At 66.4% G+C, this 113,794-nt stretch carries 108 protein-coding genes and 1 tRNA gene (2 of these 109 running past the window's edge); 52 read left to right on the top strand and 57 right to left on the bottom strand.

All coding sequences use genetic code 11. The features are described 5' to 3' along the window. The 5 genes from purM to QE373_RS04330 form a co-directional block, all read left to right on the top strand. Nucleotides 1–475, top strand: partial view of a phosphoribosylformylglycinamidine cyclo-ligase gene (gene purM, locus QE373_RS04350; protein ID WP_309683959.1) — the 3' portion only. It extends 587 nt beyond the left edge of the window; 475 of the gene's 1,062 nt are visible here — the last part of the coding sequence; its start codon lies beyond the left edge, outside the window; its stop codon occupies nt 473–475. Nucleotides 476–606: 131 nt separating this feature from the next. Next, nucleotides 607–1,065, top strand: a complete 459-nt coding sequence (locus tag QE373_RS04345) for a hypothetical protein (RefSeq protein ID WP_309683958.1) — start codon at nt 607–609, stop codon at nt 1,063–1,065. Beyond that, entirely contained in the window at nt 1,062–1,718 is a 657-nt protein-coding gene (purN, locus tag QE373_RS04340) for a phosphoribosylglycinamide formyltransferase (RefSeq protein WP_309683956.1), read from the top strand. Before QE373_RS04345 ends, purN begins: the two co-directional genes overlap by 4 nt. Nucleotides 1,719–1,784: 66 nt before the next feature. Next, on the top strand, nt 1,785–2,600 hold the full coding sequence (locus QE373_RS04335; protein ID WP_309683955.1) for a DUF3108 domain-containing protein: 816 nt from the start codon (nt 1,785–1,787) through the stop codon (nt 2,598–2,600). 2 nt (nt 2,601–2,602) lie between these two features. Beyond that, nucleotides 2,603–3,286, top strand: a complete 684-nt coding sequence (locus QE373_RS04330; RefSeq protein WP_042614649.1) for a DUF3108 domain-containing protein — start codon at nt 2,603–2,605, stop codon at nt 3,284–3,286. Nucleotides 3,287–3,459: 173 nt separating this feature from the next. Here QE373_RS04330 and QE373_RS04325 read toward each other — a convergent pair whose 3' ends face one another. From QE373_RS04325 to QE373_RS04315, 3 genes are read right to left on the bottom strand one after another with little or no spacing between them, the layout of a single operon-like run. Further along, entirely contained in the window at nt 3,460–3,759 is a 300-nt protein-coding gene (locus QE373_RS04325; RefSeq protein ID WP_309683951.1) for an EF-hand domain-containing protein, read from the bottom strand. Further along, a complete protein-coding gene (murA, locus tag QE373_RS04320) occupies nt 3,756–5,027 on the bottom strand; it encodes a UDP-N-acetylglucosamine 1-carboxyvinyltransferase (RefSeq protein WP_123699055.1) in 1,272 nt (423 codons plus the stop codon). The genes QE373_RS04325 and murA overlap by 4 nt, the downstream gene beginning before the upstream one ends. Nucleotides 5,028–5,048: 21 nt before the next feature. After that, on the bottom strand, nt 5,049–5,279 hold the full coding sequence (locus QE373_RS04315; protein ID WP_005408396.1) for a BolA family protein: 231 nt from the start codon (nt 5,277–5,279) through the stop codon (nt 5,049–5,051). Nucleotides 5,280–5,332: 53 nt separating this feature from the next. Between QE373_RS04315 and QE373_RS04310 the strand changes: the two genes are divergently transcribed. The 17 genes from QE373_RS04310 (at nt 5,333) to QE373_RS04230 (ending at nt 19,082) form a co-directional block, all read left to right on the top strand. Continuing rightward, entirely contained in the window at nt 5,333–6,358 is a 1,026-nt protein-coding gene (locus tag QE373_RS04310; RefSeq protein ID WP_309683936.1) for a KpsF/GutQ family sugar-phosphate isomerase, read from the top strand. 62 nt (nt 6,359–6,420) lie between these two features. After that, nucleotides 6,421–6,969: an HAD hydrolase family protein gene (locus tag QE373_RS04305; protein WP_309683934.1), complete on the top strand. Its 549-nt coding sequence runs from the start codon at nt 6,421–6,423 to the stop codon at nt 6,967–6,969. Next, nucleotides 6,966–7,526: an LPS export ABC transporter periplasmic protein LptC gene (gene lptC, locus QE373_RS04300; RefSeq protein WP_309683932.1), complete on the top strand. Its 561-nt coding sequence runs from the start codon at nt 6,966–6,968 to the stop codon at nt 7,524–7,526. Before QE373_RS04305 ends, lptC begins: the two co-directional genes overlap by 4 nt. A 65-nt stretch (nt 7,527–7,591) precedes the next feature. Then, nucleotides 7,592–8,101 carry a lipopolysaccharide transport periplasmic protein LptA gene (gene lptA, locus QE373_RS04295; protein WP_309683930.1) on the top strand — a complete coding sequence of 170 codons (510 nt, stop codon included), beginning with the start codon at nt 7,592–7,594 and terminating at the stop codon, nt 8,099–8,101. Continuing rightward, complete coding sequence (lptB, locus tag QE373_RS04290) at nt 8,101–8,820, top strand: LPS export ABC transporter ATP-binding protein (protein ID WP_309683928.1); 720 nt, start codon at nt 8,101–8,103, stop codon at nt 8,818–8,820. The genes lptA and lptB overlap by 1 nt, the downstream gene beginning before the upstream one ends. A gap of 40 nt (nt 8,821–8,860) precedes the next feature. Beyond that, nucleotides 8,861–10,300, top strand: a complete 1,440-nt coding sequence (locus QE373_RS04285) for an RNA polymerase factor sigma-54 (RefSeq protein ID WP_309683926.1) — start codon at nt 8,861–8,863, stop codon at nt 10,298–10,300. A 54-nt stretch (nt 10,301–10,354) separates the two neighbouring features. Beyond that, nucleotides 10,355–10,687, top strand: a complete 333-nt coding sequence (raiA, locus tag QE373_RS04280; protein WP_042614640.1) for a ribosome-associated translation inhibitor RaiA — start codon at nt 10,355–10,357, stop codon at nt 10,685–10,687. A gap of 21 nt (nt 10,688–10,708) precedes the next feature. Further along, nucleotides 10,709–11,161, top strand: coding sequence for a PTS sugar transporter subunit IIA (locus QE373_RS04275; RefSeq protein WP_057508250.1), 453 nt, complete (start codon nt 10,709–10,711; stop codon nt 11,159–11,161). After that, on the top strand, nt 11,158–12,108 hold the full coding sequence (gene hprK, locus QE373_RS04270; RefSeq protein WP_057508249.1) for an HPr(Ser) kinase/phosphatase: 951 nt from the start codon (nt 11,158–11,160) through the stop codon (nt 12,106–12,108). The genes QE373_RS04275 and hprK overlap by 4 nt, the downstream gene beginning before the upstream one ends. Nucleotides 12,109–12,239: 131 nt before the next feature. After that, on the top strand, nt 12,240–13,121 hold the full coding sequence (gene rapZ / locus QE373_RS04265; RefSeq protein ID WP_309683920.1) for an RNase adapter RapZ: 882 nt from the start codon (nt 12,240–12,242) through the stop codon (nt 13,119–13,121). A 160-nt stretch (nt 13,122–13,281) separates the two neighbouring features. Next, nucleotides 13,282–13,674 carry a PTS fructose IIA subunit family protein gene (locus QE373_RS04260; protein ID WP_057508247.1) on the top strand — a complete coding sequence of 131 codons (393 nt, stop codon included), beginning with the start codon at nt 13,282–13,284 and terminating at the stop codon, nt 13,672–13,674. Next, a complete protein-coding gene (locus QE373_RS04255) occupies nt 13,667–13,936 on the top strand; it encodes an HPr family phosphocarrier protein (RefSeq protein ID WP_042614635.1) in 270 nt (89 codons plus the stop codon). Before QE373_RS04260 ends, QE373_RS04255 begins: the two co-directional genes overlap by 8 nt. A gap of 2 nt (nt 13,937–13,938) precedes the next feature. Continuing rightward, complete coding sequence (gene ptsP / locus QE373_RS04250) at nt 13,939–15,696, top strand: phosphoenolpyruvate--protein phosphotransferase (protein WP_309683916.1); 1,758 nt, start codon at nt 13,939–13,941, stop codon at nt 15,694–15,696. A gap of 258 nt (nt 15,697–15,954) precedes the next feature. Further along, complete coding sequence (gene mgtE, locus QE373_RS04245) at nt 15,955–17,316, top strand: magnesium transporter (RefSeq protein ID WP_309683914.1); 1,362 nt, start codon at nt 15,955–15,957, stop codon at nt 17,314–17,316. Between the two features lie 12 nt (nt 17,317–17,328). Then, a complete protein-coding gene (locus QE373_RS04240) occupies nt 17,329–17,595 on the top strand; it encodes a hypothetical protein (protein WP_309683912.1) in 267 nt (88 codons plus the stop codon). A 70-nt stretch (nt 17,596–17,665) separates the two neighbouring features. Continuing rightward, on the top strand, nt 17,666–18,466 hold the full coding sequence (locus QE373_RS04235) for a prolyl oligopeptidase family serine peptidase (protein ID WP_309683910.1): 801 nt from the start codon (nt 17,666–17,668) through the stop codon (nt 18,464–18,466). A 163-nt stretch (nt 18,467–18,629) separates the two neighbouring features. Beyond that, nucleotides 18,630–19,082, top strand: a complete 453-nt coding sequence (locus tag QE373_RS04230) for a transposase (RefSeq protein WP_309683908.1) — start codon at nt 18,630–18,632, stop codon at nt 19,080–19,082. 78 nt (nt 19,083–19,160) lie between these two features. Here the strand turns inward: QE373_RS04230 and QE373_RS04225 are convergent, their stop codons facing one another. Genes QE373_RS04225 through QE373_RS04215 form a run of 3 tightly spaced genes read right to left on the bottom strand, consistent with a single transcriptional unit; the run spans nt 19,161 to nt 21,156 of the window. Next, entirely contained in the window at nt 19,161–20,111 is a 951-nt protein-coding gene (locus QE373_RS04225; RefSeq protein WP_057508242.1) for an aspartate carbamoyltransferase catalytic subunit, read from the bottom strand. 18 nt (nt 20,112–20,129) lie between these two features. Further along, a complete protein-coding gene (gene ruvX / locus QE373_RS04220; protein ID WP_042614628.1) occupies nt 20,130–20,597 on the bottom strand; it encodes a Holliday junction resolvase RuvX in 468 nt (155 codons plus the stop codon). After that, nucleotides 20,590–21,156 carry a YqgE/AlgH family protein gene (locus tag QE373_RS04215; RefSeq protein ID WP_057508241.1) on the bottom strand — a complete coding sequence of 189 codons (567 nt, stop codon included), beginning with the start codon at nt 21,154–21,156 and terminating at the stop codon, nt 20,590–20,592. The genes ruvX and QE373_RS04215 overlap by 8 nt, the downstream gene beginning before the upstream one ends. Before the next feature lie 76 nt (nt 21,157–21,232). On the opposite strand from QE373_RS04215, the gene QE373_RS04210 reads away from it, so the two are divergent. Continuing rightward, complete coding sequence (locus tag QE373_RS04210) at nt 21,233–23,026, top strand: DUF4153 domain-containing protein (protein WP_309683902.1); 1,794 nt, start codon at nt 21,233–21,235, stop codon at nt 23,024–23,026. Next, nucleotides 23,023–23,559, top strand: a complete 537-nt coding sequence (locus tag QE373_RS04205) for a DNA-3-methyladenine glycosylase I (RefSeq protein ID WP_309683900.1) — start codon at nt 23,023–23,025, stop codon at nt 23,557–23,559. Before QE373_RS04210 ends, QE373_RS04205 begins: the two co-directional genes overlap by 4 nt. A 126-nt stretch (nt 23,560–23,685) precedes the next feature. Here the strand turns inward: QE373_RS04205 and QE373_RS04200 are convergent, their stop codons facing one another. Both QE373_RS04200 and pilB read right to left on the bottom strand, forming a co-directional pair. Then, nucleotides 23,686–24,393 carry a YitT family protein gene (locus tag QE373_RS04200; RefSeq protein ID WP_309683897.1) on the bottom strand — a complete coding sequence of 236 codons (708 nt, stop codon included), beginning with the start codon at nt 24,391–24,393 and terminating at the stop codon, nt 23,686–23,688. A 155-nt stretch (nt 24,394–24,548) separates the two neighbouring features. Beyond that, nucleotides 24,549–26,273 (bottom strand): type IV-A pilus assembly ATPase PilB, encoded by a 1,725-nt coding sequence (gene pilB / locus QE373_RS04195; RefSeq protein WP_309683896.1) that lies wholly within the window; start codon nt 26,271–26,273, stop codon nt 24,549–24,551. Nucleotides 26,274–26,606: 333 nt separating this feature from the next. On the opposite strand from pilB, the gene QE373_RS04190 reads away from it, so the two are divergent. Next, nucleotides 26,607–27,023 (top strand): type II toxin-antitoxin system HicB family antitoxin, encoded by a 417-nt coding sequence (locus QE373_RS04190; RefSeq protein WP_309683894.1) that lies wholly within the window; start codon nt 26,607–26,609, stop codon nt 27,021–27,023. Nucleotides 27,024–27,256: 233 nt separating this feature from the next. Here QE373_RS04190 and QE373_RS04185 read toward each other — a convergent pair whose 3' ends face one another. Beyond that, nucleotides 27,257–27,535 carry a type II toxin-antitoxin system CcdA family antitoxin gene (locus QE373_RS04185; protein WP_309683892.1) on the bottom strand — a complete coding sequence of 93 codons (279 nt, stop codon included), beginning with the start codon at nt 27,533–27,535 and terminating at the stop codon, nt 27,257–27,259. Between the two features lie 278 nt (nt 27,536–27,813). Between QE373_RS04185 and QE373_RS04180 the strand changes: the two genes are divergently transcribed. The 6 genes from QE373_RS04180 (at nt 27,814) to QE373_RS04155 (ending at nt 32,708) form a co-directional block, all read left to right on the top strand. Further along, entirely contained in the window at nt 27,814–28,107 is a 294-nt protein-coding gene (locus QE373_RS04180; RefSeq protein WP_309683890.1) for a hypothetical protein, read from the top strand. Continuing rightward, nucleotides 28,104–28,985 (top strand): zeta toxin family protein, encoded by an 882-nt coding sequence (locus QE373_RS04175; protein WP_309683888.1) that lies wholly within the window; start codon nt 28,104–28,106, stop codon nt 28,983–28,985. The genes QE373_RS04180 and QE373_RS04175 overlap by 4 nt, the downstream gene beginning before the upstream one ends. Nucleotides 28,986–29,035: 50 nt before the next feature. Next, on the top strand, nt 29,036–29,377 hold the full coding sequence (locus tag QE373_RS04170; RefSeq protein WP_309683885.1) for a hypothetical protein: 342 nt from the start codon (nt 29,036–29,038) through the stop codon (nt 29,375–29,377). A 127-nt stretch (nt 29,378–29,504) separates the two neighbouring features. Next, on the top strand, nt 29,505–29,957 hold the full coding sequence (locus tag QE373_RS04165) for a zeta toxin family protein (protein WP_309689552.1): 453 nt from the start codon (nt 29,505–29,507) through the stop codon (nt 29,955–29,957). Then, nucleotides 29,917–30,261 (top strand): hypothetical protein, encoded by a 345-nt coding sequence (locus QE373_RS04160; RefSeq protein ID WP_309683883.1) that lies wholly within the window; start codon nt 29,917–29,919, stop codon nt 30,259–30,261. Before QE373_RS04165 ends, QE373_RS04160 begins: the two co-directional genes overlap by 41 nt. Beyond that, nucleotides 30,261–32,708 (top strand): zeta toxin family protein, encoded by a 2,448-nt coding sequence (locus QE373_RS04155; protein WP_309683881.1) that lies wholly within the window; start codon nt 30,261–30,263, stop codon nt 32,706–32,708. The genes QE373_RS04160 and QE373_RS04155 overlap by 1 nt, the downstream gene beginning before the upstream one ends. A 13-nt stretch (nt 32,709–32,721) precedes the next feature. On the opposite strand, the gene QE373_RS04150 is transcribed toward QE373_RS04155, so the two are convergent. The 4 genes from QE373_RS04150 to QE373_RS04135 form a co-directional block, all read right to left on the bottom strand. Further along, nucleotides 32,722–33,039, bottom strand: a complete 318-nt coding sequence (locus QE373_RS04150) for a hypothetical protein (RefSeq protein WP_309683879.1) — start codon at nt 33,037–33,039, stop codon at nt 32,722–32,724. Beyond that, nucleotides 33,036–33,452 carry a hypothetical protein gene (locus tag QE373_RS04145; protein WP_309683877.1) on the bottom strand — a complete coding sequence of 139 codons (417 nt, stop codon included), beginning with the start codon at nt 33,450–33,452 and terminating at the stop codon, nt 33,036–33,038. Before QE373_RS04145 ends, QE373_RS04150 begins: the two co-directional genes overlap by 4 nt. 575 nt (nt 33,453–34,027) lie before the next feature. Further along, a complete protein-coding gene (locus tag QE373_RS04140) occupies nt 34,028–37,165 on the bottom strand; it encodes a fused MFS/spermidine synthase (RefSeq protein ID WP_309683875.1) in 3,138 nt (1,045 codons plus the stop codon). Nucleotides 37,166–37,777: 612 nt separating this feature from the next. Continuing rightward, a complete protein-coding gene (locus QE373_RS04135; RefSeq protein ID WP_309683873.1) occupies nt 37,778–38,203 on the bottom strand; it encodes a pilin in 426 nt (141 codons plus the stop codon). Nucleotides 38,204–38,558: 355 nt separating this feature from the next. Between QE373_RS04135 and QE373_RS04130 the strand changes: the two genes are divergently transcribed. From QE373_RS04130 to coaE (QE373_RS04120), 3 genes are read left to right on the top strand one after another with little or no spacing between them, the layout of a single operon-like run. Further along, complete coding sequence (locus QE373_RS04130) at nt 38,559–39,818, top strand: type II secretion system F family protein (protein ID WP_309683871.1); 1,260 nt, start codon at nt 38,559–38,561, stop codon at nt 39,816–39,818. Between the two features lie 3 nt (nt 39,819–39,821). Next, nucleotides 39,822–40,685: an A24 family peptidase gene (locus tag QE373_RS04125; protein WP_309683869.1), complete on the top strand. Its 864-nt coding sequence runs from the start codon at nt 39,822–39,824 to the stop codon at nt 40,683–40,685. Further along, complete coding sequence (gene coaE, locus QE373_RS04120; protein ID WP_309683867.1) at nt 40,682–41,299, top strand: dephospho-CoA kinase; 618 nt, start codon at nt 40,682–40,684, stop codon at nt 41,297–41,299. The genes QE373_RS04125 and coaE (QE373_RS04120) overlap by 4 nt, the downstream gene beginning before the upstream one ends. 199 nt (nt 41,300–41,498) lie before the next feature. Here the strand turns inward: coaE (QE373_RS04120) and QE373_RS04115 are convergent, their stop codons facing one another. Continuing rightward, the gene (locus QE373_RS04115; protein ID WP_309683865.1) at nt 41,499–43,079 is read right to left on the bottom strand and encodes an N-acetylmuramoyl-L-alanine amidase; all 1,581 of its coding nucleotides are present in this window, start codon (nt 43,077–43,079) and stop codon (nt 41,499–41,501) included. Between the two features lie 327 nt (nt 43,080–43,406). Beyond that, on the bottom strand, nt 43,407–43,565 hold the full coding sequence (locus QE373_RS04110; protein ID WP_309683863.1) for a hypothetical protein: 159 nt from the start codon (nt 43,563–43,565) through the stop codon (nt 43,407–43,409). A 62-nt stretch (nt 43,566–43,627) separates the two neighbouring features. Between QE373_RS04110 and coaE (QE373_RS04105) the strand changes: the two genes are divergently transcribed. Beyond that, nucleotides 43,628–44,245 carry a dephospho-CoA kinase gene (coaE, locus tag QE373_RS04105; RefSeq protein ID WP_309683861.1) on the top strand — a complete coding sequence of 206 codons (618 nt, stop codon included), beginning with the start codon at nt 43,628–43,630 and terminating at the stop codon, nt 44,243–44,245. A 382-nt stretch (nt 44,246–44,627) separates the two neighbouring features. Here coaE (QE373_RS04105) and QE373_RS04100 read toward each other — a convergent pair whose 3' ends face one another. The 6 genes from QE373_RS04100 to QE373_RS04075 all read right to left on the bottom strand — a co-directional run bounded on the left by QE373_RS04100 (nt 44,628) and on the right by QE373_RS04075 (nt 50,625). After that, on the bottom strand, nt 44,628–45,971 hold the full coding sequence (locus tag QE373_RS04100; protein ID WP_057687382.1) for a HAMP domain-containing sensor histidine kinase: 1,344 nt from the start codon (nt 45,969–45,971) through the stop codon (nt 44,628–44,630). Further along, nucleotides 45,964–46,641, bottom strand: a complete 678-nt coding sequence (locus QE373_RS04095; protein WP_057687381.1) for a response regulator transcription factor — start codon at nt 46,639–46,641, stop codon at nt 45,964–45,966. The genes QE373_RS04100 and QE373_RS04095 overlap by 8 nt, the downstream gene beginning before the upstream one ends. Nucleotides 46,642–46,786: 145 nt before the next feature. Beyond that, nucleotides 46,787–47,275, bottom strand: coding sequence for a hypothetical protein (locus tag QE373_RS04090; RefSeq protein WP_309683856.1), 489 nt, complete (start codon nt 47,273–47,275; stop codon nt 46,787–46,789). Between the two features lie 145 nt (nt 47,276–47,420). Continuing rightward, nucleotides 47,421–47,915 (bottom strand): hypothetical protein, encoded by a 495-nt coding sequence (locus QE373_RS04085; RefSeq protein WP_309683854.1) that lies wholly within the window; start codon nt 47,913–47,915, stop codon nt 47,421–47,423. A gap of 248 nt (nt 47,916–48,163) precedes the next feature. After that, entirely contained in the window at nt 48,164–49,042 is an 879-nt protein-coding gene (rimK, locus tag QE373_RS04080) for a 30S ribosomal protein S6--L-glutamate ligase (RefSeq protein ID WP_309683852.1), read from the bottom strand. Between the two features lie 98 nt (nt 49,043–49,140). Beyond that, nucleotides 49,141–50,625 (bottom strand): PLP-dependent aminotransferase family protein, encoded by a 1,485-nt coding sequence (locus QE373_RS04075; protein ID WP_309683850.1) that lies wholly within the window; start codon nt 50,623–50,625, stop codon nt 49,141–49,143. A gap of 57 nt (nt 50,626–50,682) precedes the next feature. Here QE373_RS04075 and QE373_RS04070 point away from each other — a divergent pair, with 57 nt between their 5' ends. Both QE373_RS04070 and QE373_RS04065 read left to right on the top strand, forming a co-directional pair. Further along, nucleotides 50,683–51,114, top strand: coding sequence for a carboxymuconolactone decarboxylase family protein (locus QE373_RS04070; RefSeq protein WP_309683848.1), 432 nt, complete (start codon nt 50,683–50,685; stop codon nt 51,112–51,114). A 91-nt stretch (nt 51,115–51,205) separates the two neighbouring features. Further along, complete coding sequence (locus QE373_RS04065) at nt 51,206–51,799, top strand: NAD(P)H-dependent oxidoreductase (RefSeq protein WP_309683846.1); 594 nt, start codon at nt 51,206–51,208, stop codon at nt 51,797–51,799. 9 nt (nt 51,800–51,808) lie between these two features. On the opposite strand, the gene QE373_RS04060 is transcribed toward QE373_RS04065, so the two are convergent. Then, a tRNA-Gly gene (locus QE373_RS04060) sits at nt 51,809–51,882 on the bottom strand. 151 nt (nt 51,883–52,033) lie between these two features. Beyond that, nucleotides 52,034–53,848, bottom strand: a complete 1,815-nt coding sequence (locus QE373_RS04055) for an autotransporter domain-containing protein (protein WP_309683843.1) — start codon at nt 53,846–53,848, stop codon at nt 52,034–52,036. 187 nt (nt 53,849–54,035) lie between these two features. Between QE373_RS04055 and thiS the strand changes: the two genes are divergently transcribed. From thiS to QE373_RS04035, 4 genes are all read left to right on the top strand, one after another. Further along, nucleotides 54,036–54,236 (top strand): sulfur carrier protein ThiS, encoded by a 201-nt coding sequence (gene thiS, locus QE373_RS04050; RefSeq protein ID WP_123699031.1) that lies wholly within the window; start codon nt 54,036–54,038, stop codon nt 54,234–54,236. Nucleotides 54,237–54,326: 90 nt separating this feature from the next. After that, nucleotides 54,327–55,121, top strand: coding sequence for a thiazole synthase (locus tag QE373_RS04045; RefSeq protein WP_123699030.1), 795 nt, complete (start codon nt 54,327–54,329; stop codon nt 55,119–55,121). Continuing rightward, the gene (gene trmB / locus QE373_RS04040) at nt 55,121–55,855 is read left to right on the top strand and encodes a tRNA (guanosine(46)-N7)-methyltransferase TrmB (protein WP_309683840.1); all 735 of its coding nucleotides are present in this window, start codon (nt 55,121–55,123) and stop codon (nt 55,853–55,855) included. Before QE373_RS04045 ends, trmB begins: the two co-directional genes overlap by 1 nt. A 30-nt stretch (nt 55,856–55,885) precedes the next feature. Continuing rightward, nucleotides 55,886–57,733 (top strand): SLC13 family permease, encoded by a 1,848-nt coding sequence (locus QE373_RS04035; RefSeq protein WP_057687373.1) that lies wholly within the window; start codon nt 55,886–55,888, stop codon nt 57,731–57,733. A gap of 493 nt (nt 57,734–58,226) precedes the next feature. On the opposite strand, the gene QE373_RS04030 is transcribed toward QE373_RS04035, so the two are convergent. Continuing rightward, nucleotides 58,227–58,562 carry a Rieske (2Fe-2S) protein gene (locus tag QE373_RS04030; RefSeq protein WP_309683838.1) on the bottom strand — a complete coding sequence of 112 codons (336 nt, stop codon included), beginning with the start codon at nt 58,560–58,562 and terminating at the stop codon, nt 58,227–58,229. A gap of 182 nt (nt 58,563–58,744) precedes the next feature. Between QE373_RS04030 and QE373_RS04025 the strand changes: the two genes are divergently transcribed. From QE373_RS04025 to QE373_RS04010, 4 genes are all read left to right on the top strand, one after another. Continuing rightward, nucleotides 58,745–59,020: a hypothetical protein gene (locus QE373_RS04025; RefSeq protein ID WP_309683836.1), complete on the top strand. Its 276-nt coding sequence runs from the start codon at nt 58,745–58,747 to the stop codon at nt 59,018–59,020. A 185-nt stretch (nt 59,021–59,205) separates the two neighbouring features. Further along, the gene (locus tag QE373_RS04020; protein ID WP_309683834.1) at nt 59,206–59,913 is read left to right on the top strand and encodes a fumarylacetoacetate hydrolase family protein; all 708 of its coding nucleotides are present in this window, start codon (nt 59,206–59,208) and stop codon (nt 59,911–59,913) included. Between the two features lie 53 nt (nt 59,914–59,966). Then, nucleotides 59,967–60,380, top strand: a complete 414-nt coding sequence (gene mscL, locus QE373_RS04015) for a large-conductance mechanosensitive channel protein MscL (RefSeq protein WP_057687369.1) — start codon at nt 59,967–59,969, stop codon at nt 60,378–60,380. Between the two features lie 186 nt (nt 60,381–60,566). Further along, complete coding sequence (locus QE373_RS04010; protein WP_309683832.1) at nt 60,567–61,988, top strand: M28 family peptidase; 1,422 nt, start codon at nt 60,567–60,569, stop codon at nt 61,986–61,988. Between the two features lie 45 nt (nt 61,989–62,033). Here QE373_RS04010 and QE373_RS04005 read toward each other — a convergent pair whose 3' ends face one another. After that, a complete protein-coding gene (locus QE373_RS04005; protein WP_309683830.1) occupies nt 62,034–63,503 on the bottom strand; it encodes an alanine/glycine:cation symporter family protein in 1,470 nt (489 codons plus the stop codon). Between the two features lie 448 nt (nt 63,504–63,951). Between QE373_RS04005 and QE373_RS04000 the strand changes: the two genes are divergently transcribed. Then, a complete protein-coding gene (locus QE373_RS04000; RefSeq protein WP_309683828.1) occupies nt 63,952–65,280 on the top strand; it encodes a YcaO-like family protein in 1,329 nt (442 codons plus the stop codon). A gap of 189 nt (nt 65,281–65,469) precedes the next feature. Here QE373_RS04000 and QE373_RS03995 read toward each other — a convergent pair whose 3' ends face one another. The 5 genes from QE373_RS03995 to QE373_RS03975 form a co-directional block, all read right to left on the bottom strand. Next, complete coding sequence (locus tag QE373_RS03995; RefSeq protein ID WP_309689550.1) at nt 65,470–66,246, bottom strand: TrmH family RNA methyltransferase; 777 nt, start codon at nt 66,244–66,246, stop codon at nt 65,470–65,472. 57 nt (nt 66,247–66,303) lie between these two features. After that, nucleotides 66,304–67,809: an alanine/glycine:cation symporter family protein gene (locus QE373_RS03990; RefSeq protein WP_057687364.1), complete on the bottom strand. Its 1,506-nt coding sequence runs from the start codon at nt 67,807–67,809 to the stop codon at nt 66,304–66,306. A 354-nt stretch (nt 67,810–68,163) separates the two neighbouring features. After that, entirely contained in the window at nt 68,164–71,289 is a 3,126-nt protein-coding gene (locus QE373_RS03985; RefSeq protein WP_309683825.1) for an efflux RND transporter permease subunit, read from the bottom strand. Then, nucleotides 71,286–72,416, bottom strand: a complete 1,131-nt coding sequence (locus QE373_RS03980; protein WP_309683823.1) for an efflux RND transporter periplasmic adaptor subunit — start codon at nt 72,414–72,416, stop codon at nt 71,286–71,288. Before QE373_RS03980 ends, QE373_RS03985 begins: the two co-directional genes overlap by 4 nt. Nucleotides 72,417–72,667: 251 nt before the next feature. After that, a complete protein-coding gene (locus tag QE373_RS03975) occupies nt 72,668–73,651 on the bottom strand; it encodes a LysR family transcriptional regulator (RefSeq protein ID WP_057687362.1) in 984 nt (327 codons plus the stop codon). Nucleotides 73,652–73,851: 200 nt separating this feature from the next. Between QE373_RS03975 and cysK the strand changes: the two genes are divergently transcribed. Continuing rightward, on the top strand, nt 73,852–74,811 hold the full coding sequence (gene cysK / locus QE373_RS03970) for a cysteine synthase A (protein WP_057687361.1): 960 nt from the start codon (nt 73,852–73,854) through the stop codon (nt 74,809–74,811). 206 nt (nt 74,812–75,017) lie between these two features. After that, on the top strand, nt 75,018–75,623 hold the full coding sequence (locus QE373_RS03965) for an O-acetyl-ADP-ribose deacetylase (RefSeq protein WP_083492059.1): 606 nt from the start codon (nt 75,018–75,020) through the stop codon (nt 75,621–75,623). A 111-nt stretch (nt 75,624–75,734) separates the two neighbouring features. On the opposite strand, the gene QE373_RS03960 is transcribed toward QE373_RS03965, so the two are convergent. The 10 genes from QE373_RS03960 to gap form a co-directional block, all read right to left on the bottom strand. Further along, entirely contained in the window at nt 75,735–76,769 is a 1,035-nt protein-coding gene (locus tag QE373_RS03960; protein ID WP_309683815.1) for an ABC transporter substrate-binding protein, read from the bottom strand. A gap of 85 nt (nt 76,770–76,854) precedes the next feature. Continuing rightward, nucleotides 76,855–78,075 (bottom strand): ISL3 family transposase, encoded by a 1,221-nt coding sequence (locus tag QE373_RS03955; protein WP_309683669.1) that lies wholly within the window; start codon nt 78,073–78,075, stop codon nt 76,855–76,857. A gap of 138 nt (nt 78,076–78,213) precedes the next feature. Beyond that, nucleotides 78,214–79,218, bottom strand: a complete 1,005-nt coding sequence (locus QE373_RS03950) for a class I fructose-bisphosphate aldolase (RefSeq protein WP_057687359.1) — start codon at nt 79,216–79,218, stop codon at nt 78,214–78,216. 139 nt (nt 79,219–79,357) lie between these two features. Continuing rightward, nucleotides 79,358–80,824, bottom strand: coding sequence for a pyruvate kinase (pyk, locus tag QE373_RS03945; RefSeq protein ID WP_309683811.1), 1,467 nt, complete (start codon nt 80,822–80,824; stop codon nt 79,358–79,360). A 264-nt stretch (nt 80,825–81,088) separates the two neighbouring features. Then, nucleotides 81,089–81,778, bottom strand: a complete 690-nt coding sequence (locus QE373_RS03940; protein WP_309683808.1) for an HAD hydrolase-like protein — start codon at nt 81,776–81,778, stop codon at nt 81,089–81,091. Then, nucleotides 81,775–82,950: a phosphoglycerate kinase gene (locus QE373_RS03935; RefSeq protein WP_309683806.1), complete on the bottom strand. Its 1,176-nt coding sequence runs from the start codon at nt 82,948–82,950 to the stop codon at nt 81,775–81,777. Before QE373_RS03935 ends, QE373_RS03940 begins: the two co-directional genes overlap by 4 nt. A gap of 195 nt (nt 82,951–83,145) precedes the next feature. Further along, complete coding sequence (locus QE373_RS03930) at nt 83,146–84,513, bottom strand: DUF3999 domain-containing protein (RefSeq protein WP_309683804.1); 1,368 nt, start codon at nt 84,511–84,513, stop codon at nt 83,146–83,148. Further along, complete coding sequence (locus QE373_RS03925; protein ID WP_309683802.1) at nt 84,510–87,197, bottom strand: DUF2339 domain-containing protein; 2,688 nt, start codon at nt 87,195–87,197, stop codon at nt 84,510–84,512. The genes QE373_RS03930 and QE373_RS03925 overlap by 4 nt, the downstream gene beginning before the upstream one ends. A gap of 87 nt (nt 87,198–87,284) precedes the next feature. Next, nucleotides 87,285–88,436 (bottom strand): N-acetylmuramoyl-L-alanine amidase, encoded by a 1,152-nt coding sequence (locus QE373_RS03920; RefSeq protein ID WP_309683801.1) that lies wholly within the window; start codon nt 88,434–88,436, stop codon nt 87,285–87,287. Nucleotides 88,437–88,589: 153 nt separating this feature from the next. Further along, nucleotides 88,590–89,594, bottom strand: coding sequence for a type I glyceraldehyde-3-phosphate dehydrogenase (gene gap, locus QE373_RS03915; RefSeq protein ID WP_309683799.1), 1,005 nt, complete (start codon nt 89,592–89,594; stop codon nt 88,590–88,592). A 192-nt stretch (nt 89,595–89,786) separates the two neighbouring features. Here gap and QE373_RS03910 point away from each other — a divergent pair, with 192 nt between their 5' ends. Further along, nucleotides 89,787–90,413 (top strand): OmpW family outer membrane protein, encoded by a 627-nt coding sequence (locus tag QE373_RS03910; RefSeq protein ID WP_309683797.1) that lies wholly within the window; start codon nt 89,787–89,789, stop codon nt 90,411–90,413. 92 nt (nt 90,414–90,505) lie between these two features. Here QE373_RS03910 and QE373_RS03905 read toward each other — a convergent pair whose 3' ends face one another. Continuing rightward, nucleotides 90,506–91,219, bottom strand: coding sequence for an aspartate/glutamate racemase family protein (locus QE373_RS03905; RefSeq protein ID WP_309683795.1), 714 nt, complete (start codon nt 91,217–91,219; stop codon nt 90,506–90,508). Between the two features lie 103 nt (nt 91,220–91,322). Between QE373_RS03905 and QE373_RS03900 the strand changes: the two genes are divergently transcribed. Further along, entirely contained in the window at nt 91,323–92,138 is an 816-nt protein-coding gene (locus QE373_RS03900; RefSeq protein WP_309683793.1) for a S1/P1 nuclease, read from the top strand. 11 nt (nt 92,139–92,149) lie between these two features. Next, nucleotides 92,150–92,950: an MBL fold metallo-hydrolase gene (locus QE373_RS03895; protein ID WP_309683791.1), complete on the top strand. Its 801-nt coding sequence runs from the start codon at nt 92,150–92,152 to the stop codon at nt 92,948–92,950. Here QE373_RS03895 and QE373_RS03890 read toward each other — a convergent pair. From QE373_RS03890 to QE373_RS03880, 3 genes are read right to left on the bottom strand one after another with little or no spacing between them, the layout of a single operon-like run. Further along, nucleotides 92,947–93,522: a hypothetical protein gene (locus tag QE373_RS03890; protein ID WP_309683789.1), complete on the bottom strand. Its 576-nt coding sequence runs from the start codon at nt 93,520–93,522 to the stop codon at nt 92,947–92,949. The genes QE373_RS03895 and QE373_RS03890 overlap by 4 nt on opposite strands. Then, complete coding sequence (locus tag QE373_RS03885; RefSeq protein WP_309683787.1) at nt 93,519–94,721, bottom strand: TonB family protein; 1,203 nt, start codon at nt 94,719–94,721, stop codon at nt 93,519–93,521. Before QE373_RS03885 ends, QE373_RS03890 begins: the two co-directional genes overlap by 4 nt. Then, the gene (locus QE373_RS03880; protein ID WP_309689548.1) at nt 94,714–95,079 is read right to left on the bottom strand and encodes a BlaI/MecI/CopY family transcriptional regulator; all 366 of its coding nucleotides are present in this window, start codon (nt 95,077–95,079) and stop codon (nt 94,714–94,716) included. Before QE373_RS03880 ends, QE373_RS03885 begins: the two co-directional genes overlap by 8 nt. A gap of 170 nt (nt 95,080–95,249) precedes the next feature. On the opposite strand from QE373_RS03880, the gene QE373_RS03875 reads away from it, so the two are divergent. Continuing rightward, nucleotides 95,250–97,202: an acetyl-CoA hydrolase/transferase C-terminal domain-containing protein gene (locus QE373_RS03875; protein WP_309683785.1), complete on the top strand. Its 1,953-nt coding sequence runs from the start codon at nt 95,250–95,252 to the stop codon at nt 97,200–97,202. Nucleotides 97,203–97,416: 214 nt separating this feature from the next. On the opposite strand, the gene tkt is transcribed toward QE373_RS03875, so the two are convergent. The 13 genes from tkt to QE373_RS03810 form a co-directional block, all read right to left on the bottom strand. After that, entirely contained in the window at nt 97,417–99,417 is a 2,001-nt protein-coding gene (gene tkt / locus QE373_RS03870) for a transketolase (RefSeq protein WP_309683784.1), read from the bottom strand. 416 nt (nt 99,418–99,833) lie between these two features. Continuing rightward, the gene (locus tag QE373_RS03865) at nt 99,834–101,156 is read right to left on the bottom strand and encodes a dicarboxylate/amino acid:cation symporter (protein ID WP_309683782.1); all 1,323 of its coding nucleotides are present in this window, start codon (nt 101,154–101,156) and stop codon (nt 99,834–99,836) included. Nucleotides 101,157–101,220: 64 nt separating this feature from the next. Continuing rightward, nucleotides 101,221–102,906 (bottom strand): BatD family protein, encoded by a 1,686-nt coding sequence (locus tag QE373_RS03860; protein WP_309689545.1) that lies wholly within the window; start codon nt 102,904–102,906, stop codon nt 101,221–101,223. Nucleotides 102,907–102,932: 26 nt separating this feature from the next. Next, on the bottom strand, nt 102,933–104,750 hold the full coding sequence (locus QE373_RS03855; protein ID WP_309683780.1) for a VWA domain-containing protein: 1,818 nt from the start codon (nt 104,748–104,750) through the stop codon (nt 102,933–102,935). Continuing rightward, on the bottom strand, nt 104,747–105,748 hold the full coding sequence (locus QE373_RS03850; RefSeq protein WP_309683777.1) for a VWA domain-containing protein: 1,002 nt from the start codon (nt 105,746–105,748) through the stop codon (nt 104,747–104,749). The genes QE373_RS03855 and QE373_RS03850 overlap by 4 nt, the downstream gene beginning before the upstream one ends. Next, the gene (locus QE373_RS03845) at nt 105,745–106,194 is read right to left on the bottom strand and encodes a DUF4381 domain-containing protein (protein WP_309683773.1); all 450 of its coding nucleotides are present in this window, start codon (nt 106,192–106,194) and stop codon (nt 105,745–105,747) included. Before QE373_RS03845 ends, QE373_RS03850 begins: the two co-directional genes overlap by 4 nt. After that, nucleotides 106,191–107,108 (bottom strand): DUF58 domain-containing protein, encoded by a 918-nt coding sequence (locus QE373_RS03840; RefSeq protein WP_309683771.1) that lies wholly within the window; start codon nt 107,106–107,108, stop codon nt 106,191–106,193. The genes QE373_RS03845 and QE373_RS03840 overlap by 4 nt, the downstream gene beginning before the upstream one ends. Nucleotides 107,109–107,113: 5 nt before the next feature. Continuing rightward, nucleotides 107,114–108,133 (bottom strand): MoxR family ATPase, encoded by a 1,020-nt coding sequence (locus QE373_RS03835; protein WP_309683768.1) that lies wholly within the window; start codon nt 108,131–108,133, stop codon nt 107,114–107,116. 735 nt (nt 108,134–108,868) lie between these two features. Next, nucleotides 108,869–110,839: a type IV pilus secretin PilQ family protein gene (locus tag QE373_RS03830; protein ID WP_309683767.1), complete on the bottom strand. Its 1,971-nt coding sequence runs from the start codon at nt 110,837–110,839 to the stop codon at nt 108,869–108,871. 21 nt (nt 110,840–110,860) lie between these two features. Then, nucleotides 110,861–111,394 carry a pilus assembly protein PilP gene (locus QE373_RS03825; protein WP_057687505.1) on the bottom strand — a complete coding sequence of 178 codons (534 nt, stop codon included), beginning with the start codon at nt 111,392–111,394 and terminating at the stop codon, nt 110,861–110,863. Beyond that, nucleotides 111,391–112,077: a type 4a pilus biogenesis protein PilO gene (gene pilO / locus QE373_RS03820; RefSeq protein WP_309683765.1), complete on the bottom strand. Its 687-nt coding sequence runs from the start codon at nt 112,075–112,077 to the stop codon at nt 111,391–111,393. The genes QE373_RS03825 and pilO overlap by 4 nt, the downstream gene beginning before the upstream one ends. Then, nucleotides 112,074–112,862: a PilN domain-containing protein gene (locus tag QE373_RS03815; RefSeq protein WP_309683763.1), complete on the bottom strand. Its 789-nt coding sequence runs from the start codon at nt 112,860–112,862 to the stop codon at nt 112,074–112,076. Before QE373_RS03815 ends, pilO begins: the two co-directional genes overlap by 4 nt. Further along, nucleotides 112,862–113,794, bottom strand: partial view of a pilus assembly protein PilM gene (locus tag QE373_RS03810; protein WP_057687502.1) — the 3' portion only. The gene runs 126 nt beyond the window's last position; 933 of the gene's 1,059 nt are visible here — the last part of the coding sequence; the start codon falls outside the window, past its right edge; its stop codon occupies nt 112,862–112,864. Before QE373_RS03810 ends, QE373_RS03815 begins: the two co-directional genes overlap by 1 nt.

Raw genomic sequence — 113,794 nt, 5'->3', positions numbered from 1 at the left:
CAACGGCTATTCGCTGGTGCGCCGCATCTATGACCGCGCCGGCCAGCCGGCCGGACACGTGCTGGAAGACGGCGTGAAGCTGGTCGATGCGCTGATGGCGCCGACCCGCCTGTACGTGAAGCCGATCCTGGCCCTGCTCAAGACCCACGGCGAGGCGATCCACGGCATGGCCCACGTCACCGGCGGTGGCCTGACCGAGAACATCATCCGCGTGGTGCCCGAAGGCCTCGGCCTGGACATCGACGCGCGCAGCTGGACCCTGCCGCCGGTATTCCAGTGGCTGCAGCGCGAAGGCGCGGTGGCCGATGCCGAGATGTGGCGCACCTTCAACTGCGGCATCGGCTTCGTGCTGATCGTGGCCGCCGACCAGGTCGCCGCCGTGGCCGACGCCGCCGGCGCACAGGGCCTGCAGCACTGGACCATCGGCAAGGTGGTGCCGGCCGTTGAAGGCGCCGAGCGCGTGCACATCGGCTGACAGAAGGAGCCTGCCGGTAACGCCGAGCGCTGCTCGGCGGGATCCCGGTTACCGCTGCGCTCGCCGGGCATGGCCCGGCGCTACCTGTTCCGGGCGCCTGCCCGGTGCTCACGGCCATCAAGGAGACCGCCATGTCCACTACGCCCCTGGGTGCGCAGGACGCTGACCATCTGCGCCTGCTGTCGATCTTCCATTACGTGGTGGCCGGCATCACCGCGCTGTTTTCACTGTTCCCGCTAATCCACCTGCTCATGGGCCTGGCCATCGTCACCGGACACCTGCCCATGGAAAGCGAACAGGGCAACGAACCGTTCGACCCCCGGCTGTTCGGCTGGTTCTTCGTGGCCTTCGCCGGCGCGTTCATCGCCGGCGGCCTGACCCTTGCCGGCTTCATGGCGTATGCGGGCCGCTGTCTGGCCCAGCGCCGGCGACACGTGCTGTGCATGGTCGTGGCCGGGATTTCCTGCTGTTTCATGCCCTTCGGCACCGTGCTCGGCGTGTTCACCCTGATCGTGCTGGTGCGTCCGTCGGTCAAGGCCGCCTTCGTCGGTGTCCCGGCCTCGCTGACCGGCGAGCCGTCCGCTCCATGAGCACGCGCATCGCCGTGCTGGCCTCCGGCCGCGGCAGCAACCTGCAGGCGATCCTGGATGCGATCGCGCAGGGGCAGCTGCAGGCCGAGGTCGTGGGCGTGTTTTCCGACCGCCCCGACGCTGAAGCCCTGCAGCGCATGCCGGCGCCACGGCGCTGGGCTGCGGCACCGCGCGACTTCGCCGACCGTGACGCCTACGAGTCCGCGCTGGGCGACGCGGTCGCCGCCAGCGCACCGGACTGGATCGTCTGCGCCGGCTACATGCGCATCCTCGGTGCCGCCTTCGTGGCCCGCTTCGACGGCAGACTGGTCAACATCCATCCGTCCCTGCTGCCGCGGTACAAGGGCCTGCACACGCATGCGCGGGCGCTGGAAGCCGGCGATGCCGAACATGGCGCCAGCGTGCATTTCGTGGTGCCGGAACTGGATGCAGGCACCGTATTGGCGCAGGCCCGGGTGCCGGTGTTGCCCACCGATACCCCGCAGACCCTGGCCGCGCGCGTGCTGGACGTGGAGCATCCGCTGCTGATCGCCAGCCTGCAGTTGCTGGCCAGCGGCCGGGTAACTGAACAGGACGGTCAGCTCCGGCTCGACGGTCACCCCCTTTTCAGCCCACTGGCCCTAGATTCGGCACGCATGCTGCAGGCTTCCTGAGTTGCTGAACACGCGCCGCTGACCCCGGCGCTGGCATGCTCCCCTTCCCCTTTGCCGCTGCCTGGTATGAAGAACACGACGCTGCACCGTCCCGCGCTGTTGTTGTCCGCCCTGTTCTGCCTGGCAGCGCTGCCTTCGGCTGCGCAGCAGGTGCCGCAGCCCGCGCCCGCCGCCGCCCCGGCTGAGGCGGCGCCGGTGGTTCCTGCGCTGCCCGCGCTGGCCTGGGAGCCGCCCGCGCTGGAACCGTTCACCGCTACCTACCAGGCCTTCTACAAGGGCAAGGAAGCAGGCGATGCGACCATGCGTGTCACCCACGCAGGTGGCACGCAGTGGCGCGTTGACATGCAGGTGGTCGGACGCCGCGGCTTCGCCAGCGTGCTGGGCCTGAACCTTGAACAGAGCACCGTGTTCGAGAACAACGGTGGCCAGTACCGGCCACTGAGCCAGAGCACCGTGCGCAAGGGCCTGTTCCTGGGCAAGAAAGTCACCGGTACGTATGACTGGCAGGCCGGTACCGCGCGCTGGACCGGCGATCTGAAAAAGGAGCGCACGCAGCCGATTCCGCTGCAGGCCGGTGACCAGAGCGCGCTGCTGCTGAACCTGGCGATCATGCGTGACGCCCGCCCGGGCAGCGCGATGCATTACCGCTACGTCGATGTCGGCCGCGTGCGCCAGCACGATTACCAGGCCGCCGGCGCCACCGAAAGCGTGCAGGTAGGCGAACTGTCCTACGACGCGCTGCGCGTGGCGCGCACCAATGGCGGCAACGACGAAACCATCCTGTGGATCGCCAACGGCGTGCCGACGCCGGTGCGCATCCTGCAACGCAAAGACGGCCAGGACTACATCGATCTGCGCCTCATCGAATACCAAGGAGTCTGAGCATGACCACGTTCCAACGCCCGCTGACCTGGATCGCCGCTGCCGCCCTGTCGGTCGCCAGCCTGCCCGCGATGGCACTGCAGCCGTTCAAGGCCGATTACCTTGCCAGCTACATGGGCATGCAGGCCAACGGCACGATGACCCTGGCCAGCGAAGGCACCGGCAAATGGCGTTACAGCCTCAAGGTCAAGAACCAGCTGGCCGACCTGAGCCAGAGCACCGTGTTCGAGGAAGCCAATGGCCGCCTGCGCCCGCTGAGCAGCCAGGACAGTTCGGTGCTGCTGGTCAAGAAGCGCAACGTGCAGGCCAACTACAACTGGACCAGCAACCAGGCAACCTGGACCGGCGACATCAAGCCGGACCGTGCGGGGCCGGTGGCGCTGAAGGCCGGTGACATGGATGCGCTGCTGATCAACCTGGCCATCGCGCGCGACCTTGCCGCCGGCAGGCCGCTGAACTACCGCATGGTGGACGAAGGCCGGATCAAGCCGATGAGCTACCGCGTGGTCGGCAAGGAAGCGGTCACCGTGGCTGGCAAGAGCTACGAAGCGACCAAGGTGTCGCGCGTGGATGGCAACAAGGAACTGATTGCCTGGATCGTGCCGGAGTTCCCGGTGCCGGCGCGCCTGCTGCAGCGCGAGAGCGGCAAGGACGCGCTGGACCTGACCATCAAGGGTCTGAACTGATTTATCGGTAGGGACGGCCGCTGGCCGTCCTTCACCACGTTGACGGCCAGCGGCCGTCACTACCGGATGCGCGGTGGTGGGTGACGACCGTTGGTCGTCCTTCACCGCATTGACGGCCAGCGGCCGTCACTACCGGATGCACCATGGTGGGCATCCAGCGGCCGTCGCTGCCCTTATTCGGCCTGGAACACCGTGCGGCAGTCCACGCGGATCTGTTCGCCGGTACTGCGCCACACGAAGGTGCGGCACTCGCGGTTGCCCTCTTTGGTGTCGGTCGCGCCCACCGCGTGGAAGGCCTGGATGATCTCGTCTCGGGTGACGGTGCCATCGCCGTTCCAGTCCATGTCCTTCTGCTCGACGCCCTTGGTGATGGCGATGTCGGCAAACCAGGCGTAGCCCAGGTAAGCCAGCATCAGCAGCACCAGCGCCAGCAGCGCCTTGCGGCGGCGGGTGAACCTGCCGCGCAGGATCATTGCACGCGCCTGATGGTGGCACCGAGCGCGGACAGCTTCTCTTCGATGTTCTCGTAGCCGCGGTCCAGGTGGTAGATGCGGTCGATGGTGGTATCGCCATCGGCCATCAGGCCCGCCAGGATCAACGACGCCGACGCACGCAGGTCGGTCGCCATCACCGGCGCACCGCTCAGCCGTTCGGCACCGCGCACGATGGCGGTATGGCCTTCCACCTGTATGTCCGCACCCACGCGCAGCAGTTCGTTGACGTGCATGAAACGGTTTTCGAAGATCGTCTCGTTGATCACGCCCACGCCGTCGGCCACGCAGTTGAGCGCCATGAACTGCGCCTGCATGTCGGTGGGGAACGCCGGGTACGGCGCGGTGGTCAGGTTGACCGCCTTCGGCCGCTTGCCCTGCATGTCCAGGGTGATGGTGTCGGCGGTGGTGCTGATGGTGGCCCCGGCTTCGACCAGCTTGGACAGCACCGCTTCCATCGTGTCCGGGCGCGCACGGTTCACCGTCACGCTGCCACCGGTCATCGCCGCAGCCACCAGGAAGGTGCCGGTCTCGATGCGGTCCGGCAGCACTTCATGACGACCACCGCCCAGGCGCGGCACGCCTTCGATCACCAGCCGGGCAGTGCCCAGGCCTTCGATCTTGGCGCCGAGCGCGATCAGGCAATGCGCCAGGTCGGTGACTTCCGGTTCCATCGCGCAGTTGTCCAGCACGGTGGTGCCTTCGGCCAGCACGGCGGCCATCAGCACGTTCTCGGTGCCGGTCACGCTGACCATGTCGAAGGTGAAGTGACCGCCCTTCAGGCGCTTGGCACTGGCCTTGATGAAGCCGTTCTCCACGACGATCTCCGCACCCAGCGCCTGCAGGCCCTTGATGTGCTGGTCCACCGGGCGCGAGCCGATCGCGCAGCCGCCGGGCAGCGATACTTCGGCTTCGCCGAAGCGGGCCAGCAGCGGGCCCAGCACCAGGATCGACGCACGCATGGTGCGCACCAGTTCGTACGGCGCCACGTGCTGGTTGACCGGACGCGGGTCGACCACGATCGCGCTGCCGCGCGACAGCGTGCCCTGGTCGATGGTCACCTTGGCGCCCAGTTCGCCCAGCAGCTTCACCGTGGTCACCACGTCGTGCAGGTGCGGCACGTTGGTGATTTCCACCGGCGCATCGGCCAGCAGGGTGGCGCACAGGATGGGCAGGACGGCGTTCTTGGCGCCGGAGATGCTTACTTCACCGTGCAGCGCTTTGCCGCCGGTCACAACGATCTTGGCCATGTATCAGGGTCTTTTCCAGGTTCAGCCGGCTTCGGCCGGGGTCACGGTCTTCAGCGCCAGCGCATGGATCGCGCCGCCCATCAGATCGCCGAGGGTGGCGTACACCATGCGGTGGCGGGCCAGCGGCATCTTGCCGGCGAAGGCCTCGCAGACCACGGTCGCTTCGAAGTGCACGCCATCGTCACCCTGCACGTCGGCGCGGGCGCCGGGCAGGCCGGTTTCGATCAGATTGCGGATGGTGTCGGCGTCCAACGGGCTTTCCTAATAAAATGTCCGCACATTCTACTCTGCTGCGTGGCGCTCGCATGGCTGATCCCACCCTGCCCTTCCCTGCTGCCGGCCTGCCGGCCCGTCCTTCCGCCGACCCGGCCGCGCTGGTGGCCAGTGGCAAGCGCGTGTTCCAGATCGAGCGCGAAGCCCTGGACGCGGTCGCCGCCGGGCTGGGCGAAGCGTTCCAGCAGGCCTGCCAGCACATCCTGTCCAGCCGTGGGCGGGTGGTGGCCACCGGCATGGGCAAGTCCGGGCACATCGCGCGCAAGATCGCCGCCACGCTGGCCTCCACCGGCACCCCGGCGTTCTACGTGCACCCGGGCGAGGCCGGCCACGGCGACCTGGGCATGATCACCGAAGCCGACGTAGTGCTGGCGCTGTCCTACTCCGGTGAGTCCGACGAACTGCTGATGCTGCTGCCGGTGCTCAAGCGCCAGGGCAACCTGCTGATTTCGATGACCGGCAAGCCGCAGTCCAGCCTGGCCCGCGCCGCCGACGTGCACCTGGATGTCAGCGTGCCCGCCGAAGCCTGCCCGCTGGCGCTGGCGCCGACCTCCAGCACCACCGCCTCGCTGGCGATGGGCGATGCGCTGGCGGTGGCGCTGCTGGACGCGCGCGGCTTCACCGCCGATGATTTCGCCCGCTCGCACCCGGCCGGCAGCCTCGGCCGTCGCCTGCTGCTGCACATCACCGATGTCATGCACAGCGGCGACGACCTGCCCCGCGTGGACGCCGGCGCCAGCCTCAGCGAGGCGCTGGTGGAGATGAGCCGCAAGCGCCTCGGCATGACCGCCGTGGTCGATGCGGACGGGATCCTGATCGGCCTGTTCACCGATGGCGACCTGCGCCGGGCGCTGGACAGCGAACTGGACGTGCGCAGCGCGAAAATCGCCGAGGTGATGACCCGCAGCCCGCGCACCATCGGCGCCGACCAGCTCGCCGTGGAAGCGGCGCGGCTGATGGAAACCCATAAAATCAACGGCCTGGTGGTGGTGGATGAGGCAGGACGCGCGGTCGGCGCGCTGAACATTCATGACCTGTTGCGGGCCCGGGTGGTTTAACCGAACTCGCCCCCGCCCCCATTCATCCCTTACCGCACGACAACCCGGATACCCGCGAACCGATGCCTTGGTCCCCCCTGCCTGCTTTCCCTGCCCACCTGCATGCCGCCGCCGCGCGCATCCGCCTGGCGTGTTTTGACGTGGACGGCACGCTCACCGACGGTCAGCTTTACTACGACCGTGAAGGCAACGAGAGCAAGGCATATTTCGTGCAGGACGGCCTGGGACTGAAACTACTGCAGAAGCACGGGATCCACCCCGTGCTTATCACCGCGCGCAACAGCCAATCGGCGTTGAAACGCGGCGCCGACCTCGGCATCGACACCCAGATCGCGGTCGGCGACAAGCTGGCCAGCGTGCAGGCGTTGTGCGCGCAGCACGGCATCACCCTGGACCAGGTCGCTTTCATGGGCGATGACCTGCCCGACCTGGCCCCGCTGTGCCATGTCGGACTGGCCGTGGCCCCGGCCAACGCCCACCCGTGGATCGCCGAGCGCGTGCACTGGCAGACCCGCGCCGAAGGCGGACGTGGCGCCGCGCGCGAACTGTGCGACGTGCTGCTGGCCGCGCAGGGCCGCGTCGACGCGGTGCTTGCAGGGTTCGGGGCATGAACTGGCGTACCGCCATCGGCGCGACCCTGCTGGTCGTGGCCATCCTCAGCGGCTGGTCGCTGCTGCGCAACCGCGACAAGGGCCCGCAGGCCGTGGTCGACGATGGCAGCGTGGATTACGTGCTGCACGATTTCCAGATCGTCATGCTGGACGATGAAGGCAAGGAATCGACCACGCTGCGCGCCCCGCGGCTGGAGCGCCTGCGCGCCGACCAGACCCTCACCATCGCCACCCCGGTCTTCGAAATGCCCGGCCAGGACGGCAACCAATGGACGCTGCGTTCGGAAACCGGCTGGGTCAGTGCCAAGGGCGAGGAAATGCGCCTGCGTGGCAACGTCGCCGGTGACAGCCCGACCGTGGGCAACACCCCGCCGACCACCTTCCGCACCACCCATCTGAACGTTTTCCCCAAGGAAAACCGGGCACGTACCGATGCGCTGGTGACCATGACCCGTCCGGGCATGGAACAGAGCGGCGTCGGGTTCGAACTGGATTCCAACAACAACACGTATCATTTCCTCAGCCAGTCCAAGGGCCGCTACCTGCCCCGGCGATGACCCTGCGGCATGCTTCCCTTTTCCGCCTGGCGCGACCAGGCCACCATCCGGCAGAAACGGACACGATGAAAATCCACCTTGCAGCCCTTTGCGCGCTCAGCCTGATGTTCCCGCTGCTGGCCAGCGCGAAATCCACCGACCGCAACGAACCGATGAACATCGATGCCGGTGCGCAGACCGGTACCCTCACCGGTGACGGCAAGACGCTGATGACCGGCGGCGTGGTGATCACCCAGGGGTCGCTGGACCTGCGTGCGGCCAATGCCGAGATCCAGATCAAGGGCGGCGAAGCGGTGCGCGCGATCTTCACCGGCAAGCAGGCCACCATGCGCCAGCAGATGGACGATGGCACCTGGATGGATGCCACCGCCGACCGCATCGACTACGACATCACCAGCGAAATCATCACCCTGACCGGCAACTACAAGGTCACCAGCGCGCGCGGCACCAATGCCGGCCAGCGCATGGTCTACAACACCCGCAGCGGTGAAATGAACAGCGGCGGCGACGGCAGCCGCGTGCGCACCGTCATCCAGCCCAAGAACAAGGCGCCGGCCGCCGGGAGCAGCAATTAATGCTCGTCGCCAAGGGCCTGCGCAAAAGTTACAAGCAGCGCGAAGTGGTCAAGGACTTCGGCCTGACCCTGGAAGCCGGTGAAGTGGTCGGCCTGCTGGGCCCCAACGGTGCCGGCAAGACCACCTGTTTCTACATGATCGTCGGCCTGGTGGCCGCCGACGCCGGCAGCATCGTGCTGGACGGCAAGGACATCACCAGCGACCCCATGTACACCCGCGCCAAGCAGGGCGTGGGCTACCTGCCGCAGGAACCGTCGGTGTTCCGCAAGCTCACCGTGGCCGACAACATCCGGCTGGTGCTGGAGCTGCGCGATGACCTGGACCGCGCCGGCCGCGAACGCGAACTGGCCAGCCTGCTGGACGAACTGCAGCTGGGCCATGTCGCCGAACAGCAGGGCGCCAGCCTGTCCGGTGGCGAGCGTCGACGCTGCGAAATCGCCCGTGCCCTGGCCGCCCAGCCGCGGCTGATCCTGCTCGACGAACCGTTCGCCGGCGTCGACCCGATTTCGGTGGGCGAGATCCAGCGCATCGTCACCCACCTCAAGCAGCGTGGCATCGGCGTGCTGATCACCGACCACAACGTGCGCGAAACCTTGGGAATCTGCGACCGGGCGTATATCCTCGCTGAAGGTACGGTGCTGGCCCAGGGCGCGCCTGCGGACCTGCTGGAAAACGCAGAGGTCCGCCGCGTCTACCTGGGAGACTCCTTCAAGCTGTGAAGGTGGCCGCCGGACCCTTCCTTTTACGTTGGGCGGTGGCATGAAGACGCGGTTGCAGACATCGCTGGGGCAGCACCTGGTCATGACGCCACAGCTGCGTCAGGCCATCCGGCTGCTGCAGATGTCCACCACCGAACTGGACGTGGAAATCGCCGAGGCGGTGGAAACCAATCCGCTGCTGGACTGGGCGGAAAATGCCGAGCCGGTCCCCGGCAGCGACCAGCCGACCGAACAGCCATCGCCGGACCAGCAGCCACGCGACAGCGACGAACGCGCCAGCCCCGGCGATGATGACTGGGCGCCGGCCGAAGTGGACTGGAGTGGCGGCGCCGGCAGCGGCGGCTCCTTCGACGATGACGACCTGGACAACGCGGCAGAGCGTGTCGCCGACACCGAAACCCTGGCCGACCACCTGCTGTGGCAGCTGCATCTTTCGCCGCTGTCGGCGCGCGACCGCAATATCGGCGCGGCGCTGATCGATGCGATCGAAGACGATGGCTACCTGCGCGAGACCTTCGCCGGCATCGCCGAGACCCTGCTGCCGGCCATCCACGCCGGCGACGATGAAATCCTGACCGTGCTGCACCAGATCCAGCGCTTCGACCCGGTGGGCGTGGGCGCGCGCGATCTTGGCGAATGCCTGCGCCTGCAGCTGGACGTACTGCCTGCCGACACCCCGGCGCTGGCGCTGGCCCGGCAGATCACCGACGGCCCGCTGGAGCGGCTGCCACGCAGTGGCGTCAGCGGCATCGCCCAGGAACTCAAGTGCCCGGTGGCCGACGTGGACGCCGCCGTGGCCCTGCTGCGTTCGCTGGATCCCCGTCCCGGCACCCAGATCGCCCCGGTCAGCCAGGACACTTACGTGGTGCCGGACGTGGTGATCTGGCGCCAGGCCGGCGTCTGGCGGGCGGCACTGGCCGGCCATGCCGGGCCGAAAGTGATCATCCACCGCGGCTACGAAAGCATGATCCGCCGCTGCGGCGAAGGCGATGCCGGCTACCTGAAGACGCAGCTGCAGGAAGCGCGCTGGTTGCTCAAGGGCCTGGAAGCACGCGGTGAAACCCTGCTGCGTGTGGTCCACAGCCTGCTGCAGCAGCAGGCCGGCTTCCTGGAGTTCGGCGCGCAGGCGCTGCGTCCGTTGACCCTGCGTGAAATCGCCGGCGAACTGGGCCTGCACGAATCCACGGTGTCGCGCGCCATCGCCCGCAAGCACGTGCGCACCCCGCGCGGCACCATTCCCCTGCGTGCCTTCTTCGCGTCGGGCATCGACACCGAAGGCGGCGGCGAAGCGTCCAGCACCGCCATCCAGTCGATGATCCGCCGGCTGATCGACGACGAAAACCCGCGCAAGCCGCTTTCTGACGCCAAGCTGGCTGACCTGCTCAAGACCTCCGGTATACCGGTAGCGCGCCGGACCGTGGCGAAGTATCGTGAAGCCATGAACATTTCCGCCTCGCACGAAAGAGTCCGGATCGCCTGACGCATACCGCGCCCGGCGGAGAGGTTCATTGGCAAATCCAAAAGGAGAAACCCGATGCGCATTGAAACGTTTGGCAAAGACGTCGAAGTCACCCCGGCCCTGGAAAAGTACGTGGCGGACAAGCTCGCCCGGCCCGGTAAACACTTCGTCGGCGAGCACTGCGAAACTCGGGTCACGCTGAAGCTGCAGAAGAACGAACACCACGTCGATGCCACCGTGAACATCCCCGGCCAGACCCTGCACGCCGAGGCCAGTGGACAGACCATGTACGCGGCGATCGACATCCTGGCCGACAAGGTCGACCGGCTGCTGACCTCGGAGAAGGAAAAGAAGCAGCAGAAGAAACAGCAGCACGTCCCCCTGCCGTTGAGCGACAATGAAGTCTGATGACTTCACTTTCCCCCTGATATGCCCCTGACCGATCTGATGGCCGCCGTGCAGACCCAGGTCTGCGCGGCTGCCGACCGCGAAAGCGTGCTGCTGGCAGCGGCCCAGCTGCTGGCCTGCCGCCAGGCCAATACCGAACAGATCCATCGCAACCTGTGCGAGCGCGAAGCCCTCGGCAGCACCGCCATCGGTCACGGCATCGCCATTCCGCACGGACGTGCACCGGCATTGGAACGCCCGCGCGGCGCCCTGCTGAAACTGGTGGCGCCGGTGGACTTCGGCGGCGACGAACCGGTGGACCTGGTGTTCGCTATCGCGGTGCCTTCGCATTACACCCACCAGCACCTGATGCTGCTGTCCGAACTGGCCGAGCTGTTTTCCGAGCCGGGCATCCGCCAGGCCCTGCGCGACGCTCCGGATGCGGCCGCACTGCGCGCCATCATCGACCTCCCGCCACCGGCGAGTGCCGCATGAATACCAGCATCACCGCACGCGAACTGTTCGACCAGCAGCGCGACAAGCTGGCCCTGCGCTGGGTGGCCGGGCAGAAAGGCGAGAAACGCGAACTGGAAGCGGGCAATACGGTCTCGCGGCGCCCCTCGCTGGCCGGTTACCTCAACGCCATCTACCCGAACAAGGTGCAGATCCTCGGCACCGAAGAACTGACCTGGCTGGATTCGCTGGATTCGCGCCACCGATGGGAAACCATCGAAAAGATCATGCAGTCGCACCCGCTGGCGCTGGTCATCACCCGCAACCAGCCCTGCCCCGAAGACCTGCGCGCGGCCGCGGATGAATCCAACACCCCGCTGTGGCTTTCGCCCAAGCGCGGCCACGAACTGCTCAACCACCTGTCCTACCACCTGGCACGCACGCTCGCACCGCGGGTGATCCTGCATGGCGTGTTCATGGAAATCTATTCCATCGGCGTGCTGATCACCGGCGAAGCGGGATCAGGCAAGAGCGAGCTGGCGCTGGAACTGCTCAGCCGCGGCCATCGGCTGGTGGCCGACGACGCACCGGAGTTCACCCAGATTGCCCCGGACGTGCTCGATGGCACCTGCCCGGAGCTGCTGCAGGACCTGCTGGAAGTGCGCGGCCTGGGCGTGTTGAACGTGCGCGAGATGTTCGGTGACACAGCGGTAAAGAAGAACAAGTACCTTCGGCTGATCGTCCACCTGACCAAGCCGATGACCGAGCCCAGCGCCTACGGATACGAACGCCTGACCGGCGACTCCGGCACCCGCCACGTGCTGGACCTGGACGTGCCGCTGATCACCCTGCCGGTGATGCCCGGACGCAACCTGTCGGTGCTGACCGAAGCGGCCACCCGGCTGCACATCCTGCGCACCAAGGGCATCGATCCGGCCGCCATGTTCATCGCCCGCCACAGCAACCTGCTCGAACGCCGCACCCCGTAAACCCGGTAGTGACGGCCGCTGGCCGTCAAACCCTGGATCCGGTAGTGACGGCAGCTGGCCGTCAAACCCCAGGATCCGGTAGTGACGGCCGCTGGCCGTCAACCACCCGCACCACCAACAAAGAGCCCGCCATGAACCGCCCTGTCCCGTCCGCCCCGACCCTGATCATCATCAGCGGCCTGTCCGGCTCCGGAAAGTCCGTGGCCCTGAAGACCTTCGAAGACCAGGACTACTACTGCTCGGACAACCTGCCGATCGACCTGCTGCCGGCCTTCGTGCGCGGCGTGCTGGGCGCCCCCGGCGGCGCCCCGCGGCGGCTGGCGGTGGGCATCGACGTGCGCGGCCAGAGCGACCTGGGCCAGCTGGAACAATGGCGGCAACTGGCCGCCGAAGCCGGCGTGCACGCGCAGCTGCTGTTCTTCGAAGCCAGCGACGAAACGGTGCTCAAGCGCTATGCCGATACCCGCCGACGCCACCCGCTGAGCCAACTGGGCCTGTCCCTGCCCGAAGCGATCGCGCGCGAGCGCGAACTGACCGCACCGCTGCGCCGTGCCGCCGATGCGATCATCGATACCAGTACGTTGAACGTGCACCAGCTGCGCCGCCGCATCGTCACCGAGTACACGCTGGGCCACACCACGCCGCTGTCGCTGCTGTTCGAATCCTTCGCCTACAAGCGCGGCGTACCGGCCGAGGCCGACTTCGTATTCGACGCCCGCGTGCTGCCCAACCCGCACTGGGATCCGGAACTGCGCCCGCTCAGCGGCCGCGAAGGCGGCGTGCGCGACTACCTGGAAGCGCAGCCGGAGGTGCAGCGCTACGTCGGCCAGCTGACCGATTTCCTGGATACCTGGCTGCCCAAGCTGGGTAATGACACCCGCAGCTACGTCACCGTGGCCTTTGGCTGCACCGGCGGCAAGCACCGCTCGGTGTTCCTGGCCGAACGGCTGGCCCGCCACGCCCGCGAACAAGGCTGGCAGGACGTGGCCACCTACCACCGCGAACTCGACTGAAAAAAAGGGGACGGAGGGGATTAAGTCGCATCCGGCACGTGGCATGCCGGATGCGACTTAATCCCCTCCGTCCCCTTTTTGGGCGTGCAGCTGAATACGGAACACTGAGGGGCCCTGCGCCCGCTATCGCAGCGTCATGCCGACCTGTTAACGTTCAGGCATGACCTGTGGCATTCTCCTCGTAACACATCCCGGCGTCGGATCGGCCCTGCTTGAGGTGGCGACCCGGCTGCTGCGGCATCTGCCGCTGAAGACTGAAGCGTTCGACGTACCGTTCGATGCAGATCTCGATGCCCTGCTTCCGCTCGCTTCGGCCGCCCTGCGGCGGGTGGACGGCGGTGACGGGGTCCTGATCCTGACCGACCTGTACGGTGCCAGCCCCAGCAACCTGGCCGCACAGTTGGCCAGGCTCGGAACGCCGGCCCGTCGGGTAGCTGCACTGAGCCTGCCGATGTTGTTGCGTGTGATGAATTATCCGGAACAGGGACTGGATCAACTGCCCGCCACTGCGGCGGCGGGCGCGCGCAATGGAGCGATAGTCGACGATGCTTGAGAAAGAACTCACCGTAACCAACCGCCTGGGCCTGCATGCCCGCGCCACGGCAAAGCTGGTGCAGGAACTTGCGCCCTTCCGCTGCAACGTGACCATGGCCGCCAAGGGCCGTGAGATCAACGCCAAGAGCATCATGGGCGTGATGCTGCTGGCCGCCGGCCAGGGCACCCCGGTCACCATCCGCATCAACGGCGAAGACGAACAGGCCGCCATGGATGCGGTGGTCTCGCTGTTCGAGCGTCGTTTCGACGAGGACAGCTGAGCATGCCGCGCGCCCGTGCTGGACTGGCTCCCACCGGCCTGCGGCCGGTGCAGCTGCTGTCCGGCCACGGCGCGTCGCGGGGTACCGCGCTGGGCCGCGCGCGGGTGCGCCTGGCGCATGCGCTGGAAGTGGCCGAACAGCGCGTGGCGCCGCAGCAGGTGGACAAGGAGCTCAAGCGCCTGCACGTCGCGCTGGATGCCGCGCGCAATGAAATGCACGACCTGCGCCAGCGCCTGCAGGGTGCGCTGAATCAGGAAGCCGGCGAGTTCCTCGACCTGCATGCGCTGCTGCTGGACGATCCGGAACTGCTGTTCGGGCTGGATGAGCTGATCCGCAGTGGCCCGTACAGCGCGGGATATGCCCTGCGCCTGCAGCGCGACCGGCTGGCCAAGGTCTTCGACGGCATGGACGATGCCTACCTGAAGAGCCGGATGGACGACCTGGACCATGTGATCGGGCGCATCCATGCCTTCCTGCAGCCGGTGCTGCCGCCGGCGGTGAAAGGTCTGGCCGGCGAGATCCTGGTCTGCGACAACATCGCCCCGTCCGAGATGGCCCAACTGCAGTCCCAGGGCGTGGTGGCCATCGTCACCACGGCCGGCAGCGCGCTGTCGCACAGCGCAATCCTCGCCCGCAGCCTGCACCTGCCGCTGATCGTCAACGTGCCCGGCCTGCTGCACAAGGTCAGCGATGGCGACGTGCTGATCGTGGATGGCAGCGACGGCAGCATCACCGTCAACCCGCAGGCTGAAAACCTTCGCGATTACCGCGTGCGGCTGAAGGAGCATGCGCGCGAACAGCGTGAGCTGGGTCGCCTGCGCAGCAAGCCCAGCCGCACCCGCGACCAGGTCGACATCGCGTTGCTGGCCAACGCCGAATCGCTGGAAGACGTCACCCAGGCGCATGCGTTCGGGGCGCAGGGACTGGGCCTGTACCGCACCGAATTCCTGTTCCTGCAGCGCAACGAGCTGCCGGACGAAGAAGAACAGTTCCACACCTACCGCGATGCCGCGCTGGGCATGGCCGGCCGGCTGGTGACCATCCGCACGCTGGACCTGGGCGCGGACAAGGCCGACCGTACCGGCCTGACCCTGAGCAACGAAGACAACCCGGCACTGGGCCTGCGTGGCGTGCGCCTGTCGCTGGCACGCCCGCTGGTGGCCGACACCCAGCTGCGCGCGATCCTGCGCGCCAGCGCCTACGGCAAGGTGCGCATCCTGATCCCGATGGTCAGCACGCGCGAAGAACTGCTGGCGGTACGCCGCCGCATGACCCGGCTGACCGCACAGCTGCGCGCCGAAGGCCACGCGGTCAGCGAACGCGTGCCGCTGGGTGCCATGATCGAAGTGCCGGCCGCCGCGTTCGCGCTGGAAAGCTTCATCGACCTGGTCGACTTCCTGTCCATCGGCACCAACGACCTGGTGCAGTACCTGCTGGCGGCCGACCGCAACAACGAAGCGCTCGGCGAACTGTATTCGCCACTGCATCCGGCCGTGTTGCGGCTGCTGAAGCTGGTGATCGAAACCGGCCAGCGCCACCAGATCCCGGTGGCAGTGTGCGGTGAAATCGCCGGTGACGCGCGGCTGGCCCCGTTGCTGCTGGCGCTCGGCTTGACCGAGTTCAGTCTGCACCCCGGCACCCTGCTGGAAGTGCGCCGCGCGATCCGCGAAAGCGACCTCGGCGAACTGCGCGCCCGCGCGCCGAAACTGCTGGCCGCCCGCGACCGCCGCAGCATCGAACGCTGGATCAACGGTAACTGACCGGTAGTGACGGCTGCTGGCCCTCAGCGCTCGGTAGTGACGGCCGCTGGCCGTCATCAGGCACGGGGCGATCAGCGGCCGTTTCCTATGCGCTGACGGCCAGCGGTCATTGATACCTCATTGACGGCCAGCGGCCGTCACGACCGCCGCCGCGGCGCTACCGCATTGACACACGCGCGGGCGATAATGACGCGCTGACCACCCCTGATGCCGCATCCTCCCCAGGATCGCAGCCTTTTCTTTCCTGCGGGAGTTCCGATGGCCGAGGCCGTACGCCACGACAAGACCGCGCGCCAACTGCGCCTGCTTTCCGATGCGCTGGACAGCGGTCGGCTGGGTCCGGTGCGTCGCCTGGTCAATACGCTGGCCCCGGCCGAGATCGGCAACCTGCTCGAGTCGCTGCCGCCTGGCAAGCGCGAAGTGGTGTGGGGCCTGGTGGACCCGGAAGACGACGGCGAGGTGCTGGTCCACGTCGGCGACGAGGTACGTGAAAGCCTGCTGGCGGACATGGACCCGGACGAGATCATCGCCGCGGTCGAAGACCTGGACATCGATGACCTTGCTGATCTGGTCGAAGACCTGCCGGACACCGTCATCGACGAAGTCCTCAAGTCGATGGACCGCGAAAACCGCGAACGGCTGGAGCAGGTGCTGTCCTATCCCGAGGACAGCGCCGGCCGCCTGATGAACCCGGACGTGGTGACCGTGCGCGCCGACGTCAATGTCGACGTGGTGCTGCGCTACCTGCGCCTGCGCGGCGAACTGCCCGACCACACCGATCACCTGTTCGTGGTCAGCCGCCGGCACCAGTATCTGGGGCGGCTTTCGCTGGCGGCACTGGTGACCCACGAATACACCACGCCGATCAACCGGTTGATCGATGACGAGCAGCCGGCCATCGACGTTGGGGAAAGTGCCGATGAAGTGGCGCGCCAGTTCTCCGATCATGACTGGGTGTCCGCGCCGGTGGTGGATGACAACAACATCCTGCTCGGCCGCATCACCATCGATGACGTGGTGGACATCATCCGTTCGCAGGCCGAGCACCAGGCGCTCGGCGCGGCCGGCCTGGACGAAGAAGAAGATCTGTTCTCGCCGATCAAGCGCGCCGTGCGCGGCCGCGTGGTCTGGCTGGGCATCAACCTGTGCACCGCCTTCCTGGCCGCCAGCGTGATCGGCCAGTTCGAACTGACCCTGCAGAAAGTGGTCGCGCTGGCGGTACTGATGCCGATCGTCGCCGGCGTTGGCGGCAATGCCGCGGTGCAGGTGCTGACCCTGATGGTGCGCGGTATCGCGCTCGGCCAGGTCGGCCCCAGCAATGCCAAGATCCTGCTGTGGAAAGAACTGCGGGTGGCGATGATCAACGGCACCCTGATCGGCCTGCTGGTCGGTCTGATCGCCTTCGTCTGGTTCCACAGCTGGCTGCTTTCGATCGTCATCACGCTGGCGTTGATGATCAACTTCTGTGCCGCCGCACTGGCCGGCGTGCTGTTGCCGCTGATGCTCAAGCGCATGAACGTGGACCCGGCCGTGGCCGGCACCGTGGTGGTGACCGCGGTGACCGATGTCATGGGCTTCTTCAGTTTCCTTGGCCTGGCCACCCTCATCCTGCTGCACTGACCGGTACCGACCATGGCCACCACCGTAGACAACTATTTCCAGCCCGGCTGGCGCGACCAGCAGCACACCTGCGCAGCCTGTGAGTGGATGGGCAGCTCGCGTGCGATGGTGATGGAGCTGGCCGAGGACGTCACCGAGTACGACTGCCCGGTCTGCGAGAATCCGCTGCTGATCGTGGTCCATCCGGATATCGACCAAGTGCAGGCCGCCGCCGCGTCGGGCAATGAGGAAGCCCAGCAGCAGCTGGAGATCATCGCCAGCTTCCCGCGACCGGACTGATGCGCTGCACGATGCTGCGGGTCGCCCGGACAGCTAGGATGGAACCGTTTTCATCCTGCCGGGACCTCCCATGTATCGCCTGCTGCTGCGCCTTACCGTTGCCGCCACCCTGCTGATGTCGCTGGCCGGCTGCGCCACCACGCCAGACCCCACGGCGGGGCGATTTGAATCGCGCAGCGTCACCGTGGACGGCCACGCCTCCCGCTACCAGGTGTTCGTCCCCGCCGATGCCCTGCGCACTTCCGGACCGTTGCCCGTGGTGCTGTTCCTGCATGGGTCCGGTGAGCGTGGTCGTGATGGCCTGAAGCAGACCAAGGCGGGCATCGGGCCGTACCTTCGGGAACACGCCAGCACGTTCCCGGCACTGGTGGTGCTGCCGCAGGTGCCCAACCACCAGGAATGGGATGGCCTGAACAACCGCATCGCCTTGGCGGCGCTGGACGCCACGCTGGCCGAATTTTCCGCTGACCCGTCGCGGCAGTACCTGACCGGCATGTCGATGGGCGGCTATGGCAGCTGGAACATCGCGCTTTCCGCGCCGGACCGGTTCGCTGCCATCGTACCGGTATGCGGGGCGGTGATCGCGCCGCGCGAAGAACGCCAGACCCTGTTCGTCGCCGCCGTCGCCAACGAAGCAGATCCGTACACCGCGCTGGCCCAGCGCCTGAAGAACGTGCCGATCTGGATGTTCCATGGCGCGCAGGATGACGTCGTGCTGCCCCGCGACGACCGCAGGCTGCATGCCGCGTTCAAGGCCGCCGGCGCGGCAGATGCGCGCTACACCGAGTATCCCGATGGCAACCACAACGCCTGGGATGCCACCTATGCCGACACCGCGATGTGGACCTGGCTGTTCGCGCAGAAGCGCTGACCCCGCGGTAGTGACGGCCGCTGGCCGTCAGCGTTTGGTAGTGACGGCCGCTGGCCGTCAACGTTCGGTAGTGACGGCCGCTGGCCGTCAACGCAGCGTCCGCTGACCCGCATCTGCCCGCTCCCCTTACTCCAACGCGCGTCTACCCATCGCACGATGGGACATGAGCAGCGAACAGTTGAATCGCGGACGCCGATCCATTCCCGGGCAGGTGTACGTCCTGAGTACTACGTGCCATGCGCGACAACGCAGGTTCCTGACAAAAGCGTCGGCCGACTGCGTGATCACGCAGTTCCATGAAATGGAGACGCTCGGACACGTCTGCTCGCTTGCCTGGGTGGTGATGCCGGACCACATGCACTGGATGCTGCAACTGAAGTCTGGAACGCTCGCCCACCTCGCCCGACGTGTGAAGTCATCAAGTGCGCTTGCACTCAATCGGTCGAGCGGCAGGCAAGGCCGCGTGTGGCAGGCGGGGTATTTCGATCACGCGGTGAGGGCAGAAGAATCACTGCAGCGGCAGGCGATGTATATCCTCGCCAACCCGGTGCGTGCCGGGCTGGCGTGTGCAATCGGGGAGTATCCGTTTGCGTGGTGCGTTTGGGGATTGGATTGACGGCCAGCGGCCGTCACTACCGGGCTGACGGCCAGCGGCCGTCACTACCGGGCTGACGGCCAGCGGCCGTCACTACCTTCAGCCGAGCAGGGTTTCCAGTACGGCCATGCGCACGGCGACGCCGTTGGCGACCTGGCGCAGCACCCACGATTGCGGGCCGTCGGCCACTTCATCGGTGACTTCCACGCCGCGGTTGATCGGGCCGGGGTGCAGCACGGCGGCGTCCTTGCCGGCGCGGGCCAGGCGGGCGGCGTGCAGGCCGTATTGCTGGTGATACTGCTCCAGCGACGGCACCAGGCCTTCTTCCATGCGCTCGCGCTGCAGGCGCAGCATCATCAGCGCATCGGCGCCTTCCAGCATCTCGTCGAAATCCTGGCCGACCACACAGCCCTTCAGCGTGTCATCGTCGGGCAGCAGCGACTGCGGGCCGCACACGCGGATCTCGCCCACGCCCAGCGTGCGCAGCGCGTGCAGGTCGGTGCGGGCCACGCGCGAATGCTTCACGTCGCCGACGATCACCACCTTCATCTTCGAAAAATCACTGCCCTTGGCCTGGCGCAGGGTCAGCATGTCCAGCAGGCCCTGGGTGGGGTGCGAACTGCGGCCGTCGCCAGCATTGATCAACGCGGTGCCCTCGCCCGCCGCCGCGGCCAGTGCGGCCACCGCACCGTCATCGGGATGGCGCACCACGAAGCCGCGCACGCCCATCGCTTCCAGGTTGCGCAGCGTATCGGTCGCGGTTTCTCCCTTGCGGGTGGACGAGGTGGACGCATCGAAGTTCAGCACGTCCGCGCCAAGCCGCTGGGCGGCCAGCTGGAACGAACTGCGAGTACGCGTGGACGGCTCGAAGAACAGCGTGCACACCGCCGAACCGGCCAGCACCGCGCGTTTGTTGCCGACCCGGCCGACCGCTGCATCGCGGATCTGGCCGGCCCGGTCCAGCAACTGCAGCAGGGTCTCGCGTGGCAGGCCCTGCAGGGTGAGCAGGTGGCGCAGGCGTCCGGATGAATCGAGTTGCGAGGCAGTCATGGGCAGGCGGTCGGCAGGTCAGGGAATGGGGGTGGCGTCGTCCGGTGAAGACAGCCAGCGGTCGATGATCACCGCAGCGGCCACCGCATCCAGGGCGGCGGCATCGCGGCGGCGCTTGCGCCCTTCGGCGCGCTCGACGGCGAACCGGCGCGCGGCTTCGACCGAACTGGAGCGCTCGTCGATCATCGCCACCGGCAGTTTGAAACGTTCCCGCAGCTGGCGGGCAAAGCCCTGCGCGCGCTTGCGGTTGGGCTGGTCCTGGCCGTCCAGGGTGAGCGGATCGCCCACCACTAGGCCGTCCGGGCTCCATTCTTTGATCAACCGCTCCACCGCGCCCCAGTCCGGGCCGCTGCCGTGCACGTCGATCACCGCCACCGCGCGCCCATGGGCGGCGAAGGCACTGCCGATGGCAACGCCGATGCGGCGCGAACCCACATCGAAGCCGAGCACGGTGCCGTCGCGGCGGATGGCCGCCGGCTCAGACATGGCCGCTGTAATCGGTCAGCCGGAACAGGTCCACGCCGATGCGCGCGGCCGCACCCTGCCAGCGCTGCTCGTACGGGGTGCGGAACAGCAGGTCGGCGTCGGCCGGCACGGTGAGCCAGCTGTTGTCAGCCAGTTCGCCTTCCAGCTGGCCTTCGCCCCATCCGGCGCAGCCCAGCGTGACCAGCGCATTGGCCGGCCCTTCGCCGCGTGCCATCGCTTCCAGGATGTCGCGCGAGGTGGTCAGGTACACGCCTTCGCCGACCAGCAGGCTGGACTCCCACGGACGCGCATCGTCATGGATGACGAAGCCGCGTTCGGGGTGCACCGGCCCCCCGTTGAGCACCGGTCGCTGGCGCAGTTCGTCGTCTTCGGTGGCGATGTCCATCTGCGCCAGGACTTCACCGATGGTGTAGTCGGAGGGCTGGTTCACCAGCACGCCCATGGATCCGTTCTGGTCGTGCTGGCAGATCAGCGCGACGCTGCGGGCGAAGGGCTCGTCGGCCAGCGAGGGCAGCGCGACCAGCAGGTGATGGGCAAGGGAAGTCGAAATCTCGGACATGGCTGCATTCTACCCGCTGGGCCGTGTGCAGGCGCGTGAGACGGTAGGATGGCGACCACCCAGCAAGGAGCCTGCGATGTCCACCAGCACGACGCTACCGCCGTCCACCCGAAGTGCCATCGTGTTGATCGCCCTGCTGCAGGGCCTGCTGCTGTACCTGGCGCAGCAGCTCGACGGCAGCTGGCCGCTGCACGATGTCGGTTCGCGCTATCGCTGGTACGCCTGGGTGCTCACCGTGCCCAGCGCGATCGCCCTGACCGTGGTGGACCTGCGTGATCGCCGGCTGTGGCTGCACGCGCTGCTGGCTTCGGTGGTGGTGCTGGGGCTTGCCAGCTGGATCGGCTGGAACCTGGACGGGGAAGCCGGCCTGCGCTCGGAACCGCTGCGCCTGCCGTTCTCTCTGGCGATGGCGATCGCCACCTTCATCAGCCTGCCGTGGTGGCAGCACCGCCTGCAGCACGGCCACTGGCGGGCCAGCTACGATGCGCTGTTCGAACGCGCCTGGCAGAACGGCCTGACCCTCGCACTGGCGCTGCTGTTCACCGGCCTGACCTGGATGCTGCTGTGGTTGTGGGCGTCCCTGTTCGGGCTGCTGAAGATCACCTTCTTCACCGAATTGTTCCGCGAAGATGCCTTCATCGCGCTCGCCACCGGCACCCTGGCCGGCTTCGGCATCCTGATCGGGCGCACCCAGCAACGCGCCATCCAGATCACCCGCCAGGTGCTGTTCGCGGTGTGCCGCGGGCTGCTGCCGCTGCTGTCCTTCATCACCGTCATCTTCACCCTGAGCCTGCCGTTCACGGGATTGCAGCCGCTGTGGGAAACCCGCTCGGCCGCCTCGCTGCTGCTGGTGCTGGCGCTGCTGCTGGTCACCTTCACCAACGCGGTGTACCAGCATGACAACGACCAGCCGCCCTACCCGCGCTGGCTGCGGCGGCTGGTGGAAGCCAGCCTGCTGGCGCTGCCGGTACTGTCCGCGCTGGCGCTGTACGCGGTGTGGCTGCGCATCGGCCAGTACGGCTGGACCCTGGAGCGTTTCTGGGCGTTGCTGATCGCGGTGCTGGTGACCGGCTATACGCTGGGCTATGCGCGCGCGCCGTTCAGCCGCGGACGCTGGCTGCAGCCACTGGAGACGACCAACCGGTTGATGTGCTGGGTGGTGCTGGGCGCGGCGCTGCTGGCCAGTTCACCGCTGCTGGATCCGGTGCGGATCACCGTCGCCAGCCAGCAGGCGCGGCTGTTGGCCAACCCCGATGGCATCACCACCGCCGATGCGATGCTGCTGCGTTTCGACCTGGGCCGGCGCGGCGTGGCGGCACTGCGCGAGATGCAGCGCAATGCCCGTTTCAGCGCCGATGCGCGGGCTGCCAGCGTAGCGGCCCAGGCCCTGGCGCGCACGGCCTACTGGGGCGGCGGTGAGAGCGCGATCGACGATGGCATCCGTGACCAGGCGGTGCTGCGCAAGCGGCTGGTGCTGGCCGACGGTTCGGCCACCCCGCCGGACAGCTGGTGGGACGCGATGGTCGCCCGCAAGGTGGAGACCGGCGGCTGCCTGGATGCCGATTCACGCTGCGTCGCCACGACCCGCGATTTCGACGGCGACGGCCAGCCGGACGTGCTGCTGTGCGGGTTGATGCAGGGATCCGGGGCGTACTGCCAGCTTCACGCGCTGGGTGTGCGCGGCTGGTGGACGGTGGGGTCGTACGGCTTCCCGCGCGGCGGTTCGGCATCGGAAACCGCACGCATCCACGACGCCGTGCGCGCCGGCAGGCTGACCCTCAAAGCACCGCGCTGGCCGGAAATTTCGCTGGACGACGGCGCCCCTTCCAGCATCGGCAACCTGTCCAAGGAACCCCGGGAGACACCATGAGCGGATACTGCAGCATCGCCCCGGGCCATCCGGTCCACGGCTATTACCACGACCATGAATATGGATTCCCGCAGCGCGCCGAAGCCGAGCTGTTCGAGCGCCTGGTGCTGGAAATCAACCAGGCCGGGCTGAGCTGGGAGACCATCCTGAAGAAGCGCGAAGGCTTCCGCCGCGCCTACGATGGCTTCGACGTGGACACCGTGGCCGCCTATGCGCAGCCGGATATCGACCGCCTGCTGGGCGACGCCAGCATCATCCGCAACCGGCTGAAGGTGCTGGCCGCCATCCACAATGCGCAGGTCATCCAGGGCCTGCGCGCAAGCCACGGCAGCTTCGCCGAATGGCTGGATGCGCACCATCCGCTGGACAAGGCCGGCTGGGTGAAGCTGTTCAAGAAGACCTTTCGGTTTACCGGCGGGGAAATCACCGGCGAATTCCTGATGAGCCTGGGTTACCTGAAAGGCGCCCACGCCGATGACTGCCCGGTGCAGAAGCGGATCCTGAAATTGAAGCCGGCGTGGTCCCGGAAGTAATGGCCCCCCGGGTAGTGACGGCCGCTGGCCGTCAGGTTTCCGACGGACGGGGTCAGAGTCCTTTTCCTGCGGAAAAGGACTCTGACCCCTCCCGCTGGCCGTCAGGTTTCCTGCCCGATGATTGCGTCAGACGCCCATGTACCGGCCCGGGCGGTGGTTGAACATCAGCACCAGGCTGAGCACCACCGCGCCGGTGGCCGAATACATCACCTGGATGGGCGACAGCACGCTGAACGCCACCAGCATCAGCATCGCATCGAAGCTCATCTGCACCTTGCCGGCGCTCCAGCCACGCGTGCGCTGCAGGTAGACCGCCAGGATGCCGATTCCCCCCAGGCTGGCGCGATGGCGGATGAAGAACAAAATGCCCAGGCCGGCCAGCGCGCCGCCCACCAGCGCCGAATACAACGGCGCAATATGGGCAAAATCCGCCCAGCGCGGCAGCAGGTCGGTCAGGATTCCGCAGGCGGTGACCGCCGCGAAGGTCTTCAGGGTGAACTCCCAGCCCATCCGGCGCACGCCCACCCAGTAGAACGGCAGGTTGACCAGCACGAACACCAGGCCGAAGTTCCAGCCGGCCGCGTAATGGATCAGGAAGGCCAGCCCGGCCATGCCGCCGATCATCAGCCCGCCTTTGGCGAAGATGGCCAGGCCGAGCGACGCCACCAGCGTGGCCAGCACCATGCCCTGCACGTCTTCGGCGTGGGAATGGCGCAGCGCGCGGTCGTCCTGCGGGGTGCCGGCGCTATCCGGCGGCGGCGTCAGCGGGCCAGCGGTGACGAGGTGGCCGTCAGCGTCGTCGCACGGCGCGGGGCCATGGGATTGGAGGGACATGAGCGTGGGGTGTCGCGGTGGGGAGTCGTATTAGACACGATCCCGATGACAGTTGCAGGTGAAATCATTCACGGTAGTGACGGCCGCTGGCCGTCGAATTCACAAAATGACGGCCAGCGGCCGTCACTACCGACATCCGGCGGCCGTCAGTACCGTCAGTCCTTGGTCACCCGGTTGATCTCGGCCAGGCTGGTCACGCCCTTGCTGGCTTTCACCAGCGCCGACTGGCGCAGGTCATTCACCCCGATCGCCTGGGCGGCGTCGGCAATCTGCAGCGCATTGCCACCGGCCAGGATGATCGTGGAAATCTCATCGGTCATCGGCATCACTTGGTAGATACCGGTGCGGCCCTTGTAGCCTTCGGTGCATTCATCGCAGCCAACGGCTTCATACAGCTCGATTCCCGCATCCAGCTGGGCCTGGGTGAAGCCTTCGGCCAGCAGCGCGTGGGCCGGCAGATCAGTGCGGCGCTTGCAGTTGTTGCACAGCCGGCGCGCCAAGCGCTGGGCGATCACCAGCGTCACCGAACTGGTGATGTTGTACGGCGCGATGCCCATGTTCATCAGGCGCGCGATGGTCTGCGGCGCATCGTTGGTATGCAGCGTGGACAGCACCATGTGGCCGGTCTGCGCGGCCTTGATCGCGATCTCGGCAGTTTCCAGGTCGCGGATTTCGCCGACCATGATGATGTCCGGATCTTGTCGCAGGAACGAACGCAGCGCCGCGGCGAAGGTCATGCCGCGCTTGTTGTTCTGCTGCACCTGGTTGACGCCGGGCAGGCGGATTTCCACCGGGTCTTCGGCAGTGGAGATATTGCGCGTTTCATCGTTCAGGATGCCCAGCGCGGTATATAGCGAAACGGTCTTGCCCGAACCGGTCGGGCCAGTCACCAGCACCATGCCGTAGGGCTTGTGGATGGCTTCCTTGAACAGCTTTTCCTGGTCCGCTTCGTAGCCCAGCTTGTCGATGCCCAGCTTGGCCGCGCTGCCATCCAGGATACGCAGCACCACCTTCTCGCCAAACAGCGTCGGCAGGGTGCTGACGCGGAAGTCGATCTGCTTGGTCTTGCTCAGGTTGAGCTTGATGCGTCCATCCTGTGGCACGCGCTTTTCGGCGATATCCAGCTGCGCCATGACCTTCAGGCGCGCGGCGATGCGCTGGTTCAATTTCACCGGCGCACGCGCCACCATCTTCAGCAGGCCGTCGATGCGCAGGCGCACGCGGTAGTCGTCTTCGTAGGGCTCGAAATGGATATCCGAGGCGCCCTTGCGGATCGCGTCCACCAGCACCTTGTTGACGAACTTCACCACCGGAGTGTCATCGCCCTTGGCATCGATCCCCGAATCGCCGGCGTTGTTGTCGTCGTCGGTGCCGATTTCCAGATTGGCCATGCCCTCGTCGTCGTCGCCCATCTGCGAGGACATCGAATCGTGGGTGTTCTGCCATTGTTCCAGCGTGCGGCGGATCTGGTCTTCATCCACCAGGATCGGTTCCACTACCAGGTTGGTGTGGAACTTGATTTCATCCAGCGAATGGGTCGGGTCGCTGGTGCCCACGTACAGCTTGCCGCCGCGCTTGAACAGCGGCAGCACGTGGTGCTTGCGCAGCAGCTCTTCGCTGACCAGCTTGATCGCGCTCTGGTTGGCATCGAACACGCCGACATCGAACAGCGGCATGCCGAATTCGAGCGAATTGGCGGCGGCCAACTGGGCGGCGGTGACGACCTTGTGCTGCGCGAACCACTGCGGCAGCGGCAACCGCGCGGCGGTCGCCTTGGCCATCGCGTCGCGCGCGCCGGCTTCATCCAGCGCACCGTCCTGGACCAGGCGACGGGCAATACCGGTGATGCCGACGAGATTTGCGGTGGCGACTGCGTTCATGCGGTTCCTCATTGTGTGCCGCCCGGCGCATCCCGCCCCGTACAGCTGCATATTGGTCCGCTGCTGGCTCCCCCTGCAGCAGCCACCATCTTACCCTGAGAGCGCAGGTTTCACCGCGCTCAACGTAGTGTCGAGCTTGCTCGGCAACGCGCCTCGTTGGCGGTTTCACGGACCAGCGCCGGGCAGACAACACCGCCGGTAAGTGTTGCGTGGGGTAATCGTCACGCAGCCGGCCCCTGTACGCGCTTTGAGGATTTCTGCAAAATTGTTGTGTAGACTTGTGTAGCCAGAGCGCATCTGGGCTAATACGCCCATGCCCGGATGGAGGACCTGATGTTCTATCCCGTTTACGTCCACCACGAACCAGGCGCCGCCTACGGCATAACCATTCCTGATCTTCCTGGCGTCTTCTCTGCGGCCGATGAAGCGGCCGATATTCCGCGCATGGTGCAAGAGGCAGTAGAGGCCAGGTACGAGGGCGAATCAGCCGGCCCTGGACCTGCATCGCCGCTGGATCGCTACAGCCAGAGCGACGAATACACCGGTGGCTTCTGGATGTTGATTGATGTCGACCTGTCCAAGCTCAGCACGAAAGCAGTACGCTTGAACATCAGCCTGCCAGAGTATCTGGTGGGCCGGATCGATGAAGCAGCGGCGCAGCGGCGTATGTCCCGATCGGCGTATCTGGCTCTGGCCGCGGAACATGAGTTGGGCGGTGTGGCTGGTAGCAATCCAGGGTGCTCCAAGTAGTCGCCCGCATCGCTGACTTCGTGAGCTGCCGGACGCCCGCGACGCCCGCGCTTCTGGCGCGCTTTGAGCGAGCCCACCCGCTGCCGCAACGCGCTCACCGGTAATGACGTGTTATCGACCAGCTGCACCATCACCCGGCACGGCGCCCCCTTCGAAAACGCTGGACTGGACGACCACCACGAACGGAATGTTCTCGTTTGAGCCTACGTTGGCATGCACGTCAAACTGTTGGATCACAGGGTGGAAAACTCGTCAGCAAGAGTGCCGTGGGCATCCACGAAGGCGCCCCATTCTTCCGCCGCGCGCGCCAGCTCCCATCGGCAGCCTCCAGGGCTCTCGTGTTCGCTGGCCCCGAACTCCGTCTGCAGGACTTCCACCTTGCTGGAAAGATTGCCGGTGAGCGCCTTGGCCTGTGCAACCAGATCGGAGTTGAGGGTCGGATTGCCCCCTATTCTCTGCGCGTCTGGATCGTAGATAGCGGGCATGTGAGTTTCCGGGTCGATCATGCGCATCGTGTGCGCATGCCAGACACGGTGCAAGTTGCGTACTACCCGACTCCACGGCACCAGGTGCCGGCCCGAAAGCTCACACATAGCGGCGTGCCAAAAACGCCACACCCCCAGCAAGCACTTGGCACGCGCACGTGATCTGCCTCACAGCAGCAGTCGATCAGCGCTATCTATACTCAGCCCACAGAACAGCCATCCGTTGTACTGAACGGAAACCTAGATAGACAGGACCCGCCATGCGACACGCTCATCCACCTCCCGTACCGCAGAAGGTGTGCGACATGCTCAGGGATTTTCCAGCGCATACCGCAAAACTGCAGGCTGACTTGAATCGCGTGGCCGAGAAGCCGCTCACTGGCACGCCGATGTTTGAACAGGCCATCTGGGCCCTGGAGGAGGCGCTCAGTTGCTTCGCGGTGGATGCCCGGGAAGAGCTGAAGGCAGCCCAGGACCGTGGTGATCTGGACCTGGTCGAGCGGGCCAAATGGAAGGCGCTCAAATTCGGGTACGCGCGGGCGAACATGGGCTCGATGCCCGACCTGTACGCTTATTTCAACGCTCGGGGGCTGGAATGAGCGAACAGGGACATGTCAGCCCGCAAGAGCTGGAGCGCATCTTCGTTGACAGCATTCTTCCTGACTACAGCCTCTCAGAGCGAACAAGCCTGGACAGGCCCAAGGCGATCCTGCTCACAGGACAACCCGGAGCAGGCAAGGGGGGCCTGGCACGAAGGATCGAAGCTGAGCTTCAGGACGATGTCGTCACAATCGATCCCGAAGCGCTGCGCGATTACCACCCCGATGTCAGGTCTCTCCGCGAGACCCATCCCTATACGTGGGCCCCACATACCCAGTCCGACGCTGACATCTGGTCTGAAAAGCTGCTGACCAACACCGCCGCGCTCAAGAAAAACCTGATCTACAACGCCACGTTGAACAATGCGGAGTGGCTGTCCGAACTTATCGATGAGCTGCGGTTACAAGGCTACGAAGTGGAGGTGCGTGTCGTCGCAGCACCGAAACTGGAAAGCGAACTCGGAATTGATCAGCGATTTACCAGCAATTTCGACGTAAATGGCTACGGGCGTCATACGCTGAGCGAGGTTCACGATGAGGCCTACGACACGCTACCCGCCTGCTTGGACCTGTTGCATCAGCGCACCGATGTGCGCATTCGCATCTTCTATCGCGATGGTGTGGAACTCTACGATAACGCCATTCACCCGCAGACACCGGGCGCTGCATTGACGCATGCGTTTGAAGCCCGATTGAAAGACCCAGCCATTACTCATCAACTGCGCGACGGCTGGCGGGCGCAAGGGGTTTGGCATCGCGATCTTACGCAGAGGCTGGCTTCCACCAGCACCGGCGTTGCGCGGCAGGCGCGCGGGCCCGCTGAGTCACAGCAGGCAAGCAGCACGTGGTGGAAACGCTTGTTCGGACGCCGCGGTTGATGGTGTAGACCCTCGCTTATTCACATCATTTCCCTGAAAAGGTGTCGCTTATGTCTCTGCCCGCCCCCCCGGTTCCGGCCAAGCTGCGCGAGATGCTCACGGACTATCCCGGGCATATCGAAAGGCTGCAGGAGGTTCTCAACAGGTCCGTTGAACGATCTCGGAAAGTCCCTCTTATGCCTTTCGATGACGCGATCTCAGACTTGGAAGGACGATTGGGGACATTCATCAGCGAAGCACGTGCTGAGCTTGTCAGCGCCCAGATCTCGGCTGATTCTGAAGCGATTACGCGAGCTGTTGAGAAAGAACGACTAATGTTCAGCGCGTCCTTCAAACGGCATTGGCTGGATGATGAGCCTCTCTACAACTACTTTATGGCGATCGGCGGATGAACGATCCCGATAGCCGGCTGGCCCCTGAAGTACACGCAAAGCGACTCGTCGAAAACGTAGTCCCAGGAAGTGGATTGCAGGAAGCAAGCCCCCAAGACAGTCCTAAAGCGATCCTGCTAGCGGGACCATCCTCGATACCACCCTGGGCAATGGTGACAGCGCCGTCACACTGATCAAGGACCTCCAAGCCAAAGGCTATCAAGTCGAGATTCGCGGCGTCGTTGCACATGACCTGAAAAGCGAGCTTGGTGTAGACAGAAGGTTTTCCAGAAGTCTGGATGCAATGGCCATGGTCGTTACGTCCCCGAAGAAGTACGCACTCATGTCTATGGAGCGCTCCCTGGGAAGAGGTAGCGTGCAGCCCGTATCAGGCGAGTGCCAAGTGACCGGCAGGCGTCGCAGGTACGGGACGGCGGTGCAGCCGTTGCCCCCGCCCACCGGCAGTGCCACGATTCATTTTCTGTCGAGAATGGTCGTTGAACAAGCGCAAACAACTGCAGATACTCTTCGATATGCAACCCGCTTGAAAGGTCTCGACCATGCCCCTGCCCCCTCCTCCAGTACCAGCCAAGCTCCGTGAAATGCTCAAGGACCATCCGAGGCATATCGAGGAATTGCAGAAAGCCCTCAATTCGGTGAATGGGCGCATGAAGTCTGTCCCGCCTTTCGAGGCTGCAGTCTGGGCCTTGGAGGACTGTCTCAGCGGCTTCATCAGCGAAGCACGCGCTGAACTGGCAGCCGCCGAAGCCTCGGCTGATCCACAGGTGATTGGCAGGGCAACTGAAAAAGAGCGGCTGATGCGATTTGCCAGATCCAGCAATATCGGCATGGCCAACCTCGACGATCTGTGGGTACACCTTCAAGCCAACGAGAGAAGTCGCTGATGAGTACTCGCGGTGGGCGCCTGACGGAGGATGCGCACGCACTGCGCCTCCGCGAGAAGATCATCCCAGACAGTGGATTGGATAGCCGCGCTTCACATGATTCGCCTAGAGCCATCATACTTGCTGGGCAGCCCGGTGCCGGCAAACGCGGCTTGGCGCGCGAGGTTACGAACGAGCTTCACAGGGATGTAATCAAAATCGACCCGGATGAGCTGCGTGACGCACATCCTGACGTCGAACGCCTACGCCAGCAACACCCCTACACCTGGGCTGGTCACACCCATGAAGATGCCAGTCAATGGGCCAAGGAATTGCGCGCCGCAGCGATTGAGGGCCGTAGAAACATCATTCTCGACACCACGCTGGGCAATGGTGACAGCGCGGTCACGTTGATCAAAGACCTACAGGCCAAAGGCTACGTGGTCGAGATTCGCGGGGTCGTTGCGCATCGACTGGAAAGCGAGCTCGGTGTGGACGCTCGTTTTACAGGGTCCATCGATAGCAGAGGTTACGGCCGCTACGTCCCCGAGGATGTACGCCATCAGGTTTATGATGCGCTCCCAAGCAACCTGGACAAGGTTCATGCCGAGACCGGCATCCCTATCCGGCTCTACGGGCGTGAGGGTGGACAGGTCTACGACAGCCACAGCGATGCCCGGTTGCCCGGCACGGCCCTGGAGGCGGAACGTAAAGCACGCTTAAGCAATCCTCGCATTACCGAGGCTCTGCGCGATGACTGGCAAATGCAGGGCCGCTGGCACGCCGAACTACCCGATACGCTGCCCAACAATCGTCATGTAAGTCCAGCCACTGCGACAGCGGTGTTCGATGAGCGCGCCGCGCTAAAGGTCGTCGAAGGCATCGCGCCCCTCATCCGAGAGGCGCGCACCATCGACCACACCGTCCGCGTGCGCCCGAACATGGTGCGCGGAGCGATGGTCGGCGGCACAGCCGCGACGGCCTTTGAAGCGGTAACGGAGGGGGCCAAAGTGGCAGACCTCTACGCGCGCGATAACCGGACTGGCGCGGAGGCTGCACTGCTGGACTTCGGCGCACGCAGTGTCGGCGGCTGGACCGGTGCGGCGGTGGGCGCCAAGGCTGGCACGCTGGCAGGAATCGAATCCGGCCCCGGCGCGATTGTCACCGGCATCATCGGTGCAGGATTGGGCGCTTGGGGTGCCAGCGAAGTTGTGGATTGGATCGAGAAGTACCGGATCAACAACCAGACCGACAGCGCCGGCAGGGTCTGGACGTTTGATCCGGAGCATCCCGGCAAGGGCTGGACGCACAGCGAGAGAGCAATCGTGGGGACAGTCGGCACGGTGGCGGATCGGCCGATCTACGGCGCCACTACACAGCTCACGGCCGACCCGGCGTTGACCCAGGAGTTGAATTACAAAGCGTCCAGCAGAGCGGTGGAACTGCGCCTGTCAACGCCCGACCTGCCAATCGATCCGTACCGCATCGACAGTGACGCCACCGATACGCCCAGCCTCCTTCCACGCTCGTGGGAGCGTACCCCAGACAGTGGGGAATGGCGGCGTGAGGTCGTCCATCAGGTCTATGAGCATGGCATCAAGAGCACAACCGTGGAGGTGGCCGATGCCACCAAGGCGGCCCAGCTTGATGAGATCGCCTGCGGCATCATGGCCTTCAATGCAGCGCGTAGTCCGGTCGCCTTCGCCAAGCAGTATGAGCAAGCGTATGCAGAGCAGGGTTGGTCCCGGCACGGACCGATTCCTGAGGCAGTGGCGTGGGCCCGTGATCATCCGGATCAGCTGCTTGCCTCGGATGGCCGCACTTACCAGCACAGGCCGGATGGCCAATGGCTGCAGGACGGGTATACCCATGACTCCTTGGCCGATGGGAACGTTCGCGATGAATTGAACGATACCTACCTGCAGATTCAAGCCATCCAGAAGCAGGACGCTCCCGTGCCCGGCTCCCCGGTGCCCGAGGCAGTCGATGATCCTGCCGAGCGGGATGCACTCCAGTCGACGCCGACGACACCCGCCACGCCAACGCAGCCGGGCCATCCCGACCATTCTCTTTATCAGCAGGTGCGCGACGAAGTAGCGGCACTGGACGCCCGACATGGGCGCAGCTTTGATGCCACCAGTGAGCGGATGACCGCCAGCCTGCTGGTGCTGGCCAAGGACAATGGTCTGGATCGGGTGGACCACGTCGTGCTGAGCAATGCCACGACGCACGAACAAGCTGGGCACACGCTGTTCGTGGTACAGGGCGAGCCGGGTGATCCTGCGCACCAGCGCGCCTCCATGCCAACGGTGCAGGCGGCCCAGACGCCGGTGGACGAATCAATGCAGCAGTTCCAGGTCGTCAGCCGGGAGCATGATCAGCGTTCACAGGTGCAGCAGCGCGACCAGCAGATGCACGATGAGCGCATGCAGCAGGAAAACCACGGACGCGCGCTCAGCATGGGTTGATCGCCACACTCGGTCACCGGGCCGGGCTTGTCGCCCCGCCCCCTTGAACCACCTCCACCCGCAACTGCACACCCAGCGCCCGCATCACGCCCAGCACGCTGTCGAAGTACAGGGGACGGGTGCCATTCAACTGCCGGCGCATGGCTTCATCGCTCAGCCCGCACTCGCGCGCCGCATGCTCGATCCCATGCAGCTCGGCCGCCAGCAGCAGCGAGCGGGCGAACGTGGATTCTTCATAATTGGCCATGTGCAGGCGGGCATCCAGATACTCGGCCGTCTCGGCGGCGCGCGGGTTGGCGGCGCGGGCATTGGCACGCTCGTGGGGCGTCATTGCTGGCTCCACATGGCATCGGCCGATGACCGCACCAGGTCGCGCCCGGACAGGATCAGCCCTTCCACCATCAGGCTGGTGACGCAGCCTTCCGACTGCACATCCTGCTTGCCCAGATGCACCGCGTGCAGGATTTCGAAGATCGATGCCAACGCCTGCAGGGTGCGAACGGGAACGGCGATCAACGCGGCGCGTTGAGGTTCTGCCGGGCTGTCTTCAGCGGTGGCTGCGGCCTCACAATCGATGTCTGAAATCAGGCGCAACGGCACCACCACGTGCTTGTTGCTGCGTGATGTTTCAAACGCTTCCAGCCGCCGCTCCAGGCGCTCGATGAAGTGCGGTGGGAAGTCGAGCATCTTGTCGCCCATCAGGGCGTACAACCGCTTGGCGGCAAGGGGGTAATGCGATTTCATCGGCGTACCTCACACGGCTTGAGGCCACCTGCGCCGAGGCGCAGGGTGGCGGGCGATGCGGGTTGCCATACCGGTTGAACTTAGGAAAAAGACCGGCGGATCAGGGATCCCCCACATCGCCCGCCATGAGACCGGCAAGCGATGCAGCGCATTCTCCGCCGTGCCCAGAGGGCAAAACAGAGCCAAATCCTAAGTTCATAACAGGATGGCAATCCCGGCTGACGCTCTTCGTCGCCAGCGTGTCCATACCATCAGCCGCAAGCCCTTGCGTACATGGGCGAAACTGCAAAAGTGACGCCCGATAGACCGAGCGCTCAGCACGGGGGGCGCACGCATCTCGAACTCCTTCCGCGCCCTCGCACCCGGGCGATGCCACGCCCAACGCGACACGCCCCTCCCGTAGTGTCGAGCACGGCTCGACACCTACCTGCTCCACGGTAGTGACGGCCGCTGGCCGTCAGCTCCTGCTCTGGTGGGTGACGACCGCTGGTCGTCAGCTCCTGCCCGGGTAGGTGACGACCGTTGGTCGTCACGCTTTTGCCCTTGCCGCTGCGCTCGCCGAGCACGGCTCGGCGCTACCGCTCCTGCTTTCCCAACGCGGCCATATAGGTCAGCAACCTCAGCCGCCCGCTGGCCCGCGCATCGGTACCAAGCGAGTTCCAATAGCGATCCGACAACGCCCGCGCCAGCGCCGTATCGCCACTGGCCCACGCCGCGTACTGCATCGCCCCGAACAGGTAATAGCCCGACCGCGCATCGGCAAGCAGGCCGACACTGTGCGGGCCTTCCAACAGGCGCTGGCCGCTTTCCAGAACCTGCGCGTGATCGTCCGTGGCCGCCGCGGACACCAGCGCCAGTGCATCAATAACCGTGGGATCGCGCAGCGGACATGGGCGCCACGTCGGCCGCACCCACAGCGCCTCGCGCTCGGCAGGCGCCAGGAACGGCACCGTTTCACCGGCCAGGAAGAACACCAGCCCGGCCGTTTCCAACGGGGTGATTTCCAGCTCACAACGCTCGCCCAGTGAACGCAGCGCATCGGCCAACGCATGGTCGCCACCGCCGGGCAGGTCTGCGCCGTGTTGCAGCCGCTGCGACAACAGATACGCAGTGCTGCGACGTTGCAGCACCTGCAGGTTCAGCTGGGCGCCCTCCGCCGGCGGTACGCGAGGCTCCGGCCCGCCCCATGCACGGGTGAGCGGCCAGGGCGCCGTCATGATCGATTCCACATCCCCCACATACCCCTGCTGGAAGCGTGCGATGGGTGCGCGCAGGGTCAGGATCGGGTGGTAATCGGAATGCCGCGGCGAAGGATAAAGCGCCGGGTAAGCACGCAGCGCGGCATCCCCCATTGCGTAGGTATCCCGCAGGTCATCCAGGCCGTGCACACCCACCCGCGCCAGCTCCGCACGCAGCGCCGGATGTTCGAACACACCCGCATTGAGTTCGGGCAGTTTTCCCTTCGGCGTGGCCACGATGATCAGGTCTGAATCGTTGGCCAGGTAAGCACGCACATCGCTGAAATGATCGACCAGCCCGTCCAGTACGGAAGACACCAGTTCCGGGGTGATTTCATACAACTGCAGCCACTGCACGAACAGCCCACCCTCGTTGAGCTGCCCCGGCACGAACGCGTAGAACTCATCGCTGAACAACGACGCGGTGCCGCCCACCCAAGGGTTGGAGGGTTCGGAAATGATCAGGTCATAGCGGCGCCCGCTGCCGGCGAAATGCGCCTTGGCGTCATCGATGACGATGTGCGAACGCGGATCGTCGTAGGCGCGGCTCACGCGGTCGCCGAACAGACGCGCGCCCTCCACCATGGCCGGTTCGATCTCCACCGTATCCACTTGGCCGACGCGCGGATCGCCGAGCAGGGTATGCGTGGTCAGCCCGGAGCCGAAGCCGATCACACCCACCCGCTCGAAGCCATGGCCGAGCGCCAGCGGCAGCGCACCGAGCAGCACCATGGTGGACTCATCACCGCTGGGCTCCTGGTCAACGCTGACCGTCATGCCCGCATCCACCTTGCCGTTGGTAGCGATGGAGCGCACCGGCCCGGCCCCGCGATCGGTCTCGAACACCGAAACCGTGGCGGTCTGGCCGTCCTTGAAGAACAGCATCTTCGCGCTGTCATGCAAGCGCGCACCGCCATGCCTATAGACCGAAGAACTGAGTACCAGCGGATCAAATCGCACCAGCGCCACCGCCGCGATTACGCCGGCGACTCCAAGGCCCATAGCGAGCGCGGCGCCGCGGTAGCTGACGACCGGCTCGTGGTCGGTGGCAACTTGATCCTGCTGGGTGGCAACCTGCTCTTGGTGGCTGGCGACTCGCGAACCTCGGTGGGTGGCGACCCGCTGCCCTTGGTGGGTGGCGGCCGTTGGTCGCCACGGTCTTGATCCTGCCCCTACCCCCACAACCCCACCCGGCCACAACAACCACACCCCCAACCCCACATCCACCACCGCCGCCACCAGCAGCGCGTACTTCAGCCCCAACATCGGCATCAGCACATGTACCGCTGCCAGCACACCGACAATAGCGCCCACCGTATTGAACGCATACACCTGGCCGATGACCTTCTCGCCGCGCCCCTGCCGCAACAGCGCCAGCGTCAACAACGGCAGCGTCATGCCCGCAAAGAACGCAGCCGGGAACATCACCAGCACCGCAATCACCGCACTGGCAACGCTGTACAACCCGTAGCCTTCGGCACTGCGCACGATGACGCGCATCAGCCAGCCGACCCATTCGAACGCCTGCGCGTACACGAACATTGACGCCAAGGCGGCCAGCCCCATCAGCACCTGCACCCACCCGGCTGCCCGCAGCGGCGAGGCCATGCGGTCGGCGCGATGGCGCAGCCACAGCCCGCCAAACGCAATGCCGGCAATGAACGCAGCGAGCATCAACTCAAACGAATGCAACGTGGTGCCCAGCGCAAGCGACAGCATGCGCACCCAGGTGATTTCGTAGACAAACGAGCTGGTGCCAGTAAGCAGCGCAATGCAGAGCACTGCGGCAACCGTGCGATCCGTGCGACCCGCTCCACCCGGAACTGTTGCAATCTCAGACGGACCGCCACCCGGCTCACCCGCGCGCGCCAGCGGGTAGATCAGCACAGCCACCAGCACATTAAGCGCCCCGGCCACCATCACCGCGCCCGGCAGTCCGAGCGCCGGCAACAACAGATACGTGGACGCCAGCGCGCCAGCCGCCGCGCCGATGCTGTTGGCGAAGTACAGACCAGCAAGCACTTCCCCCTGCGCCTGTGGCTGCACCCGCAGGTAACCGGCGCTCATCAGCGGGAAAGTGGCGCCCAACAGGATGCATTGCGGCAGCACCAGCACCGTGGCCAGCCCCCAGCGCAATGCCGTGGCGCCCTGCCCTTCAAGGTCGGGCAGCAGGTGCGCGTAGGCCCAGCCGGTGACGCCCTGGAAGATCCCGTCGAAGGCGAGGCCGAGCAGGCCGATCAGCAGTTCGATGACAGCGTAGGCCAGCAGCGGGTAGCGCCAGTTGGTGCTGCGGCGGCTTGCCCACCATGCGCCGATGGCCATGCCGCCCATGAAGAGCATCAGGACCAGGGATTGGGCATGGGATGAGTGGCCGAGGAACAGGCCGAGGTACTGGCTCCACAGGGACTGGTAGATCAGGCCTGCGAAGCCGGAGAGGATGAAGATGGGGAGGAGGAAGAGGTGTCGGCTAACCATCCGCCCAGCCTAACCCAACACCTCACTTTGCAATCAACGCTCCACGCGCAGACACTCGGTCAGATAGAGCGCGCTGGCTGAAAGACCCTAAGCAGTTTTTCTCCCGTGGCACATTCCTTCGAGCAATACTGAACTACCCAGTAAAGCGACGCGCCCCATTCATTTTTCGAACGATGGAAGCGTAACCTGCCATCAAAAAGTGTAAATGCTCCAAAAGTTCCTGAGCCAGATCGAGAAGCGCCGCATAAGCTCAGGTGCGCACCACGGTACGGGAGTAGAGTCAGCGTTGGCAGGCCGAAAGTGCTGGATTGTCAGATCAATCGTTCGATGACGCACCTATGGCTACCGCGTTGAGATCCACTTGTGGCTGAAATCGTAGTCAGTTTTTCGACGGCGCCGGCCCAACACGTCTGCTTAGCCCGGCCGCAATCTGCCAAGCTCAATAAGGGCAAAGTACGACCCAGCAAACGACGGCGATCAACAACGGGAGACGCTCTCACTTTTACTTAAAAAGAGAACGCCCGATGCATTGCATCGGGCGTCCTTGACGACCGGAGGGCGGCCGTATTGTCTGCCATCGGCAATAGCCTAATGCAGAAAGGGTCAGAACAATTACGGCGCTACGGCCTGGCAGCTACCCGGACGATACTTCGGATCAATGGTGCCGCCGCAAGCCCAATCAACGGTGCCGTTGGTGGCGTTAAGGGTGCCTTTCAGCGTGATGGTCTTGGCGTCAACGTCACTTCCGATGCCCTTCGCGGTCGCAGTAATCAGACCACCGTCACCGTACTCCACTTTGTCCACGTACTTCGACGTCTGAGCCTGGAAACCCGCCCAGCTAGCCGGAGGCAGCGTGTTGTTCGACGAAGCGTATTCGGCAACGGCCGTGCGCACAGCGGAAGCGGCCAGCACGACTTCCGAAACCTTTGATTTCTTGGTGTAGTCGGAGTAGGCCGGCAAAGCGATGGCGGCCAGGATGGCAATGATCGCGACAACGATCATCAGTTCGATCAGGGTAAAGCCCTTCTGGTTCTTCATTTTTACATCCCCAAGGAATTAAAAGGTATGGAAAGGTACTGCTGCCGGAGCCGGTGGTCCCACCGGGTGAGCGGGCCGCAGCGCCTTGCAGGGGAATACTTAGCAGGTTGCGTGCCAACTTCCCCGGCACACCCTCGTCACCCCCCCGGCGGCAATGATGCCAGCATTTCCCGATTTGGAAAGCCCTAAAGCGGGTTTTTGCGATGCACCCGACGATGTGACGCAGCACGTCAACTTTGGCCCATGACATCCGTCCGAGCGCGTCACCTCAATGCCGCACTGCCCAGACGGATCGGAATCCGCTAGCATCCCCGGCTAGATGCCTGCTGGGGATGGCAGGCCGGGGAGCCTAGAAATGTCAGCAAGTCGCAGTGCGATGAAGAAAGAGCCCGTGGCGCGTAGCACCATGGAATTGGCGCCGTTTGTCTGGGAGGGGACCGACAAACGTGGCGTCAAAATGAAGGGGGAGCAGCTGGCCAAGAATGCCAACCTGCTCAAGGCTGAGCTACGCCGTCAAGGCATCACGCCAAAGATTGTGAAGCCAAAAGCCAAGCCGTTGTTTGGCCAAGCTGGCAAGGCAGTGTCTGCCAAGGATATCGCCTTCTTCAGCCGCCAGATGGCGACCATGATGAAATCCGGCGTGCCGATCGTTTCGTCGCTGGAAATTATTGGCGGTGGTCATAAGAATCCGCGGATGAAGAAGATGGTGGACACCATCCGCACCGACATCGAAGGCGGCTCCTCGCTACATGAGTCTATTAGTCGTCATCCTGTCCAGTTTGACGAGTTGTATCGGAATCTGGTAAGGGCGGGCGAAGGCGCAGGTGTTCTCGAGACTGTTCTTGACACGATCGCCAACTACAAAGAAAACATCGAAGCCCTGAAGGGCAAGATCAAGAAAGCGCTCTTCTATCCGGCAATGGTAGTCGCAGTGGCCCTGATCGTATCCGCCGTGCTACTGATATTCGTCGTGCCGCAGTTCGAGGAAGTCTTCGCCGGATTCGGTGCGGAGCTTCCTGCGTTTACGCAGATGATCGTTGGCCTTTCCCGGTTCATGGTGGCGTGGTGGTGGCTCATCAGCATATTTATCGTCGGCGCCATCGTCGGCTTCATCATGGCCTACAAGCGCTCACCGCGAATGCAGCACGGTATGGATCGTCTGATCCTGAAAGTGCCGGTAATCGGCCAGATCATGCACAACAGCTCGATCGCCCGCTTCGCCCGTACCACGGCGGTGACCTTCAAGGCCGGTGTGCCGCTGGTGGAAGCACTCGGCATCGTCGCCGGCGCCACCGGCAACAAGGTCTACGAAGAGGCCGTGCTGCGCATGCGTGATGACGTGTCGGTCGGTTACCCGGTCAACATGGCGATGAAGCAGGTCAACATCTTCCCGCACATGGTGGTGCAGATGACGGCCATCGGCGAAGAGGCCGGCGCCCTGGATACCATGCTGTTCAAGGTGGCCGAATACTTCGAACAGGAAGTGAACAATGCCGTCGATGCGCTGAGCAGCCTGCTGGAACCCATGATCATGGTCTTCATTGGCGTGGTCGTTGGCGGTATGGTGATCGGCATGTACCTGCCTATCTTCAAACTCGGCGCGGTGGTTGGATAACACATGGCATTTCTAGACCAGCATCCGGTCCTCGGCTACCCCGCCGCGGCCGGCCTGGGGTTGCTGCTCGGCAGCTTCCTCAACGTCGTCATCCTGCGCCTGCCCAAGCGGCTGGAATGGCAGTGGAAGCGCGACGCGCACGAGGTGCTGGAGCAGGAGGACATCTACGAGCCGCCGCCGCCTGGCATCGTGGTGGAGCCTTCGCACTGCCCGCACTGCAAGCACAAGCTGTCCTGGTACGAGAACATCCCGCTGTTCAGCTGGGTGATCCAGGGCGGAAAGTGTCGCCATTGCAAGGCCCCGATCTCCATCCAGTACCCGCTGGTGGAGCTGCTGACTGCTGTGCTGGTACTCGCCAGCGTGTGGCAGTTCGGCTTCGGCTGGCAGGGCTTTGGCGCGATCGTGCTGTCCTGCTTTCTGGTGGCGTTGTCGGGCATCGACATGCGCACGCAGCTGCTGCCGGACCAATTGACCCTGCCTTTGATGTGGCTGGGGTTGATTGGCGCAGTCGACAATCTGTACATGCCGGCCAAGCCTGCCCTGCTGGGCGCGCTGGTGGGCTATCTGTCGCTGTGGTCAGTGTGGTGGATCTTCAAACAGCTGACCGGCAAGGAAGGCATGGGCCACGGCGATTTCAAGCTGCTGGCCGCGCTGGGCGCGTGGTGCGGGCTGAAAGGCGTGCTGCCGATCATCCTGCTGTCGTCGGTGGTGGGCGCTGTGGTGGGCTCGATCTGGCTCTACAGCCGGGGCCGTGACCGCGCTACGCCGATTCCCTTCGGCCCCTACCTGGCCATCGCCGGCTGGCTGGTCTTCATGTGGGGCGAGCCATTGATCGACGGCTACATGGGATACGCCGGCCTGCGATGAGCCGGTTCGTCGTCGGCCTGACCGGGGGCATCGCCTCCGGCAAGAGCGAGGTGACCCGGCGCTTCGAGGCGCTGGGGGTTACCGTCGCCGACGCCGACCTGGCCGCGCGTGCGGTGGTGGCGCCGGGCAGCCCGGCGCTGGCGATGATTTCCGAACGATTCGGGCCCGGCATGCTGCTGGGCGATGGTGCGCTGGACCGCGCGCGGCTGCGTGCCCACGTGTTCGCCGATGTGGCCGAACGCAAGGCACTGGAAGCGATCACCCACCCCGCCATCCGCGAGCTGCTGCGCAGCCAGTGCGAGCAGGCCCCGAGCCCGTATGCCATCGCCGCCATTCCGCTGCTGACCGAGGCTGGCGGGCGTCATGTTTATGGCTGGCTGGACAGGGTGCTGGTAGTGGACGCGCCTGAGGCGCTGCAGCTTTCACGGCTGATGCAGCGTGATGGCAGTGACGGCGTGCTGGCGCAGCGGATGATCGATGCGCAGGCCACTCGGGAACAGCGGCTGGCGTTGGCTGATGACGTGGTGACCAATGAGGGTCACCCGGATGCGCTGCAGGCGCAGGTGGAGCGGTTGCATGTGGCTTATTCGAGGCTGGCGTTGACACGCCAGTAGCCGTATTCCTTGTCCGCCTATGTTTACGGCCACCCGCATGGATCCCGGCGCACTAGCCTGACCGGCGGAGCCAGGCGCGCCCTGCACATGTTGACGGCGACTAAGCCGGAGCCCCCGGCGGCGATGGTTGATGCCCTCGGGATCCGTGCGTTAGTAGCACTGCCTCAATCTACAGGGAGAGGCGGACCTACCTGACTATTCACACGCAGGTAATTGTCGAGCGAACCATTGGACTCTTCACCCCATCACCGTCTTCCAGGTAGCGGTCCAAGACGATGACGCTACCAGGAACCGGGCGCACCACGGTACATCTCGCGACTGCGTCAAGCGTACCAGGCGTGGTGCCCGGGGAAGTGTACTGCGTCGAGTTCTGGCTGCAGAGATAGCCTTTCGGACAAGAAACAACCTTGCTGCGCAGGTAAAGGGGATAGGTCGGAGACCCAACGAACTGCAGGGTGTAAGGGATCGAAGTGAGATGCGGACCACTCACCGGGGGCAAATCAGTGATCGTCAGGGGCCGGCAATCGGTTTCACCATTCTTGTATGTGCGATACCCCTTCTCCACACCCTTCATGGCCGCCGAGCGGAACGCGGAATCCTGAAGTGCTTGGGCGTCCTCGATGTTGCTATGGAAGGCTACCTCCACCAAGGCTGTCGGCATCTTTGCTTCACGAACTTCAGCCTTGTTACTGCCATTGACAAGGTCTGGCCTGATGATGAAATCCGCGTACTTTTCCAGTGCATTTATCTGCTCTCTCATGTAACAGAGGATATTATTGGAGAGCTGCACGGAGGATGGATCATCCAGTTTTGTCATAACCATGGTCCCGCGCGCGGTCGGTCCGGCCCCATTGGTGTGCAAGGAAATGAATGTCTCAGCGTTAATGTAGTTGGCGTACTTGGCACGCGCCATCAGGTCTTCGTCGTATTCGCGGAGGTTGCGCCGCGACGGATCTCGAGGATTGCCGTTGGGGTAGATGTTCCAGATGATGGCGCCCTGATCCGGGAGAAGTCGCTTTAAATGGTAGCGAGCCGCAAGTGCCGATTCGGACAGACCGCTCTCCGGGTCGATACTCGCCACGTTGATTGCCCGTGTGTGCCGGATATCGGTAGCAAAGCCACTGCTCCTAGCCGCAAGCCAAGTTCCCAGCATTGAGGCGTAGGACGGCGTTATGAAGTCTTCGTGTACGTCAATTGTGCCGGCATAGGCCTCAGGACGCTCGTACTCCCAAGACTTTGTCCCGTAGTGGAAGTACTTGCCATGACCGGGATTGATGACGATGAGGCCAGGCGTAGCAGCATCTTCGGCGCGAGAGCTGCTGTCGCTCCTTCGTTCTCGCAAGTACTCGGGCGGGAAAATCTCATTGATGGTCTTGCCCCCGATCCGGGCAATCACGTACTTGAACCCGACAGAACCTGAGAGATAGTTGTACAGCTCGGCCTCAACCTCCGCTAATTTGTCGCCAAAATCTTCACTGAACTCAGTCTGCCCTTTAGGGATAAATCCTGAATCCAGATCTATCCAAACAACACCTGTAGAGAGATCGGGAGTGATCCTAGCGGTTACATGCTTCTCCTGACCTGGAAGCCGTGGCTGCTGATCAACAAAACGCTGCAGCTCTGGCTCCAACTGCCTGAAAATCGTAATGCTCTCTGCCACAGACGGGAGCGAGCGCTTTTCCTGAGCCGGTGGTGATGTACTTGCACTGGCAGTGAATGCCAAAAACAGCGCCAATCCCGAGGCTATACGGCCCGGCTTATTATCTTTTACAGCGAACATCAGGCATCTCCTTCGCAGAGGAATCCCCCGTATTCGAGCGTATCAGCAAAGCAACCCTACGCTCTAAGAACTGCCGCTACACGGGTGATGAAATGAGGCCGAGAAAAGCGACTGGCGAAGAAGCGACAGTAGCTACGGCCGTGTCTTTAGTGCTTTATGCGCGCCTGGCGGACAACTTTTCTGGCCAGATCAGGCGTCGATGGGGGGTACCGAGACATTCAACGCCCGAAAGGGAACACTTTGCTCCAACCTTCCACGAGCTGTTGAGCAGCCCTGCGAAAGAACCAAGGACTCTTAGGTGATGGCAGCGACCATGGGGCCACGGTCTCATTCGGCCCTTTGTATGAGGTCAATTGCGCGCAGCACATCGTCGACCTGCGTCCTCACCGCCAACTCTCGATCGCCCAGCTCACCATGCGGCCAGACCAGCTCCTCGAAGCTGCGGTCGCTGCAGTGAAATGCTTCAAGACAGAGATCGAGCATCATCTCGCTACCGGCTTGGCACGCCGCTCCAGTTCGGCACGCTGCGACCGACATGCCGGCCTGCGATGAGCCGGTTCGTCGTCGGCCTGACCGGGGGCATCGCCTCCGGCAAGAGCGAGGTGACCCGGCGCTTCGAGGCGCTGGGGGTTACCGTCGCCGACGCCGACCTGGCCGCGCGTGCGGTAGTGGCGCCGGGCAGCCCGGCGCTGGCGATGATTTCCGAACGATTCGGGCCCGGCATGCTGCTGGGCGATGGCGCGCTGGACCGCGCGCGGCTGCGTGCCCACGTGTTCGCCGATGTGGCCGAACGCAAGGCACTGGAAGCGATCACCCACCCCGCCATCCGCGAGCTGCTGCGCAGCCAGTGCGAGCAGGCCCCGAGCCCGTATGCCATCGCCGCCATTCCGCTGCTGACCGAGGCTGGCGGGCGTCATGTTTATGGCTGGCTGGACAGGGTGCTGGTAGTGGACGCGCCTGAGGCGCTGCAGCTTTCACGGCTGATGCAGCGTGATGGCAGTGACGGCGTGCTGGCGCAGCGGATGATCGATGCGCAGGCCACTCGGGAACAGCGGCTGGCGTTGGCTGATGACGTGGTGACCAATGAGGGTCACCCCGACGCGCTGCAGGCGCAGGTGGAGCGGTTGCATCACGCCTATCTTCAGTTGGCGGGTGCGTTGGGCTGATCACCTGCGCCGGGTTCGGCGAGCGCAGCGGTAAGCAATGGAGCAAGAGCAAGACGGCCAGCGGCCGTCACTACCGAAGCGGGAGCGGTAGCGCCGAGCCGTGCTCGGCGAGCGCAGCGGTAAGAGCGTGACGACCAACGGTCGTCACCCACCAAAAGCAAGACGGCCAGCGGCCGTCACTACCGAAGCTGGGCCGGTAGCGCCGAGCCGTGCTCGGCGAGTGCAGCGGCAAGAGCGTGACGACCAACGGTCGTCACCCACCAGAAGCGGGACGGCCAGCGGCCGTCACTACCAGGCGAGGGCTGACGGCCAACGGTCGTCACCCACCGAGAGCAGGACGGCCAGCGGCCGTCGCTACCCAAGGCGTCATTACCCTACGCGGTCAGGCGAGCAGTTTGGGGGCGAAGGTCAACGTGGCCACTACGCCGCGGTCGCCGCCGGGGCGCACGCTTACCTGCCAGCCGTACAGGTCGCACAGGCGGCTGACGATCGACAGGCCGATGCCACCGCCCTGCGAGTGGCCGGCATGCGTGCCGCGGTAGCCGCGCTGGAACAGCTTGGCGGCATCTTCCTCGCTCAGGCCCGGGCCGCTGTCGGCGACCGATACGGCGTTGTTGCCGACGTTCACCCGCACTTCGCCGTCCTGCGAATACTTCACCGCGTTGCCGATCAGGTTGCCCAACGCCACCGACAACGCAGATTCCGGTGCGTCCACGATCACGTCGCGGGCGCCTTCGAGGGTCAGCGTGATCGGCTTGCCCCCCAGCTGCGCGCGGTGCGAATCCAGCAGCTGTTCGGCTACCCGCGCCACGTTGCTGGTGCCCTGCCCGCGTTCGTTGCGCGACAACAGCAGCAACGCACCGATCAGATCGCTGCACTGCTGTTCGGCGCGCTGGATCCGCTGCAGGCGCTGCAGCACTTTTTCGTCCAGGCCGGGCCGGGTCAGCAGCAGTTCGGTGGCACCCCGGATCACCGCCAGCGGCGTACGCAGCTCGTGGCTGACGTCGGCATTGAACTCGCGGTCGCGCTGTACCACTTCGGTCAGCCGCGACGAATAATCGTCCAGCGCCTGCGCCAACTGGCCCACTTCATCGTCCGGGAAGCGCGGCGCCAGCGGTTCGGGATCGCTGGTGCCACCGCGATAGGCGCGCAGCCGCTTGGCCAGATCCGATACCGGTTTCATCACCTTCGACGCCGACCACCAGCCCAGCACCAGCGACAGCAGGCTGAACACCAGCACCGACAGGAACAGCGCGCGGTTGAGCTGCGTCTCGCCGCGCAGGCTTTCGGTCATGTCGTAGGCAAGGAAGAACCACGCCTGCGGCGTCTTGCGCACGGCGAGCTTGTACGAATACGGCTGGCCGCGATCATCGGTGCCACTGACGCTGTGGATGCCGTCGGTGAACTCATACCAATCGGGCTCTTCCTGGCGCAGCGCTTCGAAGCGGTCCGGCTTGACCAGCCGGGCGAACATCTGCTGTACGGGAAGATCGGGATTACGACTGGAATCAGACGCAAAACGCCGCGCATATTCGTCGATATTGCGATTCATCACGTCTTCGACGAGCTGGTTTTCCACTCGCATGCGCGCCCAGTTGGTGGCGAACGCAAACAGCGTGGTCAGGCAGAAGCCCAACAGCACGAAGGACACGATGATGCGGCTGCGTAGCCGGCGACGATACGGTCCGCGCCGGCGTGGCCGCCTGGGTGCTGCGTTTTCAGGCATCCGGCGCGGCGATCCGGTAACCGATGCCATGGCGGGTCTGGATCATCGGCACCTCGAAGGGCTTGTCCACCACCGCGCGCAGGCCATGGATATGTACGCGCAGCGAATCCGAATCCGGTAGTTCCTCGCCCCAGACGCGGGTTTCCAGCTCTTGGCGGGTCACCACGGCCGGCGAGGCTTCCATCAGCGCCTGCAGGATCTTCAGTGCGGTCGGATTGAGCTGCAGCAGCTTGCCCTGGCGGCGCACTTCCAGGGTGTCCAGGTTGTATTCCAGGTCGCCGGTTTCCAGCACGCGGGTCTGCACGCCCTTGCCGCGGCGAGAAAGTGCATTCAGGCGCACTTCCACTTCCTGCAGCGCAAACGGCTTGATCAGGTAATCGTCGGCGCCGGAATCGAAACCGGCCAGTTTGTTGTCCAGCGAGTCACGCGCGGTCAGCATCAGCACCGGGGTCTGCTTGCGCGCTTCGTTGCGCAGCTTGCGGCAGACTTCGATGCCGTCCATGCCCGGCAGGTTGAGGTCCAGCACGATGGCGTCGAACTCGTGCACCACGGCCAGGTGCAGGCCGGTTACACCGTCCGCGGCGAAGTCCACCGTGTGGCCGCGGTCCTCGAGGTAGTCGCCGAGGTTGGCGGCAATATCACTGTTGTCTTCGATGACGAGAATTCGCACTGGGACCTCTGTTTCATGATGGGGTGCCGGTTCGGCATGGCCGCAACCCGCAGGTTGCGACCCGGGGCCTGTTGCCGGCTGACGCCAACCATACAGACCTGGGCATTAACATTTCACACGAAACCGCGCGCAGGGCGCGTCAAGGTCACCGATTGGTGTGCTGGAAGCGACGCAGGCCTTCCTTGGAGTCTTCCTGCATCTTGCGACGCTGGGCGACGGTCAGGCACACCCGCTCCGGCCGGTTGCTGCCAGTGGCGCGCTCGCGACGGCAGACCATGCGGCTGTCGGCGTGGGCCCGGCTGAGGATGGTATTGACCACCGACTGGTCGTTGAGGATGTCGGTCTGGGCCTGTGGCGTGGTCTGCTCGACGCTGTCGTGCTCGCCCAGCCGGGTGCGGATGCGGTTGATGGCCGCGCTGACCTTGCTTTTGTCTTCCAGGCTCACTTCGCTGTAGTGCTCGCTGTACAGCGCGCGCTCCACACCCGCGAGTTGCTCCTGGGCCGAGGCCCGCACGTTGAGCTGGACCGGCGCGGCCGTGTTGCCGGCGGCCGATTCAGACTGCACATGGGCATGCGCGGAAAGGCTGGCCAGGCCGAGGGCGATGGCAAAAGCCATGGCGTGAAGCGTTTTCATCCGGGTCTCCTCCTTGAAAGAACCCTGACTGTAAGAGTCATGTGAGGAAGGAATCAAGGGAGGAAAGTACCACCGTGCGGTGGAGGCAGAAGAACGGGCGCACCAAGCCTTCATGCGCCCGTTCATAGCGAGGTAACGCTGCGGCTCAGAGCGTGCCGGCCTTCGGGTTGACACGGTTGTAGTTACGCAGCGCATCGGCGCTGTTTTCGCGCGCTTCACGACGCTGGGCAACGGTCATGCAGACATTGGTATGGCGGTTGCTCCCGGTCAACCTCTCGCGCTGGCAGACCATCCGGCTGTCCGCATGGGCGCGGGTCAGGATCGAGTTGATGAGCTCCTGGTCGTTGAAGATCGCCGTGCGCTCGGCAGGATTGGCCTCTTCGACGGTCTGGTGTTGACCCAGGTTGTCGCGGATGCGCGCGATGGCTGCGTTGACCTTGCTCTTGTCCTCGACGCCGATCTCGCTGTACCGCTCGCTGTGCAGGGCCCCTTCCACGCGGGCCAGCTGCTGGGCGACCGATTCCTGCACGTCCAGCTGCACCAGCGCGGCATCGCTGGCCGGCTTGGCATCAATCTTGGCGTGGGCGGCGCCAGTCACACCGAAGGCGACGGCGAATGCTGCAATCAGAACCGACTTCATCTGTGCTTCCTCCATGAACGAAACCCAACTGTACGAGCGATGGTCGGACCGATCAAGCGCAGGGGTGCCGGCTGGGGCAACGCGTAAAAAAGACCCGGACGTCTCCGTCCGGGTCTGAAGTTTCATATCCCGATACCGATCCTGCTGATGAGGCAGAGCTGCGGTGTGATGGACGATACGTCAGCGGCGATTAAAGGGTCGTTAAATCGGCCTCTCACGCTTCAAGAGAAATAATATTTCTTTTTATTTCAACGACTTACGATCTTCTCGACATGCTGGATGATGCGCCCGGCAATATCCACGTTGCAGGCGCCTTCGACCCCTTCCAGCCCTGGCGTGGAATTCACTTCCAGCACCAGCGGGCCGCGCGCGGAGCGGATCAGGTCCACCCCTGCCACGCTCAACCCGAGCGCCTTGGCCGATCTCACTGCCACCTGCGCCTCGGCACGACTGGCCTTGGCGGGCTGGGCGGTGCCGCCGGCGTGCAGGTTGGAGCGGAAGTCGCCTTCCGGTGCCTGGCGCTGCATCGCGGCCACCACCTGGTCACCGACCACCAGGCAGCGCAGGTCCGCGCCCTGGGCTTCGCCGATGAACTCCTGCATCAGGAAGTTGGCATACAGGCCGCGCAACGCATCGACGATGCCGCGTGACGCGCTCGCCTTTTCGGTCAGGATCACCCCCCTGCCCTGCGTGCCCTCGTTGAGCTTCACCACGTGCGGCGGCGGGCCCAGCATGGACAGCAGGTCGACGGTGTCATCCGGGTTGTCGCCGAACACCGTGATCGGCATGTCGATGCCCTTGGCCGCCAGCAGCTGGTGCGCGCGCAGCTTGTCGCGCGAACGCAGGATGGCGTCGGAGGGATTGGGCGTGCGCGCGCCCATCAGTTCGAACTGGCGCAGCACGGCGGTGCCGTAGCGGGTCACCGACGCACCAATGCGGGGAATTACCGCATCCACGCCGGTCATCGGCCGACCCTTGTAATGCATGGTGAAGCCGTCGGCGGCGATGCGCATGTAGCAACGCAGCGGATCGAGCACGCGCACGGTGTGGCCCCGGCTGCGCGCGGCCTCCACCAGGCGGCGGGTGGAGTACAGCTTGCTGTTGCGCGAAAGGATGGCGAGTTTCATCGGGGCCGGGCCGTGCGGAAGCGCGAAGCATAGCGCGCAGCATGTAAAAGGGGACGGAGGGAATTAAGTCCTTATCAGCCTGATGTGCGGTTAGCGACTTAATTCCCTCCGTCCCCTTTTTTGACGGCGCTCAGGCGGGTGACGGCGGCGGTGGCATCGGCAGCACTGCTGAAGTTGGCGAAGCCCAGCAGCAGGCCGGCTTCCGGGGAGGGTTCCAGGCGCCAGTGGCTCAGCGCTTCGGCCGCCAGGCCATGGGCGCGGGCGGCGGCGGCGAGCGGCACGTCGTCTTCGCCCAGCGGCAGATGCGCCAGTACGTGGATGCCGCCGGCCTGCGGCTGCACCTGCAGCCAATCGCCAGCCTCGCGCGCCAGCGCATCCACCAGATACCCGCGACGCTCGGCATACAGCGCGCGCATGCGCCGCAGATGACGCACAAAGTGGCCCTGGTCCATGAAGTCCGCCACGGTCGCCTGCGGCAGGATCGAACCGGCGCCGGGCAGATGATTGACGGTGTCGTGGAAGGCCGCCACCTGCGACGCTGGCACCACCAGGTAGGCCAGCCGCAGGCCCGGGAACAGCACCTTGCTGAAGGTGCCGGTGTAGAGCACACGCTGTTCGCGGTCCAGGCTTTTCAAGGCGGGCAGCGGGCGGCCGTGATAGCGGAACTCACTGTCGTAGTCGTCTTCGATGATCCAGCTGCGCTGGCGCTGCGCCCATTCCAGCAGTTCCAGCCGACGCGGCAGCGACAACGCCACACCGGTGGGACTCTGGTGGGTGGGCGTGACCACCGCGAAGCGGGCATCCGGCGCGCGCCGCTGGGCGATGTCCACGTGCAGGCCTTCGGCATCGACCGGCACCGGCGCCAGGCGCATCCCGGTACGCTGCAGGAACTGGCGGGCGAACAGATAGCCTGGATCTTCAAACCAGCCCACGTCGCCGGGCTGCAGCAGCGTGCGACAGACCAGCTCCAGCGCGCCGCGGTAGCCGGCCGTGATGAACACCTGGTCGTGCGTGCAGCTGATGCCGCGCGAGATACCCAGATAGGTCGCCACCGCCCTTCGCAGCGGTTCGTGCCCGGCGGGATCCGGCGATGCCAGCGCCATCGTGTCCAGGTGCCGCAGGTGGCGCCCGCCGAGCCGCGCCCAGGTCTTGCGCGGGAATGCATCCAGTGCCGGCAGGCCGAGCTGGAACGGCAGCACCTGGCCGTCCACGGTCTGCGCATGCGGCACCGGCTGCGGTGGTGTGGACGCCGCTTCAGGGTGTGGGGGACTTGCAACAGCGCCGAGCCGTGGCGACACCACCGTGCCGGCCGCACCACGCGGGGTCAGATACCCCTCGCTGACCAGCATCTGGTACGCCAGTTCGATGGTGCCGCGCGCCACGCCGAGCTCGCTCGCCAACCCACGCACCGACGGAACGCGATCCCCGGCCTGCAGCTTCCCGGCCGCGATCGCCTGGCGGTAACGGTCGTACAACTGCAGGTACAGCGGCAGGGGATCGTTGCGCAGCGGGCGCAGCAGCTGCGGGTCCACCGCGAATGTCCCAGTCGGCTTCACGATTCTTGGCACTGTGTACAGGGTCATCAGTCTCGTAGATTGGCGGCAGCTGCACAACGCCCCTCCCCTATCCAGGAACCTCCCATGAGCCTGCTTCGCCTTCCCTACTGGACCCTTTCGCCGGACGCCTACCAGGGCCTGATCGCTACCAAGAATGCGCTGGAAAAAAGCAGCCTGGGCAAGCAGTTGCTTGAACTGGTCTGGCTGCGGGTGTCGCAGATCAACGGCTGCGCGTTCTGCCTGGAAATGCACTCCAAGTCGCTGCGCGCCGGTGGCATGCCGGCCGCGCAGCTGGACGCGGTTGCCGGTTGGCGGGTCAGCGAGCGCTTCAGCGACCGCGAACGTGCCGCGCTGGCATGGACCGATTCGCTGACCCATGTTGACCAGACCCATGCACCGGACGCGGACTTCACGCCGCTGGCGGCGCAATTCAACGAGGTGGAAATCGCCGACCTGACCTTCGCCGTCGCCCTAATGAGCGCCTTCAACCGGCTTGCGATCGGCATGCGGCAGTGAGTTGGGCCCATTGGGTTGACGGCCTGTCGGGTTGACGGCCCGTTGGGTTGACGGCCAGCGGCCGTCACTACCATTTTCAGCAGAGGATTCGATGAACATCCTGCATATCGACTGCAGTGCGCGCGCGCACTCGCACAGCCGTCAGTTGTCGGCGGGCATCCTCGCCCATCTGCTGCACCTGCATCCGCAGGCGCGCGTGGTCCGTCGCGATCTGGGCCAACAGCCGATCGCACACGCTGGCGATGGCTATGCCACGGCGCTGGCCTCACCGGCGGCAATGACGGCGGCACCGCACCCGGATGCGGTGCGGTTGTCCGACGAGCTGATCTGCGAGCTGGAAGCGGCGGATCTGGTGGTGATCGGAACCCCGATGCATAACTTCACCGTGCCATCGGTACTGAAGGCATGGATCGACCAGATCGTGCGTATCGGCCGCAGTTTCGCGGCGACGTCGGAAGGCAAACAGGGATTGTTGGCGGACAGGCCGGTCTTCGTCGCCGTGGCCTCCGGCGGGGTATACAGCGGCGAACGCGCCAGCCAACCGGACTTCCTGACCCCCTACCTGCAGGCCGCACTGGGCTGCGTGGGCGTGCATGACCTGCGCTTCCTGCCGTTGCAGGGCACCGCGTTCCTGGACGCCGACCGCCTGCTGCAGTCCCGCGCTTCGCTGCTGGCTGCGCTGTAACGCAGACCGTGGAGCGGGTGAAGGGAATCGAACCCTCGTCAGTAGCTTGGGAAGCTACAGCTCTACCATTGAGCTACACCCGCAGCGCAGGGCGACAGTGTAGGCGGCGGGCCATGAAAAGCGCAATCCGCCGCCGTGCGGGAATGACGGCCAGCGGCCGTCACTACCTGCTGCGAATGACGGCCAGCGGCCGTCACTACCTGCTGCGATGACGGCCAGCGGCCGTCACTACCTTCAGAATGCGCCGCTGAAGCTGGCGAAGATCGAGGTGTCCATCGCCTTCTTCTGCATCGTGGTGGCGCTCAGGCCGATGTTGCTCTGCAGGCCGAACAGTTCCATGCGCGCACCCAGGATGGCGGTGGCGTAGTCCTTGTCGAACTTCAGGCCCGGCACGCGGTAGCTGCCCACGCCCGGCAGGCTCTGCAGGAAGGCGCTGGCGTCCTGGCGGTCTTCGAACTCATGGTCGTAGGTGACCTGCACGTACGGCTTGATGCTGCCGCCGTCCAGGCGCGCCTGCCAACCCAAGCGGCCAACGGTGGAATCGGCATCCTGGTCGTTGTAGCCCAACGCGGTGCTGCTCGGGTTGCTTTCCAGGTAGCCGTCCAGCTTGACCTTCTGCCAGATCACCGCGGCCACCGGGCCGTGGCGGAAGCTGCCTTCCTGGCCGAACTCGTAGCCGGCATTCAGGGCCGCGGTCAGGTTGCTGCCTTCCGGCGAGCCGGTGTGTTCGCGGGTGGCCGGGCCGAGGTGCACCTTGCGGGTGACGTCGTAGTCCAGCCAGCTGTAGCTGACCTGGCCGTTCACCCACGCACGCTCGCCATACCAGCCGGCGAACAGGCCCACGGTGGTGTCGGACTGGGTGAAGTCACCCTGGCTGTTGCCGAAATCGGCATCCATGCGGCCGTAGCCGGCGAAGCCGCCGACGACCATGCCATCACGCGCCCAGTCGATGCCGAACAGGCCGGCCGGGGCCAGCCCGTCGTACAGATCGGCGTGGTCGTAACGCTGCATGTCGCCACGCACGCCGCCCCACCACGACAGGCCATCGGCCGGTGCACCGCCGAGGTGCAGGCTGACCTGGTCGGCACGCGAACGGCCGATGGTCTGTGCCGAATGGGTCAGCACCTGCTGCAGGCGCGGGGCTTCCAGCACCGAAATGGCGTACTGGCCGAGCATCTCGTGGGTGGCCGCGGACGGATGGATGCCATCGGCGAACACGTAGGCGGTGGCCGCATCCGGGGCCACCAGGCTGGTCGGGTTGCAGGTGACCGACGAAGCCACGGTGCACGCCGCGTTGGTCACGTTGCGGAAGCCGTAGGTGGCCGGGGAGGCGACGATTTCACGCAGGATGGTGAAGGTATCCAGCGGGATGAACTCGATGCCTGCCTGGGTCAGGCCGCCATACAGCGCGTTGTTGTAGGCAGTGGCCACGGCGGTGTACTGCGCCATCGCGGCCGGGCCGCCGGCACGTGCCATCGGGGTCAGGCCGATGTCGGGCAGGTTCGGCACCACCACGTACTTGGCGCCTGCCGCCTGCAGGCTGCCGACGATGCCGATCTGGCTGGTCACCGCCGCGCCGATCACCGCCGGTGCCTGCGCCGGCGAGGTGATGCCGAACAGGTCGTTCGCGCCGCCCCACACGGTGTACAGCGCGTTCGGATCGGCCTTGCCGCCATTGGCGGCGAGGTAGCGGCTGGCCTGGGTGGCCAGCGACGGGGTCGGACCGAGCGGACCGACGACATCGGTAGCCACCGTGGCGCCACCGGCAGCGTAGTTGTCACCGTTCTGGCCGTTGCCGTTCGGGGTGGCGTTGGTGCCGTAGTAGTCGGCCACGTGTTCGGCCCATACCCAGGCCGGGTTGGTGGTGAACTTGCCGGTCACCGGCTGCACCGCAGGGGGCAGCAGCGGACGGAAGTAGCCGCTGTCGGTCAGGCTGTCGCCAAAGAACACCGTGCGGTTGAACGCCGGCTCGGCGGCCATGGCCGGCAGGGCGGCAAGGGCGAGCGCAGCGGCGATCAGCGTGCGGACGGGGCGTTTACTGGACAACATGGGGAGACTCCTGTGGGATCGATCGCCGGCAATACGCCAGCGCACGGTGCAATGGTTTCATCAGCGCAGGCAAAGTCACGCTGCGCCGCGGCATGTATTGTCGCCTGAAGCCCGCCCGCGGGCATGGATCGGCGATGGCTGGCAGCGTCTGGCTGCCCGAAACCGGCGCATCGGCGACAATGGCGGAATGAACATCCAGCTCAACGGCCAAGCCCGCACCCTCGCCCCCGGCGCCACCGTCCAGGACCTGCTGCAGCACGAACAGTTGCTCGAACGTCGGGTGGCGGTAGAGGTGAACAGCGAGATCATCACCCGCAGCCTGCATGCCACGCACGTGCTGGCCGACGGCGACGTGGTGGAGATCGTGCATGCGTTGGGCGGTGGATGACGCCTGCTGCCGTGGGATCGGCCAAGGAGGGGCTCGGCGCCACCGGTTCCTGCAGCCCCTGCATTGGTTACCCCATGCGATAATCGCGTCATGAACCATCACGCCCCTTCTGATTCGCTGGTCATTGCCGGCAAGACCTACGCCTCGCGCCTGCTCACCGGCACCGGCAAGTTCAAGGATCTGGACGAAACCCGCGCGGCCACCGAAGCCGCCGGCGCGCAGATCGTCACCGTCGCCATCCGCCGCACGAACATCGGCCAGAACCCGGGCGAGCCGAACCTGCTGGACGTGCTGCCGCCGGACCGCTTCACCATCCTGCCCAACACCGCTGGCTGCTATACCGCCGAAGACGCGGTGCGCACCTGCCGGCTGGCGCGTGAGCTGCTCGATGGCCACAACCTGACCAAGCTGGAAGTGCTGGGCGACCAGAAGTCGCTGTACCCGGACGTGGTCGCCACGCTGAAGGCCGCCGAGATGCTGGTGAAAGACGGCTTCGAGGTGATGGTCTACACCTCCGACGACCCGATCCTGGCCAAGCGCCTGGAAGAGATCGGCTGCGCGGCGGTGATGCCGCTGGCCGCGCCGATCGGTTCCGGGCTGGGCATCCAGAACAAGTACAACCTGCTGCAGATCATCGAAGACGCCAAGGTGCCGATCATCGTCGATGCCGGCGTCGGCACCGCGTCCGATGCCGCCATCGCGATGGAACTGGGCTGCGACGGCGTGCTGATGAACACCGCCATTGCCGGCGCTGGCCACCCGGTGCTGATGGCCAGCGCGATGCGCAAGGCGGTCGAAGCCGGCCGCGAGGCCTTCCTGGCCGGCCGCATCCCGCGCAAGCGCTATGCCAGCGCCTCTTCCCCCATTGATGGATTGATCGGCTGATGACCGACCCGTTTTCCAGTACCGGCTCCAAGGCCCCGGCCAAGCCGTTCACCGTCCACGAAGGACGCCGCGAGATCCGCAGCTTCGTGCTCCGCCAGGGCCGCTTCACCCCGGCCCAGCAGCGCGCGTTCGATGAGCGCTGGCCGCGCTTCGGCCTGGATTTCAGCGGCGAGGTGCGTGACCTGGCCGCCACCTTCGGCCGTGATGCGCACAAAGTGATGGAGATCGGCTTCGGCAATGGCGTGGCCCTGCGGTTCGCTGCCCAGCAGGATCCCAGCCGCGATTACATCGGCATCGAAGTGCACGCGCCCGGCGTGGGCCGGCTGTTGAACGCGCTGGCCGATGACAACGTCGACAATGTCCGGCTGTACCACCACGACGCGGTGGAAGTACTGGAGAAGGAAATCGCCGACGGTGCGCTGGACGAAGTGCGCATCTATTTCCCCGATCCGTGGCACAAGAAGCGCCACAACAAGCGTCGCCTGCTGCAGCCGGCGTTCGCCGAACTGCTGGTGCGCAAGCTGCGTCCCGGTGGCCGCCTGCACTGCGCCACCGATTGGGAAGACTACGCCGAGCAGATGTGGGACGTGCTCGACGCCACCGCCGGGCTGGTCAACCGGGCCGGCCCGCGCGGCCATGTGCCGCGTCCGGAATGGCGGCCGCAGACCCATTTCGAGACCCGCGGCCAGAAGCTTGGCCACGGCGTCTGGGACCTGTTGTACGACCGCACCTGACCTCCTGACTCCGACCGGACCGCGCCCCCCATGGAAACCGCGCTGACGCTGACCACCGACATGAAGCTCGTCCTCGGGCTGGTCGGTTTCACGATGGCGATGTTCCTGTTCGAGCGCATCCGCGCCGACGTGGTCGCGCTGGTGGTGCTGGTGGTGCTGGGCGTGACCGGCCTGATCGCGCCGGAAGAAATCTTCGGTGGTTTCTCCGGTAACGCGGTGATGAGCATCATCGCCACCACCATCCTGGGCGCGGGCCTGGACCGCACCGGCGCGCTGAACCGGCTGGCCGCCTGGCTGCTGCGGCGCGGGCATGGGGTGGAACAACGCCTGCTGATCATGACCACCGCGATCGCCGGCTTGAACTCCTCGTTCATGCAGAACCCGTCGGTGATGGCGCTTTACCTGCCGGTCGCCTCGCGGCTGGCCGCGCGCACCGGGCTGACCCTGCAGCGCCTGCTGCTGCCGATCGCCGCGGCCATCGTGATGGGCGGTGCGCTGACCATGGTCGGCAACTCGCCGCTGATCCTGCTCAACGATCTGCTGGCTTCGGCCAACAACAACCTGCCCTCCGGCCTGGCCACCATCGAACCGCTGCGGATGTTCGCCCCGCTGCCGATCGGCGTGGCCCTGCTGGTGGCGTCGCTGCTGTACTTCCACTTCTACGGCAACCGCAAGCTGGTGGAAGAGGAAACGCTGGCCAATGACGGGGTGACCCCGGCGCGTACGGAAAGTTACTTCGCCAAGACCTACGGTATCGAAGGCGATGTCTTCGAACTGGTGGTCACCGCCGAAAGCCCGTTGGTCGGCATGACCCTGGGCGAGGCCGAAACCGTGCACGATGCGCCGCTGCTGCTGGCGCTGAAGACCGGCAACGACACCCGCCTGGCGCCGCCGGCAGAGATGCGCATCTGGGTGGGCAGCGTGATCGGGGTGATGGGGTCGCGGCAGCTGGTCAGCGATTTCGCGCAGAACCAGTTCCTGCGCATGTCCTCGCGGCTCAAGCACCTCGGTGACCTGTTCAATCCCAGCCGCGCCGGTATTTCCGAAGCGGTGGTGCCGCCGACGTCCGATGTGATCGGCAAGAGCGCGGCCGAACTGCGCCTGCGCAAGGAACGCGGCCTGAGCCTGCTGGCGATCAACCGCGACAAGCAGGTCATCCGCGAGGACGTGCGCAAGGTGCAGCTGCGTGCCGGCGACATGCTGGTCTTCCACAGCATCTGGACCGACCTGGCGCAGGCCGCGCGCGGGCGCGAGTTCGTCATCGTCACCGATTACCCGAAGGGCGAACAGCGCCCGCACAAGTTCAAGATCGCGATGAGCATCTTCGCGCTGACCATCCTGATCGCGCTGACCTCCAAGCTGCCGGTGGCGCTGACCCTGATGACCGGCGTGGCCGGCATGCTGCTCACCGGCGTGCTGCGCATGGACGAGGCCTACGCATCGATCAACTGGAAGACCATCTTCATGATGGCCGGGCTGATCCCGCTGGGCTGGGCGATGGATTCCAGTGGCGCGGCGGCCTGGGTGGCCGGGCATACCATCGACAAGCTGCCCGAAGGCATCCCGCTGTGGGTGCTGGAAGTGGCGCTGGCCCTGCTGACCACGGCGTTCTCACTGGTGATCAGCCATGTCGGGGCGACCATCGTGATGGTGCCGATCGCGGTGAACCTGGCGTTGGCGGCCGGTGGAAATCCCACCGCATTCGCGCTGATCGTGGCGCTGTCGGCGTCCAATAACCTGATGACCGCTTCCAACCCGGTGATTTCAATGATCACCGGCCCGGCCAACTACACCCCGCGCGAACTGTGGCGGGTGGGCGCACCGCTGTCGTTGATCTACACGCTGGTGGTGGTGGCGATGATCAACATCATGTTCTGAGCCGGGTGCATGACGGCCCGGTAGTGACGGCCGCTGGCCGTCATGCCCTGTCCTGGTGGGTGACGACCAGCACTGGTGGGTGACGACCGTTGGTCGTCACGCTGTTGCCCTGGTCCCGCTGCGCTCGCCGAGCATGGCTCGGCGCTACCGATGCAATGCCGGCCCGGTAGTGACGGCCGCTGGCCGTCATGCCCTGCCCTGGTGGGTGACGACCAGCCTTGGTGGGTGACGACCGTTGGTCGTCACGCTGTTGCCCTGGTCCCGCTGCGCTCGCCGAGCATGGCTCGGCGCTACCGATGCAATGCCGGCCCGGTAGTGACGGCCGCTGGCCGTCATGCCCTGCCCTGGTGGGTGACGACCAGCCTTGGTGGGTGACGACCGTTGGTCGTCACGCTGTTGCCCTGGTCCCGCTGCGCTCGCCGAGCATGGCTCGGCGCTACCGATGCAATGTTGACGGCCAGCGGCCGTCATGTCCTGCCGTCCAGCCCTGCCATCAACCCGCCAGGAACACCTGGCCATCGCGTACCTGCAGCGGCACGGCCCGCAGCCGGTCGCCCTTGCACGGGCCGGCCACGCATTCGCCGCTGTCCAGCGCGAAGGAGGCGCCATGGGCGGCGCAGACCAGATGCCCCTCGCGGCTTTTCAGGAACTGCCCCGGCGCCCAGTCCAGGCGTCGCCCGGCATGCGGGCAGATATTGAGGAAGCCGCGCACGCCATCGCCATCGCGATGGATCAACAGCGATTCCGCATCGCCTTCAAGCAGCACCTCGACCTCGGCGAAGCCGCCGTCGGTGACGTTGTCGAGCGCGATCAGCGGCTGTTCGGACATTTCTGACTCTGGAGCTGGAATAAATCCAATTGTCGCATGGCTGGAGATATGGCTGGCTGTCGCATGAACGCAAGTCATTGATATGCAATGAACACGGCGGCAAATTAACGATTTTTTCACTCACCAGATAAAGCATCGCCCCGATACTGTCGGTTCGCTGGTTTCAGCAAAGTGAGTTACCGATGATCAACCGCACCTTCCAGTTCGCCCAGTTCCGCACCCTGCTTGCGCCGCGCAAGCCGCGTCATCCGTTGGTGCGCGTCGCGGTGGGCCTGCTTGGCGTCGCCATCCTGGGCGTCATGGTGTTCGTCGGCGTGTTCGTGGGCGCGGCGATGATCATGGCCGGCCTGGCCTGGAAGCTGCTGGCCCAGCGCAAGGCGCCCGCACGGGCGGTCGATGCCAACGTGGTGGAAGGCGAGTACCGCGTGGTGCGCAAGCCGGCGTTGCCGACGCACTGATCGGGTCGTCCCGGCCTGGCGGTTGCCCGGTAGTGACGACCGCTGGTCGTCATGCTCTTTGCCTTGATAGTGACGACGGCTGGTCGTCATGCTTCTGGGGGGCCGCTGCGCTCGCCGAGCATGACTCGGCGCTACCGGACGCGACCGGCGCTACACTGCGACGACCTGATCGTTAGGACGCGCGCATGACCGATGTAATTCCTGCCCAGCCCATTCCCCGCATCCCGGTAGTCGGCGGCGGCACCTTTCCGGTGCACCGCATCTACTGCGTGGGCCGCAACTTCGCCGACCACGCCAAGGAAATGGGGGCGGCGGTGCCGGACGCAGCAGCGCGCGGCAAACCGATGTTCTTCAGCAAACCGGCCGATGCCATCGTGGTCGGCCATGACGATGTGATCCCCTACCCGCCCGCCACCAGCGACCTGCACCACGAAGTGGAACTGGTCGTGGCGATCGGCGTGGATGCCCCCGACGGCGTGCTGCCGATCGAGCAGGCGCTGTCGCTGGTCTACGGCTATGCCGTCGGCCTGGACCTGACCCGCCGCGACCTGCAGGCGGCGGCCAAGCAGAAGGGCCATCCCTGGGACACCGCGAAGGGCTTCGATGCGTCCGCGCCGATCAGCGAGATCGTGCATGCCGGTGAAGTGGGTGACCTGGCCGCACTCAACCTGTCGCTGGAAATCAATGGCGAAGTGCGCCAGCAATCGCTGCTGGACCAGATGATCTGGAACGTACCGGAAATCCTGCACGAGCTGTCCCAGCTGTGGCGCCTGCGCGCGGGCGACCTGGTGTTCATGGGCACGCCGGCCGGCGTGGCCGCATTGAAGCCCGGCGACCGTTTCAGTGCGCGTCTGGAGAACGTCGGCGAGCGCCATGGCGTCATCGCGGGCTGACATAGGCTGCGTTAGCCTTTAACGCGATTACCCCACTTTTTCAGGAGACCTCAATGGGATTCATCACTGAGTTCAAGGAATTCGCCACGCGTGGCAACGTCATCGACCTGGCCGTCGGTGTGGTCATCGGCGCGGCCTTCGGCAAGATCGTCACTGCGCTGGTGGAAAAGATCATCATGCCGCCGTTGGGCTGGGTGATCGGCCAGGTGGATTTCTCCGACCTGGTCTGGACATTGGCGCCGGCACGCATAGCGGCCGATGGGGCGGAGATCCCGGCGGTGGTGATCGGCTACGGTGATTTCATCAACACCGTCATCCAGTTCGTGATCGTGGCCTTCGCCATCTTCCTGGTGATCAAGGGCATCAACCGCCTGTCGAAGAAGAAGGAAGCCGCGCCGAAGGGCCCGAGCGAAGAAGTCCTGCTGCTGCGCGAAATCCGCGACAAGCTGTCTGCCCCGCAGGGCTGAGCCGCTGCCGTGTGCGACCCCGGGGTCAGGTTCCTTCGCGTTGAAGGAACCTGGCCCCTTTTGCAGGTGACCTTTGCTCCATCTGTCCGGTTCTGGTCATTTCCGATGGGCATGACCTAGGGCCCATGCACCCGGCAATGACGCTGCTAAGCTCAGACGCTTATGCCCCCTGCCGGAGTCCTCTCCATGCGCCGCCGCGTTCTTGCCATCGCCTCTTCCCTTGCCCTGCTCGCCTCGCCGGCGTTCGCCGCGCCGCGCATCACCACCCTGCCCCCGGCTTCGCTGGATACCGCCGCCCAGCTGCGTGAGCAGGCATTGGCCGATGACACCGGCTGGAAGGTGGTGGAATCACTGACCACCGAAGTGGGCCCGCGCATCGCCGGCAGCGAAGCCGATGCCCGCGCGGTGGCCTGGGCCGAGGCACGCTTCAAGACGCTGGGTTTCGACAAGGTATGGAAGGAACCGGTGACCTTCCCCAAGTGGGAACGCCGTAGCGAACATGCCGCCGTGGTCGGGGCGCATGCGCAGCCGCTGGCGATCACCGCACTGGGCGGCAGCCCGGGCGGGAAGGTGCAGGCCGAGGTCGTGCGTTTTGCCGACCTGGCCGCGCTGCAGGCCGCACCGGCCGGCTCGCTGCAGGGCAAGATCGCCTTCGTCGATTACCAGATGCTGCCGTTCCGCGATGGCCGCGACTATGGGCGCGGTGGCGCGATCCGCAGCAAGGGGCCGTCGGAGGCGATCCGCAAGGGCGCCGTCGGCTTCCTGATGCGATCGGCGGGCACCGATTCGCACCGCGTGCCGCATACCGGCATCACCCGCTACGACGACGGCCTGACCCCGGTGCCGTCGGCCGCCTTGTCCGTGCCCGATGCCGACCAGCTGGCGCGCCTGGTCGCGCGCGGTGCCACCACCGTCAGCCTGGCGCTGGATTGCGGCTGGGATGGCACGGCCACGTCCTACAACGTGATCGGTGAAATCACCGGGCGCACGCTGCCGAAGGAAGTGGTGGTGATCGGTGGCCATCTGGATTCCTGGGACCTGGGCACCGGCGCCATCGATGACGCGGCCGGCGTGGGCATCACCATGGCCGCAGGGCACCTGATCGGCCAGTTGAAGCAGGCGCCCAAGCGCAGCATCCGCGTGGTCGCCTTCGCCAACGAGGAACAGGGTCTGTACGGCGGCAAGGCGTATGCCGAAGCGCATTCCAAGGACATCGTGCTGCACCAGCTGGCAGCCGAGAGCGACTTTGGTGCCGGCCGCATCTATGCGTTCAATACCGGATCGCCGAACCTGGAAGGATCACGCGATGCCACCCGCCAGATCGCCGAGGTGCTGAAGCCGCTGGGCATCGAGTACGTCGCCGACAAGGGCGGCCCGGGCCCGGATATCGGCCCGCTCGCCGCCAAAGGCGGCGCCTGGGCCTGGCTGGCGCAGGATGGGACGGACTACTTCAACCTGCACCACACCGCCGACGACACGCTGGACAAGATCGACCCGAAGGCGCTGGCGCAGAACGTTGCCGCCTACACCGTGTTCGCCTACCTCGCCGCCGACGCCGATGGCAGCTTCGGCAGCGAGGCCAAGGCGACCGTACCGCCGGGCGAATAAGCCCCCAGCCCATTGCGCCCGGGCGGACCCCGGGCGCAATGGCGTTCAGCCGGTAGCCTTGGCGATGCGGTTCCACAGGCTGGCGCCCTTGATGCCCAGCCGATCAGGTTCGAATACCGGATCGATGCCCGCCTTGCGGCTCGTTTCGTAGTCGCGCAGCGCCGCCAGTGCCGGCTTGTGCAGCAGCAGGATGGCGATGATGTTGAGCCAGCTCATCATGCCCACGCCGATGTCCCCCAACGTCCAGGCCACCGTGGCGCTGTTGATCGCCGAGTACGCCGCCAGCGCCAGGAACAGCACGCGGAAGGCGTTGACGATCCAGGCCGCAGGCTTGTCGCGGCACAGGTAGCTGACGTTGGTATCGCCCATGTAATACAGCGCCAGGATGGTGGTGAAGGCAAACGGCAGGATCGCCAGCGCCACGAACGACTTGCCGAATCCGGGCAGCGCCGATTCCACGGCGTGCTGCACGAAGCGCGGCCCGGCCTCCATGCCCGGCAGGTTGTCCAGCAGCATCCGGGCCTGGTCGGGCACGCCGTTCACCGCTGGATCGTAGACGTTGTACATGCCGGTGGACAGGATCAGGAAGGCCGTTGCGCTGCATACCACCATGGTGTCGATGTAGACCGAAAACGCCTGCACAAGACCTTGCTTGACCGGATGGGAGACCTCGGCCGCCGCCGCCGGGTGGGCACCACTGCCCATGCCGGCTTCGTTGGACAACACGCCGCGGCGGACGCCCCACTGGATTGCCACGCCGATCATCGCGCCGAACGTGGCATCGACGCCGAAGGCGCTGCGCACGATCAGCGAGAGCACTTCGGGAATACGCTCGTAGCTCAACAGCATCACCACCAGCGCCACCAGCAGGTAGGCGGTGGCCATCAGCGGCACGATCCACTGGGTCACCGCGGCGATGCGGCGCACCCCACCGAAGATGATCAGTGCCAGCAACAGCACCACGCCCACTGCGCTGGCGTGCACCGGCAGGTCCCACGCTTCATGCAGTGCACTGGCGATCGCATTGGACTGGGTGCCGGCCAGCATCGCGGCGGCGGCCACCGTGCAGATGGCGAAGATCACCGCGTACCAGCGCTGGCCCAGCCCCTTTTCCATGTAATACGCCGGCCCCCCGCGGTACTGGCCCTTCGCATCGCGCTGCTTGTAGATCTGGGCGAGCGTGGATTCGATGAATGCGCTGGATGCGCCGAAGAACGCCACCACCCACATCCAGAAAATGGCCCCGGGCCCGCCAAAGGCGATGGCCATTGCGACGCCGGCGATGTTGCCCACGCCGACCCGGCTGGACAGCGAAATGTTCAATGCCTGGAACGGTGACAGACCCGATTCCGACGCGCGGTGCTTGAACATCAGCCGCAGCATCTCCGGCAGCGCACGCAATTGGATGAAGCGCGTGCGGATGCTGAAGTACAGGCCACCCAGCAGGCACAGCGCGACCAGGTAAGGGCTCCAGACGATGGCGACGATGGCGCCAACGATCAATTCAATGTTCACGACTCAACTCCACGAGGCAGAGGGTTGCATCCACACTGACCCGTTCAGGAAGCCCCAACAATGAGGAAAGCTGTGAAAGTGGCGCGGAAGCAGGGATGCGCCGGCGGGGGGACATGGCGCAATCGAGGCGGGGCGGATCTGGGGCATTGCCTACGCAACAATCAGACTTCGGCCATCATCAGCAGCCGCAATCCTGACCCTCCCGGCCCTTCCCGCACCGCAACGGAATGCGGTTGTCGCCACGTGCACCCTGCTGACGCGCACATTGGCAAACCCCTCCTGAATCGACTGCGCTGGCAGCCCCCTGCGACAGGTCCTTGGGACCAGCATCGCCCTGCCACACGCGGTCCGGCTGCCCGCCTTCCGGCACAGTCCTGACGCTCTTCGTTTCCCGCGACGCGGCGTCCGGCGCGATGCAGCAGCCATGCAAACAAGGAGCTGTCCTACGATGAACGCACGTCCCCTGCCCACGGCCTCCACCGCCCTCGTGGATGTAGAGGCGCTGGAATCCGCAACGCCCAACGCCGCCGCCAACGCCCTCGGACACGGCTTCATCCGCGCCTTGCACGTGCCGCTGGAAGACATCCGCGTGCAGGAGCAGGGACTGCACCTGCACATGATCCAGTTGGACAGTGCCGCGTGGGTCGGGCACGACATCGAACGGTGCGGCGTGGGCGCCGACCCCGCGCAGGCGACCCGTTCGGGCATGTACGCGGCCATTGCGCAGATCATCCATGCAACCCATTGGCGGAGCTCGAAACTGGACGCGTGCAGGGTGGCCGACTATCTCGCACTGCCCGGCGTCGACGCCGCCCTGGGCGACCTGGTGCCGATCATGGCCGAGCAGCCGGAGCGCCGCATGGCCATCGTCTCCCTGCAGGAACTGGGCAGCGAACGCACCCTGGCGGTACCGGTGGTCCTGCTGCATCCGGCGTTCCAGTGCGGTACCAGAACGGACGCGGGCGCGTCGCAGGACGATTTTGACTACCACCTGCTGCGTCGCTACGGCAGCACGCACAGCGTCGCCGCCGCGCCCACGCAGGAGGAAGCCCTGCTGCTGGGCCTGCTGGCCGCGCAGGAACGGATGGCAGCGGGCATGTTCGCCGTGCAGGGGCTTGCACTGCGCCAGCAACGATACCTGCGCCAGGTCGACATGGGCACCCTGCCGCCGCAGATCCGAAGCCTGTGGGAGCTGGTCCGGCAACGCGAGGGTCACCCGGTGCACCTGTTCGACATAAGCGGCAGGGGCAGGGTCCCGACCTACCTGGCCTGCGTGGAGACCACGGCGGCGACCGCCTTGCGGGTTACCGCAGGTGCGGGGTTCACCTGCGAGCACGCCGCCACGCGGGCCCTGCGTGCCCTGCTGAAAGCGCACGAGTTCACGGCCTGGTCCGGCCGCCGCCGCCATGGCGCCGCAGCGCGCGGCCTGCCGCGCCACGAGGGGCTGCTGGGCATGCAGCAAGCACCACAGCGCCCGTACGGCATCCAGAACATCCAGGACATCCTCGCCAGGGGCGGATTCGACAAAGTGCCTTTCGGCCGCACGATGGTCCCCGTGGCAGGGTCGCTCGGCGGGCGGATCCAGCACCTGCATGACAATTTCAGTCGCAGCGGCATGACGGTGTGGCTTGCACGCTATCCCTCGCCCCGGTGCTGCAACGACGTGGCCTGCCTGCAGGTAGTGCTGACGCCGTTCGATGCCGGTTTCCTGCTGCTCAACGGCGTGCCGGTGAGCCTTCCACTGGCGTCACTGGATGCTGCCGCCAACGACGGCTGATGCCGGCAGGCGTAAAAGAGCCCGGCCGTGGAGTCGGCCGGGCTGCCGCAGCGACCCATCCCACGCGATGGGCGGCACCCTGTGGATGCACCGGCCAACAACATCGCATCGGAGAGAAAATGCGATGCCGCGCCTACAGCGTGCTGGCCACGTCGGCCGCCGGCCATGGGATGAAAGGCAGTTGTGGGGTCAGGCAATGCGGGAACGTGCCCACTGGGCCAGCAACACGGCCGTTGCCGACGCCACGTTGAGGCTTTCCACCGCCCCGCTGCCGGGGATCGACACCTGCAGGTCACACGCCGCGGCCAGGGCCCGATCCATGCCTTCGGCTTCAGCGCCCATCACGTAGACCAGCCGCTGCGGCAGTTCGACAGCGAACACGTTGCTGCCCCCATCGACCAGGGTGGCAGCGAGGCTGAAGCCGGCCTGGCGCAGCTGCGCCATCGCATCGGCGGTGGCCGGCAGCTGCACCAGCGGCAGCGCCTCGGCACCGCCTTCAGCCACGCGCGCGGCTGCTCCGGAAATGCCCAGCGTGCTGCCTTCGGCCAGCAGCAGCCCACCGGCACCGAAGTGCGCGGCCGAGCGCAGGATCGCGCCCAGGTTGTGCGGATTGCCCACCCCATCCAGCCACAGCGCCAGCACCGGGCCTTCCGGCAGCTGCTGCAGCCACTGCGACAGCTCCAGCACCGGTGCGCGCTGTACATCGGCCACCACACCTTCATGGTGAGTGGTGCCGGACAGCTTGTTCAGGTCCCCGTCTTCCACCACGCGGTAGCCGATCCGGTTGGCCACGCACCACTTCAGCAGCGGCTGCATGCGCGGAATCAGCCCTTCCAGCAGGTAGATCTTGCGGACCGCCTGCGGGCGCTGGTTGAAGGCGGCCAGCACGGCATTGACGCCGAACAGGCGCAGCTCGTCGCCATTGCCGCGTGCCGCCGGCGCTGCCGGCGCGTCAGTACGCGGCAGCGGGGTGGCGCGCGGCGGACGCGCGGACGGACGACGGTTGTTCCAGGGGTTGTTCACTTACGCTGCTTCCTGTTTCTTCTGCCAGAAATCGGCATTCTTTATGCCCAGTGCGACAGGGTCGAAGGTCGGGTCCAGGCCCAGCTTCTTCTGCCGCTCATAATCACGCAGGGCGATCATGGCAGGCTTCTGCACGATCAGGATCGCCACGATGTTCAGCCAGGCCATCAGGCCGACGCCGATGTCGCCCAGCGCCCAGGCCAGCTGTGCGTTGTGGAACGCGCCGAAGATGACCATGCCGATGATGCCCAGCCGCAGCAACAGCACCGTCAGCGGACGCTTGGCGTTGTTGTTGAGGTAGGTCAGGTTGGTTTCGGCCATGTAGTAATAGGCCATGATCGTGGTGAAGGCGAAGAAGAAGATCGCGATGGCCACGAACGAAGCGCCCCAGCCAGGCAGCACCGCTTCCACGCCGGCCTGCGCATAGCCGGCACCCTCGGCGATGCCCTTCAGGCCCTGGAAAATAGGCTCGGCGCCGGCGACCGGCGAGTACACGTTGTAGGTGCCGCTGGCCAGGATCAGGAAGGCGGTGGCGGTGCACACCATCATGGTGTCGAAGTAGATCGCGAACGCCTGCACGTAGCCCTGCTTGGCCGGGTGCGAGACCTCCGAAGCGGCCGCCGCGTGCGGGCCGGTACCCTGGCCGGCTTCGTTGGCATAGATACCGCGCTTGACGCCCCACTCCACCGCCAGGCCGATCATCGCGCCGAACGCTGCGTGGGTACCGAAGGCGCTGCTGAAGATGGTGTTGAACATCACCGGCACCTGATCGGCGTTCATGATCATGATCACGATGGCCATGATGATGAAGCCGGCGGCCATGAACGGCACCACGATTTCGGCGAAGTTGGCGATGCGCTTGACGCCGCCGAAGATCACCACCGCCAGCAGCACCGCGACCACCACGCCGATGCCCAGCTTCAGCGCCTGCACCTGGTCCATGCCGAAGGCCTGGCCATCCAGCGGGCCACACAGGGCACCGCCGCGGCAGGCGTTGATGATGCTGTCGGCGATCGCATTGGCCTGCACGCCGGGCATCAGGAAGCCGGCGGCGACGATCGTGGCCAGCGCGAAGGCCATCGCGTACCACTTCAGGCCCATCGCCTTTTCGATGTAGTACGCCGGGCCACCGCGGTAGCGGCCTTCGGCGTCCTTGGTCTTGTAGATCTGCGCCAGGGTGCACTCGACATACGAAGTCGACGCACCGAGGAAGCCCATCACCCACATCCAGAAGATCGCACCGGGACCGCCGAAGGCGATGGCGGTGGCCACGCCGGCGATGTTGCCGATGCCCATGCGGCCGGCCATCGACATGGCCAGCGCCTGGAACGAGGAGACGCCGGCATCGGATTTTTCACCGGCCACGGTAAGCCGGCACATCTCGAAGAAGCCGCGGATCTGCATGAAGCGGGTGCGGACGCTGAAATACAGGCCGGCGGCCAGGCACATGAAGATCAGTGCCTTGCTCCAGATGATGCTGTTGATGAAATGTACGGTTGCTTCCACGCGCTCTCTCCAGTCGGCGGAACAAGGGACGTCCCGTCGGCTGAGGGGAACCGGGTTGATTCTAGCTGGCGAACGGCCGGTAGTGACGGCCGCTGGCCGTCAATCAGCGCATTGGTGATCGAGGACCGGGCATGGGGGGCTAGCGACTGCGCAATGGTGGGTGACGACCGCGCAGTGGTGGGTGACGACCGTGCAGTGGTGGGTGACGACCGTTGGTCGTCACGCTCCCAGGCTGATCAAAAGCCGTGACGACCAACGGTCGTCACCCACCGGAGTTGGTCGTCACCCGCCGGAGTTGGGGTTGACGGCCAGCGGCCGTGGCTAGCTTGACGGCCAGCGGCCGTCACTACCTGGTCAAGCGTGGCCACCGACCGATGGGGTGTCCTTCTCCTGCTGCTCCAGCTCGCGCGCCACCGCTTCAGGCGAACGCGTGAACGGGGCCAGCCTTGCGTAGAACGCCGGCACCACGAACAACGACAGGAACGTGGACAGGGTCACCCCGAAAATGATCACCACGCCGATGGTGCCGCGGCTGGCCGAACCCGGTCCGCCGGCCACCACCAGCGGGATCGCACCGACCACCGTGGCGATGGAGGTCATCAGGATCGGCCGCAGGCGCACCCGCGCCGACTCGATGATCGCTTCGCGCACCGTGCGCCCTTCATCGCGCAGCTGGTTGGCAAACTCCACGATCAGGATGCCGTTCTTCGCCGCCAGGCCCACCAGCATGACGATGCCGATCTGGCTGAACAGGTTCACCGTGCCCCCGCTCATCCACAGCCCGACCAGCGCACCGAGCACGCCCAGTGGCACGGTCAGCATGATGGTCAGCGGATGGATGAAGCTTTCGAACTGCGCAGCCAATACCAGGTACACCACCAGCAGGGCCATGGCGAAGGTCAGCAGTACCGCCCCGCCGGAACTCTGGTATTCGCGGGACTCGCCTTTCCAGCTGATCTGCGCATGCTGCGGCAGTTCCTCACGGGTGACACCCTGTGCCCAGGCGATGGCTTCGCCCAGCGGATAGCCTGGCGCCAGCCCGGCGCTGATGGTGATCGAGCGCAGGCGGTTGAACCGGTTCAGCGAACCCGCTTCGGCCACTTCGCTCAGGGTGACCAGGTTGGACAACGGCACCAGCTCGCCGGAGCTGGAGCGCACGCGGATCGCGGCCAGGTCGGCCGGGGTCGCGCGTCCATCGCGGCCGGCCTGCACCAGCACGTCGTATTCTTCGCCGTTGTCGACGAAGGTGGTCACCCGACGCGAGCCCATCATGGTCTCCAGCGCCGAACCAATCGCCGTCACCGGCACGCCCAGGTCGGCGGCGCGCTGGCGGTCGATGTTCACCCGCATTTGCGGGCGGGTTTCCTTGTAGTCCGAGTCCGCGCCGACCAGGCCGGGGTTGTCGGCCATGCGCAGCAGGATGCGGTCGCGCCACTGGGCGATCTCCGCATATTCCGGGCCACCGAGCACGATCTGGAACGGTTGCCCGCCACCGCGCACCAGGCCGCCGCCGACCTGGGTGCGCACGCGCACGCCACGCACCGCATCCAGGTCCTTCTGCAGTTCATCGGCCACTTCCGGGGTGGAGGTGGAGCGCTCGCGCCACGGCTGCAGGAACACGCTGATGCGGCCGGTGTGCATTTCCTCGCTGGACCCCCAGCCGCCCGGCACGCGCGGATTGGCGCGGATGATCGGGCGGTCCTCGCCAACGTGGCGGGCCACGATCGCTTCCACTTCCTGCACCTGGCCAACCGTGTAATCGAAACCGGCGCCTTCAGGCCCGTCGATCATGATCTGGAACGAGCCTCGGTCCTCGGCCGGGGCAAGTTCCGAGGGCAGGTGCTTGATCAGCAACCAGCTGGCAACCAGCGTGGCCGCCATCACCAGCAGATAGATCCAGGTACGGTCCACGTGCCGGTCCAGCACATTGCCGTATCCGCCGGCGAGTTTTTCCAGGTTGCGGTTGATCACCCCGTAAAGGCCCCGCGGGGCCTTGCCGGTGTGCGGCTTGAGCAGCTTGGACGCCATCATCGGGGTGAGCGTCAGCGCCACGAACGCCGACAGCGCCACGGCCGCGGCCAGCGCCACGGCCAGTTCGCGGAACAGCCGCCCGGTGTTGCCTTCCAGGAAACCGACCGGCAGGAACACCGCGACCAGTACCGCGGTGGTGGCGATCACCGCGAACGCCACCTGCGCGGTACCGCGCTTGGACGCCACCAGCGGCGGCTCGCCCAGGTCGATGCGGCGCTGCACGTTTTCCACCACCACGATCGCATCATCCACCACCAGGCCGATGCACAGCACCAGCGCGAGCAGGGTCAGCAGGTTGATCGAGAAATCGAAGGCATACAGCGCGATGAACGCAGCCACCAGGCAGACCGGCACGGTGACCGCCGGGATCAGCGCGGCGCGGAAGCTGCCCAGGAACAACCAGATCACTACCAGCACCAGCAGCATCGCCTCCACCAGCGTGGCGTAGACACGGTCCACTGCTGCTTCGATGAAGGTGGTGTTGTCGAAGGTCACCGCGATCTGCGTGCCCTGCGGCAGGGTTTCAGCGATGAGATCGGCCTGCGCACGTGCCAGGCGGGTCACGTCCAGTGCATTGGCGGTGGAGGTCTTGACGATACCCAGGCCCACGCCCGGCTCGCCGTTGCTGCGGTAATAGGCACGGCGTTCGGCCGAGGCCAGCTCGATCTTCGCCACGTCGCCCATGCGCACCACGTAGCCATCGCTGCCCTTGCCCAGCGGGATGGTCGCGAAGTCTTCCGGCTTCACGTAGTTGCGCTCCACGCGCAGGGTGAAATCACGGTCGGCCGATTCGATGCGGCCGGCGGGTAGCTCCACGTTCTCGTTGCGCAGCGCGGCCTCTACGTCGCCGGTGGTCAAGCCGCGTGCCGCCAGCTGGTCGCGGTCCAGCCAGATGCGCATGGCATAGCGCTGCCGCCCACCGATGCGCACCTGCGATACGCCGTCCAGGCTGGCAAAGCGGTCCACGACATAGCGCTCGGCATAGTCGCTGAGCGCGAGGGTGTCCATGCTCGAGGACGACAGGTTGAACCAGATGATGGCCTCGTCGTCGCTGTTGGCTTTCTCGATCTCCGGCGCGCGCGCCTCGTCGGGCATGCGGTCGGCCACGCCGCTGACGGCATCGCGCACATCGTTCGCGGCCGCTTCGATATCGCGGTTGCTGGTGAACTCCAGGCTGATCTGCGCCCGGCCATTGGTGCTGCGCGCGTTGATCATGTCAATGCCTTCGATGCCCGACAGGGAATCTTCCAGCACCTGGGTGACCCGGCTTTCAATGACCGCCGCCGATGCGCCGGGATAGTCCACCGATACCGACACCACCGGGGGATCGATGGCCGGCAGCTCGCGCAGCGTCAGCCGGGTGAACGACATGATGCCCAGCACGATCAGCAGCAGGCTCATCACCACGGCGAACACCGGCCGCTGGATGGAGGTGTTGGAGAGCTTCATCCGCCGTTACCGGCCGGTGCGACGGGCACGTCTGATGCGGGCGTGGCCGCTGGCGGCGGCAGCGTTTCCGGTTCCGGGGCATCCACCGGCGGCACCGCGCGGGCGTCCACCTTCAGTCCGGGGCGCAGCTTGCCGGTGCCATCCACGATGATGCGCTCACCGGCCTGGATGCCCTGCTTCAGTTCGACCACGCCGGCGCGACGGGCACCGGTCACCACATCGGCGCGCTCTACGGTGCTGTCGGCCTTCAGGCGGTACACGAAGGAGTCACGGCCGACCTGCACCACGGCGATTTCCGGCACCACCAGCGCCTGCCGCTCGGGGCGGTAGATGCGCACGTCCAGCAGCATGCCTGGGCGCAGCGCGTGGTCGCCGTTGGCGAAGTCGGCGCGCACGGTGACCGCGCGGGTGGACGGGTCGACGCGGGCGTCGATCGTGCTGACCTCGCCTTCGAAGGTGCGCCCCGGCCAGGCCACGCTGGTGGCTTCGACCTTGTTGCCATTGGCCAGCGAAGACAGCTCCGCTTCGGGTACCTGGAAATCCACGTGCATGCGTTCGATATCGTCCAGCGTGGCGATCGCCGTGGTCGGGGTCACCAAGGAGCCGGGGCTGACCTGGCGGATGCCGAGGACGCCGGCAAACGGTGCGCGCACGCTGCGATCACCGATCTCGGACTGCATTTCGGCCACGCGCGCTTCGGCGCTGTCGCGGATCGCTTTCTGGGTATCCAGGGTGGAGCTGGCCACCAGCCGCTGCTGGGCCAGTTCGCGCTGACGCTTGTACAGTTGGTCAGCTTCAGCGAAGGTCGCCTGGGCCTGGGTCAGCGCAGCCTGCTGGGCCAACCCGCGCAGGGTCACCAGCGGCGTGCCGGCGGCCACCTGCTGGCCGCTTTCAAAGTGCACCCGCTCGATGATTTCGCTGACCTTGGCGGTGATGGTCACCGATTCGCGCGCCTTGGCCGTGCCGAGGGCCTGCAACGTATCGCTCCACGCGGCCGATTCCACGACCTGCGCGGTGACCGGCACATCGGCGCCCAGGCGGCGCGCCGCCTGCGGTTCGCCCTTGCAGCCGGCCAACAAAACCAGGACCAGGCCAACGGCCGCGCCCTTTGCGATACGTCCCACCATGAATAGTCCCGCCCTGTACATGACCGGCGAGTGTAGGGGGCGCCATGCGAAGACCGTATGTGCCAAGCGTTTACCACCGCAGGACAGCCCCGAGATAGCGGCCGGAACCCTTTCCGTGCAAGGGCTTGCGCCGGGATGTCATCGTGTATCGGGATGTGTCGGCGGCAGCGCGCGCGCCACGTGCGACGGCCGACGCGGCCCCGGTAGCGCCGACCCATGGTCGGCGAGCGCAGCGCCGCCCTTGCGCCCGCTCAGGACGTGATGGTCTGGGTCAACGATTCCCACGTAGGCGGCAGCGGCCAGTTCGCGGCCTGGTTGCCGTCCAGCACCCGGCGCAGGTCACGCGGGTCGATCTGCGGGGCCAGCACGTGCACCAGTTCCAGCGCGTAATCGCGCAGCACGCGGTCCCGCGGCAGCACCGCCCAGGCGATGCATTCGGCGATCGGCGCCGGTGCCACCCAGGCGCGCAGGTCGTGGTCGGCGGCGCTGACCGCCATTTCCGCCAGCAGGCCCACGCCCACCCCGCTGCGCACGTAGGTCTTGATCAGGTCGGCATCCAGCGCGGTCAGCGCGATGTCCGGCTCCAGCCCGGAACCGGCGAACGCCCGCTGCAGCGAAGATGCGGCGCGCGTGGACGATTCGTAGCTGATCAGCGGATGGGCAGCCAACGCGGCCAGGTCCGGCGCGCGGCCGGCGCGGTCCAGCGGATGGCCCTTGGGCACCAGCACCAGCCGCCGCCAGCGATACAGCGGCACGGCGATCCCGGCGCTGGGTTCGCCGCCGGCGGTACTGATGATGGCGATGTCCGCATCGCCCTGGCTGAGCAGGTCCAGCGCGTCGCTTTCAGCGGCCTGCTGCAGGTGCACGCTGACCTGCGGATAGGCCTGTTTGATCCGCGCCACTGCCGGCGGCAGCACGAAGCGCGCCTGGGTGTGGGTGGTGGTCAGCACCAGCTGGCCCTGGCTTTCACGCCGCTGGTTGGCCGCATAGGTGCGGATGTTGTTGGCTTCGGCCAGCACCGCGCGGGAGCGGCTGATGACCTCCACGCCGGCCGGGGTGACCGATTCCAGGCTGCGGCCGCGCCGCACGAACAGCAGGAAGCCCAGTTCATCTTCCAGCTGCTTGAGCTGCTTGGACAATCCCGGTTGGGTGGCATGCACGCGCGAGGCGGCGAGCGTGATGTTCAGCTCGGCATCGGCGATGGCGACCAGGTAGCGAAGCTGGGTCAGCGTCATGGCAGGCGGCTCGGTAGGGAAAACCACTGTAGGTCAATTGCCCTCACCAACATATAACCAAACGTTTTTTATGAAAGGTATCTGGTCATTTCCTGCCGTCATATGGCAGCGCTACGGTCAGCCGGCAAAGGCGGATGCCAGCAGCGGCCGCCTTCCCTCTTGCCCCCCGCGTCTGGCGCGGCCCCTCACGGAGTGCCCTCATGGCCCTGTACGAGTCCATCCTCGATACCATCGGCAACACCCCCATCGTCAAGCTGCACCGGCTGGCGCCGGCGCACGTCACCCTGTATGCCAAGGTGGAATCGTTCAATCCGGGCGGTTCGGTCAAGGACCGCTTGGCGCTGGCGATCGTGCTCGATGCCGAACAGCGCGGCCTGCTCAAGCCGGGCGACACCATCATCGAAGCGACCTCCGGCAACACCGGCGTGGCGTTGGCGATGGTGGCCGCCGCGCGTGGCTACAAGTTCGTCGCCACCATGGTGGAAACCTTCTCCATCGAACGCCGCAAGCTGATGCGTGCCTATGGCGCGAAGGTGATCCTGACCCCGGCCGCCGAGCGCGGCAGCGGCATGGTGCGCCGGGCGGCCGAGCTGGCACAGGAACACGGGTGGTTCCTGGCCAGCCAGTTCGCCAATCCGGCCAATCCGGCCTACCACCGCAGCACCACCGCCGCGGAGATCCTGCGTGACTTCGCCGGCCGCCGGCTGGACTACTTCGTCAGCGGCTGGGGCACCGGCGGCACCCTGACCGGCGTCGGTGAGGTACTGAAGGTGGCCCGCCCGCAGACCCGCATCGTCGCCACCGAACCGGCCGGCGCGGCGCTGTTGAAGGGCGATGACTGGAAGCCGCACAAGATCCAGGGCTGGACCCCGGACTTCGTCCCCGATGTGCTCAACCGCAACGTGGTGGACGAACTGCTGACCGTGGAAGACGATCGCGCGATCAGCACCGCGCGCCGGCTGGCGGCCGAAGAAGGCCTGTTCGTCGGCATTTCCGCCGGTGCCACGCTCGCCAGCGCACTGGACGTCGCCGAACGCGCCGAGCCGGGTTCGGTGATCCTGGCGATGCTGCCGGACACCGGCGAGCGCTACTTCTCCACGCCGCTGTTCGCCGATGTGAACGAAGGCTCCGACGACGACTGGCTGGCCGGCCTGCCCTGAGCGCGCGCCCGCGGTTTCGATGGGGTCAGGTTCCTTTCCTGCGGAAAGGGACCTGACTCCGATGCCCTGCCCTTCCCGGCAGACTGTTCTTTTCCTGTTCGCAGCGTGTGAGACGGTCATGACGCAGCCTGCATGCAGCCCCGGTTACGGTGGCACATGCAGCGCGGGACGTTGCGCCGTTTCAACAACAGGCAGGAGAAGGACGCATGAAGATCGAGGTTTGGCAGGGTGACATCACGACCCTGGCGGTGGATGCGATCGTCAATGCGGCCAACGAGTCCCTGCTCGGTGGCGGTGGCGTCGACGGTGCCATCCACCGGGCAGCAGGTCCTGGCCTGCTGCAGTCGTGCGAGCAGTTGCCGCAGCTGCGCCCCGGCGTGCGCTGCCCGACCGGCGAAGTGGTCGCCACCGACGCGCATGACCTGCCCGCCCGCTTCGTGCTGCACACGGTGGGACCGGTCTGGCACGACGGCCAGCGCGATGAAAGCGCACTGTTGGCCAACTGTTACTGGAAGTCGTTGCAGCTGGCTGAAAAGCTCGGCGCACGCTCGATCGCCTTCCCGGCGATCAGCTGCGGCGTCTACGGTTATCCGCTGTACCGCGCCGCCGAAATCGCGGCCACCGAAACCCTGGCCTGGCAGCGCAGCCATCGCGAACCGCGACGGATCATCCTGGTGGCCTACAACACCGCCACGTTCAAGGCCTACCAGCAGGCGCTGGCAGCGGCGGGACAGACACTGGACGATCAAGCCGAAGCACCGCGTGGCAGCGATCGCGCTGTTGCCGCGTCGCCGTTGATGCCCGCTTTCTGAAGGCGGTGGAACGCGCTTAGTTGGCGTCCACGTCGGTCGGCGCCGCGACCGCTACGTCATTGTCCGCCGATGCGGCATCACGCACTGAAAGCGATTCGCCGCTCTCCGCACTCACCCGCACCTGGACCACGGCCTGGCTTTCTTCCAGGCTGGCAACCAGCAGCTGGTAACGACCCGCCGGCAGGTTTGCCTGCAGGCGTGCATTGGTGCCGCTGCCACCGTCATCGTCTTCCAGGTTGATGGTGCCGCGCCAGTCAGTCGAAGGGTGGTGTCGACCTGGTCGGACAGCGCATCGATGCGCACCGCGCCGGCCTGCGGCACGTTCAGCACGAAGCGGCGCTCGCCGTCATCGCGCGACAACAGCACCTGCACGTTGGCGCCGACAGCAAGGGCGGTGCCATCGGTGGATACCACGTCCGCCGCCAGCGCGGTGTTCTTGACGTCCAGGCGGAACTGGCCGTTGCCTTCGTCATCCAGTGCACGCACGCCGAGCGTGTAGGTACCGGCGTCCAGCATCAGGCTCAGGCGCGAGTTGGTGGAACTGCCACCGTCGTCGTCCTCTTCTTCCACGTTGGCACCCTTCAGGTCGAGCACGGTGTCGAACGCGTTGGAGGTCAGGTTGATCTGGTACAGGCCCGGCTTGTCGACCTGCAGGGTGTATTCCTGGCGCTCGCCGGCCAGCAGGTCGACGATCTGTCCGCCATTGGCCAGCGGCTTGCCGTCATATGGCACCACTTCGGTGGCCTGCAGGCGATACGGGCCGTAGGCATCGGCATCGTCGCCGTTGACCGCGATGCGGTATCGGCCGGCACCGTCGGCACGGAAGGTCACTTCCAGGCCGCTGTCTTCGGAGCGTTCGCCACGGGTCACCAGGGTACCGTCGTCGCGGAACACCGACAGCGCACCGGACAGCGAACCGACCAGCTTCAGCGAAACCGCCTGCTTGTCCTTCAGTTGCATCGAATAGAGCTGGTAGCGGCTGCCGTCGCTGAAGCTCAGCGGGCTGGAGGTGGTGATCTCCCCGGCCACCGCCTTGTCGAAGTCCAGCGACGTGGCCTTGCCGCCGTCGGCGGCGCCCGCCTTCTGGCCACAGCCGCCGATCGCCAGCGCCAGGGCGGCGGCCAGTAGTGTCGTTGCAGTACGCATGGTGTTTCTCCTTGGCCCATCATTCAGAGGCCGCGAAGTGGCCATGCCCCGGGCAGGCGACACGATAGCCGAAAAAAAAGGTTCTTCACCCAACTCCGGGGAAGGCCGCCCGGATCTTCAGGAAGAAATATGCGTCGTCTCGGTATCCGTAGGCGACGCGCTTGATGACCTTGATCTTGTTATTGATGCCTTCCACCAGGTTCGTCCCGAGCGGCCATCGGCAGTGGGCCAGGATGCCCGGGAGATATGGTTGCAGACGGCGGACAAAGATGCGCAGCGGCTCCAGCCCGCTTCGCAGGGCGCGATGCTTCCATGACCGCCAGGCCTTCTCCGCCCAGCTCTGGCTTCGGTAGCGCCACAGCTGCTTCAGGTCGTCTTTGAGCAGATACGTGGTCAGCAGGGCTTTGTTGGCGGCCAGCAGCTCCTCGAGTTGGACGCGCTGCTCGGCTGGGACGTTTTGCCTATTGCGCAGCAGGAGCCAGCGCGAGGTCTTCACCACCCGTCGCGCGGGCTTGTCGGTGCGTAGGCGATTGGCCTCGTCAACCCGCACCCGATCAATGACTTCGCGCCCGTACTTGGCCACGACATGGAAGAGGTCGTAGACCACCTCGGCGTTGGGGCATTGGGCTTTCACTTCCAGGTCGAATGCCGAATTCATGTCCATGGCGACCGCTTGGATGCGTTCGCAGCCGTCCCTTCCGAGTAACTCGAAGAAGGGGCGCACGTCAGCGCGACTGCGTCCTCGACCGACCCAAAGCACGCGCTTGCGTGATGGCTCGACCACCACGGTGGCGTAGCGATGGCCCTTCTGGATCGCAAACTCGTCCATCGCGATCACTCTTACGTCCGATAGGTCCACCGGCCCCAGCGTCTGCACCAGATGCCTGAAATCAAGTGCCTTGACCGTCTTCCAGTCCAAGCCATGCCACTTTGCGGTGGCATGGATCGAGGTCGTGGCACACATGCGTGCCACGCTCTGCGCAAGCCGTTGCGTTACCCGGGCATGCCGCTCCAACCAATCCAGATGCTCCAGCTTTGGCCCGCAGCGAGGACAGGCCAGTCGCTGTCGCTGGATCTCCAACTCGACCGGCGCATCGAACACAGGCAGGTCACGAACCCGCCGGAGCGTCTGGTCGTGGATGGCCACGACCCACTTGTCGCATCCGCTGCAGCGTCGGCGGCGGCGTGAATCGGGCACCAGCGAAAGCACCAGCCACGTGGCTGCGCCACGTGCCTCGCGGCGCCACCCATCCAGGCGATACCCCGCCCAGCCTCCCAGCAACGGCATACAATCCAGCTTGGCCACGGCCGGCCTCGGTTTGTTGTCTCGACAACTACAAATCTAGCTGGTCGGCCGTGCGCCTTCTCCCCTCAGATGGGAGAAGAACCAAAAAAAACGCCGGCACGTGGCCGGCGTTCTTTTTTCATTCCCGGAGCGGCGCGATCAGCCGTTCCACTTGCCCAGTGCAGCCTGGCCGTTTTCCTTGGCACGCTCGTACACGGTCTTCTGTGCGGCGGCGTAGTTGCCCTTGGTGTCCTTGCCCCACAGCGCCAGCGCGGCCTGCTGCATGGCACGACCGTAGGAGAAGCTCAGCGGCCACGGCAGGTTGCCCATCTGGTTCATCGCGTTGAGGTGTTCGGTGGACTGCTCGTCGCTCTGGCCACCGGACAGGAACACCACGCCCGGCAGGATCGCCGGCACGGTGCTCTTCAGGCACATCACGGTCGATTCGGCCACTTCCTCGGCATCGGCCTGCTCTTCGCAGTCCTTGCCGGAGATGACCATCGAGGCCTTCAGGATGGTGCCTTCCAGCAGCACGTTCTGCTGGTACAGCGCGTCGAACAGCGAACGCAGGGTGGCTTCGGTGACCTCGTAGCAGGTCTCGATGTCGTGGTCGCCGTCCATGATCACTTCCGGCTCGACCATCGGCACCAGGCCGCATTCCTGGCACAGGGCGGCATAACGGGCCAGCGCATGCGCGTTGGACTCGATGCAGGTGCCCGACGGGATGCTTTCGCCGATGTTGATGACCGCCCGCCACTTGGCGAAGCGCGCACCCAGCTTGTAGTACTCCTGCAGGCGCTCGCGCAGGCCATCCAGGCCTTCGGTGACCAGCTCGCCCGGGCAGCCGGCCAGCGGGTGGGCGCCCTTGTCGACCTTGATGCCGGGGATCATGCCGTTGTCGGACATGTACTTGGCAAACGGCACGCCGTCCTTGGTCGACTGACGGATGGTCTCGTCGAACAGGATCGCGCCGGAGATGTGCTCGTTGAGCTTCGGCGTGGTCAGCAGCAGTTCGCGGTAGGCGCGACGGTTTTCTTCGGTGTTCTCAACGCCGACGCTGGCAAAGCGCTTGGCGATGGTGCCGGTGGATTCGTCGATCGCGATGATGCCCTTGCCCGGGGCGACCATGGCCTGGGCGGTTTCAGCCAGCTGTTCGATGCTCATGTACTTCCTGTGGCGGGTGCGGGAAAAAACCGATTATAGCGCCCGCCTCCCGTGAACTGTCCGTCCACGGGGTCTGGAACCGCTTTCAACTTGCGCAACCGTGACGGCGCGACGTTTCCGCCGCGCCGCCGGGACGCCCTTACAGCTCGCCCAGGCCGCTGGCGCTGCCGTTGACGCCCACTTCCAGCAGGCGCAGGGTGTTGGTGGCGCCATGGGTCTCCATGTGCTCGCCACTGGTGAACACCACGCGGTCACCGGACTCGAGCAGGCCGGCTTCGGCCAGCAGGCGGATGCTGCCGCGCGCGGCTTCACGCGGGGTCAGGCCGCGGCTGTCGAAGTTGATCGGGAACACGTCGCGCATCAGCGCCATCTGGCGGCGGGCGCCGTCGTGGCGGGTCACCGCGAACACCGGCGCGGAGGCACGGAAGCGCGACAGGTAGCGGGCGGTGCCGCCGGATTCGGTCATCGCCACGATCGCGCGCACGCCGACGTGCTGGGACAGGAACATGGTGGCCATGGCGATGGCCTGGTCGGCACGTTCCAGGTTGCGCGGCGAGGCGCCGAAGTCGGTTTCGGTCTGGAACTGGCGCTCGGCGCCGAGGCAGATCCGCGCCATCGCTTCCACGGCCTTGACCGGGTAGGCGCCGGCGGCGGTTTCCGCCGACAGCATCACCGCGTCGGTACCATCGATGACCGAGTTGGCCACGTCCAGCACTTCGGCGCGGGTCGGGATCGGGCTTTCGACCATCGACTGCAGCATCTGCGTGGCGGTGATCACCACCTTGTTCTGCGCCAGCGAGGCCTTGATGATCTTCTTCTGCAGGCCCGGCAGCTCGGCATCGCCGATTTCCACGCCCAGGTCACCGCGCGCCACCATCACCACGTCGCTGGCGTCGACGATTTCTTCCAGGTTCTCGATGGCTTCGGTGCGCTCGATCTTCGACACCAGCGCGGCATAGCAGCCGTGTGATTCGGCGATCTCGCGGGCATCGTTCATGTCCTGCGCGTTGCGGCAGAACGACACGGCGATGAAGTCCACGCCGATCTTGGCGACGATGCCGATCAGTTCCTTGTCGCGCTCGGTCAGCGCGCCCAGCGACAGGCCGCCGCCCTGCTTGTTCAGGCCCTTGCGATCAGACAGCACGCCGTCGTTGAGCACGGTGTTGATGATGCGCTCGCCCTGCACTTCAACCACCTGCAGCTGCATCAGGCCGTCATCCAGCAGCAGCACATCGCCCGGGCCGACGTCCTGCGGCAGGCCGAGATAGCTCACGCCGACCTGGGTGGTGTCACCCGGCGGCACGTTGGCGGCAGCCACCAGATCGAAGCGGTCACCGGCCTTGAGCTGGATCTTGCCCTCGGCGAAGCGCTCGATGCGGATCTTCGGGCCCGGCAGGTCGGCCAGAATGCCTACTTCCACGCCCACGCGGGCAGCGGCGGCGCGCACGTCGGCGGCACGCTTGGCCTGGCCGGACGGATCGCCATGGCTGAAGTTCAGGCGCACCACGTTGACGCCAGCGCGGAACAGCTCCTCGAGGATGCCGGGTGGATCGGTGGCCGGGCCGAGGGTGGCTAGGATCTTGGTGCGACGCTGACGCTCGAACATGGTGGATGGGCTCCCGTTAAAGCAGGGAAATTAGCACATCCTTCACGACCCATGTATGCGGTTACATCCTTACGGGGTCTGGTTCTGCGCGATGTCTGCAAGACAATACGGGGCAGCATGGATGACCGACGACAACACCGGCAGCGCCGAAGCAGGCCGCACCACCGGTAGCGCCGAGCCACGCTCGGCGAGCGCGAAGCGCGGCCAGCACAGGCACCCGCACCAGCACCCGCGCTGCCGGACGAATCCCTGCAGGCGCCGTCATTACCCGATCAGCGTCAGCAACTCCGTCGGCGTCGCCGCCAGCGCATCGGCGCCGGCCTCGCGCAGTTCCTCGGCACCGCCGAAGCCCCACAACACACCGATGTTGCGCAGGCCGTGGTGACGGGCCCCTTCGATGTCCATGCGGCGGTCACCGATCATCCAGCACTGGCCTGGCTGCAGCGACAAGCGGGACAACGCTTCGGCCACCAGCTGCGGCTTGCTGCTGCGGCTGCCATCGGCGGTCGCGCCGATGACCTCGTCGAAACACGCACCGAATGGCAGGTGCTCGATGATGCGCCGCGCATGGGCTTCATTCTTCGCGGTGACCACCGCCAGCCGATGGCCGCGCGCCTGCAGCGCACGCACCACCTGTTCAATGTCGTCGAACACCGCATGCTCCTGCCAGCCTTCGGTTTCGAAGCGCTCGCAGTAGTACGCAACGGCCTGCTCCACCTTGGCCGCATCGTTGAACAGCGGCGCGAAGCTGGTGCGCAGCGAGGGACCGATCCAGCCGCGCAGCGCCTCCACTGGAGGCGCCGGGTGCTGCATCCGCTCGAACGCGTGGGTGATGCAGCGGGTGATGCCGACCTGCGAGTCGATCAGCGTGCCATCAAGATCGAAGAACAGCGTGTCACGCGCCTCAGCAGGGTGAGGGCCCACGGCCGTCACCCACCGATCCTGCTCCATCATGCGCCCCGCGCTTCGAGGGCCGCCACGGCCGGCAGGGTCTTGCCTTCCAGGAACTCCAGGAACGCGCCGCCGCCGGTGGAGATGTAGCTGACGTCGCCTGCGATATCGAACTTGTCGACCGCGGCCAACGTGTCGCCGCCACCGGCAATGGAGAACGCCCTGGAGCCGGCGATGGCACGCGCCAGCGCTTCGGTGCCCTTGCTGAAGGCCTCGAATTCGAACACGCCGACCGGGCCGTTCCACACCACGGTGCCTGCCTGGTTGATCAGCTCGGCGTAGCGCTGGGCGGTGTCCGGGCCGATATCCAGGATCAGATCATCCTCGGCGACATCGGCCAGTGCCTTCACCGTGGCTTCGGCATCGGGCAGGAACTGCTTGGCCACCACCACGTCGGTCGGCAGCGGAATGTCGGCGCCGCGTGCCTTGGCATCGGCGACGATCTTCTTCGCCGTCTCCAGCAGGTCCGGTTCGTACAGCGACTTGCCGACCGGGTAACCGGCGGCGGCGATGAAGGTGTTGGCGATGCCACCGCCGACGATCAGCTGGTCGACCTTGCCGACCAGGCTGGCCAGCAGTTCCAGCTTGGTGCTGACCTTGCTGCCGGCGACGATCGCCAGCAACGGCTTGGCCGGTTCCTTAAGCGCCTTGGCCAGCGCATCCAGTTCGGCCATCAGCAGCGGGCCACCGGCCGCCACCGGGGCGAAACGGATCACCCCGTGGGTGGAGGCCTGCGCGCGGTGCGCGGTACCGAAGGCATCCATCACGAACACATCGCACAGCGCGGCGTACTGCCTGGCCAGCGCTTCATCATCCTTGCCCTCGCCAACGTTCATGCGGCAGTTTTCCAGCAGCACGATCTGGCCCGGCTGCACGTCCACGCCACCCACCCAGTCACGCAGCAGCGGCACGTCGCGGCCCAGCAGTTCGGACAGGCGGCGGGCAACGGGCTGCAGCGAATTCTCTTCGCTCCACTGGCCTTCCTTCGGACGCCCCAGGTGCGAGGTCACCATCACCGCAGCGCCCTGCTCCAGCGCCCGCTTGAGCGTGGGCAGCGAGGCGGTGATGCGCTGTTCGGAGCTGATCTGTCCGTTCTCGATCGGGACGTTCAGGTCCTGCCGGATCAACACGCGCTTGCCGGAGAGGTCGAGGTCGGTCATGCGGACGATGGACATGGGCATTCCTGTTCTGGGGAAGAAGCGCGCCGCGCGGCGCAGCCCACTATTGTCCCGGCTGCGCAGGCGCATCGCAAACCCCAGGTAATGACGGCCGCTGGCCGTCAGCCAGATCACCGGTAGTGACGGCCGCTGGCCGTCAACCAAGGCATGACGGCCAGCGGCCGTCACTACCGTGCCGTCACGACCGGGACGTCATTCCTTGTCCGTGGCCGGATGCTGCCGCAGCACGCTCAATGCCAGCCAGCCCACCACCAGCACGCCCAGCACCAACAGCGCCCACAGCAGCCAGCGCTTCCAGTCGCGTGGTGCCTGCAGTGCAGCCTCGCCCGCCAGCGGCTCCGGGGCGCCCTCCAGCCGCGCCAGGGTCGGCTGCCACGCCGGCCCATTGCGCTGCCGCAGATCATCGATCAGGACGCCGACCGGCGCCTCCTGGCGCACGGCCGTCGCACTGCCCACCGCCAGCGCATAGGGCGCCGCCCCCTGGCTCAGGAACACCAGCACTTCCGGCTGGTAGCCCAGGCGCAGGGTGGGCACGGCAGTGGTCGTGGCCGGTTCGGCGACCAGCTTCCAGTACCGGTCGCGGGTCGCCCCCGACAACGGCTGCGGCGCGGACTGCTGGGCACTGCCGCCGCCGGCCTGCAGCTGGTAGGCCACCCAGGGCGCGGTGCGGCGCTGCCAGTCGGCCGCCGGATCATCGCGACTGAAGGCCGTCCACTGCACCAGGCTGTTGTCGCGGGTGGATACATCCAGACGACTCACCGGATAGCGGCCGTCCACGGTGAACTCGAAGCTGCCGCCGCCCTGCTTCACCGGCTGCAGGGCAACCCATTCCCAGGGGATCGTCGCCGCGGCCGGCGGCAGCTCCGCCAGCACGCCACGCAGCACCGGCAACGCCTGGTCCTGGTTGGGCAGCACGCGCAGGTAACGCACGCTGCGGTCCACGCCGATCCGGCGCTGCAGCAGGCGCTTGCCGGCGCGCTGCAGGTCCACCAGCGGCAGCGCCGCGTCGATCTGCTGCCAGCTGCGCAGGTCGTCGCTGGCATCCACCTGCACGGTGGCCTGCAGCGGCTGCTCCTGCGTTTCCCAATCCAGCACCACGGCGGCCAGCGGCTGCTGTCCCAGCACGCTGGCGTCGATCAGCCAGCCGGCGGACCGCATTGCGCCTGCCGATGCGCCCAGGCGCGCTTCGACCCGGCGCACGCGGCCGTCGCTGTCGCGCTCGGTCAGCAGCTGCAGGTCGTTGCGGCTGCGTGCATCCAGCGGCGGCAGCACGAACCAGGGCAGCTCACGCTGCACCGGCGGCTGCGCCAGTGGCTGGTCCGGCGCCAGCAGTGCCGACGGCAGCGCCTGGCCGGCGGCGTTGTAGACCTGCACGTCGGCCAGTTGCGCCGACCACGCACGGCGGTAGATCTGCGGCTCCAGGGTGATCCGGTAGGCACCGGACTGCGCGCTGGAAAGACTCAGCGGCCACTGCTCGACGTACTGCTGCCGATGTTCCTGCGCGTGCGCGGCAGCGGGGGCCACCAGCAGGGCCAACAACAGCCCCGTCCACGTTTTCATGCTTGGTTCTCCACGGTCTGCGGCTGGCGCGGCGGCGCCGGCGCGAAGTATCCCACCACGGTACACAACAGCCCGTAGGCGATGAACGAGGCGATGCCGAGCAGGTTGCCCAGATGCTGGCGGTCGACCAGGATCAGCTTGGCCAGTACCACCGCCATCAGCACCGCACCGACCGTCCACAACACGCGCTGGCCGCGCCGTGAGCCCCATACCCAGGCGACCACGCCGAGCACGCTCCAGACCACGGTGAGGCTGGTCTGGGCCAGGCTGGAACCCAGCAGCGCCTCGTTCCAGCGCACCCCGCCCCAATGATGCACGGCGTGCAGGGTCAGGCTGGTCACCGCGATGAAGCCGGCGATGGACAACAGCGGCACGCGGATCCGCTGCAGCGCGGCAGGCGCCTGGCCGATATACAGCCAGCGCGCAGCCAGCAGCAGGATCGCCCACTGGACCAGTTCGGAAGGATTGACCACCGGCAGCCACGGCAGCGGATCGGCGCGGCCCGGCGTGCTGTGCAGGTACAGCCAGACACAGCCCAGCAGGCCGAACAGCACACTCTGCAGCACCGGCCGTGCCGGATCGAACGCCGTGCCCAGCGGCTGGCTGATCCAGCGCCAGCGATGCAGGGTCGCCACCACCAGCGCGATCCACGGCAACAGCACCACCACGACCTGCCAGCCGCCGGCCATGCCGAAGCGGCTGGCCACCTGCTGCAGTGCAAGCGACAGCACGCAGGGCCACAGCAGCCACCACAGGAACTGCGCGATAACGGCGACCCGGCCGGCGCCCTGGCGCAGCGCATGCAGCGAACGCGTACCGAGCACCGCCATCAGCGCCCACGCCAGGCCGCCATAGCCGGCGAACGGCTGCTCGTGCGTGCCCACCTGGGCAATCAGCAGCGGGAAGGCAAACGCGAGCATCGCCAGCGTGGTCAGCCCCAGCACGCGTGCAGGCTGGCGACGATATGCTTCGGCAGCCAGCCAACCGGTCACCGCGGCGATGATCAACAGGGCATCCGGCTGGTGGCGGTCAGGGACGAAGCGGAAGCATTCGGCCACCAGCCCCAGCAGCCACCACATCAGGCCCCACAGGTAATACACCAGCGCGATGTTGTCGCGGCCGTGCTGGCGGCAGCTCCACGCCGAAGCGAAGCCGGCCAGGGCCAGCAGCAGCACGCCGATCGCGGTGGGGTTGAGGAACATCCGCGCATCACCGTCCCAATGGTCGGCCCCGGCGACGAAGGCGAACGCGGCGGCGATCTGCAGCAGCGCGCCGCTGATCTGCGGCAGCCGGCGCTGCTGGCGCAGGCCCAGCCAGACCAGGCCGGCACCTTCCAGCGCGAACACCGCGCCGGTGACCCGTGCCGACAGCGCCAGCGGCACCGCCAGCGTGGCAAAACCCACCGCCAGCACCGCGTGCGACTGGGCCAGCACGCGGTACGACGGACGCGTGATCAGCGCGCGGGCGAGTACGGCATACACGGCGGCCACGCCGACCGCGATGCCGGCCAGCAGCATCGGCTGGTCATGCAGCAGCGCGGCCTGCAGCGAGAACGCCACCAGCGGCGTGCCGAACACCAGGCTGCCATCGACCAGGTCGCGTTCCTCAGCCGGCTGGCGGCGTGCATACAGCAGCGGAATCAGCAGGTAGAAGGCGAAGAACAGCACCAGGAACGGCTGCGTGGTGGGCAGGTCTTCCGGGCGGTACTGCAGCACGCCCCATGCGGTACCGATGCCGAAGGTAAACACGAAGCCCAACAGGTTCAGCGCGCGCCAGGGTCGGAACCAGGCGATGGCGAAGATGCCGGCGTTGAGCACCGCGTAGTAGCTGAAAAGCCCGACGTGGTTGCCGCTGCCGGTGGACAGCCACAACGGGGCCATGAAGCCGGCCAGGATGCCCAGCACCGCCAGCGTGCGCGATTCCTGCACCACGGCCAGCACGCACAGGCCGGCGACCAGCAGGATGCTGGCGATGAACGCCGGTGCAGGATCGACCAGCCCGTAGATCTTGAATGCCGCAAAGGTGGTCAGCAGCAGCACGCCGATGGCGCCGCCCTGCAGCGCCAGCGCGAACAGGCGGCGCTGGTCGCGCTGCTTCCAGCCGAACACCAGCAGGCCCAGCGCAGCGACGGTGATGCCGGCCAGGCGCAGTTCGATCGGCACCTGCAGCAGGCCCTGGTCGCTGACGTACTTGAGCAGCGCCGCCACGCCGGCCAGCAGCACCAGCATGCCGATCTTCACCGGCACGTTGCCTTCGGTGAACCAGCGTTTGGCGCCTGCCAGCAGGCGTTCGACCGGGTTCGGGCCCGACGGCGGCGGCGGTGCGCGATACACCGGCTCCGGCTGCGCTTCGGGAGTGTCCTGCGGTCCAGGCGGCAGCGGCGGCGGTGCAGCGGGAGAGACGTTGGCGAACGCCCCCGCCGCTTCTTCGCGCTCGATCGCCTCGGCGTGCGGGGCGTGCAGCGGCCAGGGTGCGACGGCGGGAACCGGATCCCACGCGTCGGCCACGGGCGGGCGCACCTCGGCTGTCGGCGGCTGCGCAGCCGGTGCGCGGTCGTAGCCGGACAGGGACGCTTCCAGCGTCTCCACGCGGCGGCGCAGGCCGGATATCTTCACCAGCGCGACCACGAGCAACAACGGAATGGCCAGCAACACCAGCACCAGCATGACGATCAACGCTTCCATTCAACGGCTTCCTGCTGTCGCTACGGTGCCACGATGGCACCGTCGGGCCGTGCCATGCTACGTCAAGCAGGCCGTGCCGCGCGCGCCTCACTGGCACACGCTGGCCCCGCCCACTCCGACGCCTTGCTGGAACTGCAGATAGCCCTGGCGCAGCCCTTCAGCGACTGCAGCCTGGAACTGCGGATCCTGCAGCGCCACGGCGTCCTGCGGATGGGTGTGGAAACCGAGCTCCACGAGGATGGAAGGGGCCAGCGCGAGCCGGTTTTCACCATAATTGCCGGTCATCGGCTGCACGCGCACGTTGTAGCGGGCATAAGCAGGCAGCCGCTGGATCGCGTCGCGCATGGCGCAGAGCACGACGTGCCCCAGGCGCCGATCCTCGTCACGGCCGGACTGGTGGAAGGCCATCATGCCGGTCGCTGATGCATTCGCCGCCGCGTTGGTGTGCAGATGCACCAGCACGCCAGCGCCCACCTCGTTGGCCAGCAATGGACGGCTACGGATATCGTCGTTGTACTCGCGCAGCGGCGTGTCCCGGTCGGCATAGCTTTGCCAGATGTCGGTACGACCCGGATACAACGCCTGCGCATGGTAGCGGGTTGCCATCTGCCACCACGGCTCACCGGCCAACGGGTGCGGCGCCATCGCTTCCGAACGCGACAGCATCGAGGTGACCCCTTCGCGTTGCAGGGCCTCGACGAACTGGCGTGCGAAGCGCGGCGTCACCAGGTCTTCGACCATGCCGTTGCTGAGCGGACGCTGCAGGCGCCAGGTGCTGCCGGCGTGCAGGTACCAGCCGTGGCTTGCGGAGACGAACACATCCACCCCCGCGCTTGCTACAGCGCCAGCGTCGCGCAGCGGCTGCACCGGCAGTGGAAAATGGTCTTCCAGCGCGCGTCCGTTGAAACGGAAGTCCAGCGGGTACGGCGCGGCCCCGGCCTGTTCGCGCTGCAGCAGCACGGCCAGCCGGATCGCCTGCAGCCGTGCATCCAGTTCGGCCGGTATCTGCGCACCGCGCACGTCAGCGAGAAAGTCGTCGCCCATTTCCACGACCCAGCTGCCGTCCGTCGCGGCCTCCACGCTCGGCGGGCCGTGCGCTCGCAGGGGAGATGCCTCCATCTGCGCCAGGATGGCGGCCACGATGCCGGAGTCGTCAGCAGCGGCAGGCAGTGCCGCCTGCGTGGCTGCGACAACCCAGAGCAGGCCCGCAGGCAGCAGCCGCAGCAAGCGCGTGGTCATGGCGATGCTCCTTTGGATGAGGAGCTCCACAAGTAGCATCGCGTAGTGCATCGGCACATCAGGCAAAGGCGTACACGTACGCAGGCATTGCCGCGCCCACAACGACGAACCCCGGCCGGGGCCGGGGTTCGCAGGGTCACACGCGGTGCGGAATTACTTCGCCGCGACGACGCGCACCATTTCCAGGCACTTGTTGGAGTAGCCCCATTCGTTGTCGTACCACGACACCAGCTTGACGAAGGTGCTGTCCAGGGCGATGCCGGCTTCGGCATCGAACACCGAGGTGTGGGTTTCGCCGCGGAAATCGGTCGCCACGACCTTGTCTTCGGTGTAACCGAGAATGCCCTTCAGCGCGCCTTCGCTCTGTGCCTTCACTTCGGCGCAGATTTCAGCGTAGGTGGCTTCCTTTTCCAGTTCGACGGTCAGGTCGACCACCGACACGTCCGAGGTCGGCACGCGGAAGCTCATGCCGGTCAGCTTCTTGTTCAATTCCGGGATCACCACGCCAACGGCCTTGGCCGCACCGGTGGACGAAGGAATGATGTTTTCCAGGATGCCGCGGCCGCCGCGCCAGTCCTTGTTGGACGGGCCATCGACGGTCTTCTGGGTCGCGGTGGCGGCATGCACGGTGGTCATCAGGCCACGCTTGATGCCCCACTTGTCGTTGATGACCTTGGCCAGCGGGGCCAGGCAGTTGGTGGTGCACGAGGCGTTGGAGACGATCGCCTGGCCGGCGTAGGTCTTGTCATTCACGCCGAACACGAACATCGGCGTGTCGTCCTTCGACGGCGCCGACAGGATCACCTTCTTCGCACCAGCGTCGATGTGCTTCTGCGCGGTTTCCTTGGTCAGGAACAGGCCGGTGGATTCGATCACCACGTCCACGCCCACTTCGTCCCACTTCAGGTTGGCCGGGTCGCGTTCCTGGGTCAGGCGCACCTTCTTGCCGTTGACCAGCAGGTCGCCCCCTTCCACGGCCACGTCGGCCTTGAAGCGACCGTGCACCGAATCGTACTTCAGCATGTAGGCCAGGTAATCCGGCTCCAGCAGATCGTTGATGGCCACGATTTCGATGTCGTCGCCGAAGTTCAGCACCGCCGAGCGCAGCACGTTGCGCCCGATGCGACCGAAACCGTTGATACCAACCTTGATTGCCATGTTGATGAGCTCCTGCGGCCGCGCGCGACGCGGCGGGATGGATAAGGCCCACTAGTCTAGCAAACCGCCCTGACCACCGGCGGCCAGGCCGGCCCGGGACCCGGCTGCCCGGTCGGATTTGATCCGGATCAAGGCGTTGCAGGCGGGCCCGGCCGAGACTGGCCCCATCACCCCCGCAACGAGACCTGCACCATGCGCATCACCGCTCCCCTGCTGGCCGGCCTGGCCCTCGCCCTGTCATCGGCCGCCGCCCCGGCCATGGCCCAGTCCAAGGGCGACTGGACGCTCTCCGCCGGCGTGCACCAGGTGGCACCGAAGTCCAACAACGGCTCGCTGGCCGGCGGCACGCTGAAGGTGGACGTGGACAGCGACATCAAGCCGACCATCACCGGCGAGTATTTCATCGCCGACAACCTCGGCATCGAGGTGCTGGCCGCGCTGCCGTTCAAGCACGACATCAACATCGCCGGCCTCGGCCGGGTCGGCAGCACCAAGCACCTGCCGCCGGTGGTGACCCTGCAGTACCACTTCAACAGCCAGGGCAAGGTGTCCCCGTTCCTGGGCGCGGGCGTCAACTACACCACCTTCTTCAGCGAAGAAACCGGCGGCGCGCTGGCCGGCAGCACGCTGAAGCTCGATGATTCCTGGGGCCTGGCCGCGCATGCAGGGCTGGATTTTGCGATCAGCGAAAAGGCCGCGCTGCGCGTGGACCTGCGCTGGATGGACATCGACAGCAAGGTGAAGCTGGATGGGCAGAAGCTGGGCACTGTGGAGATCGATCCGCTGGCTTATGGCGTGTCGTACGTGGTCAAGTTCTGATGCGCAGGCAGTTCAAAGCGCAGGACGGCCAGCGACCGTCACAACCGACAGCGTGACGACCACGGTCGTCACCCACCCGGCCGGACCGGCGTTCAACCGGACGTGCCGTCGCCCAGCAGATGTTGCGCGGCGGCGCGCGCATGCAGCGCCGTGGTATCCAGCAACGGCACGCTGGCATCGTCGGGGCCGACCAGCATCATGATCTCGGTGCAGCCCAGGATGATGGCCTGCGCGCCACGGTGCACCAGCCGCTGCATCACTTGGCGATAGAACGCCCGCGACGCCGGCAGTACCCTGCCCTGCACCAGCTCTTCATAGATGATCCGGTGGACTTCGGCGCGGTCTTCTTCGCCGGGCACCAGCACCTGCAGGCCGTGCCGGTCCTGCAACCGCCCTTTGTAGAACGCCTGCTCCATGGTGAAGGCCGTGCCCAGCAACCCCACCTGCTTCAGCCCCAAGGCCTGTGCAGCGGCGGCGGTGGGATCGGCGATATGCAACAGCGGAATACCTATGGCCCCCTGCACGTCCACGACCATGCGATGCATCGTGTTGGTGCAGATCACGATGCAGGTGGCGCCGGCCGTCTCGAGCCTGCGCGCGGCATCGATCATCCGGCGGGTCGCTTCCTGCCAGTCCGCGGCCCGCTGCAGCGCTTCGATCGCGGCGAAGTCGAACGACCACAGCAACAAGCGCGCCGAGTGCATGCCGCCGAGCGCGTCGCGCACGTGCTCGTTAATCAGCCGGTAGTAATGGGCCGAACTTTCCCAGCTCATGCCACCGATCAGCCCCACGATCCTCTGCTGCATGCAGGTTACCCCTCGCCGAGAAGCTGTCAGCCTACCCCGGTGCGGGCGATCGCGGCCACATGCAGGCAAGCCGAGGCACGGGGCGCCCGCTAGAATACGCAGGATGAAATTCTCCTCTCTGATCCCGGCCGCTGCCCTGCTGGCAGCGCTCACCCTCGTTTCCACCGATGCCCTGGCCTGGGGCGCCCAGGGCCACCGGCTGGTGGGCCGTGTCGCGGAAACCCGCCTCACCCCGGCCGCGCGCGCCGAAGTGGATCGCCTGCTGGCCGGCGAGACCGATCCCACCCTGTCCGGTATCGCGCCGTGGGCCGACCAGTTGCGCGCCAATGATCGGGACCTGGGCCGCCGTTCGGCGAAGTGGCATTACATCAACATGGCCGAAGACGGCTGCGTCTACGATGCACCCAAGCACTGCCCGGACGGCAACTGCGTGGTCGAAGCGCTGAAGCAGCAGACGCTGATCCTGTCCGATCGCAGCCGCAGCGACGCCGAACGTGCGCAGGCGCTGAAGTTCGTGGTGCACCTGGTCGGTGACATCCACCAGCCCATGCATGCCGGCTACGGGCACGACAAGGGGGGCAACGATTTCCAGCTGCAGTTCAACGGGCGCGGCACCAACCTGCATTCGCTGTGGGACAGCGGCCTGCTCAACACCCGCAAACTGGACGACGACGGCTACCTGAAGGTACTGCAGGCGCTGCCGCAACCGTCGCTGGCACGCCGCGTGGACCTGCGCCGGGATGCTGCCGCCTGGGCCGAATCCAGCTGCCGCGTGGCGATTGAACACGGTGTTTACCCGGCCTCGCGTAAGCTCGGCGACGACTACACCGAACACTATCGCCCCGTGGCCGAGGGCGAACTGCGCTTCGCCGGCGAGCGGCTGGCGCAGGTACTGAACAGCGCCCTCGGCCGCCGCTGAGGAGGTGCCGCATGCCTGTCCACGTCCAGTCGTTCTTCCACCATGACAGCAATACCTTCAGCTATGTGGCGCACGACCCGGCCACCGGCCACGCGGCGCTGATCGACGCTGCGCTGGATTACGAACCGGATGCCGGCGCGCTGTCCGATGCCGCGCTGCAGCCGCTGCTGGACCATGTGCGCGACAACGCGCTGGACGTGCGCTGGCTGCTGGAAACCCATGCCCATGCCGACCACGTGTCGGCCGGGCGCGTGCTGAAGGCACGTTTCCCGCAGGCCACGCTGGCCATCGGCGAAGGCATCCGCGCGGTGCAGGCCACGTTCGCGCCGCGTCTTGCGCTGGACCTGTCGGCGACCCCGGAAGCCTTCGACCATCTGTTTGCCGACGGTGAACGCTTCGCGCTGGGCACGCTGGACGCACGCGTGATCGCCGTGCCCGGCCACACCAGCGACAGCATCGCCTACCTGATCGACGATGCGCTGTTCCCGGGCGATTCGCTGTTCATGCCCGACAGCGGCACGGCCCGCTGCGACTTTCCCGGTGGCAACGCCGCGCAGCTGTACCACTCGATCCAGCGCCTGCTGTCGCTGCCAGGGCAGACGCGCGTCTTCGTGTGCCACGACTACGGCGCCGGCGGCCGCGATGTCGCCAACCAGACCAGCATCGCCGAACAGCGCGCGCACAACATCCACGTCCGCGAAGGCGTGAGCGAAGCCGAGTTCGTGGCCATGCGCCAGGCCCGCGATGCCACCCTGGCCGAACCGCGCCTGATGCAGCCGGCAGTAAGGGCCAACCTGCAGGGCGGCGGCTAGGCCCCGCCTTTCTGGCTGCGGACGTACTGACGGCCCTTCACGATTTCGAAAGTGAAGGCGTAGAGCAGGCTGACCGGCACCGGTTCGATCCGCTCGGCGCCGTCGCAGTCGGTGGCATCGCGCGGTACGCTTCCCGCCGGAAAATGGCAGAGCGCGGCAGGTGAGAAACGCCACATTGCCACCGCGTGCTGCGCCGCCTGCAGCAGGGGAAGATTGACCGCGGCCAGTCCCGCTTCGCACTCCGGCCGATCGGCCAGCGGCAGGCTGCGCTCCACCCTGCCCTCGGCGTCCACCACCAGTTGCAGGCAGACCCGCGTCGGCGCCAGTTCCTGGCGGGGATCGGCGTTGCCGAGCACCGGTGGCGGTGCGGTGTGCAGCTGGGGCATGCGATACCCCTCCGTTGGGCGAAGGGCGTACACCTCAATGGCGCCTGCGCCGCTGCCATCACGGCGCACCTGCAGCCGCTGGTGATCGACGTTCTCCGCGCGGGTGTCCTGCGCGGTCAGGTGCTCGTGGGTGGCGCAGCCGGACAGCAGCATCGCACCCACCACGAACACCGACCGCCGCCTCATGGCAGCGGGCCGTCGTTGTCCAGCGAGAACGTCACCGGCACCTGCAGGGTCGTCGCGACGGCCACACCGTCCTTCAGCGCCGGTTGGAAGGTCCATTGCCGCGCGGCCTGCACGGCGGCGGCGTCGAAGACACCCGGCACGGTTGCGCTGGTGACACGGACATCGGTCGGCGTGCCGTCGGTACCGACCACCACGCGCAGCATCACGTTGCCGGCGATGCTGCGCTCGAACGCCTCCTTCGGGTAGGCCGGTGCCACCCTCTGGATGGCCGTCGCCTGGCGATCCGCCGATGCAGGCGCCACGATGTGCGGCGGCTGCACGGCCTGCCCCGCCCACGCGATGCCGCCAGCGCCGATGCACAACCCGGCGAGCAGCAGCTGCCCTGACGTCGTCGACACCCACCCACGCTTTCCCTGCTTCAACATGGCAATCCTCTCCTTCAGTTGCGATGGGCCGCGCCAGTGGCATGCCACGGCAACGCCCGGGTGAACGCCCTGCGCTGCGAGCAGCGCCATGGCGTAGGAACGGCACTGGGCCGGGTCGTCGGCGAGCACGCGGGCGTCGCAGGCCAGCTCCTGGTCACGCTGGAAGCGGCGTGCCGTCCACCCGCCCAGCGGGTGGAACCAGAACAGGCAATGCAACAGCAACAACGCGGCGTTGCCCCACGGGTCGCCATGCTCGCGGTGGCTGTGCTCATGGCGCAGCACCAGCGCGCGTTGCCGGGCATCGAACATCGAATCGAATGCGGGCCCGACCACCACGCGTGGTCGCAGCAGCCCGACCAGCGCGGGCAGGCCGGGATCGGACGTGGCTTGCCAGCTGCCGTCATCGCGGCGCTGCAGCGGACCCATCGCGCGCACGAAACGGCGCTGTGCGATGCAGGCCCGTGCCAGCATGACGGCGACCCCTGCACCCCATGCGAAGAGCAGCACAGACATGCCGTCCAGCGAAAATGCCTGCACGCCCGCTGCCACCGACGGCAGCGCGACAAGCGTCGGCAAGGGAATCCTCTCCACGCCCACCAGCGGCGGCAGCGGCAGCACCACGGCCAACAACAGCAGCGGCATCAGGACCCAGCTGCGGTATGCCAGCGCCGCTCCGCCGAGCCTGAGCAGCAGCGGCCGCAGGCAAGCCAGCAGCACGCTGGCGATCGTCATCCAGACAGTAGCGCGCAACAGCAGGTCAACCAGTTCATTCATCGCCGAGTTCCCCGATCAACCTGCGCAGTTCGGCGATGTCCTGTGCGCTGAGCCGCCCACGCTGGCTGAAGTGCGCCACCAGCGGTGCCACCTGTCCATCGAAGACCCGCCCGAGGAACTGCTCGCTCTGCGAGGCAACCCACGCAGGGCGCTGCAGCAGCGGCCGGTACAGATAGCGACGCCCTTCGCGCTCGGCGGCGATGGCCTGCTTGCCGAGCAGCCGGTTGAGCAGGGTCTTCACGGTCGGCTCGGCCCAGTTGCGCGATGACAGCGCGGCGATCACCTCCTCGGCGCCAAGTGGCGATGACTTCCACAGGACCTCCATGACGACGGATTCTGCTTCGCTGATCTGCATGATCATTTACACCTGTAATCGACATCTTGATTACAGACGTAATCGGATGGCGTGTCAAGTCCGTGCGCACCGGCTTCCTCTGCGCACTTTCCGTGGCCTCTCCGCGGTTCCACCTTCTTATGACGTTCAAGCCCGACATGCTGTAATGCCTTGATAAAGACCAAGGAGCGCGCATGACCGACCACCTGACCGATCTGGATGCGGCCGTCGATTGGCTGCAGGCGCGCATCGAAGGCGCCGTTCGCATCGGGGCGCCGCTCGCGCTGGGCAAGCCACATCGTCTGCTCAACGCGCTATACGCGCGGGTGGAAAAGGACCCCGCACGGCCGCTGCAGATCTACACCGCGCTGTCGCTGAACCCGCCGGTTGCGCGTGGCGATGGGCTGGAGGCGCGCTTCATGGGACCGTTCGCCGCGCGTCATTTCGGCAAGGACGCCGTGCGCCTGGCGTATGCCGATGCGATGGCAGCCGACACCCTGCCGGACCACATCCAGGTGGAAGAGTTCTACATGCAGTCCGGCGCATTGCTGCGCTCGCGGCAGGCGCAGGCCAGCTATACCAGCCTGAACTACACCCACGCCGCCGATGCGGTCGCCCAGCGCGCGCCACATGCCATCGTGCAGAAAGTGGCCCGCCGCGAAGGCAGCAGCCGGTTGTCGCTGTCGTGCAACAACGACATCACCCAGGACACCTTGGATGCCATGGCCGCACGCGGGCTGCCGCGCCCGCTGCTGATTGCCGAAGTGGATCCGCAGCTGCCGTGGCTGGGCGGCAGTGCGGCGGTGGACGAGACCTTCTTCGACCTGGTGATCACGCCGCCCGGTCCCTATCCGGCGCTGTTCGGCCTGCCGCGGCAACCGGTCAGCGATGCCGACCATGCCATCGGCCTGTACGCCAGCACGCTGGTGCGTGACGGTGGCACCCTGCAGATCGGCATCGGTGCACTGGCCGATGCGCTCAGCCACGCGCTGGTGCTGCGCCATACCGACAACGCGCTGTACCGACGCGTGCTGCATGCACTGGATCCGCAGCTGGCGGCGCATCCGCTGGTGGCTGAAATCGGTGGATTGGGGCCGTTCGAAGAGGGCCTGTACGGCTGCAGCGAGATGCTCAACGAAGGCTTCCGCAAGCTGGTGCAGTGCGGGGTGATCAAGCGCAAGGTGCACGATGACCTGGTGCTGATGAAACGGCTGGACAACGGCAGCGCCTACACCGCCGACCACGCCACGCTGGCCGCCGAAGGCGAGTACCTGCACGGCGCGTTCTACCTCGGCTCGCCTGAGTTCTACGAGTGGCTGCGCACCCTGCCCGACGATGAATGCCGCGCCATCGGCATGCGCCGGATCAGTGAGATCAACCAGTTGTACGGCGGCAACGAAGAGCTGGAGCGGCTGCAGCGCCGCCATGCACGCTTCTTCAATTCCTGCATGATGGCCACCGCGCTCGGCGCCGCCGTCTCCGATGCGCTGGAAGACGGCCGCGTGGTCTCCGGCGTGGGCGGCCAGTACAACTTCGTGGCGATGGCGCATGCGCTGCCCGAAGCACGCAGCGTGCTGATGTTCCGCGCCGCGCGCGAAGATGCCGGCACCCGCGAGAGCAACGTGCGCTGGAACTATGGGCACACCACCATTCCGCGCCACCTGCGCGATGTGTACCTCGATGAATATGGCATCGCCGACCTGCGCGGACTGACCGACGCCGACTGCGTGCAGGCCATGGCCGCCATTACCGAGCAGCCGTTCCAGCAGGCATTGCTGCAGCAGGCGAAGGCCGCGCGCAAGCTGGCGACCAACGCGCAGGTGGACCCGCGCGCACAACGCAATACGCCGCAGGCCTTGTCGGCCGCACTGGCCGGATTCCGCAGCGACGGCACCCTGCCCGATTATCCGCTGGGCAGTGATTTCACCGAGGTCGAGCAGGTCCTGCTGAAGGCACTCGGCTGGCTGAAATCCAACACGCAGACACGCGGCGCGAAGCTGCGCACGGTGTGGTCAGCGTTGACGCAACGCGCCGGCGATGGCGATGCGGTGTACCTGCAGCGGATGGGGCTTGAAGCGCCTGCGAACATGGGCGAGCGCTTGAACGCACGCCTGTTGCGTCTGGCGCTGGCACGCACGGCCGCCTAGCGGCCGGTAGCGCCGAGCCATGCTCGGCGAGCGCAGCGGTAACGGAGCAACCGCGTGACGACCAACGGTCGTCACCCACCAGGAGCAAGGCAGGAGCGTGACGGCCAGCGGCCGTCACTACCGGGCAAGGCAGGAGCCGACGGCCAGCGGCCGTCACTACCGGGCTTGGGCGCAAAGAAAACGCCCCTTGCGGGGCGTTTTCCGTTGCTGCGTATTACAGCGCCTTGGCGGCTTCCACCACGTGCGCGGTGGTGATGCCGAAGTGCTTGTACAGCGCGTCCGCCGGCGCCGATGCGCCGAAGGTGTCGATACCCACCACCGCGCCATCCAGGCCGACGAACTGGCGCCAGAAACCGGTGACACCGGCTTCGATCGCCACGCGCTTGCGCACCGCGTTCGGCAGCACCGATTCACGGTAGGCCGCATCCTGGCGCAGGAACACGTCGGTGGACGGCATGGAGACCACGCGGGTCTTCAGGCCGGCCGCGTCCAGCTGCGCCTTGGCTTCGGTGGCCAGCGACACTTCCGAACCGGTAGCGATCAGGATCACGTCCGGGCTACCGCCTTCGGCATCGGCCAGCACGTAGCCGCCCTGCTCGATCTGGGCGATCTGGCCGGCATCGCGCGGCTGGTGCGGCAGGTTCTGGCGGCTGAACACCAGGCAGCTCGGGCCGTCCTGGCGGGTGATCGCGGCCTTCCAGCTGACCGCCGATTCCACCGCGTCGCAGGGGCGCCACACATCGTTGTTCGGGATGTAGCGCAGCGAGGCCAGGTGCTCCACCGGCTGGTGGGTCGGGCCGTCTTCACCCAGGCCGATCGAGTCGTGGGTGTAGACGTGGATGGCGTGGGCCGGGATCAGGGCGCTCATGCGCACACCGTTGCGGGCGTAGTCGCTGAACACCAGGAAGGTGGCGTCGAACGGCAGGAAACCGCCGTGCAGGGCCAGGCCGTTGGCAATGGCGGTCATGCCGAACTCGCGCACGCCGTAGTACACGTAGTTGGCGTTGGCGTCATCGGTGGCGACCGACTTGCTGGCCTTCCACAGGGTCAGGTTGGAGTGCGCCAGATCGGCCGAACCGCCCACCAGCTCCGGAAGCAGCGGTGCATAGGCTTCGATGGCCAGCTGCGATGCCTTGCGCGAAGCGATGGTCGGACCTTCCGCCGCCACCTGGGCGATGTAGGCATCGGCCTTGGCGATGAAATCTTCCGGCAGCTCGCCGTGCGAACGACGGGTCAGCTCCTCGGCCTGCTGCGGGTACTGGGCGGCGTACTTGTCGAACTGCTGTTCCCACTCGGCCTGGCGCAGGGTACCGGTACCGCCGGCACGCCAGCCGCCATAGATGGCTTCCGGGATCTCGAACGGGCCATATTCCCAGCCCAGTGCCTTGCGGGTGGCTTCCAGCTCGTCCTTGCCCAGCGGCGCACCGTGGCTGGATTCCTTGCCGGCCTTGGCCGGGGAACCGAAGCCGATGGTGGTGCGGCAGCAGATCAGGGTCGGCTTGTCGGACTGTGCCAGGGCGGCGTCGATGCCGGCCTTGATGCTTTCCGGATCATGGCCGTCGACGTCACGCACCACGTTCCAGCCGTAGGCCTCGAAACGTTCCGGGGTGTTGTCGGTGAACCAGCCATCGGTGTTGCCGTCGATGGAGATGTGGTTGTTGTCCCAGAAGCAGACCAGCTTGTGCAGGCCCCAGGTACCGGCCAGCGAAGCGGCTTCATGCGACACGCCTTCCATCAGGCAGCCGTCACCCATGAACACGTAGGTGCGGTGATCGACGATCTCCAGCTCCGGGCGGTTGAAGCGCTGGGCCAGCAGCTTTTCGGCCAGGGCGAAACCGACGGCATTGGCAAAGCCCTGGCCGAGCGGACCGGTGGTGGTCTCCACGCCGGGGGTTTCATGGTGCTCCGGATGGCCGGCGGTCTTGCTGCCGAGCTGGCGGAACGCCTTCAGCTGCTCGATCGGCAGATCGTAGCCGCTCAGGTGCAGCAGGGCGTACTGCAGCATCGAGCCATGGCCGTTGGACAGCACGAAACGGTCACGGTTGAACCACTTCGGGTTGTTCGGGTTGTGGCGGAGATAGTCGTTCCAGAGCACTTCGGCGATGTCGGCCATGCCCATGGGCATGCCGGGGTGGCCGGACTTGGCGGTCTCGACCGCATCGGCGGCAAGGAAGCGGATGGCGTTGGCCAACTGGCGGCGGGTAGGCTGCGTCATGGTTCTATCGGAATCAGGGAGGCGGCCGCGGACGTGCGGGCGAGTCATTGTAGCGCCGTGCCACGCCCGGCGGACTCACGCGGTAACCGGCGGGTCAGCAGGCGGCACGCCCCGCCCGCCCGGAACCGGTAGCGCCGACCCATGGTCGGCGAGCGCAGCGGCACGGGGGCATCCGCCGAGCACGGCTCGGCGCTACCCGGACGGCAGCGGCACGCCCCGCCCGCCCGGAACCGGTAGCGCCGACCCATGGTCGGCGAGCGCAGCGGCACGGGGCATCCGCCGAGCACGGCTCGGCGCTACCCGGGGCGACATCAGTACGCCCCGCTTGCCCGGAACCGGTAGCGCCGACCCATGGTCGGCGAGCGCAGCGGCACGGGGGCATCCGCCGAGCATGGCTCGGCGCTACCCGGGCGGGGTCAGCGGTCGGTCGTTGCCGCCGCGGCCACCGGCTCGTCCTTTTCGCCCTTGGCCACCAGGGTGGTCAGGGCCAGGTCGCCGGTGACATTCAGCGCGGTACGGCACATGTCCAGGAAGTGGTTCACGCCCAGGATCAGGCCGATGCCGAGCGGGTTCACCCCGACCATCGCGCAGATCATCGCCACCACCGGCAGCGACCCCGACGGCACGCCGGCCGTGCCGATGCCGCCAAGGATGCAGACCGCCATGACCATGACCTGCTGGCCGATGCTCAGGTCCACGCCGAAGAACTGCGCCAGGAAGATCACCGTCACGCCCTCGAACAGCGCGGTGCCGTTCTGGTTGGCGGTCGCGCCCACGGTCAGCACGAAGCGCGACACCTTCTGCGGCAGGCCCATCTCATCGGCCACGCGCAGCGCGGTCGGCAGGGTGGCGTTGCTGGACGCGGTGGAGAACGCCATCACCGTGGCTTCCTGGGTATCGCGGAAGAACGCCAGCGGCGAGCGTCCGGACAACCACACCGCCACGCCATAGGTCACCACCATGTGCAGGCCGAGCGCCAGCACCACCACGCCCACATAGGCGCCCAGCCGGATCAGCAGCTCGAAGCCGAACAGCGCGGCCAGGTTGAACATGAAGCAGGCCACCGCATACGGCGCCAGGCGGATGACCAGGTTGATCAGGGTCATCGAGACTTCGAAGATGCCCTCGATGGCACGCCGCAGCGGGGCGACTTTTTCATCGTCGGTCAGCACCATGCCGATGCCGAACATCAGCGCGAAGAACATCAGCGACAGGATCGCGCCATTGCTGGACGCGGCCTCCACGATGTTGCTCGGCACGATGGACAACAGCATGTCCATGCCCTTGGGCTGGCTGCCGACCCCGGCGACGATCTCCTTCGACCGTTCCAGGTTCTCGGCCAGGATCTGGTTGGCCATGGCCGGATCCACGCCCACGCCCGGCTTGAGCACGTTTACCAGCACCAGGCCGATCGCCACCGCGATGCTGGACAGCACGATGGTGTACGCCAGGGTTTTCCAGCCGATCCGACCGAGCGCGCGGATGTCGCCCATCTCCGACACGCCCATCACCAGCGCCGAGAAGATCAGCGGCACGATCAGCATGAAGATCAGGTTGAGGAACAGGCCGGAAGCCGGCGTGGTGATGTAGTGCATCAACCACTTCGCCGCGTCCATCAGTGCCGGCGTCTGCGCACCCAACGCATGCACCACCAGACCCAGCACCAGGCCGATGGCGAAGCCGATGCCCATTTTCCAGTGCAGAGGCATCTTTTTCTTCGCGGGGCTGGCTGCTGTCATCGGGTCGGTATCCTGGGAAAGGGGAGTCACTGTAGCAAAGCGCCCCGCGGCCCCGTCTTGCCGATCACGGCGGTGGCGGGTACAGCGGCGGCAGGCCAGTCTGCGTCGAGATTACCGGCGCCGACCAGTGCGGTCCGTCATGGAACGCTTGTTTCAGTTCCCGTCGCACGTCCGGAAGCTCACCTTCGCCCGCCCAGCGCGCTTTCTGCAAGGCCTGCAGCGCCTGCCGCTGGCGATCGTCGCCCAATCTGGCCATGACCTGCTCCAGACACGACACGCCGGCCATCGCACACAGCAACGCCGCCACATCGGCGAAGCTCTCCGCGTCCAGTGCGCGACGCAGCTCGGCCACGCGCGGCGCCTGCTGGCGCACGCCGTCGTGTGCCTGCGGCACAGGCCCGGACGGCCGCATCGGCTGGCCGCGTCCGCGCCGCCAGCCCCACCACAGGGTCAGCAGCCACAACAGCAGCAGGCCGGCGGCCAACGCCATCCACGGCCAGGCCTGCCGCGCCTGGGCGGGGGCCGCCGCGAGGGCGGGCGCGTCGTCACCACCAGGCAGCGCGGCATCGGTGTCCAGCGCCTGCGCCGGCGGGGTCGGCTGGCCGGTCCCCCCACTGCCGGCCGCAACCGCCAGGGTCAGTGCGGGAACACCGCTGCTGCGCGCCTGGCCGCTCTTCACGTCCCACCAGCGCATCTGGATGCCGGGCACTTCCAGCGTCCCGGCCGCGCGCGGCACGATGGAATAGCGCCGGGTGATCTTCAGCTGCGGCGAGCCGCCACTGAAGGTCTCGTCGTACTGCGCCGGCTCGGCGAACACCTGGGCATCGCTGCCGACATCGGGCACCGGCAGGTCGGTGAACTGGGCCCGGGTCGCTCCCACCGCGATCCCTTCGATCTCCAGCGTGGCCGCTTCACCGGCGCGCGCCCGGTCCGGTGCCAGCGTGTAACGCAGGCGCAGGTCGTGCAGCGGCAGCCACGGCTGCGGCGCGTCAACCGGTTGCGCCTGCACCTGCAGGGTCTGGTCGGCCGCTGCCGCGCGCAGCCGGCCATCACCGCGCCCGCCGAAGAAGTCATCGAAGAAACTGCCCGCGGTGCGCCCGTCGAAGCGCGCACCTGCCACCCGCAGCGGACCGCTGCGTTCGGGAATCAACAGATAACGCCGCTCGGCCACGTTGTAGCGTCGTCCGTTGACCTCGCGCACGTCGGTGCGGTCCTGGCCGATCACCTGCAGCGATGCCCCTTCGGGGGTATCGAGCACCAGTGAACCCGACGCCAGCTGCGCGGCGTAGAACAACCGCACCACCACGCCCACGCTCTGCTGCACGTAAGGGCTGCTGTCATCCACTTCGGTTTCGATGAACGCCAGGGCGGTGCCATCGTTGCGTGCCGGGGCGGCCGCGCCCACCTGCAGTTGCAGGGGCTCGGTGAATACCTGGCCGACCTGCAGCGGCGGCACCACCAGCGTGCCGCTGCGCCGGGGTGACAGGGCCACCCCGTGCAGCGTGCGCGTCTGCATGCGACCGTTGATCCACTCGACCTGGCGGCTGCGGGTCTGGTTGCTGAGTTCGAAATCGGCCCCCAACGGCGTCAGCACCGGCGAGACGGCCGAATCGGACTGGATGTTCAGGGTGACCGTGTCGCCGAGCGAAACCTGGGCGCGGTCCAGCCACGCACGGGTCTGCGCCGATGCGGACTGCGGCACCCATGCCAGCGCCGCGAATGCCGCGAGCAGCCACGGCAGCACGCGCATGAGGGCTGATGGAGAGGCGGTGCGGATCATGGTCCTTCCTGTTTCCTGCGTTCGTTTTCCAGCTGGAATTTGGCGCGCAGCAGATCGCCGGGCCGGTCAGGCACGCGCCGCATCCACGCTTCGACCGCCTGCTGCTGCTCGCGCTGCTGCGGCGTGCGGCCATCGCTGCGTCGTGCCGGCTGCTTGCCGTCCTTGCCGTCCTTGCCCTCGTTGCCCTGCTGCACCGCCTGCTGCATGCGCTGGCGCTGTTCTGCATCGGCGCGCGCCTGCGCCTGGGGATCGACCGGGGGCTGCCGCGCCGCCTCACCTTGTGCCGGCTTGTCTGATGGTGCGCCCGCGGGCGGCGGCTGGGCAGGCTCGCCCGGCTTCGGCGACCCCTTGCCGGTGGACGACGGCTGGCCGGACGCTGGCGGCTGCGCCTGGCCCTGGCCCTGCGGCGGCGGCTTGCTGTTTCCACCCTGCGATGGCGGGGACGTTCCGTCCTTCGGCGAAGGCGGTGGCCTGCGTTTGCGCGCGGCATCGACCACGGCCCGGTTGGCCACCGCATCGGGCATGCCCGGGCGCCGGCTCAAGGCATGGTCGTAGGCCTGCACGGCGCCATCGAGATCGCCCTGGCGCGCACGCGCGTTGCCGAGGTTGTACCAGCCTTCGGCGGTCCGCACGCCTTCGAACGTGCGTGCGGCGGTGCTGAAATCGCCGGCGTGGTAGGCCTGCACGCCCTGCTCCAGTTGCTGCTGGCGGCGCTGGTCATCGCGCAGCCAGAGGCCGGAACGGGCACCGGACTGCGGCGCGGACTGCGGGGCGGCGGACGCGCCTGCCTGCGCCAGAACCGGCGTTGGCTGCAGGCCTGCCGCCCCGATCAACAGCAGCACCGACAGCACCGCGCTGCGCCGCCGGAATGCCAGCAAGGCAAGCAGCATCAGCGGCGGCAGCAGCCAGTAGCCCTGGTCCAGCCACTGGCGCACGCTCCCCTGCTCGCTTTCCCCCACCGAACGGTCGGCGCGCAGCAGATCCAGGGCGCGCAGGTCGGCGGTGTCGCGGGCCAGCCGCTGGTAGCGCCCGCCACCGGCGTCGGCCAGGCGGCGCAGGCTGGCTTCGTCCAGCGCGGCGTTGGCAATCTGTCCGCGGGTGTCCCGGTAGGCCGCGCCGGTCGTTGTACCCAGCCCGATCACCGATACCTGCACGCCCTGGCCGTGCGCCTGGCGCGCGGCGTCGATGGCAGCCGCATCGGCGCTGTCGGTCAGCAGCAGCACCTGGCCGGCGCGCATGCCACTGCGTTGCAGCAGCCGGGTGGCCCAGTCCAGCGCACGGTCGGTGCGCTGGCCATCGGCCGGCATCACCTGCGGCGACAACGCATCCAGATACAACGCGATGTTGGCCACGTCATCGGTGAGCGGCGCCACGGTGTAGGCATCGTCGGCATAGACCACCAGCGCCAGTTGGCCGCCTTCGCGTTGCTGCAGCAGGCTGCCCAGTTTGGCCCGTGCCTGCAGCAGCCGCGACGGCGGCAGGTCGGTGGCGGTGATGCGGGTGGACAGGTCCAGCACCACCACCAGCGGTGACTGCGGTTGCAGCAGCGGTTGGGCCTGCTGCTTCCAGCCCGGGCCCGCCAGTGCCAGTACGGCCAGCGTCCAACCCAGCAGCAGCATCCACGGCCAGCGCCGTGCCCCCTTGCCGCTGGCCTGCAGCAGGTGCGGCAACAGGTGGGGATCCACCGCGTGCTGCCAGCGTCCGGCATCACGCCCGCGACGCCATGCCCACAGGGCGATGAGCGGCAGCACGCACAACGCCCACAGCAGCTGCGGACGGGCCCAGTGCAGCGCGGAAAGCAGGTCCAGGTTCATGACCGAGGTCCCGGCCACAGCCAGGCCAGTGCACCCAGCAGCATCGCCAGTCCCAGTGCCCAGAAATAGACTTCCTTACGTGGCCGCAGGGCAGGCCCCTTGGCGATCACCGGCTCGAGCCGATCCAGTTCGGCATAGATGCCGGCCAGCTCGGCAGTGTCACGTGCGCGGAAGAAGCGCCCGCCGGTGCGCTCGGCGATCTGCCGCAGCGTGGCCTCGTCGACGGGATCCTGGCCCTGGCCGAGGTCCATGCCAAACAGCTTCATGCCGCCATCCCCACCGAAGGCCACCGGGTAGACCCGAACCTGTTCGGTGGCCGCCAGCTCCGCCGCACGCAGCGGTGACAACACGCCGGCATTGCTGACGCCGTCAGTCAGCAGGATCAGCACGCGCTGGCCTTCGGGCTGGTCACGCAGGCGTTTGACCGCCAGTGCGATCGCATCGCCGATGGCGGTTTCGCGGCCGGCCAGTCCAACGACCGCATCGCCGAGTTGTTCGCGCACGCTGGCCAGGTCGGCGGTGATCGGGGTCAAGGCATAGGCACGGTCGCCGAATACCAGCAGGCCCACGCGATCGCCGGCACGACGGTCCAGGAAATCCGCCAGCACCGCCTTGGCGGCGACCAGCCGCTCCACCACCTGCCGACCGAGCACCATGTCCGGTTCGCCCATGCTGCCGGACACGTCCATGGCCAACATCAACTGCCGCGCCTGGGTGGGCGGACTCACCGCTTCACCGAGCAGCTGCGGACGGGCCAGCGCCACGCAAAGGCAGCACCACGCCAACCACAGCAGCAGGCGATGGACGCGTGCGCCATCGTGGCCGCTGCCACCGGCGATCTGCTGCAGCTGCTGCGCCGACCACGGCACGCGCAGCGCGGCGCCTTCCGATGCCACGCGACGTGGCCACCAGCGCATCAGCCACGGCAACGGCAGCGCCAGCAGCGCCCACGGCCATGCCAGCAGCAGGTCCGGCCACGGCCAGGCGGGAAGGGTCATCGCGTGCACTCCCGCAGCAGCGCGACATGCCGCGTGCGTGCCCAGCGTTCGAGCGTTGCCAGCTGCGCTGCATCGATGGCAGGCTGGTAAGCGCCCTGCAGCAGCAGCGCGCGTTGCGCCGGCGCAAGCGCATTGGCTGGATCAAGCACCTGCAGCCACGCCTCCCCCTGCAGCAGCTCGCTGCCGGCGCGGTTTGCGCGGGCGGCGCGGCGCAGCAGCTCCACCAGCGCGGCAAGCCGCAGCGGCCCTTCGCCCGCCGCCTGCAGCTCAGCGTCGAACTGCCGCTGCCAGGCCCGTTCGCGGCGCAGTCGGCGGGCGCGCAGCAGCACGGGAATCGCCACCAGCAGCAGCACCCCGGCGGCGACAAGCCACCAGCCGGGCGCCGGCGGCCACAAACTGGGCGCCGGTGGCAGGTGCACATCTCGCAGCGGCAGGTTGGTGCTCATGCCACCACCTCGCGCACTGCAGGGGCAAGCCACCCGGCACTCGGGGCATCGGTGGACATCACATGGGCGGTGACCCGGCGCGTGGCCAGGCTGTCCTGCAGTTGCTGCAGCGGCGTGGCGAAGTGGTCCTGCCAGTGCGCGCGCACCTGCGGACTGCGCAGGTCGACCCGCACGCGACGCTGTTCGGCGAGGAAATCGAGTGCGTCGGTGGGCGGCTGCATCTCCAGCGGATCCACCAGCAGCACCACGTCCACCTGATGATGCAGGGCCAGCCCGGACCAGCGCGCGAGCGGCACCGCGGCGGCGCGCAGCGGGTCGGCCAGCACCAGCAGGCGCGCGCCCGGCCGCAACACGCGCGCGGCCTGCTGCAGCGCGTGCTCCAGCCCGGCGTCTTCGGCCGGGGGCGCGGCATACCAGCGGCCCAGTGCATCGAGCACGCGCAACACGCCACGGGTTCCGCCGGCTGGCGGAATCGGGGCTTCGTGCAGGCTGCCGCGCAGCGCCGCGATGCGGTCACCGCGCCGCTGCGCCGACCACGCCGCCACCGCGCCCACGCGTGCGGCCTGTACCGATTTGAAGCGCGTACGCGTGCCGAAGTACAGGGCCGGATCGGTGTCGGCGACGATCAGCGTGACCCGCTCGCGTTCGGCCTGGAACAACTTGGTATGGGTGCGGCCACTGCGCGCGGTCACCCGCCAGTCGATATGCCGCGCGTCATCGCCGGCGACATACTCGCGTGATTCGGCGTACTCCATGCCACGCCCGCGCAGCGGCGATGGCGCCTGGCCGGCCTGGCCGATGCGTCCACGCTTCGGCGCCGGCGGGCGGATCGCCGTGCCGCGCAGCGCCACCAGTTCGGCAAGCGTGGGGACCAGGCCATCGCCGTGCAGCAGGTCGGGGGAATCAACGGCCATCGCGGTCAGGGGGCCGGCACCTTGGCCAGCAGCTCCTGCACCAGCCGTTCGCCATCCCAACCTTCCGCGAGCGCCTCGTAGCTGGGCAGCACGCGGTGGCGCAGCACGTCAGCCGCGATCGCGCGTACATCGTCGGGGGTCACGAAGTCACGCCCGGCCAACCAGGCGCGCGCGCGCGCGCAGCGTTCCAACGCGATCGAGCCACGCGGGCTGGCGCCCCAGGCAATGCGCCGCGCCAGCGCGGCGTCGTAACGGGCCGGCTGCCGCGAGGCCAGCACCAGCTCCACCAGATAGCGTTCCAACGGCGGCGCCATGTGCAGGTCCAGCACTTCCCGGCGCGCCTGGTGGACGTCTTCCAGTGGCATCCGCCGCGGCGGCTCCGGTGCCGCGTCCAGCGCACCGCGCGCGCGTTCACGGGCCAGCCGCAGGATCTCGGTCTCGGCGCCTTCGTCGGGGTAGCCGATGCGGACGTACATGAGGAAGCGGTCGAGCTGCGCTTCCGGCAGCGGGAACGTGCCTTCCTGTTCGATCGGGTTCTGCGTCGCCATCACCAGGAACAGCGGCGGCAGCGCGTAGGTGTGGCGGCCCACGGTCACCTGGCGCTCGCCCATCGCTTCCAGCAGCGCGGACTGGACCTTGGCCGGGGCGCGGTTGATCTCGTCCGCCAGCAGGATCGGGTGGAAGATCGGACCGGGCACGAACTCGAAGCGGCCCTCCTGCGGGCGCCAGATTTCGGTGCCGGTGAGGTCGGCCGGCAGCAGGTCCGGGGTGAACTGCACGCGGGAAAACTCAGCGTCCAAGCGACTGGCCAGGGCGCGGATGGCGGTGGTCTTGGCCAGCCCGGGCGCGCCCTCCACCAGCAGGTGGCCATCGGCCAGCAAGGCGATCAGCAGGCGTTCGACCAGCTCGGCCTGGCCGACGATTTCACTGGACAGCGCAACGCGCAGGGCCTGGAAGTCAGCATGCAGGCGCGAGGCATTGCTGCCTGCGGTGAGGGTGGGGGGAACGGCGGGGATCTGATTCATCGTGCTTGGACCAGCACCGGTGGATTCCGGTTCCCCATCATCGCAGGGGTCGGTCATGAATGTGATCAAGATTGGATGAACAGTGGATCGAGCGGTGATGCCCCTCGCGGGTGGCGTTCTAGAGCTGTGTGCGTGGGTGGGCCGGGCGATGGGGCTGTGCGGGGGACGGCAACAACCGCCCCTCCGGGGTCCGGCCCAGCCGCTGGGCGGCTGTGCGTTCGGGCGCTTGCGAAGCGGTGCTTCGCAAGCAAAGCGCCCTCACCCATGCGGGCCTCGTTTCGCGCCATCCATGGCGCTCAACGCCCCCGCACAGCCCCACCGCCCGGCCCCTCACAGGTTCCGGTGGCCGCCACCCGCGTGAAAAAAAGAATAAAGGCAGGGGTCAGAGTCCTTTCGCTGCGCGAAAGGACTCTGACCCCGTCCCTGCCCCTCCCCGGAACCAAAAAAGCCGACGCGGAGCGTCGGCTTTTTCTTTTTACTTCTCCATCAGCCCACACCACCCTGTCGTAGGGGGACGGGGTGGGTTGGCGGGGGCGTTGAGCGCCATGGATGGCGCGAAACGAGGCCCGCAGGAGCGGCTGTTGCCGTCCCCCGCCAACCCACCCCGCCCCCCCACCAAGCAGCACTGCAGCTGTGGCTGTTGCTGTGGCTGTGGCTGTGGCTGTGGCTGTGGCTGTGGCTGTTGCTGTGGCTGTTGCCTGCAGCGGGCGCCGGGCCGCAGGCCCGGCACCTCCATTACTTGCCCTTGGCGACGCGCAGGACCTTCGGGGTCACGAACACCAGCAGTTCGGCCTTGTCCTTGTTGCGGCTGCGCTTTTTGAACAGGTTGCCCAGGAACGGCACGTCACCCAGGAACGGCACCTTGCTGATGCTGTTGCGGTCGGTGAACTCGTACACGCCACCGATCACCACCGTCTGCCCGTCTTCCACCAGCACCGCGGTATTGACTTCGCGACGGTTGATCGACGGCACCGTGCCGTAGCCTTCCAGCTCGATCCACTGGTCGACTTCATCCTTCTTGACCGCCATGTTCAGGAACACGCGGTTGTCGTTGGTGATCGTCGGGGTGACCTTCAGCTCCAGCACCACTTCCTTGAACTGGACGTTGGCCTGGTTGCCGCCACCGGCGCCGCCGGCGGAGATGGTCACGTAGCCGATTTCCTTACCCTGCTTGATCAGGGCTTCGCGCTGGTTGGTGGTCACCACGCGCGGGTTGGAAATCACTTCGCCGCGCGATTCGGTCTGCATCGCCGACAGCTCGACATCCAGCAGGTAACCCGCGTTGAGGATCGACAGCGCCAGCGAGGCCGGATTGCTGGTCGCCGCCACCGGCAGGTTGGACATCAGGCCGCGGGTGATGGTGTACGGATCACGCACGGGCGCCGCACCGGTGCCACCGGCCGCAGCCCATTCGTTGACCGCACGCTGGTAGGCGGTGTCTACGGTGGCCTGGTTCCTGATGTTGGCCCCGTTGTTGTCGACCGTATTGTTGAAGAACACGTTGTCGCGGCTGCCGCTGACGCCGAACTTCGCACCCAGTTCGCGGGCGAAGGTATCGGTGGCGATGACGATGCGGCTTTCGATCAGCACCTGGTCGACCGGACGGTCGATCACCCCGATCAGCTCACGCATGCGCGCGACCTTCTTGGGGATGTCGCTGATCATCAGCATGTTGGTGCGTTCATCGGCCACGATGCGGCCGCGCGAGGTCAGGAAGCCACTTTCTTCCTGCGCCGAGTTGCCACTGCCGCCGCCGCCCTGGCCACCGCTGCCGTTGCCGATGCCGCGGGCTTCGGTCAGGGCTTTGAAGATCGCCGAGGCGCTATGGTAATTGATCTGCACGTAATCGGTGATCAGGTCTTCGCGGTTTTCGATCGCGATGCGTGCGTCTTCTTTTTCCTGCTCGAACTTGGCCAGCTCGGCCTGCGGGCCGACCCAGATCACGCTGCCGTCGCGGCGCTTGTCCAGGCCCTTGGCACGCAGCACGATGTCCAGCGCCTGGTCCCACGGCACGTTGACCAGGCGCAGGGTGACGTTGCCGGCAACGCTGTCCGATGCCACCACGTTGAGGTTGGACTCTTCGGCGATCAGCTGCAGCACGGTGCGCACCGGCACGTCCTGGAAGTTGAAGGTCACCGGGCGTCCGCTGTAACCGCGCTGGGCCACCGCACTGGCGGCCTGGGCGACGGTGCTGGTGGTGATCGCACCGGTAGCCGCGATGCCTTCCTTCGGGGTGATCTCCACCACGTATTCGTTGCCGCTCTGGTAGGCCAGCGACTCGAACGCGCTGTTGGTGCTCAGCACCAGCTGGGTGCCACCACCGTACGGCTTGGCGTCGATGCGCTGCACCGGCGTGGCGAAGTCGGTGACGTTGAGCGGCTTCTGCAGCTGCTCGGGCAGGCGTGCATTGCCGACGTCGATGACCACGCTGTTGCCCTGGTTGCGCAGGTCAGGGTTCGCACCCTGGCCGTCGAACTGCAGGACCAGGCGGCCGGCGCCGTCTTCGCCCCGCTTGAAGTCGATCTTGGACACCGACAGTGACGCCGGTGCGCTGACCGGCGTGGCCGCGGCAGCGGCGGGCGCGCCGGTGGGCGCAGCCGCAGTCGCGTGGCCGCACGCCAGCATCAACGCGACTCCCAGCGCGCCGATCCGGTTCAAGGTTGGGCGCCGGATCGGACGCAGCCCCTTGGCATTGTGAAAGGTCATCGTGCTATCCCCAGTAAACGATCATTGATCTTCAAGCGAGAGCGCGGCCGGCCGTTCCAGCCACCCGCCCGCGCCATCCGGCACCAGCTCTATCAGTTCGATGCGGTCCTCGAAGACCCCGGTCACCCGGCCATCGCTCTGCCCCATGTACACGCCCGGCCGCACGCGGTAACTCACCTTGTCAGGTGCCATCACCACCGCCACCGTGCCGCCCCCGGTCCCGATCGTGCCGACCATGTCCAGGCTGTCCAGCGGGAAGGCTTCCAGCGGCTCCTTGCGACGGTTCGGATCAGGACGCAGGCCACTGCCGCCCTGCGGGTTGGACCAGGCATCGGTGAACGGATCGCGCATGCCCTGCGCCGAATATTCGAACGTCTCGAACTGCTGCATCACCGGCAGCGGTTCAAGGGCGGGGGCCGGACGTGCGCGCACGTCTTCCACCCATTTCTGCAGATTGGGCGCATCACCGGGCGTGCTGGTCACGCCGCGGCCGCAACCGGCCAGCAGCACCAGCGCCAGCAGGCCTGCGCTGCGCAGCAGGGAGGAGCGGATCATGGCGTGCCCCCCTTCTCTGCAGCGGCCTTCTCGGCGGCAGCCTTCTCCTGCTGCTCCATCTCGGCCTCATCCAGGTAGCGATAGGTCTTGACCGTACCGGACAGTTCCAGCGCACCGGCGCGGATCGAGGCCGGGTTGATGCCGGTCTTGGGATCCTTCGGCTTCAGGTTGATGTCGTGCATGGTCAGGATGACCACGCGCGGCAGCGAGGCCACGCCGCTGACGAACGCACCGAACTGGTGGTAACTGCCCACCATGCGCAGCTTGATCGGCTTTTCGGCGTAGAACTCACGCACCTGCTCGGCTTCGGGTTCGAACAGTTCGTTGACCAGGCCGCTGGACAGCGCGGTCTGCGAAACGTCGATGATCAGGTCCGGCATTTCGGTCTTGCTGGGCAGCTGGCGCAGCATCTGCTGCAGCACCTGCTCCATCTGCGCGAGCTGCTGCTTGAGCGGCTCCAGGTTGACCGCGCGCCCCTGTTCCTTTTCGAACTCGGTACGCAGTTCGGTCTCGCGGCGTTCCAGGGTGGCCAGCTCTTCGCGCTTGCCACTGGTCAGCAGGAACCACGACACCGCCATGATGACCAGCGCGATCAGCACGCAGAACACCACCTTGGCCTGCTGCGGCCAGTTGCCGATGTCGTTGAAGTCCAACTCGTTGATATTGAATTTCTTCTGGCTCACGGCGAGCCCTCCTGGCCGCTGGCCGGTGTCGGCGGCGGCGTCTGCTGCGGGGCGGCCGGGGTCAGCCGGCTGCCAGCGGGCGCCGGAGCGGCAGCAGGCGCGGCAGCGTCGCCCGGGGCCAGCGGGGCCAGCGCGGCCGGATCAGCGGCAACCGGTGCATTCGGATCAGCCACCGAGCCATCCGGATTGAGCGTGGATTCCTCGCTCTGCGCCGGCAGCTTGACCTTCACCACGAACACATACGGCAGCGCGCTGACATCCGCCAGCGGCAGCGTCTGGGCTTCCTTTTCCTTTTCCGGGTCACGCGCTTCGATGATCGACAATTCCGGGTTGGTCATCCAGCCGGACGTCTCCAGGTTGCGCATGTAGGCCGAAACGCGCGCATTGGACTGGGTGCGCCCTTCCAGGGTCAGCACGTCGCCTTCCTGCTTCAGTGCGGTCAGCACCACGCCATCGGGGATGGTGCGGACCAGCGCATCGAACAGGTGCACCATCTGCGAACGCTTGGACTGCAGTTCCTCGATGACGGCCTTGCGCGCGAGCAGGCGGTCCTTCTGCGCATCAAGCCGGTCGATCTCCTTGTTCTGCAGCTTGACCTTGTCGATCTCGGCCTGCAGGAAGGTGTTGCGCTCGCCCTGGCCACTCACCTGGCGGTCGTAATAGAACCACACCATCAGCGACAGCAGCAGGCCACCGACGGCGGCCAGGCCCAACATTGCGTAGAACTCGCGCTGGCGTTGCTTGCGACGTTCGGCACGCCACGGCAGCAGGTTTATGCGTGCCATCAGTCGAAACTCCTCATCGCCAGGCCGGTGGCGATCATCAGCGCCGGGGCGTCCTGCGCCAGTGCGTGCGCCTGCACCTTCGGGCCCAGCGTCATCTGCGCCAGCGGGTTGGCCACCACGGTCGGCACGCCAAGCTGCTCTTCCACCAGCTCCGGCAGGCCGGTCAGCGCGGCACAGCCGCCGGCCAGCACAATATGGTCGACACGGTTGAACTCACTGCCTGCATAGAAGAACTGCAGCAGGCGGCTGATCTGCTGGACCGTCGCTTCCTTGAACGGCTCCAGCACCTCCATTTCGTAGCTTTCCGGAAGCCCGCCCTGGCGCTTGGCCAGGCCGGCTTCTTCGTAGCTCAGGCCGAAACGGCGCATGATTTCGTCGGTCAGCTGCTTGCCGCCGAAGACCTGCTCGCGGCTGTACAGGCTGCGCCCCCCGCGCAACACGTTCAGCGTGGTCATGGTGGCGCCGATGTCGACCAGCGCGACCACGCCGTCACTGGACACCGGCAGCTCGCTGGCGACCAGGGCAAAGGCGTTTTCGACCGCGAAGGCCTCCACGTCCATCACCTTGGCGGTCAGCCCACCCAGTTCCAGCGCCGACTGGCGCAGTTCGACGTTTTCCGAACGCGAGGCAGCCAGCAGCACCTGGACCATTTCCGGGTTGTTCGGGATGGTCCCGAGCACTTCGAAGTCCAGGTTCACTTCTTCGATCGGGTACGGGATGTAGTTGACGGCTTCCAGTTCGACCTGGGCCTCCATCTCGTTCTCGTCCAGATCGGCCGGCATCGGGATCACCTTGGTGATCACCGCCGAGCCGGCCACCGCCGCCGCAGCGAACTTGACCTTGCTGCCCGACCGGTTGACCGCGCGACGGATGGCTTCGCCCACCGCCTCCACTTCAACGATGTTTTTTTCTACGACGGCGTTCGGCGGCAA

The organism is Stenotrophomonas sp. SORGH_AS_0321 (assembly GCF_031453215.1).
In the GTDB taxonomy this organism is placed as follows: Bacteria; Pseudomonadota; Gammaproteobacteria; order Xanthomonadales; family Xanthomonadaceae; genus Stenotrophomonas; species Stenotrophomonas chelatiphaga.
Note: the sequence above shows the minus strand (reverse complement) of the source record. Positions and strands in the feature narration are given on the sequence as shown.

Bases quoted from the DNA above. Each gene is read 5' to 3' on its own strand.
- QE373_RS04345 (WP_309683958.1), top strand. From the start codon at position 607: ATGTCCACTACGCCCCTGGGTGCGCAGGACGCTGACCATCTGCGCCTG.
- purN (WP_309683956.1), top strand. From the start codon at position 1,062: ATGAGCACGCGCATCGCCGTGCTGGCCTCCGGCCGCGGCAGCAACCTG.
- QE373_RS04335 (WP_309683955.1), top strand. From the start codon at position 1,785: ATGAAGAACACGACGCTGCACCGTCCCGCGCTGTTGTTGTCCGCCCTG.
- QE373_RS04330 (WP_042614649.1), top strand. From the start codon at position 2,603: ATGACCACGTTCCAACGCCCGCTGACCTGGATCGCCGCTGCCGCCCTG.
- QE373_RS04325 (WP_309683951.1), bottom strand. From the start codon at position 3,759: ATGATCCTGCGCGGCAGGTTCACCCGCCGCCGCAAGGCGCTGCTGGCG.
- murA (WP_123699055.1), bottom strand. From the start codon at position 5,027: ATGGCCAAGATCGTTGTGACCGGCGGCAAAGCGCTGCACGGTGAAGTA.
- QE373_RS04310 (WP_309683936.1), top strand. From the start codon at position 5,333: ATGGCTGATCCCACCCTGCCCTTCCCTGCTGCCGGCCTGCCGGCCCGT.
- QE373_RS04305 (WP_309683934.1), top strand. From the start codon at position 6,421: ATGCCTTGGTCCCCCCTGCCTGCTTTCCCTGCCCACCTGCATGCCGCC.
- lptC (WP_309683932.1), top strand. From the start codon at position 6,966: ATGAACTGGCGTACCGCCATCGGCGCGACCCTGCTGGTCGTGGCCATC.
- lptA (WP_309683930.1), top strand. From the start codon at position 7,592: ATGAAAATCCACCTTGCAGCCCTTTGCGCGCTCAGCCTGATGTTCCCG.
- lptB (WP_309683928.1), top strand. From the start codon at position 8,101: ATGCTCGTCGCCAAGGGCCTGCGCAAAAGTTACAAGCAGCGCGAAGTG.
- QE373_RS04285 (WP_309683926.1), top strand. From the start codon at position 8,861: ATGAAGACGCGGTTGCAGACATCGCTGGGGCAGCACCTGGTCATGACG.
- raiA (WP_042614640.1), top strand. From the start codon at position 10,355: ATGCGCATTGAAACGTTTGGCAAAGACGTCGAAGTCACCCCGGCCCTG.
- QE373_RS04275 (WP_057508250.1), top strand. From the start codon at position 10,709: ATGCCCCTGACCGATCTGATGGCCGCCGTGCAGACCCAGGTCTGCGCG.
- hprK (WP_057508249.1), top strand. From the start codon at position 11,158: ATGAATACCAGCATCACCGCACGCGAACTGTTCGACCAGCAGCGCGAC.
- rapZ (WP_309683920.1), top strand. From the start codon at position 12,240: ATGAACCGCCCTGTCCCGTCCGCCCCGACCCTGATCATCATCAGCGGC.
- QE373_RS04260 (WP_057508247.1), top strand. From the start codon at position 13,282: ATGACCTGTGGCATTCTCCTCGTAACACATCCCGGCGTCGGATCGGCC.
- QE373_RS04255 (WP_042614635.1), top strand. From the start codon at position 13,667: ATGCTTGAGAAAGAACTCACCGTAACCAACCGCCTGGGCCTGCATGCC.
- ptsP (WP_309683916.1), top strand. From the start codon at position 13,939: ATGCCGCGCGCCCGTGCTGGACTGGCTCCCACCGGCCTGCGGCCGGTG.
- mgtE (WP_309683914.1), top strand. From the start codon at position 15,955: ATGGCCGAGGCCGTACGCCACGACAAGACCGCGCGCCAACTGCGCCTG.
- QE373_RS04240 (WP_309683912.1), top strand. From the start codon at position 17,329: ATGGCCACCACCGTAGACAACTATTTCCAGCCCGGCTGGCGCGACCAG.
- QE373_RS04235 (WP_309683910.1), top strand. From the start codon at position 17,666: ATGTATCGCCTGCTGCTGCGCCTTACCGTTGCCGCCACCCTGCTGATG.
- QE373_RS04230 (WP_309683908.1), top strand. From the start codon at position 18,630: ATGAGCAGCGAACAGTTGAATCGCGGACGCCGATCCATTCCCGGGCAG.
- QE373_RS04225 (WP_057508242.1), bottom strand. From the start codon at position 20,111: ATGACTGCCTCGCAACTCGATTCATCCGGACGCCTGCGCCACCTGCTC.
- ruvX (WP_042614628.1), bottom strand. From the start codon at position 20,597: ATGTCTGAGCCGGCGGCCATCCGCCGCGACGGCACCGTGCTCGGCTTC.
- QE373_RS04215 (WP_057508241.1), bottom strand. From the start codon at position 21,156: ATGTCCGAGATTTCGACTTCCCTTGCCCATCACCTGCTGGTCGCGCTG.
- QE373_RS04210 (WP_309683902.1), top strand. From the start codon at position 21,233: ATGTCCACCAGCACGACGCTACCGCCGTCCACCCGAAGTGCCATCGTG.
- QE373_RS04205 (WP_309683900.1), top strand. From the start codon at position 23,023: ATGAGCGGATACTGCAGCATCGCCCCGGGCCATCCGGTCCACGGCTAT.
- QE373_RS04200 (WP_309683897.1), bottom strand. From the start codon at position 24,393: ATGTCCCTCCAATCCCATGGCCCCGCGCCGTGCGACGACGCTGACGGC.
- pilB (WP_309683896.1), bottom strand. From the start codon at position 26,273: ATGAACGCAGTCGCCACCGCAAATCTCGTCGGCATCACCGGTATTGCC.
- QE373_RS04190 (WP_309683894.1), top strand. From the start codon at position 26,607: ATGTTCTATCCCGTTTACGTCCACCACGAACCAGGCGCCGCCTACGGC.
- QE373_RS04185 (WP_309683892.1), bottom strand. From the start codon at position 27,535: ATGCGCATGATCGACCCGGAAACTCACATGCCCGCTATCTACGATCCA.
- QE373_RS04180 (WP_309683890.1), top strand. From the start codon at position 27,814: ATGCTCAGGGATTTTCCAGCGCATACCGCAAAACTGCAGGCTGACTTG.
- QE373_RS04175 (WP_309683888.1), top strand. From the start codon at position 28,104: ATGAGCGAACAGGGACATGTCAGCCCGCAAGAGCTGGAGCGCATCTTC.
- QE373_RS04170 (WP_309683885.1), top strand. From the start codon at position 29,036: ATGTCTCTGCCCGCCCCCCCGGTTCCGGCCAAGCTGCGCGAGATGCTC.
- QE373_RS04160 (WP_309683883.1), top strand. From the start codon at position 29,917: ATGCCCCTGCCCCCTCCTCCAGTACCAGCCAAGCTCCGTGAAATGCTC.
- QE373_RS04155 (WP_309683881.1), top strand. From the start codon at position 30,261: ATGAGTACTCGCGGTGGGCGCCTGACGGAGGATGCGCACGCACTGCGC.
- QE373_RS04150 (WP_309683879.1), bottom strand. From the start codon at position 33,039: ATGACGCCCCACGAGCGTGCCAATGCCCGCGCCGCCAACCCGCGCGCC.
- QE373_RS04145 (WP_309683877.1), bottom strand. From the start codon at position 33,452: ATGAAATCGCATTACCCCCTTGCCGCCAAGCGGTTGTACGCCCTGATG.
- QE373_RS04140 (WP_309683875.1), bottom strand. From the start codon at position 37,165: ATGGTTAGCCGACACCTCTTCCTCCTCCCCATCTTCATCCTCTCCGGC.
- QE373_RS04135 (WP_309683873.1), bottom strand. From the start codon at position 38,203: ATGAAGAACCAGAAGGGCTTTACCCTGATCGAACTGATGATCGTTGTC.
- QE373_RS04130 (WP_309683871.1), top strand. From the start codon at position 38,559: ATGTCAGCAAGTCGCAGTGCGATGAAGAAAGAGCCCGTGGCGCGTAGC.
- QE373_RS04125 (WP_309683869.1), top strand. From the start codon at position 39,822: ATGGCATTTCTAGACCAGCATCCGGTCCTCGGCTACCCCGCCGCGGCC.
- coaE (WP_309683867.1), top strand. From the start codon at position 40,682: ATGAGCCGGTTCGTCGTCGGCCTGACCGGGGGCATCGCCTCCGGCAAG.
- QE373_RS04115 (WP_309683865.1), bottom strand. From the start codon at position 43,079: ATGTTCGCTGTAAAAGATAATAAGCCGGGCCGTATAGCCTCGGGATTG.
- QE373_RS04110 (WP_309683863.1), bottom strand. From the start codon at position 43,565: ATGATGCTCGATCTCTGTCTTGAAGCATTTCACTGCAGCGACCGCAGC.
- coaE (WP_309683861.1), top strand. From the start codon at position 43,628: ATGAGCCGGTTCGTCGTCGGCCTGACCGGGGGCATCGCCTCCGGCAAG.
- QE373_RS04100 (WP_057687382.1), bottom strand. From the start codon at position 45,971: ATGCCTGAAAACGCAGCACCCAGGCGGCCACGCCGGCGCGGACCGTAT.
- QE373_RS04090 (WP_309683856.1), bottom strand. From the start codon at position 47,275: ATGAAAACGCTTCACGCCATGGCTTTTGCCATCGCCCTCGGCCTGGCC.
- QE373_RS04085 (WP_309683854.1), bottom strand. From the start codon at position 47,915: ATGAAGTCGGTTCTGATTGCAGCATTCGCCGTCGCCTTCGGTGTGACT.
- rimK (WP_309683852.1), bottom strand. From the start codon at position 49,042: ATGAAACTCGCCATCCTTTCGCGCAACAGCAAGCTGTACTCCACCCGC.
- QE373_RS04075 (WP_309683850.1), bottom strand. From the start codon at position 50,625: ATGACCCTGTACACAGTGCCAAGAATCGTGAAGCCGACTGGGACATTC.
- QE373_RS04070 (WP_309683848.1), top strand. From the start codon at position 50,683: ATGAGCCTGCTTCGCCTTCCCTACTGGACCCTTTCGCCGGACGCCTAC.
- QE373_RS04065 (WP_309683846.1), top strand. From the start codon at position 51,206: ATGAACATCCTGCATATCGACTGCAGTGCGCGCGCGCACTCGCACAGC.
- QE373_RS04055 (WP_309683843.1), bottom strand. From the start codon at position 53,848: ATGTTGTCCAGTAAACGCCCCGTCCGCACGCTGATCGCCGCTGCGCTC.
- thiS (WP_123699031.1), top strand. From the start codon at position 54,036: ATGAACATCCAGCTCAACGGCCAAGCCCGCACCCTCGCCCCCGGCGCC.
- QE373_RS04045 (WP_123699030.1), top strand. From the start codon at position 54,327: ATGAACCATCACGCCCCTTCTGATTCGCTGGTCATTGCCGGCAAGACC.
- trmB (WP_309683840.1), top strand. From the start codon at position 55,121: ATGACCGACCCGTTTTCCAGTACCGGCTCCAAGGCCCCGGCCAAGCCG.
- QE373_RS04035 (WP_057687373.1), top strand. From the start codon at position 55,886: ATGGAAACCGCGCTGACGCTGACCACCGACATGAAGCTCGTCCTCGGG.
- QE373_RS04030 (WP_309683838.1), bottom strand. From the start codon at position 58,562: ATGTCCGAACAGCCGCTGATCGCGCTCGACAACGTCACCGACGGCGGC.
- QE373_RS04025 (WP_309683836.1), top strand. From the start codon at position 58,745: ATGATCAACCGCACCTTCCAGTTCGCCCAGTTCCGCACCCTGCTTGCG.
- QE373_RS04020 (WP_309683834.1), top strand. From the start codon at position 59,206: ATGACCGATGTAATTCCTGCCCAGCCCATTCCCCGCATCCCGGTAGTC.
- mscL (WP_057687369.1), top strand. From the start codon at position 59,967: ATGGGATTCATCACTGAGTTCAAGGAATTCGCCACGCGTGGCAACGTC.
- QE373_RS04010 (WP_309683832.1), top strand. From the start codon at position 60,567: ATGCGCCGCCGCGTTCTTGCCATCGCCTCTTCCCTTGCCCTGCTCGCC.
- QE373_RS04000 (WP_309683828.1), top strand. From the start codon at position 63,952: ATGAACGCACGTCCCCTGCCCACGGCCTCCACCGCCCTCGTGGATGTA.
- QE373_RS03985 (WP_309683825.1), bottom strand. From the start codon at position 71,289: ATGAAGCTCTCCAACACCTCCATCCAGCGGCCGGTGTTCGCCGTGGTG.
- QE373_RS03980 (WP_309683823.1), bottom strand. From the start codon at position 72,416: ATGGTGGGACGTATCGCAAAGGGCGCGGCCGTTGGCCTGGTCCTGGTT.
- QE373_RS03975 (WP_057687362.1), bottom strand. From the start codon at position 73,651: ATGACGCTGACCCAGCTTCGCTACCTGGTCGCCATCGCCGATGCCGAG.
- cysK (WP_057687361.1), top strand. From the start codon at position 73,852: ATGGCCCTGTACGAGTCCATCCTCGATACCATCGGCAACACCCCCATC.
- QE373_RS03965 (WP_083492059.1), top strand. From the start codon at position 75,018: ATGAAGATCGAGGTTTGGCAGGGTGACATCACGACCCTGGCGGTGGAT.
- QE373_RS03960 (WP_309683815.1), bottom strand. From the start codon at position 76,769: ATGCGTACTGCAACGACACTACTGGCCGCCGCCCTGGCGCTGGCGATC.
- QE373_RS03950 (WP_057687359.1), bottom strand. From the start codon at position 79,218: ATGAGCATCGAACAGCTGGCTGAAACCGCCCAGGCCATGGTCGCCCCG.
- pyk (WP_309683811.1), bottom strand. From the start codon at position 80,824: ATGTTCGAGCGTCAGCGTCGCACCAAGATCCTAGCCACCCTCGGCCCG.
- QE373_RS03940 (WP_309683808.1), bottom strand. From the start codon at position 81,778: ATGATGGAGCAGGATCGGTGGGTGACGGCCGTGGGCCCTCACCCTGCT.
- QE373_RS03935 (WP_309683806.1), bottom strand. From the start codon at position 82,950: ATGTCCATCGTCCGCATGACCGACCTCGACCTCTCCGGCAAGCGCGTG.
- QE373_RS03930 (WP_309683804.1), bottom strand. From the start codon at position 84,513: ATGAAAACGTGGACGGGGCTGTTGTTGGCCCTGCTGGTGGCCCCCGCT.
- QE373_RS03925 (WP_309683802.1), bottom strand. From the start codon at position 87,197: ATGGAAGCGTTGATCGTCATGCTGGTGCTGGTGTTGCTGGCCATTCCG.
- QE373_RS03920 (WP_309683801.1), bottom strand. From the start codon at position 88,436: ATGACCACGCGCTTGCTGCGGCTGCTGCCTGCGGGCCTGCTCTGGGTT.
- gap (WP_309683799.1), bottom strand. From the start codon at position 89,594: ATGGCAATCAAGGTTGGTATCAACGGTTTCGGTCGCATCGGGCGCAAC.
- QE373_RS03910 (WP_309683797.1), top strand. From the start codon at position 89,787: ATGCGCATCACCGCTCCCCTGCTGGCCGGCCTGGCCCTCGCCCTGTCA.
- QE373_RS03905 (WP_309683795.1), bottom strand. From the start codon at position 91,219: ATGCAGCAGAGGATCGTGGGGCTGATCGGTGGCATGAGCTGGGAAAGT.
- QE373_RS03900 (WP_309683793.1), top strand. From the start codon at position 91,323: ATGAAATTCTCCTCTCTGATCCCGGCCGCTGCCCTGCTGGCAGCGCTC.
- QE373_RS03895 (WP_309683791.1), top strand. From the start codon at position 92,150: ATGCCTGTCCACGTCCAGTCGTTCTTCCACCATGACAGCAATACCTTC.
- QE373_RS03890 (WP_309683789.1), bottom strand. From the start codon at position 93,522: ATGAGGCGGCGGTCGGTGTTCGTGGTGGGTGCGATGCTGCTGTCCGGC.
- QE373_RS03885 (WP_309683787.1), bottom strand. From the start codon at position 94,721: ATGAATGAACTGGTTGACCTGCTGTTGCGCGCTACTGTCTGGATGACG.
- QE373_RS03875 (WP_309683785.1), top strand. From the start codon at position 95,250: ATGACCGACCACCTGACCGATCTGGATGCGGCCGTCGATTGGCTGCAG.
- tkt (WP_309683784.1), bottom strand. From the start codon at position 99,417: ATGACGCAGCCTACCCGCCGCCAGTTGGCCAACGCCATCCGCTTCCTT.
- QE373_RS03865 (WP_309683782.1), bottom strand. From the start codon at position 101,156: ATGACAGCAGCCAGCCCCGCGAAGAAAAAGATGCCTCTGCACTGGAAA.
- QE373_RS03860 (WP_309689545.1), bottom strand. From the start codon at position 102,906: ATGCGCGTGCTGCCGTGGCTGCTCGCGGCATTCGCGGCGCTGGCATGG.
- QE373_RS03855 (WP_309683780.1), bottom strand. From the start codon at position 104,750: ATGAACCTGGACCTGCTTTCCGCGCTGCACTGGGCCCGTCCGCAGCTG.
- QE373_RS03850 (WP_309683777.1), bottom strand. From the start codon at position 105,748: ATGACCCTTCCCGCCTGGCCGTGGCCGGACCTGCTGCTGGCATGGCCG.
- QE373_RS03845 (WP_309683773.1), bottom strand. From the start codon at position 106,194: ATGAGCACCAACCTGCCGCTGCGAGATGTGCACCTGCCACCGGCGCCC.
- QE373_RS03840 (WP_309683771.1), bottom strand. From the start codon at position 107,108: ATGGCCGTTGATTCCCCCGACCTGCTGCACGGCGATGGCCTGGTCCCC.
- QE373_RS03835 (WP_309683768.1), bottom strand. From the start codon at position 108,133: ATGAATCAGATCCCCGCCGTTCCCCCCACCCTCACCGCAGGCAGCAAT.
- QE373_RS03830 (WP_309683767.1), bottom strand. From the start codon at position 110,839: ATGACCTTTCACAATGCCAAGGGGCTGCGTCCGATCCGGCGCCCAACC.
- QE373_RS03825 (WP_057687505.1), bottom strand. From the start codon at position 111,394: ATGATCCGCTCCTCCCTGCTGCGCAGCGCAGGCCTGCTGGCGCTGGTG.
- QE373_RS03815 (WP_309683763.1), bottom strand. From the start codon at position 112,862: ATGGCACGCATAAACCTGCTGCCGTGGCGTGCCGAACGTCGCAAGCAA.